Raw genomic sequence first — 114,472 nt, 5'->3', positions numbered from 1 at the left:
CTCTTGTGCGATCGCTTCGGCCACATGTTCTCTCCAGTTTCGGAACGTGCCACGGTCAGGGTGAGGTGCGCGAACTCGACTGGCACCAGCTGGTGCCAGCCGAGTGAAGGGCTTCGCGTTGCCCGGTTGTCAGACCCTGCGTAGCTCGCGGCCGTGCACGGTCAGAGCGTAGATCACCACGATGTCGAGGGCCAAGATGATCAACGACCACCACGGCTGCACGGGGAGCAGGAACAGCTGCCCGATCGCGTTGAGGATGACCAGGATGATCGCGATGACGCGCGCCCAGGTCGCGCCGGCGAGCAGTGCGATCCCGACGAGCACCAGGAACAGCCCGATGATCAGGTGCCACCATCCCCAGCCGGAGATGTTGAAAAGGGCCAGCGAGCCGTCGGCCTTGAGGAAGTAGGCGCTGTCGGGCCCGACGATCGCGATGAGTCCGTAGATGGCGTCGAAGACGCCGGCAACGATGATCACGACGCCCGCGAACCAACCCCACCCGACCCAACCGGTCTCAGTGTTGTCACTCATATCGATACCCCTTCATCTCCGTCATGGGCTCGGCGTGCGCCGCGCCCTCGGTATCCGGCCGTCAACATAGCCGAGGCACAGGGCGGCGGCATCACACTCTCCGGATGAATCCAACGGGGCCACGAGGTACCCCCACCGGGTTCACGTGATCTGGGTGATGTGTGCGTCGCGAACGACTCGTAGTTTCGCTTCGAAAGGCGCTGACGTGCGCCCTTCAAGGGCGCCGACGTGTCGCGGGCCCTTCCGAAGTGAAACGAATGGGGCTGAGCCAAATGGGCTTTCTCGACTTCCTGGTGTGGTTCTTGTGGATCTGGCTCTTTGTCGTCTGCATCTGGGTCTTCATCTGGATCATCATCGACATCTTCCGCGACCACACTCTCAACGGCTGGGCGAAGGCCGGCTGGTTGATCCTGCTGCTGATCCTTCCCTTCATCGGCGCCCTGGTCTACCTGATCGCCCGCGGGCGCTCGATGGCAGAGCGTCAGGCCGCCGGAGCCCGTGCAGCTGTGACCGCGCAGGCCCAATACATCCGCGACGTCGCAGGCAGCTCGTCGCCGACCGACGAGATCGAGCGCGCGCAGGCTCTTCTCGCCGCCGGCACGATCACCCAGGCGGAGTTCGACTCGCTGAAGGCCAAGGCCCTCGCAGGCTGACGCGACGAGGAGGACGATGATGGAAGATCTCGAGTTCGGACCCGTCGAGTTCGTTCTCGCGGCCTTCGACGGTGACAAGCCGGATGCCGGTGTCATCGACGCCATCGCCGACCTTGTCGCTGCAGGCACGGTGCGTCTGATCGACCTGGTCTACGTCTCGCGAGACGAGAACGGCGGCATCCACTGGGCCGAGGTCGACGAGGCGGGCATCGAGCTCGGCTCGATCGAGCTGCCGGCGTCGGGTCTCGCGACGCACGAAGACGTCGAGGAGTTCGGAGGCGGGCTCGAGCCCGGAACCTCCGCACTGCTGCTGGCCGTCGAGTTCGTGTGGGCGAAGCACCTGGCGTCGCGGCTGGCGGCGGCGGGCGGCTACGTCGTGGCCTCTGCCCGTATTCCCGCACCGGTCGTCAACGCCGCAGTCGCCGGCATCGAGGCCTGATCAAGGAGGTCATGACATGCCATTGTTGGGACGAATGGGACGCCCAGGACTGCTCGGAATGGCCGCCCGCACTGCGGTGGTCGCCGGTACGGCGACCGCCGTCAGCGGCGGGGTGATGCGCCACCAGCAGAAGCGGGCCGAGGAGAAGTACGAGCAGCAGCAGTACGAGGCCGGGCAGGCGGCAGCCGCACAGCCTCAGTACGCGCAGCCTCAGTACGCACCTCAGCAGCAGTACGCCGCGCCCCAGCAGTATGGGCCGCCGCAGCAGTATGCCGCGCCGCAGCAGTACGCGCCGGTTCCGGAGCAGTACGCGGCGCCGCAGCAGCAATACGCGCCGGCTCCCGAGCAGGCGCCGGCACCGGCTCCGGTTCAGACCGACATGGTCACCGAGCTGGAGCGGCTGGCGAAGCTGAAAGAGCAGGGCGTGCTCACTGACGCCGAGTTCGGCGCAGCGAAGACGAAGCTGCTCGGCTGAAAGGCGACGAGCCCGGGCGCAACCGCCCGGGCTCGACCTTTCTCTGAGCATCGGCAACACAAGAGGAGATCTGATCGATGACCGACGACACTCGTAACTCCGTCGTGGGGGAGCCGCTTCCCCCGACTCGCACGCTTCCGTTCCCGCCGAAGCCCTCGGGCAGCTACGCGGGAAGGACCCTCGCGGAGTCCACCTACTCGCCGCTCCCCGCGCAGAAGCACCTGCGTGAGGGTGCGCCGAACGTGCTCGTCGTGCTCATCGACGACGCGGGCCCCGCACTCCCTGCGCCGCTCGGCGGCAAGGTGAACACCCCGACGCTGGATCGCATCCGCAACGGCGGAATCGGCTACAACCGGTTCCACACCACGGCGATGTGCTCGCCTACTCGGGCATCCCTCCTCACCGGCCGCAACCACCACCGCGTCGGCGCCGGTCAGATCGCCGAACTCGCGAACGACTGGGACGGCTACTCGGGTCACATCCCCAAGAGCAGCGCGACGATCGCAGAAGTGCTCGGTCAGTACGGCTACCGCACAGCCGCCTGGGGCAAGTGGCACAACACCCCGGCGGAGGAGACCACCAAGGCGGGCCCGTACGACAACTGGCCGACCGGCAACGGCTTCGACTACTTCTACGGGTTCCTCGCCGGCGAGGCATCGCAGTACGAGCCGAACCTGGTTCGCAATACCACCAGCGTTCTGCCGCCGAAGTCACCTGAGGAGGGTTACCACCTCAGCGAGGACATCGCGGACGACGCCATCTCGTGGCTCCGCGACCACAAGGCGCTTTCCCCCGACGAGCCCTTCTTCATGTACTGGGCGACCGGCGCCATCCACGGACCGCACCACATCATGAAGGAGTGGGCCGACAAGTACAAGGGCGTCTTCGACGACGGTTGGGACGTCTACCGCGAAGAGGCGCTCGCGGGCGCCAAGGCGGCCGGATGGGTGCCCGAAGACGCCGAGCTCACGCCTCGCCCGGAATCGCTTCAGGGCTGGGACGACATTCCCGACCACCAGAAGCCGTTCCAGGCGCGCCTCATGGAGGTGTGCGCCGGGTTCGGCGAGCACGCCGACGTGCAGGCAGGCCGTCTGATCGACGAGGTCGAGCGTCTCGGTTACCTCGACAACACGATCGTCATCTACATCTGGGGCGACAACGGGTCCTCGGGCGAGGGCCAGAACGGCACGATCAGCGAGCTTCTCGCGCAGAACATGATCCCGACCACGATCGACCAGCACATCGCGGTACTGGAGGAGCTGGGCGGCCTCGACGTGCTCGGCACGCCCGCGGTCGACAACCAGTACCACGCCGCATGGGCATGGGCCGGTTCGACTCCCTACCAGGGCATGAAGTTGATGGCGTCGCATCTCGGTGGCACACGCAATCCGATGTTCATCCAGTGGCCGGGGCACATCGAGCATGATCCTGAGCCGCGAACACAGTTCCACCATGTGATCGATGTGGCACCGACGATCTACGAAATCCTCGGCATCACGCACCCCGAGACCGTGAACGGCATCCACCAGGATCCGATCGACGGCACGAGTTTCGCCTACTCGATCGACGACAAGTCGGCCGCGGGACAGCACCGCGTGCAGTATTTCGAGGTGATGGCGAGCCGCTCGATCTACGAGGACGGCTGGATCGCCTCCACGACGGGACCGCGACTTCCGTGGGTGCCGGGAGTTCCTCCGGGGATCGCGACCTGGACGCCCGACCACGACAAATGGGAGCTCTACAACCTCGACCAGGACTGGAGCCAGGCCAACGACCTCGCCGCGGAGAATCCCGAGAAGCTCGCAGAGCTCAAGGAGCTCTTCGCGATCGAGGCCGCGAAGAACAAGGTGCTGCCGGTGGGCGGCGGCCTGTGGGTCGTGCCGTTCCACCCTGAGCTGCGCATCACCCCGCCGTACACCGAGTGGGAGATGTCGGGCGACACCAACCGTGTGCCCGAGTTCTGCGCACCGTCGCTCGGCAACAAGCCGAACGTCGTGACGATCGAGGCGAAGGTCGGCGAGAAGGCCAACGGCGTGCTCTACAAGCTGGGCGGCGCGGGCGGCGGTCTCACGGCGTTCGTCGAGGACGGAGTGCTCACCTACGAGTACAACCTGTTCGTCATCCAGCGCACCACGATCACGGCATCGGAGCCCCTGCCCGCTGGGGACGTCACGATCGAGATCGAGACGGAGTACATCGAGCCCCGACCGGGCGGGCCGCTCAGCGTCGTGCTGCGGGTGAACGGCAAGGAGGTCGGCTCCGGAACGGTGCCGGTCAGCGCTCCGCTTCTGTTCTCGGCGAATGACTGCCTCGACATCGGCCGCGCATACGGCGGTGCCGTCTCGCGGGCGTACGTCGACAAGATGCCGTTCGCGTTCGACGGTGAGATCGGCCGCGTGCACATCGCGTACAAGGTGCCGCAGAGCGCCTGAGCGTGACAGAAGAAGGACAAGAACCGAACGTCCCCGGTCCCGGCGAGTCCACTGCGGCCCGCTGGGACCGGGCGCGCGAGGTGTCGGTCGTCGTGCTGCTCGCGGTGACCGCCATCCTCACGGCGTGGTGCGGCTTCGAGGCCTCCAAGTGGGGTGGCGAGATGTCGATCCACTTCAGCCAGGCGTCCGCAGCGCGTATCGAGGCATCCAATCTCGACGGCAAGGCACGCGACACCAAGGCGGTGGATGTCAGCATCTACGAGCTCTGGCTGCAGGCGCGCGCGACGGGGAACGCCTCCATGGAGGCGTACGTCGCGCAGCGCTTCACCCCTCAGCTGAAGGTCGCGTTCGCCGACTGGGAGGCGAACGGGCAGGTGCTGAACTCGCCGTTCGCCGAACCGTCGTACGTCGCGCCCGGCACGAAAGAGGCAGAGGCGGCGAGCAAGCGCGCGGACCAGCTCTCTGATGACGCGCTCACCAGCAATCGTCACGGGGACAACTACTCCCTGCTCACGGTGCTGTTCGCCCTCGTGCTCTTCTTCGCAGCGGTCTCCGATCGCAGCCCGGTGAGTTGGGGGCGTTGGGCGCTGCTGGGGCTAGGTCTCGTCGCGGCACTGGCGGGAGTCGTGCTTCTCGCAACCTTCCCGATCCTCGTCTGACACTCAGCACGCTCATCCAGCCGGCTCACGGCCGACTAGCCGCCGAGTCACGCGATCTGCATGGTGTCATCCGCCGGGATCCACGATCGAATAGTGCATGTGATGAGTCGGATCCTTCAGCGGAGGTTGCGAGATGAGCGCCATTGAAGTGGACGCCGTCGAACTGCTCAGGCGGTTCTGCATCGACGACCCGAGTGTGTCGGGCGAACGCCAGAGGATTCGTGCAGGGGTGCTCGATGAACGCACCGTCGCGTTGGTTCGACTCGGCGCACTGATCGCGGTCGCAGCCCCGTCGGCGTCGATGGGCGCCGCAGTGGACGACGCGGTGTCGGCCGGGGTGTCGGCGGAGGAGATCGTCGACGTGCTCACACGTCTGACGACCGTGGTCGGCTCACCGAGGGTCGTCGCAGCAGCACCTCGTATCGCGATGGCGCTCGGCTACGACGATGAGCTGGTGGACGTCATCGACGTCTAGGGCCCGGACTAGCGACCCAGCAGTCCGAGTTCGATCGCGCGCTCCACGGCGGCGCCCCGGGTGGTGACCGAGAGCTTGCGGTAGATCGAGCCGACCTGCGAGCTCACGGTGTTGCGCGAGACGTAGAGCCGCTGGCCGATCGCGGCGATCGTGAGGTGGGTCTGCAGATAAGGCAGAAGACGAAGCTCGGCGGGGGTGAGCGGAACGGCACCGGTCGCTGTCGGACCCAGAGCCAGGTTCGCGCGGAACTCCTCGACTTGCGTCGAGAGCGCACCGAGGTCTCCGCGCCTGCGCTGGATCTCATCGATCTCCCGCAGCAGATGCCACGCGGCGGTGAGCTCTCCGATCGCGACGTGCGCCATGGCGAGCTGCAAGCGCACCCTGGTCGCCAGCCAAGGGATCAGGTAGGTGGCGCCGACCCTGGCACGCATGGCACGGGCGAGCAGCTGGTCTCCGAGGCGACGGTCATCGTTGTGGAAGGCCACTCGTGCCGCGACGGCCAGGGCAAGGGCGGTGGTGGGATAACCCTCCATGTGATTGCTGTCGACGTACTCGACTCCGCGAGTGGCGTGCGCTGTCGCTTCCCTCCATCGGCCCGCATCGATTGCAAGCAGCGCGAGTTCGGGCTCGGAAAGTATGTTCGTGTCCGGATTGCTCATCACGTCGGCGAGTGCGATCGCCTCGGTGAACGCCTTCTCGGCAGTGTTCGTGTCTCCCTTGAGCAGGCAGGCAGCTCCCCAGAGGTAGATCGCCTGATCGCGCCACATGCTTTCCGCGGGCTCGTGCTCGAAAGCGAACGCCGCGTCGCCCGCGACGTGCTCGTAGCCGTGCTCGCACATGCCTGCACGGACCATGGCGCGGGCCGAGCCGAAGAGGAGTCGCTCTTCCTCGTCCTCGATGCTGTCGGCATCGAGGAAGTTGAGGAAGCGCGCCCATCGCTCTCCCTCGACGATGTTGCCGAACAGCACCGTCATCCAGCACATCTCGACGACCAGGGGCCAGTTTCGCCGCACGACGTCCGTGCCGAGGGTCGCGAGCCAGCGATCCACCGTCGCTGCCTGCCCTCGCTGGAACATCGGAAGCGCGATCTCGGCAACCAGGAGTCCGGCGCGATCAAGGTCACCGGCATGAAGGAGGTGCTCGACGGCCTGAGGCGCCGCTCCCTTGTGCTCGTGCCACGCTGCGGCCCGCCTGTGCAGTTCGGCAACCGCCTCGGCGCCCTCCACTCGTTCGAGCTCCGACTGGAGGAACTCGCGGAAGAGGGCGTGAAAGCGGTACCAGGTGCGCTCTCTGTCAAGAGGAACGAGAAAGAGGTTCGCCGCCTCGAGATCGTGGAGAAGGCCGCGCGACCTCGATATCTCCAACACAGCATTGCAGGCTGACGGTGTGAACTGATCGAGGACGGAGGTGCGCCTCAGGAAGGACTGCGTCTCGTCCGGCAGGAGATTCATGCACTCGCGGTAGAGGTAGTCGGCGAGGTAGCGGTCATGTCCCGTCGGGGCGACCGCGTCACCTCCCGCGCCGAGCACCAGAGCGCTCAGGTAGAGCCCGGCGGGCCATCCCTCGCATCGCTCGATAATCGTGTCGAGGTCGGCGTCGTCGACAGCTGTCGCGCCGGCCTGCTCGAAGACGGACCTCGCACCTGCGTGATCCAGACGCAGGTCCTCTGGGCCGATCTCCTGAACAGCGCCCATGGCTCGCAGCCGAGCGAGCAACGAATGATCGTGCCGGCTTGCCATGACGATCTGCGACCCGGGAGGAACCGCGGCGAGCAGCACCTCGATCGCATCTTGACAGCCGTCGGAGTCTGCCCAGTGCAGGTCGTCGATGAAGAGCACGAACGAGAGCGGGGCGGTGGAGAGGGCAGCGGCCAGCAGCGGCGCGGAGCGTGCCAGGCTCGCCGAGCCGTTGCTGCGCACCTCGGCGGCCACGATCGCCGCCTCTGGGGCAAAGGGGATGGACGCGGTGGCGATCACGGACAGGAGCGCGCCAGGGTCGTCATCCGTGCGGTCGAGAGAGGCCCACCCGACGGTGCGTGTCTCTGCGCCCGCCCACTCGGCCAGCATGGTCGACTTGCCGTAGCCCGCCGGTGCCGTCACGGTGACCACACCTGCGCTGCTCTCCCGTGCTCGATCGATGACCGAGCGTCGGCTCACCGACCCGTGCCGCCACTGCGGGGTGCTGGTCTTGCCTTCGAGCAGAACCGATTGCAGATCGCGTCGTGTCGGTGCCACAAGCCCCGTTGTTTCCCCCACGAGCGGTCATTTTATGAGGGCTCTTCAACACGTAGGCAAATCCCTGAGGGTCGAGAAGGAACACTGACCCGAAAGGGGGGTGGCGCGCTATCGGCCCAGGAGACCGATCTCTGTCGCGCGTTCGACGGCGGCAGCTCGAGTCGTCACCGAGAGCTTGCGGTAGATGGATCCGACCTGCGAGCTCACGGTGTTGCGCGAGACGAAGAGCCGCTGACCGATCTCTGCGATCGTCAGATGCGTCTGCAGATACGGCAGCAGGCGCAGCTCGGCCGGGGTCAGGGGCACGGAACCGGTCGACACCGGTTCGAGCGCGAGGCTGGCGCGGAACTCTTCGACCTGCGTCGCGAGCGCGCCTACGTCGCCGCGCTGCCGGAGGAGCTCGTCGATCTCGCGCACGAGGTGCCAGGCGGCGCTGCGGTCCCCGATGGCGACGTGCGCCTTCGCGAGCTCCAGTCGCGATCGGATCGAGTACCCCGGAAAGAGATAGGTGCAGCCGGCGCGGGCGCGCATGCCCCGTGCGAGGAACTGGTCGCCCCGCCTGCGGTCGCCTTCGCGGAAGGCGAGGCGGGCTGCGACCGCCAGGGCGAGGGCTGTCGTGGGGTAGCCCTCGGTGTGGGTGCTGGCGATGCGCTCGATTCCCCAGGCCGAGTACCGCGCGGCCGTGTCCCAGCGGCCCGCTTCGATCGCGAGGAGGGCGAGCTCGGGACCGCTGACGATCACATTGTCGTAGTTGCCGATCCTCTCGGCGGTCGCGATGGAGTCCTCGAAGCCCTTTCGCGCGGTCTCCACGTCTCCGGTCAGAAGACACGCGGATGCCCAGAGGTAGATCGCCTGGGAGCGCCACCCGCTGTCGGCCGGCTCGTTCTCGTAGGCGTATGTCGCGTCATCCAGAGCCTGCAGATGACCATGCTCTACAAGGGACGCGCGGATCATCGCGCGGTTGGACGTGAAGTAGACCCGTTCTCCCTCATCGAGAGTGGCCGGGTCGACCGCGCGCAGGAACGGCGCCCATCGTGTGCCGACCGCGACCTCGCCGAAGAGGATCGCCAGCCACATCATCGACACGATGAGAGGCCAGTTGCCCTGCAACACCGTGTCGCCCAACTGCGAGAGCCACCGGCGGATGGTCGCGATCTGGCCCCGTTGGTAGAGGGACGGCGCGATCCGGGCGACCAGCACGCCCGCCTCCTGCAGGTCGCCGGCGAGCAGAAGGTGGTCGACTGCGCGAGCCGGGGCACCGTTGCTCTGGTGCCACGCGGCAGCGCGGCGATGCAGCTGGGCGGAGGACTCCGCCCCCTCCACCCGCTCCAGCTCGGCGAGCAGGAACTCGCGGAACAGCGCGTGGTACCGGTACCAGGTGCGGTCGCGGTCCAGCGGAATGAGAAAGAGGTTCGCGGCCTCCAGCTCCTGAAGCTCGGCCTGCGACGTCGACGTTTCGAGCACGGCGTTGCACGCGGCCGCCGAGAACTCGTCGAGCACGGCACTCCGCCTCAGGAAGGTCTGCGTCTCTTCGGGCAGACGACGGATGCACTCGCTGTAGAGGTAGTCGGCCAGGTAGCGGTCGTGGCCCGTCAGCGCGGTCGCGTCGCCTCCGCTCCGCGATACTAGAGCGCTGAGGTAGAGGCCCGTCGGCCATCCCTCGCATCGATCGACGATCGTGTCGAGGTCGGAGTCGGCCACCGTCGCGGCGCCGACCTGTTCGAAGATCGACCGTGCTGCGGCGTGGTCGAGGCGCAGATCGTCGGGACCGATCTCGAGCACAGCGCCCGTCGCCCGCAGACCGGCGAGCCACCGGTGGTCGCGACGGCTGGCGAACACGATCTGAGACTCGGAGGGGATGGCCGCGAGCAGCACTTCGATCGCGTCCTGGCAGTCGTCGGAGTCTGCCCAGTGCAGATCGTCGATGAACAGCACGAAGGCAGACGGGGCGGATGACAAAGCAGCAGCGAGGAGGGGAGCGGCGCGATCGAGCGTTGTCGCTCCTCCGCTGCGCATGTCTTGGACGATGCTTTCGGTAGCAGGGCTGAATCCGATCGACGCGGTCCCGATCACGGAGAGGAGCGCCGCGGGGTCGTCATCCGTACGGTCGAGCGACACCCAGCCGACCTGCCTGCTCTCGAGCCCTGCCCACTCGGTGAGCATGGTCGACTTGCCGTACCCGGCGGGAGCCGTGACCGTGACGACGCTCGCTCCGCTTCGCCGCGCCCGGTCGATGATCGGGCGGCGACTGACGGATCCCGCTCGGTGCTCAGGCGTGCGGGTCTTGCCTTCGAGGAGTACCGACTGCAGGTCACGCGGCGTCGGCGTCACGTCGACCGCAGCTTCCCCCACGGACGGAATTGTAGAGGAGCGTGCCGAACACCGATAATCGTGCACCAGTCGGCGCGGACACGGCCTGGCCGCCTCCCGCCCGCGTGTGAGAGGCTCGAATGCCGCGTCGACGACGCCGCGGAGCCGGGGCGCTGTCGCCCGGGCCCACGAAGAGGGAGTGGTGCAGTGGCACAGGACGATCGGGTGCATGGCGATCGGATGCACGCCGTCTCGACAGAGACCGAAGTGCTCGTCGACCAGGTGCTGGACTACGCGCGGCAGCGCATCCTCTCCGTCGACACCCCGCTCGACAAGACGTACACCGAGGCCGAGCTGTCGCAGATGGCCGGACGCTCCGTGCTGGAGCAGGGGATCGGCGCCGAACGTGCGCTCACCGTGTTCGCGGAGGTGCTCGCCCCCGCTTGCATCACGACCGACCACCCGAACTATCTCGCGTTCATCCCGACGGCTCCGACGAAGGCGGCGACAGCGTTCGACCTGGTCGTCTCGGCCAGCGCAGTCTATGGCGGATCGTGGCTGGAAGGCTCAGGGGCGGTCTACGCCGAGAACGAGGTGCTGTCGTTCCTGGCTGCGGAGTTCGGGCTGCCGGAAGGCGCAGGCGGCGTCTTCGTGCAGGGCGGAACGCTGGGCAACCTCTCCGCACTCGTGGCAGCGCGGGAGCACGCGCGCAGGGAGCGCGGCACGCCGACGTCTCGATGGGCTGTCGTGTGCAGCGCGGAGGCGCACTCGTCGATCGCGTCGGCCGCACGTGTGATGGACGTGGACGTGATCGCTGTCGACGCGGGGGAGCGCGGCGTGCTCACCGGCGACGCGGTTCGGCCGGCGCTCGAAGCCCGTGGCGGGGATGTCTTCGCCGTGGTCGCTACTGCCGGGTCGACGAACTTCGGCATCGTCGACGACCTGGCGTCTATCGCGGGGCTGAAGCAGGAGCATCCGTTCTGGCTGCACATCGACGGTGCATACGGACTGGCAGGCATGCTCTCGCCCGAAGCGCGCCCGCTCTTCGCCGGGGTCGAGCAGGCCGACTCGGTCATCGTCGACCCGCACAAGTGGCTGTTCGCTCCGTTCGACGCCTGCGCCCTGATCTACCGCGACCCGGAGAGCGGACGCCGGGCGCACACCCAGCACGCCGAATATCTCGACACGCTGACCGAGGCGACGGAGTGGAGTCCATCGGATTACGCGGTGCACCTCACCCGCAGGGCCCGGGGGCTGCCGCTCTGGTTCTCCCTGGCCACGCACGGCGCCGCCGCCTATCGGGATGCCGTGACGACGTCGCTCAGACTGGCGAGGCGGATCGCGGCCGAGATCGAGTCGCGCGACGGGTTCCGGCTGGTGCGTCATCCGCAGCTCTCGATCGTGGTCTTCGAGCGAGAAGGCTGGGACAAGGTGGACTACGCCGCGTGGTCGGCCCGGCTTCTCGACGAGCAACGTGCCTTCGTCACGCCCAGTTCACACGCCGGTCGGCCGAACACGCGGTTCGCGCTGCTCAACCCCCGAACGACGTTCGAGTCGCTTGTGGGCATCCTGGACACCATGTCGTGAGGGAATAACCGCATGCGTGCGTGCGTAATTTTCTGCGTGGGCGAACTCTGACGCCATATTGCGTCATGTGATTTCACGCTTCGATAGCGCCCGCAGAGACTGGAAACCATGCGAAGAATCTCCACCGCGGCCGTCGTCGTGGTCGCCGCGGCACTCGTGCTCACGGGTTGCTCGTCACAGAACGCGAAGTCGTCGGCTCAGACCGGCGGAACGCTGACCATCCTGACGCCCCAGAGCACCGTTCCGCTCGACCCGGCATCCAGCCAGAACCTGGCGACGACGAGCCTCAGCCTGCTCGACCGCCGTCTGACCACCTGGGAGGTGCAGCCGGGCAAGGACGCGAAGGTCGTTCCCGACTTGGCGACGAACACGGGAGTCGTCAGCGATGACGGCAAGACCTGGACGTACACGCTCAAGTCGGGCCTCAAGTTCTCCGACGGCACGCCCATCACGAGCGCTGACGTGAAGTACGGCGTCGAGCGGTCCTTCAGCAACCAGCTCACGGGTGGCCTGAGCTACCACAAGACCCTTCTCGTCGGCGGCGACTCGTACCAGGGCCCGTTCACCGGGCAGCAGCTGGCCTCGATTGCGACGCCGGATGACAAGACCATCGTCTTCCACCTCGACAAGTCGTTCGGCGACTGGCCGTGGATCGCCTCCATGCCGGCCTTCACGCCGGTCGAGCAGTCCAACGGCAACCCCGCAACGTACGCGAAGGCTCCGATCACCACGGGGCCGTACAAGGTCGAGTCCATCAAGGACGGCACCTCGCTGACCCTGGTGCGCAACAAGTACTGGAGCTCGAAGACCGACTCGGTGCGCACCGCGACCGCCGACAAGGTCGTGTTCCAGGAGGGCCAGAACCAGAGCACCGCTGTTCAGAACCTGATCAGCGACACCGGGCAGTACAAGGACGCCTTCGGCGCGCAGTATCTCGGGGCATCCGACCTCGCGTCCGTCAACGGCAACTCGACGGCAAAGCAGCGCGTCGCGACGTCGGCGGCCGGACCGATCCAGTATCTCACGATGAACACGCAGCGCGGCGAACTGAAGAACCTCAAGGTGCGCCAGGCTCTGGAGTACGCCGTCGACAAGCAGTCGTACCTGGTGGCATCCGGTGGCGCTCAGGCCGGCACCCTTGCGACGACCCTCATCACCCCGGGCATCGCCGGACGCGTGAACTACGACCTGTACCCGGCCAAGGCGAGCGGTGACGTGTCGAAGGCGAAGAGCCTGCTCTCCGCTGCGGGCGTCAGCTCGTTGAACCTCACGCTGCTCACGCAGAACGACGCCGCGTCGCTCGCTCAGGCGCAGGCGATCCAGGAGGGCCTGAAGCGCGTCGGCATCGCAGTCACGCTCAAGCCCGAGGATGTCGACTCGTTCTACACCGACGTCGCGGTGAGCAACCCTACCTTCGACCTGGCGCTGATGAGCTGGCAGCCGGACTTCCCGTCGGCCAACTCGAACATCTCGCCGCTCTTCGACTCGAGCCAGATCGGCAACGGCAACTACAACGTGTCGCAATACTCGAACCCGTCCGTCGACGCGGCGATCGCCGCAGCGCAGGCCGAGGTCGACCCCAAGAAGGCCCAGTCCGACTGGGCGGCGATCGACAAGCAGATCATGGCGGATGCCCCGATCGTGCCGCTGATCTACGCCAAGCAGTCGTTCCTTCGCGGGTCCGGCGTCGGCAACTTCTTCATCCCGTCGTTCCCGGCTTACCCGGACTACATGACGCTGACGCTGCAGAAGTGACCTCGCTCCGAGAACCGGCCCCTCGCGAGCCGGTGCTGAGCGTACGGGATCTGTCGATCTCGTTTCCGCAGCACGACGAAGCCGGCCTGGTCGTCGACCGGGCCGGCTTCGACCTGTACTCCGGACAGGTGCTCGCCCTCGTCGGCGAGTCGGGGTCGGGCAAGTCGGTGACCGCGATGAGCGTGCTCGGGCTGCTTCCCGACACGGCGACGGTGACCGGCAGCATCCGCCTGAACGGCAACGAGCTGATCGGCGCCCCGCGTGCCGAGCTGCGAGAGGTTCGCGGCGGGATGATCGGCACGGTGTTCCAGGAGCCGATGAGCGCCTTCGACCCGGTGTACCCGATCGGTCGTCAGATCGCCGAGGCGATCACCGTTCACCGGCCGATCCGCGCCAAGTCGGAGTTGCGGGGCCGCGTCGAAGAGCTGCTCGCCTCCGTCGGCCTGCAGGATCCCCGTCGCATCGCCGCTTCGTACCCGCACGAGCTCTCCGGCGGCCAGTTGCAGCGCGCCATGATCGCGATGGCGATCAGCTGCGACCCCGTGGCGATCATCGCCGACGAGCCGACGACCGCGCTGGACGTCACGGTGCAGGCGGGCATCCTCGATCTGCTGCGCTCGCTGCGCGACTCCCGAGATGCGGCCATTCTGCTCATCACCCATGACATGGGTGTGGTCGCAGACCTCGCCGACGACGTGCTCGTCATGCGTGCGGGCAAGGTGGTCGAACACGGCGAGGTCGACGCTGTCTTCGCGGCCCCGACCTCGGACTACACCAAGCGACTGCTCGCCGCAGTTCCGACCCTTGCGGATCTCGACGTGGCGGCATTCACCGAGCAGATCTCCGCCATGGATGACTCGGGGCCGGCGGCAGAGCTTGCCGAGCCACCGCTCGTCGACGCCGAGGCCGTGCCGGATGCCGCAGCGATGCTCGAGGACGTGTCGGTCGTCTTCCATCGCCGTGGTGTCGCCGTGCGGGCCGTCGACGGCGTGAGCTTCGCGATTCCGCGCGGAGAGGTCGTCGGGCTCGTCGGCGAATCCGGTTCGGGAAAGTCCACGATCGGGCGTGCGCTCGCCGGGCTGGTGCCGATCGCGGGAGGACGTGCGACGGTGGCAGGGGTGCAGCTGACCGGCGCGTCGCGCAGGCTGAGGCGCGACATCCGCAGTCGCATCGGGTACGTGTTCCAGGACCCGGCGTCGTCGCTCAACCCGCGCAACACCGTCGGAGACAGTGTCGCGGAACCGCTCAGGCTGCATACCTCGATGTCGCGGGCGCAACGTCGCGACAGGGTGCGCGAGCTGCTTCTGCAGGTGAGCCTTCCGATCGACTTCGCCGAGCGCTACCCTCACGAGCTCTCCGGCGGACAGCGTCAGCGTGTGGCCATCGCGCGGGCGCTCGCACTCGAACCGCGGCTGCTCATCGCGGATGAACCGACGAGCGCGCTTGACGTGTCGGTACAGGCATCCGTTCTGGATCTTCTGCAGGATCTGCAGCGCAGACTCGGCTTCGCGTGCCTCTTCATCAGCCACGACCTCGCCGTCGTGCGCCGCCTTGCCGACTCGGTCGTGGTGCTGCGCGACGGCCGCGTCGTAGAGCGGGGGGATGCCGCGAGCGTGCTCGCCTCGCCGGTCGACCCGTACACCAAGCGGCTGCTCGCAGCAGCCCCGGTCGCCGATCCGGGTGCCCAGACCGCCCGGCGTGAGGCGTGGCGGCTGCTGGAGGAGAGCGCATGAACGTCTGGAATCATCTGCGCAGGGATCGTTGGGCGCTCACCGGCATCATCGTCGTTCTGGTGTTCGTGCTCGCCGCGATCTTCGCCCCTCTGATCACCGGCATCAACGGTCAGAATCCCTACAGCTACCACCTGTCGGCGCTCGACGCGAACGGTTCGCCGAAGGGATTCGGCGGCGGCATCTCGTGGGAGCACTGGTTCGGCGTCGAACCGCTTACCGGCCGCGACCTGTTCTCGATCGTCGTCTACGGCGGTCGGCTCTCGATCACCGTCGGCGTGCTCGCGACCCTCATCGCGGTGAGCATCGGCGTGCTGGTCGGACTCACCGCCGGCTACCTCGGCGGCTGGTATGACCGCATCGTGAGCCGCATCGTCGACGTCATGCTCGGCTTTCCGAGCCTCATCTTCATGATCTCGCTCACGGCGATCGTCGCCGCATCGTTCCCCCGCCCCGTGCTCATGGTGCTGATCATCGGCTTCTTCGGTTGGCCGGCGGTCGCCAGGGTCGTGCGCGGCCAGGTGCTCTCGCTGCGACAGCGCACCTATGTGGTCGCGTCGCAGGCGATGGGTGCAGGGTCGGCGCACGTGCTCTGGCGGCAGCTCCTGCCCAATGTCGGGTCGACGATCATCGTGTATGCGACGATCCTCATCCCGACCATGATCGGCACCGAGGCCGCTCTGTCGTTCCTCGGTGTCGGCGTTCCGCCGCCCACGCCGTCGTGGGGTCGCACGATCGGCAACGCCGTCGGGTGGTTCTCGACGGATCCCGCCTACCTGCTGTTCCCCGGAGGCGCGCTCGTGCTGATCACGCTCGGCTTCAACGCCTTCGGCGACGGGCTCCGAGATGCCCTCGACCCGCGTGTGAACCGCCGGAGGTCGCGTCGGGGGAGGCAGGATGCCGCGGCGCGTTCGGCCGCGACCGTCACGATTGCGGGCGAGGAGCATCCGCCCACCCAGAGCCCGGAGGTCGCCGGCTGATGCGCATGTTCCGCTACATCGCGTTCCGGCTGCTCGGGGTCGTCATCGTGCTCCTGGTGGTCACGGCGCTGACGTACATCATCTTCTATCTGCTGCCGTCGAACCCGGCGCAGCTCTCGTGCGGCAAGCCCTGCACTCCGGAGAACCTTGCTCACGCGAAGGAATACCTCGGCCTCAACCTGCCCTGGTACGGGCAGCTCTGGGAGTTCCTCAAGGGCATCGTCGTCGGTCGCTCCTTCGGCGCGGGATCGGGTGCCATCGTTTGCGCCGCACCGTGCCTCGGCTACTCGTTCCAACTGAACACCTCGGTGACGGACCTGATCCTGTCCCACTTCCCCGTCACCGCGTCCATCGCAGTCGGTGCGGCCGTTCTGTGGCTCGCAGCAGGGGTGTTCGGCGGCACGATCGCTGCGATCCGTCGCGGAAAGGGCGCCGACCGGGCAGTCATGACGGTTGCCATCGCCGGGGTGTCGACTCCCGCCTATCTGGTCGGGATGCTGCTCATCCTGTTGTTCGGGTTCCGGCTCGGCTGGCTGCCCACGGGCGGGTATGAGCCGCTCACGGAGGACCCCGTCGGATGGTTCCTGCACCTGATACTGCCGTGGTGTGCACTCGCGTTCATCAGCGCGGCCGTGTACGCGCGGCTCACCAGGGGCGAGCTGCTCGAGCAGTTCGGGCAGGACTACGTGCGCACCGCTCGGGCGAAGGGCCTCACCGAGCGTGCAGTCGTCATGCGGCACGGGCTGCGCAACGCGCTCATCCCGGTCGTCACGCTGTTCGGCCTCGACCTGGGCGTGCTGCTCGGCGGTGCGGTGATCACCGAGCGGGTGTTCTCGATGCAGGGCATCGGCTCGTTGCTGATCACCGCGATCGGCACGCTCGACCTGCAGGTCGTCGTCGGGGTGACGCTGTTCGCCGCCATCCTCATCGCGGTCGCCAACGTCATCGTCGACATCGTCTACGGTGTCATCGACCCGCGTGTGAACTCGGCGTGAGGCTGCCGGTCATCGTGGGTGCGTGACATCCGCTGCTCGACCCAGCGTGACCTCCGCTGCGAGACTGTCGGTATGAGCGTGTCCACCGACGTGTCCTGGGTTCTCGACGGCATCACCATGGAGGGAACCGTCGTGAGGCCGGATGGCGCAGGACCGTTCCCGGCTGTCGTGCTCGTCGCAGGCAGCGGCCCGACCGACCGCGACTGGTGCTCGCCGATGTTGCCGGGCACCAACGGCAGCGGACGGCTTTTCGCCGAGGCCTTCGCGGACGCCGGAATCGCTTCGCTGCGGTACGACAAGCGGGCATCCGGTCCGCACGCGATGGACAATCTTCCGAAGCTGATCGGCACGATGAGCATGCGCTCGCACCTCGACGAGCTGGTCGCCGCCGTCGCGACGCTCGCCGCTGAGGAAGACATCGATGCCGCCCGCATCGTCGGTCTCGGCAACAGCGAGGGGACGCTGCACGTTCTGCACTATGCGACGAGCGAGCAGGCAGTGCCGTTCGTCGGGCTCGTTCTTGCGGCTCCGCCCGGGCGCCCGATCCAGGATGTTCTCCTGACGCAGCTCGCGCTGCAGGCGTCTCAGCTGCCCGGCGGGGCCGAGTTGATGCCGAAGGTCGAGGAGGCCGCTGCGAGGTATGCGGCGGGCGGATCGATGGATCCCGATCCCGCGCTGCCAGACAGCGTGCGCATGGTGCTCGCCAGCTTCGACACCCCGGCCAACCTGCCGTTCGCGCGGGAGCTCTGGGTCGAGTCCGCCGTCGACACGATCGCCGAGGTCCACATCCCGACTCTCGTGCTCATCGGCGGTCACGACGTGCAGATCGACCTGTATGCCGACGGCGATCCGCTGCAGAAGGCAGCGGCGGGAAACGACCGGGTGACGTTCGCCTTTCCGTTGAACGCCAACCACGTATTCAAAGAGGACGAGCGCACACCGCAAGAGGTGGCCGCGTCGCCCGGCAACGGGTACAACGAGCCGGGTACCAGGCTGGACCCGGAGAGCGTGAGGATCATCCTCGACTGGCTGAACCACGTCCTCGGGGCGCCGCGCCAGACGAATCCGGTGGTCGAGTAGCGCCGACCGCAGGTCGACGTGTATCGAGACCAAGCCCCGAGCCGCGGTGAAGGTCTCGAAACGTGTGCCGGCTTCGCCGCCGCGCTACTCGACCGGCGGGGCCGTCATCACAGCCGCGGTGTGCGTGTCGGCTCGGTGCGGCGACTGTTCGTCGCTTCGAATGCGGCAGCGAGGGTGAGCAGTGCGGTGTCGTCGTAGGCGCGGCTCGCGAACGTGAGGCCGACGGGCATGCCGATGTCGGCCATCGTGCCCATCGGCACGGTCACGGTGGGGATGCCCAGGTGTCGCGGCACGAGGTTTCCGTTCGCGACCCACACCCCGTTGCGCCATCCGAGGTCGGCCGAGTCGGGGTTCACGTCCATGTCGGCTGGCCCCACATCGGCGACGGCGGGGAACACGACGGCGTCGAGGCCGAGGTCGGTCATCCATTCCTCGAGGTCGATGCGGCGCGTCTCCTCCAGGCCGCGCACTCCCTCTTCGAGATGGGGGATGTCGGTGAACGCGTCATAGGGTCGCTCGCGCACCACCACCGGATACGTCGCGATGTCATCGTCGAACCCGGTGTACCGGTCGGGGAGGGCGCCCGGCGGCGGAGGGAAGATCGCGGCGCCGTCGACGTTCGCGAGCCCGCTGAGGTGCGGGTCGCCGTTGGCTGCGAGGAAGTCGTCCCACGCCCACGCGGACAGGTCGACGATCTCGCTGTGCAGGAACTCCGGTGAGACCAGCCCTCTGGTGGCGATCGTCGGTGCGCCAGGACGGTCGCCCTCGTAGTTCGTGACGGCGGGGAAGTCGACCTCGACCACCTCGGCTCCGGCCGCTTCGAGGTCGGCACGTGCGGCACGCCACAGTGCCATCACGGACTCGCGGGTCGTGATGCGCTGCCCGGTGGAGCCGCCAATGCCGGGATGCTCGGCGGTGCCGGCATCCGGGTCGGTGTTGATGTATATGCGGGGGACGCCGACGCGCTTGCCACGGAGTGCCGCAGTCGCTGCGTCCGGTGCGCTCCGTGGTCTCGGCGCGAGCGCCGGGTACGAGGATGGCCGCACCTCGGATGCCGCCGGGATGTTCACCCACGGCTGGGACCGCCAGAAGTCGCCGCGGGTGTCAGGGTCGTCGGCGACGATCACGTCGAGCACCTCGAGCAGATCGGCCATGGTGCGGGTGTGGGGCACGACGACATCCATGGTCGGCACGAGCGGCCAGTTGCCGCGCACCGAGATCACCCCGCGTGAGGGCGTGTAGGCGCACAGGGCGTTGTTCGATGCGGGCGCCCTGCCGGATGACCAGGTCTCCTCTCCGAGCCCGAACGCCGCGAAGCTCGCGGCCGTCGCCGTGCCGGAGCCGTTGGACGACCCCGATCCGAACGCGCTCGTCAGCCAGTCGCCGTTGTAGGGGCTCTCGGCGCGACCGTAGACGCCGCGCTGCATGCCGCCGTTGGCCATCGGCGGCATGTTCGTGAGCCCGATGAGCACGGCACCGCCGGCACGCAGCCGCTCGATCGTGAAGGCATCGCGCTGGGCGACGAGGTCGGCGAAGGCAGGCGATCCGGCCGCCGCGGTGAGTCCACGAGCGAGGTAGCTGTCCTTGGCGGTGTACGGGATGCCGTCCAGTGGGCCCAGCGTCTGTCTTGCGGCGCGACGCCGGTCGGATGCTTCGGCCTCAGCGCTGGCATCCGGATTGCGAACGACCACGGAGTTGAGCGCGGTCGCCGTTCCCGGCACGTCGTACGCGTCGATGCGCGCGAGGTAGGCGTCGACCAGTTCCACGGCGGTGGTCGCGCCGGATTCGAGCGCGGCCTGAAGGTCGGCGATGGTGGTTTCGACAACGTCAATCGTCACGACGACAGCCAATCACTGATCGTGGGGTGATGGGTTTCGAGACGCGGGCGGCCGCGCCGCCCATGACTCGACCAGCGGAGGGTGTGGTTTCGAGAGGCGCGCCTGTGGCGTGCTCCTCAACCGGCGGTGGGGGAGCACGTTACCGATGCACGCTGCGCCGGCCGCCTCGGGTTAGAAGGGTGGTGGGTCGGTGTGGTGGGTGGTGGGTGTTCGTACTCGAATACCTCCGCCTGGGTCGGGGTCGATGCGGATCTTCGTGACGCTTTTGAGGCGGTGTAAGCGTTTCTTCAACGGGAGGAGGTTGGTGACGTTCGTGAGCCCGCCGTGTTGGTATTCGATGACGTGGTCGATTTCGGCGTCGGGGGCGAGGAAGGGTGTCGCGTCGTCGTCGAGTCCGTAGCGGAGTGTCAACCAGCGGCGTTGGTCTGCTGATGGTCGGTAGCTGCGGCGGTCCAGGGACAGGTTCGCCGGTGCGACCGGGTCGTTGACCACTCGGTGGAAGGACGGTGCGTTGCGGAGGGTGGTGGCGGCGGTGTGGGGGTCGATGGGTCCGTAGCCGAGGAGTTCCGCGAACCTGCCGTCAGCATCTACCAACAGGATCGGTTCCACTGTGGTTGTCGCGGCAGGGCTGTTGCTGTCGCCCTTGGCCCAGGCGATCAACGCGTCGGCACGCAGTTGTTCTTTGGTACGCTCCTCGCCGGGTTCCTGTCGCATCCGGGTTGCGGTACCGGATAGGCGGGCGTCGATGACGGCGAGGTCGGTCATCGGGGCGTAGAGGTTCAACCAGCCCATCCCGTCCTCGTCCGCCTCAATCGACACGCGTCGCTTCATGCGGGCGGTGTGGTGGCGTTCCTGCAGGGTGTCCACGCATAACCGCTCCCGCACCAGCCTGCACCGTCGTGCGAACTCACCCGGACGTAACCCTTCCACGATCGTGGCGAGTCGTTGGTCATAGGTGGCGGCGACCTCAGGGGTGGGGAACCCGGTGGCGTTGTCGACCGCGGCCCGCACATGCTGCTGGCTGATTCGCCCCGACCGGAACAACTCACACAGTTGTGGGAGTGTCTCTCGTAGCACGGCGGCTTGGTGGTCGTAGTCCCGCACCACGTTCTCACTCAGATGCAACCTTTGCGCCAGATCGAACGCGACAGACCGTTCCGCGAAATCGATCGCATCCACCCCAGGCGACTTCGAGGCGGCACTCACCGGCAGATAGATCCGCGGATACTCGCGGGCGATCTGGAACGCGTCATGCACCGCGAACACCTGACGTGCCGCTTCCAGGTTCGCCATCGTCTGAAACCCCACCGCGTCATCAAACGCGAACCCCAGAATCTCCTCCACCGACGGCGCCCGGCCACCACGCAACGACATGAGGTCTTCGGCATCGACAGTCACATAATCGGAATCGTCGACGGTCGTGTAGTCGGGGTCATCGACCGTCATGAGGTCGGTGTCGCCACCCCAGTCCGGGTCGATGTCGATGGTATCGAACATATTAACGATTGTAGATATGACCACTGACAAACCGGATCGAACAGCGGACCTTGGACAGGTATCACTCGCGGCGGGTTTCGAGACGCGCCGCTCCGCGGTGCTCCTCAACCAACGGCAGGGGGCGCCAGGTCGTCCTGCAGGCGACGCTCCTCAACCCGCGGCAGGGGCAGCGCGACCGCGCGGCTACTGCGCTTGGAGCTACCCCTTCGCGCGCCGGGGTGCCCGCTTCGCAGTCGCGGGTGGCGCCGGCGGAGGCTTCAGCCGCACCAGCTGCGTCGTGCTGCTGTCGTCGAGGTCGGCGATGTCGGCTCGCGACTTGATGAAGTCAGAGAACGAGCGGAAGCCGAGCTGCTTCTCGCTGAACGACGGATCCATGCGCTTGATCTGCGTCTTGACCTCCGAGGAGTGCAGCCACTCCGAGTCATCCTTCTCGTGACCGATGCGCAGGGCACGCTCCAGAAGACCGGTTGCCTCGAGCTGAGGGTCGAGGGAGGCATCTTCGTCCTCTTCCTCCGCCGCCGACTGCTGCACCTGCGGCTGCTGCTTCGTCGACGAACCCCTGGACGACTTCGCTGGTGCCTTGGCGCGTGAGGAGTTGGATGTCGGGGGAGCGGCATCCTGCTCGACATCCTTCTCTGCGTCGACCTCCGCTGCTGTTTCACTCGCACGTTGCCTCACCACCGGCGGCGTCGGACGCTCGATGCCCGGCAGCGCGTCGTAGCTGTAGAACTCGTCGCACGCCGCGGCGAGCGTGCGGCTTGTGGATCCGGCGACGCCAATGCCCACCACGTAACGTCCGAGCCGCTTGATGCGCTGCGCGAGCGGCACATAGTCGCTGTCGCCGGCGACGATCACCACGTGCGTGAGGTCGGGAAGGCGGAACATGTCCTCGACGGTGTCGACGGCGAGGCGGATGTCCGCCCCGTTCTTCGCATATGCGGCGGCCGGGAACAGCTGCACGAGATCGACAGCACGACCGACCAACTGGTGACGATAGACGGCGTTCACCGGCGCCGACCAGTCCGCGTAGGCCCTGGTGAGCACGAGCGTGCCGAAAGATGCAGCGAAGTCGATGATGGCGCCGACGTCGACCGTTGCTGCGGCGAGCTTCGCGGAGAGGGATGCGTCCAGCCCGGTGGCATCGGCGGTCTTGCTGTCTGATGCCTTGTTGTCGGAGCCCCTGGCATCCGGATCGAACTGGCGCACGCGGTCGCGCTGGAACGAGTTGCGGCCGTTCACCTGGTCGTATCGCGAGATGACGATGTTGTCGAAGTCGATGTAGACCGCGACGCGGCTGTCGTTCGAGTCGGGCATGGTGTCCTTCCAGCGATGACGAGACCGGATGGCCCCGAGCCTAGGCCAGCGGGACGCGCCGCGGTGGGAGGGGTCGCTGCCGCGTCATCCCTCACACCAGCCCGTAGGCGTGGTTCACCTCGAACTGGTAGATCAGACGCTCCTCGCGCACCATCGCGTCGAGGAAGTCGGAGTCGCTCACTTCCTGCCCGTTCCACAGCAGGTCGCCGGACGGGCGGCCCTGCATCTGGCGGAACAGTCGCATGCTCTGCTCGGGGACATCCGCACCGTCGAGGATCGTGACCGTTGTCTCCAGGCTGAGATACCTGTGATGCGAATCGAACACGAACACCGTGCAGCGCGGGTCTCGACGCAGCCGCTTCGTGCGGGCGCGGTCGGCGGTGCCGCTGCTCCACAGGAGTCCGTCGACGACGACGACGCCGACGCGGACGGCCTTGGGCATGCCATCACGTCCGATCGTGATCATCGCCGCGGAGCGGGTGGAGTCGAGAAACGCGTGTTGCTCGTCGCTGAGGTCCATGTGCCGAACGCTAGTCGAGGCGACCGACGCTCGTGGGGTCGAAGCTACGGGACCGAGGCCGAGGCGACGCTGGATGCTATGACTCGCTCGAGAGTGCTGCGGCCGAGCGCACTCATCGTCGGGTTGCTGCGTGCGTAATACCAGACGAGTCCCATGGCTTGCACATACGCCCACGCGGCACCGCGCTTCCATTCGAGATCGTCCGAACCGAGGCCGCGGCGCAGCTCGGCGCGCGGACCATCGTCGAACACGTGCCATGCGACGACGAGATCGAGCGCGGGATCGGCCGGGCCGAAGCCGCCGACGTCGAGCACCCCGGTCAGGCGTCCCTGATCGATGAGGAGGTTGGCGGGAATGAGGTCTTTGTGCGACATGACATCGGGGGAGTGGCGCGGAAGCTCACGGAGTGATCGCCAAGCGTCGTCGAGCGCATCGACGTCCACGGGTCCCGCGTCGAAGTGGCCGACGCTCTTCGCCAGGCACTCCTCGATCCAGGCGTCGTGGGCACGCAGATCCCCTCCGCGTCCTCCGCCGGAGAAGGCGCGGCCGTGGGTGTCGGCGTCGCGAAGTTCGCGGATGAACCCAGCAACGTCGGCCGCGAACTCGGTCGAACACGCAAGGCCATCCGGCGTCGCCGGGGAGCCGTCGAGCCACGTGCTGACCGACCAGGGACCGGGATAGCCGCGCCCGGGATCACCGATGGCGAGCACCACTGGGGTGGGGACGCTCGCGATGGTGGAGAGCTCACGAGCGGCATCCGCTTCGGCGTCGATGATGTGACGGGCGACCCTCGGATCGTCGACGACGAGCGGGAATCGCGCCGCGTGATGGTCGCCGATGCGGAAGATCGCGTTCACCGTGCCCGACCCCTCGACGGGGACGACAGGGACGTTCGACCACTGCGGGAACTGATCGGCGAGGAGCCGGCGAACGGTGTCGACGGTCACCTCGAGCTGGCCGTCGTGCATCGAGGCGGAGGTCGATCCCGTCACGCGGGGATCAGCCGCAGGGTCGCCGCGTGCGACCTCTCGTCCACGACGGGATCGACGTACTGCTTCGGATACTTCGCGTCGTACTTTGCGTGATACGCGGTGTCGACTGCCGCGTGATTCGCGTCGGCAGAGGCATCCTCGAACTTGACATCGCGCGAGACGTCGCCGATCGTGACATGCCCGGCGCCCGCCGTGTTGGCGCGCGCGTACCACCGGTTACCCGTGCCGTATGCCGACCGCACGAAGACCTCGTCGCCCACCCGCACGATCCAGATGGTCGCCGGCGAGCTCGGGGAGCCGTCGTGTTTGCGGGATGTCAGCACCACCTCGTCATCCGCGTCGATGGTCTTCAGCTCGGCTTCATTCCACGTCGAGGTCATGCCCGTCAGGCTATGCCGTATGGCCGCAGTCGTGGTGTGCCAGGGTGGTGAACATGGCCCTCTTGCATCACGCCCAGCTGACTCCGTCGAAGCTCGAACTCGTGGCCGGCTGGCTGCCCTCGCAGCCGTTCTTCTCCGCGGATGACGCGGACGCCGACCTCGAACGTGTCGCCTCGTTCCGGTTCGACGACCCGGCAGGCGAGGTCGGCATCGAGACGCTGCTGGTCGAGGTCGGAGGGACGACGTTGCAGATCCCTCTCACCTACCGTGGCGCTCCGTTGGAGGGTGCGGATGCCTTGCTCCTCGGCACCATGGAGCACAGCGTTCTCGGCACGCGGTGGGTCTACGACGCGACAGGTGACCCGGTGTATGTCGCCGAGCTGGTGCGCACAGTGGTGACCGGCGGCTCCGAGGTGGAGCAGCACTACGAGGAGAACGGTGTGCAGGTGCCCAAGACGGGCGACGCGCACGTGCACGGCAGCGGGACTGCGGATGCCGGCGTGCCTGCCGTCGCAGCGACTCCGGAATCGCTCGAACTGACCAGTGATGTGACGACGACGACCGTGACGAGCGATGGCATCTCGATCACGATCGTGCGCGTGCCCGGTTCTCTCGACGAGGCGCCCGAGGGCGGCGGCACGCTGCTGGGCGAGTGGAGCGGAATGGAAGGGGCGCCGGTCGTGTTGGCTCACCTCGTGCATGCGAACGCATGAGAACGGCCGCAAGGCGGCCCAGGACGAGAGGAAACAACGCGCATGAAGATCGCGATCATCGGCGGAAGCGGCTACAGCGGGGGAAACATCGCACGTGAGGCGTTGAAGCGCGGATGGCAGGTGAGCTCGCTCTCGCGGAACCAGCCTGCGGACCCGATCGACGGCGTCGAGTATCTCATCGGGTCGTACACCGATCCGAGTGCTGTCGCACGGCTCGTCGACGGGCAGGACGCGCTCGTCCTCTCCGTTCATGCAACGACAGACGACGGCACCGACGTTCTGCTGCCGTACGTCGCGGGCATCGCGGATGCTGCGGCTGAAGCAGGCGCGCGCCTCGGCGTCGTCGGGGGAGCAGGCAGCTCGTTCGTTGCCGAGGGTGGTCCGCGTCTGTACGACACTCCCGACTTCCACGACGAGTGGAAGCCCGAAGCAACGACGCACGCCAAGGCGCTCGACTGGCTGCAGGCGAACCACGCGGACGGCGCGGGTCTCGAGTGGTTCTACGTGAGCCCTGCGGCGCTCTACGGCAGCTATGCGCCGGGAGAGACGACAGGTTCGTATCGCACGAACGGCGACATCCTGGTCACGAAGGATGACGGTTCGTCCGAGATCTCCGGCACGGACTACGCCCTCGCCTTCGTCGACGAACTCGCGGAGCCCGCACACCGCAACCGGCGCTTCACCGTCGGGCACTGACGTCACGGCGTCGCTCTAGACTTTCCTCGCGCGGCTCGCCCGCGGCATCGCGAGGAGGAGCCTTGGAGCAGCCGAGCACCCGCCGCATCGGCCCGGTAGGACGACTCGGGGCGACTGCGGCCCGACACCCGTGGATCACGCTCGGTGCGTGGCTGATCGTGATCGCCGTCGCCGCATCTACAGCGCTCTTCGGCGTCGGTGGGCAGACCCTGTTCGACCGCCTCGGCGGGTCGGTGCCGAGCGTGAACGGCGAGAGCTCGATAGGAGCAGACAAGCTCGGGTCGGGGTCGGCCGGAAAGAGCGTGACGCTGCTTGTGCACGGCGTCGATCCGGCGAATCCCGAGCTGGTGGCGCGCACAACGGCGCTCGCTGCCCAGCTCGCGGCGCTGCCGGACACCACCGTCGTCGACCCTCTCGCGGTGCCGGGCGGCGCCGAGAACCCGCAGGTCGCTCCGCTCGTGGCGAAGGATGGCGAGGGCATCCTGATCACCGCGACCGTGGAGGGCGTGAACGGCCACGATCCGTCGCAGGCGATCGTCGACCAGGTGCAGAAGGACATGGATGCCGCGCGTGACGACCTGCGCGCCGCGCATCCTGACGCCACGGTCGAGGTCGGCAGCACCCAGCTGCTCACCAGCTCGCTGCAGAGCATCTCAGAGAACGACCTGCGTCGCGGCGAGACGGTCGCGCTCCCGATCGCTCTGCTCGTGATGCTGGTGGTCTTCGGCGGGTTCATCGCTGCGGGCCTGCCGCTGATCGGTGCAGGGGCATCCATCGTCACGTCGCTCGGACTCCTGCTGGCCTTCACATACCTGACCGACATCGCCAACACGGTCATCAACGTGATCACCGCTGTCGGCCTCGGCCTCTCGATCGACTACGGGCTGCTCGTCGTCAGCCGATTCCGGGAGGAGTACCGGGCGGCCGCCGCGCGGGCCGCTGTGGCACGCAACAGCGCCACTTCCGCTCAATTGCGCCAACGAGAAGGGCGCAATAGCGCGCAAGTGGCGCAATTGACGAAGCAGGATGCCCGAGCCCTCCGACTCGCGGCCGTGGGGTCGGCCCTCGACCGCGCGGGTCGCACCGTGCTCTTCTCCGGCACCACCTTCGCGATCGCCTGCCTCGGGCTGCTCGTCTTCGAGCCGTCGTTCGTTCGGGCGGTCGGAATCGCGGCGATCGCGGTGGCGCTGGTCGGCATCCTCTCCGCACTGACATTGATTCCCGCGATCATCTCGCTCACCGGCGAGAAACTGCTGCGGCCGGGGGCACTGACCAAGCTGCCCTGGCTCGGCAAGTACATCACTCGGTTCGGCGACGTCGCGCCCGACGAGGGAGTGTTCTCGCGCCTCACGAGGCGCGTGCAGCGTCATCCCGCGCTCGTCACGCTCGCCTGCGTGCTCGTGCTCCTGCTGCTCGCCAGCCCGATCGTCTCGCTCACCCTGGCGAACACGAGCATCGACGCGGTGCCTCGAGTCTCCAGTCAGTACGCGTTCCAGACCACGCTCACGGACGAGTTCCCGGATGCTGCACCGGCCCGCATCCAGCTGGTCACCACGACCCGCGAGAACCTCGTCGACTGGTCGAACGAGGTCAGGAAGCTGGATGACGTGCGTTCGGTGCAGCAGCCGACGCAGTCCGCCCACGCGTGGAGCGCCAGAGTGGACGTCGACCCGCGGAACGGGGTCGGCGTCGTGCGCGAGATCCGCGCGGACCCGCCCTCCTTCCCGCACTGGGTGACGGGGGTGGACGCGAGCACCGTCGATCTGGCGGACTCCCTGGCTCGGGGTGCGCCGTTGGCCATCCTCATCGTCGCGATCGGCACGATCGTGCTGCTGTTCCTGATGACGGGGTCACTCGTCGTGCCTCTCAAAGCACTCGTGGCGAGTGCACTCTCGCTCGGGGCATCCATCGGCCTTCTGGTGTGGGGATTCCAGGACGGGGCGTTCGCCGGCGTGCTGGGCTTCGACGCGAACCACGTCTACGGCGTCGACGTCATCGTGCTGCTGCTCACCCTCGCGTTCGGGTTCGGCCTTGCGATGGACTACGAGATGTTCATCCTGAGCCGCATCAAGGAGCGGGTGGATGCCGGCACACCCGGCCGAGAGGCGATCGCGCTCGGGCTCCAGCGGTCTGGCCGCATCATCACCTCTGCCGCGCTCATCATCATCGTCGTCTTCACCGGATTCGCCACCGGCGACCTCGTGCTGATCAAGCAGCTCGGCGTCGCCCTGGCGTTCGCCGTGCTCATCGACGCGACCATCGTGCGCTGTCTGCTGGTGCCGGCGTTCATGACCTGGCAGGAGCGCATCATGTGGTGGGCGCCGCGCTGGATGAAGCGCCTGCACGCAAAGATCGGCATCGCTGAGGACTGAGTCGCGTGGTTACCAGACGCGCACGGACTTCGCCGTGTGCTCCTCAACCGACGGTGTAACGCCGGCTTCACGCTGTGAGGGCGAGCAGGCCCGTCGCGACCAGGGCGAGCGCGACACCTGAGGTCTGAACGGGCGACATCCTCTCCTTCAGCACCACCCGTGCGAGCACGATCGTCGCGAGCGGATAGATGCCGATCAGCACAGAGACCACGGCGAGGTCGCCGTGCTGCAGTGCGAGGACGAGCAGGGAGTTCGCCGCGCCGAGCAGGATGCCGCCGATGAGCAGCATCCAGAGCGCGGTGCGTCGTGGGATGTCGCGGGAATGCGAGTCCTCCTCGTCGACGTCGAGGGTGGCGAGGCCCCTGCGCACGGCGGCACTGAGCGCGGCGACGCCGAGGAGGGCGAGCATGATCACGACTCCGACCGCCAGCTCGACGAAGGCCGGTGTGAGGCCCGAATCGGAGGGGGCGTAGTCGAGCGCCGTGATCGAGAGGCCGAGCACGATGCCGGAGATCGCCGCGATGGCCACGGTGCGGGGTGCTATGCGCACATGGTGCTCCGACCGCTGCAACGAGATGAGCAGAGTGCTGATCACTGCGAGGCCGATCGCCACCCACGCGACCGGTGGCAGTGTGTCACCGCGCGCGATCGCGACGCCCACCGGCACGATCGCCTCGAGCACGGAGATGAGGGGCGACACGAGGCTCATCGGCCCGCTCGCCATGCCCGCGTAGAAGCCGATGAAGCCGACGATGGCGCAGACACCGGCCACCGCGCCCCAGAAGACGGCGCCGCCGGCCAAGGTGCCGCCGACGAACAGCAGGGCGATGCCGACCGTCACCGTTGCGCAGATGTACACGAGGGTCGTGGTGCGGATGACGCCCAGCCGTGCAGCCGCACGCGCGGCGAAGAAGTCCGAGAACCCGTACGAGAGCGAGGAGAGAAGGGCGAGAGCGATGCTGAGCAGCATCGGATATCACGTCATTTCGCGAACGGTGGATGAGGTGCGGTCAGCATATCGGGCACCGGCGACACGGATAGCGGTCGATCGGGAACGGTCATCCTGTCGGCTGCGCCAGCGCCTCTGCCGCCAGCGTCACGGCGATGACGAACATGGTGAGCGCGATCAGCACATCGAGTACGCGCCACGCGACCGGGGAGCGGAAGAGGGGTCGGAGCATGCGTGCGCCGAAGCCCAGAGCAGAGAACCAGACCACGCTGGCAAGTGCGGCGCCGAGAGCGAACCACCACCGGTTCTCGCCGTACCCGTTGCCGACCGTGCCCATCAGCACGACCGTGTCGAGGTAGACGTGCGGGTTCAGCCAGGTGAAGGCGAGGCACGCGGCGAGCGTTGCGCCGAGGCCTGCCGGTCCCGCTCCGGACGCTGGGTCGAGCTCGCCTGGACGGATGGCACGCCTGGCCGCCAGCACGCCGTACACGAGGAGGAACGCCACGCCGATCCAGCGGATCACGGCGATCAGCCACGGCACGGCGAGTATCAGGAATCCGACCCCCGCGATGCCCGCGCAGATCAGCACGGCGTCGGAGCCGGCGCAGACGATCACGATCGGCAGCACATGCTCCTTGCGCAGCCCCTGGCGAAGCACGAACGCGTTCTGGGCGCCGATCGCGACGATGAGCGACAGGCCGAAGCCGAGGCCCGCCAGTGCGGTGCCGGCGCCCGAGCCGCCGGTCTGAGTCGCGGTCGCAGTCAGGGCGTGCGCCGCCGCGCTCGCCGGATGCTCGGCCGCGGTGATGGGGCCGAGCGCGGAGAGAAGGAGAGCGGGGTACGGCACCGGACAACGCTATGGCCCTGAATCAATGAAGTACAGCTTCAGTTTCTAATGCGGCATTAGCATGACTGTTGATGGATCTCGACCTCGCCCAGCTCCGCGCCCTCGATGCTGCGGTGACGCACGGCACGCTGGATGCCGCGGCGCGCGCCCTGCACATTACGCCCTCAGCGGTGAGCCAGCGCATCCGCGCGCTCGAGGCGTCGCTCGGAAGAGTGCTGCTCGTGAGGTCCAAGCCGGTGAGCGTGACCGACGCCGGGGCCGCGACGCTGCGGGTAGCCCGGCAGATCGATGCTCTCGCCGGCACCCTCTCTCACGAGCTGGCCATCGACACGGACGAAGCCGACGCCTCGGGTGTCGCACGCAGGAGCATCCCGCTCGCCGTGAACGCCGACTCGCTCGCCACATGGGTGCTTCCCGCGCTCGCGCCGTTGGATGACCTGGACTTCGAGTTCCACCGCGAGGACCAGGAGCACACCACGTCGTATCTGCGGGAGGGAGCAGTGATGGCGGCGATCACGTCGGATGCGAGTCCGGTGCAGGGATGCACGGTGCAGCCGCTCTGCGTCGCCAGGTACCTTCCCTGCTCGCACGACTCGTTCGCTGCCAGATGGTTCCCGCACGGAGTGACCCGCTCGGCCCTCGCGGCGGCACCCTACGTGGACTTCGACCGCAAGGACGAACTGCAGCGACGGTATCTGAGCGATCGCGGCGCCGGGGATGCGACGCCGCCACGCAACCAGGTGCCGGCGTCGGCCGACTTCGTCGCCTCCGTGCGCCTCGGGTTCGGGTGGGGGATGCTCCCCACCTGGCAGCTGCGCGAAGCCGGCGAGCATGTGATCGTGCTCGACAAGCGTGGCGTCGACGTACCTCTTTACTGGCAGCAGTGGAACCTGCGCAGCGAGGCTCTCGACCGGGTGCGCGCCGCGATCGTCGCGGCAGCCGCGGCGCTGGGCTGATGCGGATCAGTCAAGGGGGACGAGCACGAAGACCGGGATGACCCGATCCGTCTTCGTCTGGTACCCGGCGTAGTCCGGCCACACCGCGACGGCGCGTTCCCACCAGGCATCGCGTTCTGCCCCTTCGGCGATGTGCGCGACGTAGTCACGACGCACCTCGCCGTCCTGCAGCTCGACGTTGGGGTTGCGAACGACGTTGTGGAACCAACGAGGATGCTCGGGCGCGCCGCCCTTGGAGGCCACGATCGCGTACTCCCCGTCGTGCTCGACCCGCATCACCGGGATCTTCCTCAGCACGCCCTCCGTCTTCGCGGCCATCGTGACCACCACGATCGGAACGCCACGCAGGGTGTTCGCGTCGCGCCCGCCCGATGCCTCGAACTCTCGAACCTGCTTGGTCGCCCAGTCCGCCGTCCCCGGCTCCCATTCACCCGTCAGAGGCATCTTCCGCTCCCTTCCCTAGTCGTCCCGAGCCGTCGAGGCTCACGCCACCCGCTCGGCCACCTTGCCGAGGAACTCGACAGCGTGGAGCGGATCGGGGGTGCGCGCGGAGACGTACGCAGCCGTGAAGCCGAGCTCGCGCAGGGCATCCAGACGTCCCACGAACTCGTCGAGGTCAGTGTCGGCGGAGATCGCCGTCGTCGTGGTCTTCTCGATGGTGTCGTAGTCGCGCTCCTCGACGTCGCACCAGTGGCGAAGCACGTCGAGCTTGTGGGCGGCTTCGGGCGAGCCGAAGATGTTGCAGGCATCCGCGTACCTGGCGACGAAGCGCAGGGTCTTCTGCTCGCCGACGCCGCCGATCATCAGATACGGCCGGGGTTTGCTCAGGTTCTGCGGCGAATTCAGGGTTCGGCCGAGCTGGTAGTACGTGCCGTCGTATGGGCCCTCATTGTCGCTCCACATCTGCAGGCAGATCTGCAGGGTCTCCTCCAGTCGCTCGAAGCGCTCCTTCACGGGAGGGAACGGGATGCCGAGGCCGTTCGACTCCTGCTCGTTCCACGCCGCCCCGATGCCGAGCCCCGCGCGACCGCCGGAGAGCACGTCGAGCGTCGAGATCTGCTTCGCCAGGATGCCCGGCTCGCGGTAGATCACTCCGGAGACGAGCGTGTGCAGGAGCACGCTCTGCGTGTGAGCGGCAATGAAGCCGAGTGCCGTGTATCCCTCCAGCATCGGCTGCTCGGGATTTCCGATGGTGCCGATCTGCCAGAAGTGGTCCATCACGGTGATGCGCTTGATGCCGGATGCCTCCGCCTGCGCGGCCGCTTTCGCCAGAGTCGGCGCGAGCTGGTCATCCGGAACGTCCCAGGTGAAGTTAGCGATATGAAAGCCCAAGTCCATGTTCGTTCTCTGCGCCCGTCCCCGCCGGGCGCAGCGCCGTCGGCGGATCGATTGGTTGGTTTCGGCGCCGTACACGCCGCCGCCTCGTGGAGCGTTCTGCGTCTTCGACGCCTCGCTCGGTCTCCACGCGGTCGGTCGATCGTCACTTTAGCCAGCCTTCCGCAATCTGGTGCGCGCCACGGGGCGGGGGCGGGTCGGCAGAATGGGGGGATGGCAACCCGTGAGCTCCAGGTCGGATACGCCGCGATGCTCGAGCAGTTCGCACCCATGGAGGTCGTCGAGCTGAGCGCGCACGCCGAGAAGAACGGCTTCAGCGGGGTGATGGCCGCCGACCACTTCCAGCCATGGGTACCCACCCAGGGGCAGGCGGCCTTCGTGTGGAACGTGCTCACGGCGATCGGCGAGCGCACAACCGGCGACTTCGGTCCCGGCGTGACGACACCGAGCTTCCGCTGGCATCCCGCGATCGTCGCTCAGGCTTCGGCGACCCTCGCCGCGATGTATCCGGGCAGGCACTGGCTCGGTCTCGGTTCCGGCGAGGCGCTCAACGAGCACGTCGTCGGCGGCTACTGGCCGGAGGCGCCCGAGCGCATCAACCGCATGTTCGAGGCGATCGACATCATCAAGAAGCTGTTCTCCGCGTCGCTCGCCGGCAAGGACACCAAGCACTCCGGCCAGTTCTTCAAACTGGAGTCCAGCCGGTTGTGGACCATGCCGGAGACGGCCCCCGAGATCCTCATCGCCACGGCGGGACCCGTCACGGCAAAGCGTGCCGGCCAGACCGTCGACGGGCTCATCACCGTCGGCGCACCGCTAGAGAAGATCAGCGGGCTGTTCGGCAAGTTCGACGAGGGGCAGCGCGAGGCGGGCAAGAACCCCGAGAACGCGCCCCGCCTGCTGCAACTTCACCTGAGCTGGGCGCCGACCGACGAAGAAGCTCTCGCGAACGCGATGCACGAGTGGCCGAACGGCGGCATGAAGTTCCCCAAGGCCGACATCCGCTCGCCCTTCGAGTTCGAGCAGATCGCCAAGCTCGTGCGACCCGAGGACTTCGACGGCCGCATGGTCATCTCCAGCGACCCTGACGTGCACCGCGCGGCCATCCAGCGCTACGTCGACCTCGGCTTCGACCGGGTGTACCTGCACAACGTCGGTCGCAACCAGCGGGAGTGGATCGAGGTCTTCGGGCGCGACGTGCTGCCCAAGCTGCATCGATGAGCTCGGTCATCCCGACGCCCATCGCCGCCTGGGCGGTCCCCGGCATCGGGGAGATCGCGCCAGGTGACGACCTCGCGGCTCTGATCGGCGATGCACTCGTTGCGGATGCCTCGCAGCACCCCGACCATGTGCCGGCGACCGGCGACATCCTCATCGTCACCAGCAAGATCGTCTCCAAGGCGGAAGGCCGCGTCATCGCGGCGGACGACCGCGAGCAAGCGATCACGGAGCAGACGGTCCGCGTCGTGGCGACCAGGGCGTACGACGGTGGAGTGACGCGCATCGTGGAGAACCGGCAGGGCGTCGTCGGCGCCGCAGCGGGAGTGGATGCCAGCAACGTCGCCGAGGGACAGGTGCTGTTGCTTCCCGATGACCCAGATGCCTCCGCACACGTCTTGCGCGACGCGTGGCGTGCACGGTTCGGCGTCGACCTCGGTGTGATCGTGAGCGACACCCTCGGACGGGCCTGGCGCCTCGGTCAGACCGACATCGCGATCGGTGCGGCAGGCATTCGGGTCGTCGACGACCTTCGAGGCCAGACGGATGCCGCCGACCGACCCCTCGCGGTGACCTTGCCGGCCGTCGGGGACGAGCTCGCCGCGCTGGGGGATCTCGTGAAGGGGAAGGCGAGCGGATGCCCGGTCGCCGTCGTGCGCGGTGCCGGCCGATTCGTGGTGCCCGGCGCTGTGGATGTCGACAACGAACCCTTCACGACGGCGCGGTCGCTTGCTCGCACCGGTCCAGCCGACATGTTCCGGCTCGGAACCGACGAGGCGCTCGCCGAGGGGTACCGACGTGGGCTCGCCGCCGGGCTGGCTCTCGCGCGGGCAGAGTCGCGCAACGCTTCGGCCGGATGGACGGTCGTCGTGCCGTTCAAGGGCGGCGACGGCGCGAAGTCGCGCTTCGCCGGTCAGGAAGGGTTGGACAGGCGACGGCTCTCGGCCGCGTTCCTCACCGACACCCTGCGCGCCGTTCGTGCCGCGCGTTCCGTCGAGCGTGTGATCGTCGTCTCCGCCGAGCCTGGGCTCTCGGAGTCTCTCGGCGAGCTGGTCGACGGCGTCATCCCCGACCCGGGGAGCGGACTCAACGCCGCCGTCGCGGCCGGGGCGGTCGCCGCCAGGGAGCAGAGGCCAGAGGGCTTCGTCGCCGTTCTGGTGGGGGACCTCCCCGCGTTGCTGCCCGACGACCTCGACGCCGCTCTACGGCTGGCGGTGGATGCGGCGAGGGACGGGCATCCTTACGCCTTCGTCCCCGACAGCGAGGGCACCGGCACCACGGCCATCATGGCGGCACCCGGTGCTACCGTCTCCTCGCGCTTCGGGCCGGACTCACGACGCCACCACGCCGAGGCCGGGTTCACGGAGCTCGCCATCCCGGACGGCTCCAGCCTGCGGCTGGACATCGACGACGCACCGACCCTCAGCGGGTCGAAGGAGCGCCTCGGCGAGGCGACCCGCGACCTCGTCGGCTGACGGGAACGCGGAATCTCAGCCGTTCACGGCGTCGCGCCACGCCAGCATGCGGTTCACGCGGTCCCAGTCGTAGTGCGGCGCCGTGATCTGCATCGTGAACAGGCGCGCGCCCAGCCGGTGGAACTCGTCGAACTCCGCCGATCCCTGCTCACGTTCGTGCTCCACCGAGATGGTGATCTCGGCCGGATCGCGCTCGACCTTCTCGCACCACTCGTTCAGCACCTCGAGCTTGCGGCTCAGAGTCTCGGCGTCGGAGAAGCTGTGCCAGACATCCGCGTGCTCCGCGACGATGCGCAGCGTCTTGCGCTCGCCGCCGCCCCCGATCAGCACGGGGATGTGCCGGGTTGAGGTTCTCCCAGCGGCTGCGGATGCGGGGCATCGCCTCGGCGAGATCGTTCAGACGTGAGCCGACCGTTCCGAACTCGTAGCCGTATTCCTCGTAGTCCCGGTGCGCCCAGCCCGAACCGATGCCGAAGATGAGACGGCCCTGCGCGCCCTTGGCGCTGATGTGGTCGACCGTGCGGGCCATGTCGGCGAGCAGGTCGGGGTTGCGGTAGCTGTTGCACGTGACGAGCGGTCCGAACTCGATGCGCTCGGTCTGCTCGGCCCAGGCCGCCAGCATCGTCCAGCCTTCGAAGTGCAGACCGTCGCGGTCACCGGAGAGCGGAAAGAAGTGATCCCAGTTGAAGACCACGTCGACACCGAGGTCTTCGAGGCGCAGCACGGTGTCGCGCAGGGTCTGGTAGTCCGCGTGCTGGGGCGCGAGCTGCACACCGATGCGGACGGGCTGGTCGAGGTCGAAGGGCATGGCTCTCCCGAGGTCGGACGAAGTGGGGTGCATCAGACGCTACCGTCCCTGCCCCCGGCGGGTGGGGCGGAGCGCCTCGAGCGCCCTCAGCCCACGAGCCCCGACTCGTACGCGAACACCACGAGCTGTGCTCTGTCGCGGGCTCCGAGCTTGATCAGGGCGTGCGACACGTGGGTCTTCACGGTGGTAGGACTGATCACGAGGCGCCCGGCGATCTCGTCGTTGCCTAGGCCCTTGGCGACCAGCGCGACGATCTCGCGCTCGCGCTCGGTGAGCCCTGCGAGGCGGGCCGCGGCTCCGTCATCCAGCCCGACCGATGTGGCCGCCGTGCCGGGTGCGGGGCTCGCGACAAACGACGCGATGAGCGAACGGGTCGCCCCCGGCGCCAGGAGTGCGTCGCCAGCAGCGACGACGTGCACGGCACGACGCAGCTCGCTCGGCTCCAGGTCTTTGAGCAGAAATCCGCTGGCGCCGGCGCGCAAGGCCGCGAAGACGTTGGCGTCCACGTCATAGGTCGTGACGACCAGCACTTTGACGTGCTGCAGCTCGGGGTCGGCGGTGATGTCCTCGGTCGCTCGGATGCCGTCGACGCCGGGCATCCGCACGTCCATGACGATCACGTCCGGGCTCAGCGCGCGGGCCTGCCTCACGGCGGTCGCGCCGTCGGACGCCTCGCCGACGACCTCGATCTCTGGGTCGCGCTCCAGGATGGCGCGGAAGCCCTCGCGCACGATCGCCTGGTCGTCCGCGATCACGACCCGGATGCTCATGGTTCGTCCCCGCTCGATGCCGCGTCGGCCGTGTCGTGCGACAGGGGGAGCTCGGCGTGCACCGCGAAGCCGCCCGATGCGCGCGGCGCTGTCGACACCGTGCCACCGACGGCGGCCGCGCGCTCCTGCATTCCGCGGATGCCGAACCCGTCGTTTGCCGCCGCGTGGATGTCGGCCACTCCGTCATCCGTCACGTCGACCACCAGCACGTCGCCGTCGTCGTGCACGGTGACATCGACGTGCGACGCGTTCGCGTGCTTGAGCACGTTGGTGATCGCCTCTTGCACGATGCGGTATGCGGTGAGGCCGGTCACGGGGGAGACGGAGGTCAGGGCTCCTGTGACCTCGACTCCGACATCCAACCCGCTCTGGCGCGCGCCGGCAACGAGGTGGTCGAGGTCGCGAAGACCCGGCTGGGGAGCACGGGTGGGTGCGTCGCCACCGCGCAGGTCTTCGACCGCTCGCCGCACCTCCGGGTTGGCCTGCTTCGTCAGCGATCTGATGCGTTCGAGCGACTCACGAGCGCGCTGCGGCTCGCCGGCGTCGAACGCGTCGATGGCGGCAGCGCTCTGCACCGCGACGGCGGAGAGCGTGTGCGCGAGCACGTCGTGCACCTCCCGTGCGATGCGCAGGCGGTCCTGGGCGATTCGCTCGTTGGCGGCCGCCTCGGCCTGCGCCCCGGCCAACGTCACCTCGCGGGCGTGGGAGATGCGCAGCTGTCGCGCGGCGACGCCGAGGGCGATGAACACCAGCATTCCCACGGCCGGACCGGTGATCGCATACGACGCGGGCGATGTGGCGTTCGGCGGCAGCACCTGCACAAGCGGCCAGGCGAGCACGAAGAGCACGGCGACGCCGATCCACGACAGGGATGACGCCCGTTCCGCCAGCGTGTACACGGCGACGAACAGCGCCATCGCCGGAGCCGCGCCCGGGTATCCGCTCTCGTGGTACAGCAGCACCAGCGCGAACACCGCGAGGGCGCACACGAACGGACGATCTCGACGCAGCAGCAGTACTGCGCTGGACGCCAGGCCGATCAGGTATGCGCCGGCCGGGAAGACGATGGGGTGCGGCCAGGTGGCGAGCTCGGCCCAGACGCCGACGGTCGTGAGCGCGGCGACGAAGACCGCGATGACGGTGTCGACGATCCAGCGGGTGCGCTTCGAGGCCGGCATCACGATGCGTCCGGCATCCGTTCCGCGTGCCGATGCCGTCGGTCGCACGGCGTTCACCCGGCCAGCCTATTCCGCGGCCGCTGTCGCGATCGCCGCGCGAGCCCGCTTGCGTGGCTTCGTGCGCAGCGACGGGGCTCGGTAGGCGATCGCTCCGAGGAGTCCGAACACGAGGGCCCAGCCCACGAGGTTGGCGACGCTGGCGATGGTGGGAAGGTCGCCGCCCGCGATCCGCCAGCCCAGATCGGCGAGGTTGTAGGTGGGGAGCCAGACGGCGGCATCCTTCATGCCCGCAGGCAGGATTGCGGGCGGAACCCAGAGCCCACCGAGCGCCGAGAGCGCCATGTAGAGCCCATAGCTGAGCGGGTAGGCGACATCGGCGCCGACGGTGAAGCCGATCGCGATGCCGAGCAGGGCGAACGTCGTGCTGCCGAGCCACATCACGACGACGAGCGCCACCCACTGGCCGGGGCTGAGCGAGACGCCCTTCACGATCGCAGCGGTCAGGCAGACCAGAACGATGGCGGGCAGCGCCGTGATGACGCTGGCGACGATCTTGGCGCCGATCACCGAGGATGCCGGCAACGGCATGGCGCGCACCTGGGCCAGCCATCCGATCTGGCGTTCCTCGGAGATGCGCGGTCCTGTTGTCGACAGTACGGCCCAGATGGCCCCGTACGCGGCCATCGCGACCATGATCTCGACCGTGCCGGGCAACTGCCCTGGCTGGGTGGGGGAGCCGCCGAAGAGGGTGGCGAACAGAAGGTAGAAGCCGATCGGGGCGAGCACGGCCAGGGCGAGGTATTTCGGGTCTCTGAGCATCCGGATGACTTCCAGACGCAAGATGGCGATGTACTTCATGGTCGCTCCTTGGTCGTGGCGCCCGCGTGGGCGAGTTCGGGAGAAGCAGGTGCTGCCGCGTCTGGCTCGGGCGTCTTCGCAACGCTCGTCAGGTACAGATAGGTGTCGTCGAGGTCGGGTGGTGCGACTTCGAGCGAATGCCACGGAACGCCGGAGGCGACCAGGCGACGAACGAGCTCGTCCGGGTCGGATGTCGCCAGTTGCCGCTGCGAGCCGTGTCGCTCGATCGACTGCACGAGGGTGGTGGAAGCGAGCGCGGACTCCGCAGACGACAGCGTGTCCCCCCTGGTGCCCCCGACCTCGGCGACACGATACCGAACACGGGACACGCCGGCGCTGGTCCGCACGTCGTGAGGGGTCCCGTCGGCGACGATGGTGCCGCTGGCGAGCACGACGACCCGGTCGGCGTTGCCCTCGACCTCGTCGAGATAGTGGGTGGAGAAAAGCACGGTGCGACCGGTGCCGGCGTAGGTGCGGATGGCGCTCCAGAACGCGTTGCGTCCCTCGACGTCGAGTGCTCGCGTCGGTTCGTCGAGCACGAGGATGTCCGGCCTTCCGACCACCGCCAGCGCGAACCGAACCCGCTGGGCCTGCCCGCCGGAGAGCCTGTCGACGCGACGACGGGCGAGGTCGCCGACACCCGCCATGTCGAGCGCGGCCTCGACGGGGAACGGGTCGGGGTAGAGGGCGCCCCCGAGTCGCACCAGTTCGCCGACCCGAACGCCGGGCATGAGGCCGGCGTCTTGCAGCATGGCCGCGATGCGTCCGGATGCCACGGCGCGCGTCGCCGGCAGACCGGACACCCGAACGGTGCCGGAGTCGGGGCGCACCAGGCCGACCATCATGCCGACGAGGGTCGACTTTCCGGCGCCGTTCGGTCCGAGCAGGGCAACGGTGCTACCGCGGGTGACCGTCAGGTCGATGCCGCGCACCGCACGTGTCGACCCGTAGGACTTGGTGACCGCGGTCACGTCGAGGGCGGGGGATGAGGTTTGCATGCCATCGATCGTGTCGCGACTGCGGCACCGGCGAATCGTCCCAGCGAAGCGACCTGCTCGGCGCGACCGCTTCGTTCGGAGTAGGTCGGCCCGCCGGTCGAGTCGCGCCGACCGTGGGCCGACGCGTATCGAGACCCATCTCGCCCGTAGGGCGGTCTGGATACGGCGCCTGCCGCGCGCTACTCGACCAGCGGTTCGGTCGATGCGACCCAGGTTGCCTCCTCGGCGATCAGCTCGCTCCCCGTACCGACGGGCCGGTAGCCGAGGTCGGTGGCGGCGGTCAGGTCGAGCACGATCGGGTGTGCGGCGTTCCACGGGTGCTCGCCACCGGGGGCATCCGGCTCGAGACCGACGATCCGGCCGTCCCATCCGATGGGCCGCGCGATGGCCTCGACGATCTGCGTCGCGGTGAGCGGGTCGGGGTCTGCGATGTTCAGGATGCGCGCGCCGGGACGGTCGGCGACGACCTCGATGAGGGCTGCCGTGTTGGCGGCAGCGGTGAGGTGGTCGATCGCATCGCCTCGGTTGGCGAGCTCGATGGTCGGCGCGTCGGCGAGCATCCGTTCGACGATCACGCGCGTGCGCGCGTTGCGAGCCCACCTGCCGTGCACCTTCGACGGGCGGATGACCGTGACGGGGAGCCCGCTGTCCAACGAGGCCCGCTCCACCGCGACCTTGCCCGGCGCGTAGCCCTCGCGTGTGAACGGGTTCGAGTCGGGGTCGGCGGGCGCCAGGGTCGGCCAGTCCTCCGGGATGGGGACGGGGAACTCCGGCGGCTCGTCTCCGTTGATGTGCCTGCCCTGGGAGTCGACGTACACGGCGCGGGATGACACGACGACGACCGATTCGACGCCGCGCATCACCGGCAGAAGCTCCGTGACGTCGGGCGCCGAGTAGGCGATCAGGTCGACGAGGAGGTCGACGCCGTCGCCGACCAGTCGTTCGACCGCCGCCGTGTCCCCGCGCTCCACCGCGTGGAACCGCACGCCGCGAGACGACAGCTCCTCGGGCATCCCTGCGCTGTCGCGTGCTGTGACGTCGACGTTCCATCCGCGGTCGGCGAGCCGCTCGGCGGTTGCGCCGCCGATCGCCCCGGTGCCACCGAGGATCACGGCCCGCCGAGTTGAAGAAGACCGAGACGACGACGACCGAGACGAAGACACGGGGACGAGCCTAGGGTGCGGCGTCGCCGGGTCGGTCCGTGAGGACGGCTCTGTCCATGAGGACGACTCAGTCCATGAGGCCGAGTCAGTCCATGAGGACGACGATGTTCCCCAGGGTGTGCCGGCCGTACGAGCCGAACGCGTCGGCGACTTCGTCGAACGTATGCAGGCGATCGACGATCACTTCGAGAGACCCTTCGTGCACGAGGTCGGCGAGGTGACGCAGGTCCGCACCGTTCGGGTACGCGGCGATGGGGACGAAGGTGAGCCGGTCGGGCGCCGGGTTCGCGTCTGGCATATAGAGCACGGGGGAGACGAACGTGCCGCCGTCTCTGACGAGCGGGGCGATCTCGGCCGCGTCTCCGTGCAGGTGTACCGCGACGTCAACGCCTTCGGGGGCGACGTCGGTGACCGCTTCCGCCAGGTCGGCGTAGTCGATGGCTGCTCGCGCGCCGAGGCGCTCGAGGAGCGCGCGGCCCTCTTCGGTGCGCGCCGTTGCGATGACATCGAAACCGGCGGCCGCGGCCAGTTGCACCACCAGGGTTCCCACCCCTCCTGTCGCCCCGACGATCAAGACCGTCTGTGGCGGTTCTCCCAGCGCGCGCACGATCGCCAGTGCCGTAGAGCCGGTGTGAGCGAGGGATGCCGCGGCGGCGTCCTGCAGCTGCTGAGGTGCCAGGGCGATGCCGCTGTCGACGATCGCAGTGGTGTACTCGGCGAACGCGCCGTCCTGCAGGTATGGCTTGGAGACGACACCGAATACCCGGTCGCCGGCCGCAACGGTGTCGACGCCGGTGCCGAGCGAGTCGACGACTCCGACGAACTCTCTGCCGAGGACGAGCGGATAGCGGTGCTCGAACAGGCCGTTCATGTAGCCGGCGGCAACGGAGATATCGAACCCGTTCACCGACGCGGCCGTGACCTTGATCCGTACCTCGCCTGCCGATGGCTCAGGAACGTCCAGTTCGTGATGTCCCGGGGCAGCACCCTGCTCGAAAACGGCGTAAGCGCGCATGTCGCACCTCTTCTGCGCGTGCCGCTCCCCTTCGGGTCGGGAGATAGGACGGGAGCGCGTCAACTGAAGGAATTACACCCGCGCGAATACGCCGCCAATTCCCCACGAGAGGGGTAGTCCGTGCCCTACGCACAGACCTTTCGCATCAAGAGTTCGTGCCCCGATCCGTCGCGCAGCGGGTCTCCCGGCTCATCCATGAGATCGAATCCGTTGCGCGTGTAGACGGCGATGGCGCGAGTGTTGCTCGGAACGACGGCCAACCACAGCTCTCGCGCGCGGATGGCTGCCCACTCGGAGACGGACGCGATGAGGATGTCCGCGACGCCCATTCCACGAGCAGACGGGTCGACCCACATCGACACCAGTTCGATCGTCTCCGGCCGATCCCCGGGCATCCCGCTCGCCATGCCCGCCGGTAGACCGTTCACCGAGGCGATCAGATTCAGCGCGTCTGGGATTCGAAGGCGCTGGCGCCACTGCCCTTCGGGGGCGCCCCTCCACTCCTCGTACGTCGACCCGAAGGCGAACGGCGCCTCCTTCAGCGCCTGCAGTCGAAGCGACCTCCATCTTGCCCAGTCGTTCTCGCCCACCACATCGATCTCGATCATCAGAGGCAAGCCTGTCAGAGCCTCCTTTCACAGGGTCACCGGTTCGGTCTTATCGGTATTGACGATACGCGATACGATGAGGGCATGACAACACAGGCCGGCGAGATCCTCCGCGCGGCGCGGCAGCGTGCCGGGCTGACGCAGACGGAGTTGGCGAAGTTCGCGGATGTCACGCAGAGCGTCATCAGCGCCTACGAGTCGGGCCACCGCGACCCGTCGCTGACGATGCTGAGAAAGCTGGTCGAGGCGACGGGCTTCCGCCTCGAGGTCTCGGTGGGGGCGGGCATCGGGGTGAACGGCCCACGACGTCCGCTGGCCGAGGTGGTCCACGCGCACCGCGACGAACTGATCTCGGCTCTTGCTGATCATGGAGGTCGCAACCTCCGCCTCTTCGGTAGCGCCGCGCGGGGCGACGACGGTCCCGACAGCGATGTCGACCTGCTCGTCGATCTGGATGACCATGTGGGGATTTTCGATCTCGCAGCGATGGAACTTGCTGCCGAACGCATTCTGGGCGTGGCCGTCGATGTCGTGCCGGCAAACGCACTCAAGCCACGGGTCGCCGAATCGGCGCTCGCGGAAGCCATCGCAGTATGAGGGAGATGACATGGTTCGACGTGATCCGCAGCGACTCGATGACATCGTGATCGCGAGCACTCAGATCGCGGAATATCTCGCGCAGGACGACAACGCAGACCAGGACATGGTCTTCGACGCCATCCGTATGCGTCTCATCGAGATCGGTGAGGCAGTAAAAGCGCTGAGCCCGGAGATACGAGACGCCTATCCAGACGTCCGGTGGAGTGATGCGACGAGAACGAGGGACCTCATGGCGCATCACTACTTCGATACCGTGCGGGAGGTGGTGTTCGAATCGGCGCGGGATGGCGTGCCCGTGCTTCGAGAATCGGTCGAGCAGATCATCCGCGACCGCGGCTGAATACGGGATGCCACTCAGACCGCAGGCGCCGGCACCCCGAACGCCGCAGCGTCGAAGGTGCCGTTGCGTTCCCGGAACGCGTGCGCGTAGCCCGGCCAGAGCAGCGTGAGTCGGTTGCTGCGGTCGTCCACGTACCAACTGGTGCAGCCACTCAGCCAGACGGTGTCGCGGGCGGCGGCATCAAGAGCGGCGACGTAGTCGTTCTCCGTGGCGAGCGGGATGTCGAGGGGCGCGTCCGACTCGTCGAGATGCTCCAGTGCGCCGAGCACGTAGTCGAGCTGAGTCTCGATCATGTACACGGCCGAGTTGTGCCCGAGGCTCGCATTCGGACCGTCGAGCACGAACAGATTCGGGAAACCGTGCACGACGGTCGACGCGTAGGCGCGCATCCCGTTCGCCCAGTGCTCAGCGAGTCGGATGTCGTTCCGCCCGGTCACGAGTTCGGCGAAGGGTGGACGTGTCGCGTGAAACCCCGTCGCGAACACCAGCACATCGAGCTCATGTCGCGCACCGGAGGCCGCGATCGCAGCCGAGCCATCGACACGCTCCAGGGCACTGGTCTCCAGTGTGACGTTCGTGCGCTGGATGGCGGGGTAGAAGTCATCCGACAGCAGCACCCGTTTGCACCCGATCTCGTAGTCGGGCGTGAGCCTCGCGCGCAGCGACGGATCCGCGACCTGGGCGTGCAGATGGGATGCCGCCCGCTCTTGCAGCGCGCCGATCGCCTCCGGCACTCCGAGGCGCTGCGGGAACGCGGCCTCGGCATCCCAGAAGATCTGCTCGCGCAGCAGGTCGCGCTCGGCCGGATCGGCGAAGAGGGCGAGTTCCCGCTCGTCGTACGCGCGATCACCGCGGGGCACCACATACGGGGCCGACCGCTGGAAGACCGTCACGTGACGGGCGCGCCGAGCCAGTTCCGGCAGGAGCTGCACGGCGGATGCTCCTGTGCCGACGAGCCCGACTCGTGCGTCCTCGAGGTCGAGGGTCTCGTTCCACGCGGCCGTGTGCACCACGGCACCGGGAAAGTCGTCGAGCCCATCTATCGCAGGGATGCGCGGCTCGCTCAGCCGACCGACGGCACTCACCAGAGCCCTCGACCGGTAGCGTCCAGCGGTCGTCGTGACCACCCAGCGGGCGGCATCCTCGTCCCAGCGCGCATCCGTGACGGACTCACCGAAGCGGAGGTGCGGCAGGATGCCCTCCTCGCGTGCGCATTCGCGCAGGTACTCCTGCAGCTCGGAGCCGCTCGGGAAGACATGCGTCCAGTCGGGCTTGGTGCGGAACGAGTACGAGTACAGGTGCGAGGGGATGTCGCACGCCACCCCCGGATACACGTTGTCCCGCCACGTGCCCCCGACGTCGTGCGCTCGCTCCAGGATGAGGAACGACCCGCGGTCGGCGCCGGCTGCGGCTTCGCGCTTCAGGCGGATGCCCATGCCGAGGCCCGCGATGCCGGCGCCGACGATGAGTGTGTCGACCTCGGTGACCTCCCGAGCCGTGGGAGCGTCGTGCTCGGTCATCCCGTCACCCGTTCGTATGTGGTGGTGCGCTGCACCAGCGGTCGACCTACCTCGTCGGCGATGCAGCGCATGTCTGTCACGCTGAGCACGCGACCCTGTTCGGGTCCCGCCCACGGCGCGACGTCGCCGTCGATCAGTACACCGCCCAGGTCGTCGACACCGCCTGCCAGCACGAGTCGGGTGCCGCGGAATCCGAGCTTCGTCCAGGCGGCCTGCACGTGATCGATCGAGCCAGCGAGCATGAGCCGCGCGACCGCGTGCACTGCGCGCGACTCCCGCAAGGATGGGCCGGGCCGGGTACCGTCCACCTTCACGGGTGAGTCCTGCGGCACGAACGGCATCGCGATGAACTCCGTGAAGCCCCCTGTGCGGCGCTGCATCGCGACCAGTGTGCGCAGGTGAGCGACCTGGTCGGCCGGTGTCTCGATGTGCCCGTAGACCATGGTCGCCGTCGACCGCAGGCCGGCGCGGTGTGCGGCCTCGACGGTGGCGACCCACTCGGCCACAGGCAACTCGGTGCCGCCGGAGAGGATGTCGCGAATCCGGTCATCAAGAATGCGCGCGCCGGTTCCCGGCACCGTCCCCACTCCGGCCTCGCGGAGTGCGGAGAGATATTCCGGCAGCGGAATGTTCAGTCGACGGGCTCCGTCGAGCAGCTCGATGGGTCGGTAGGCGTGCACGTGCAACTGCGACTTGTCGGCGCGGACGGCACGTACGACATCCAGGTAGGCGGATGCCCCGAGTCCGTCCCCGATGCGCCCCTGCACGCACACCTCGGTGGCACCGTGCGACGCGGCGTCGTCCGCGATCGCCGTCACGAGGTCGAGCGTCAGCTCGCCCTGCGGCGTCGCGCGACCCAGGAGCGACGAGTCGATGTTGCGGTTGACCACGTGGGTGATCTCGTCGCCGACCCGATCGCGTCGCACGGCATCCGCGAGCGTCGCGAGCTCCTCCAGGTCGTCGCCGTCCGCCCCGAGCAGTTCTATGTAGTCGGTGTCCTCGAGCCCGGCGGGGTCGCGGCGTACCGCGTCGAGCAGAGTCCGCACGACCCCGGCGGGGCCCCGAGTCCCCGCACCAGAGACCCGAGACCCCACGCCAGAGACTTGTGACCTCTCGCCGGAGACCCGGGACCTCTCGCCGGAGTCCCGTCCGTCATCCCTACAGCGCCACTTGCGCTCAATTGCGCCAGCCTGGGTGGCGCTGTTGAGCGCACGTGGCGCGATAGCCGGCAGCTGACCGGTCGGGGAGTCGTCGACGCCGGTCGGCGAACCGTCGACACCGGTCGGGCAGCCGTCGACGCCGGTCGGCTCCAGCGACCAGGGCCGCCCGACCACGGGGGCCGTCTCGTCGGCCAGGCCGTAGTCGTCCGCCAGGGCGTACAGATGCGGCTGCACAGCAGGATCGACCCACGGCGACCCCTCGCGCACGAAGTGCGGATGCGTGGTGAGACGCTCGCGCAGCCGGTAGCCCGCGATCCCGGTGAGACGTGCGAGCTCCTCGATCTGCGGCCAGGGACGTTCCGGGTTGACGTGATCCGGGGTCAAGGGGCTGACGCCTCCCCAGTCGTCGATGCCCGCGCGGATCAACAGGGCCAGTTCGTCGTGATCGGTGAGATTCGGGGGCGCCTGCACCCGGGCATCTGGCCCGAGAACCAGGCGGGTGACGGCGACCGCCGCGGCGTATTCATCTGCGGCCAGGTCATCGCGGTGCATCATGGCGGTGGCGTCCTTCGCGCGGAAGTTCTGCACGATCACCTCCTGCACGTGCCCCCAGCGCTCATGGGCATCGCGAATGGCGAACATCGCGTCGACCCGATCGGTGACGGTCTCGCCGATGCCGAGCAGCACTCCCGTGGTGAACGGGATCTGCGACCGCCCCGCGTCGTCGATCACCCGAAGTCGCACCGCGGGATCCTTGTCAGGCGAGCCGAAGTGCGGCTGCCCCTTCTCGGCCCAGAGCCGCACCGACGTGGTCTCGAGCATCATGCCCATCGACGGCGCAGCAGGCTTCAGCCGCTGCAGCTCGGCCCACGTCATGACGCCGGGGTTGAGGTGGGGGAGCAGTCCGGTCTCCTCCAGCACGCGGATGGCCATCGCGCGCATGTACTCCAGGGTCGTCGCGTATCCGTGCTCGGCGAGCCACTCGCGAGCCACCGCCCAGCGGTTCTCCGGTCGGTCGCCGAGGGTGAACAGGGCTTCTTTGCACCCCATCGCCGCGCCCTGCCGCGCGATCTCGAGCACCTCCTCCTCGGAGAGGAACGGCGAGATCCCCGCCTTGGCGAGCTTGCCGGGAGTCTGCACGAAGATGCAGTAGTGGCAACGGTCCTGGCACAGGTGTGTGAGCGGGATGAACACCTTGCGCGAGTAGGTGATCACACCTGGCCGTCCCGCACGTTCGAGCCCCTCGTCACGCAGTCGGCCCGCGACCTCCAGCAGCGCGTCGAGGTCGTCGCCACGTGCGTAGAGCAGTGTCTCGGCATCCTCGTGCGCGGGTCGGATGCCCGAGAGCGCGTTCTCCAGAGACCGCCGCATGCGCTCCGGCGTCGGGCGCAACGCGTCCTGCTCCGTCGCGGTGAGCGACGATGCCCGAGCGGACGCCGCTGCGGGACTGGATGCCGCGGTGCGCGCGGAGACGTCGGTGACGGTCAGGAGTCGAGCAGGCACAGACATCCTCTGCAGCAAAGGGGCGCCACCGAGGGGGGCGTCGAACGGTGGACAAAGCAGGAATGCGACCCAAATCGAGGTCGTACAGCGGACTCGCCGACAAGCCTAGCGAGCCTGCCGCGGGCCTGTTCTCCGGACGTCGGGCTCCGCCGGTTGAGGAGCACGCCGAAGGCATGCGTCTTGAGCTCCTCGACCAGCGAGGCGGAGAGAGGCCGCCGTCAGACCAGCCCGATCGCGGCCTCCGCCATCGCGGCGGTGGTGGGCACGTCGCGCATCCAGAGCGGCACAGCCCGTGCGGCGAGACCCGTCTCGGTCAGCGAAGGCACGACATCCGCATCCTCCTCGGCGACCAGCCAGCCGTCGAGCAGCCCGCCGTTGGGCCTCGCGCCGTAGTGCATGCCGACCGCGAGCGCGGAAGTCTCCACTCCGATCACGGTGAGGCAGGCATCCGCCATGCCGCGCACCGCAGCTCCGCCGATGATCGGCGAGACTCCGACGACGCGGGCCGACGTCTCGCGCACGGCGTCACGAATGCCCGGCACCGCCAGGATCGTGCCCACCGACACGACGGGGTTCGACGGCGGGATCACCACGAGGTCCGCGCCGCGGATCGCCTCGATCACCCCAGAGGCAGCGCTCGCCGACTCCAGCCCGACCTGCACGAACTCGGTTGCGGGAACACCGGCGCGATACCGCACCCACCACTCCTCGAAGTGGATGAGCGACCCGGCCTCGTGCTCGTCGACGGCCTCGCGCAGCCGAACGTGCGTCTCCACCGGCGAGTCGCTCATCGGCAGCAGCCGCGCTCCCGGACGCCACCGCCTGCACAGGTACTCGGTCGCCTCGCTCAGGGTCGCGCCGTCGCGGAGCAGCTCAGATCGCACGATGTGGGTCGCCAGGTCGAGGTCGCCGAGGGTGAACCAGTCCCAGCCCTTGCCGTACGCGGCGATCTCGGCGGACGTGCGGCGGGTCTCGTCCGGACGGCCCCAGCCCTGTTCCTCGCTGATGCCACCTCCGAGCGTGTACATCACGGTGTCGAGGTCGGGGCACACGCGCAGCCCGTTCAGCCACATGTCGTCGCCGGTGTTCACCACGACCGTGACCTCCGCGCCGGGATGCGTCTTCGCAAGATGGGCGAGCAGGCCGCGGGTGAAGCGGGCGCCGCCGACGCCTCCGGCCAGCACGGTCACGCGATGCAGTTCGGTCATCCCTCCAGTCAAGCGCCTCCGGCCGCGCGCCGTGCGCACAACTCCTGCAATTCGCGGTGGTGCGGCCGGTGGGCCCGGTGTTTTGCTGGGGAGTCGGCCGCCCGCCCGGCCGAATTGCAGGAGTTATGCGCATGTGGGCGGCGCGTGACGGGACTCGGCGGAGACGGCAGGCCAGAATCGGGTCATGCGCTCGCCGCTGTACATCGTCAGGGCCTCGGTCGCGTGGTTCTCCCGCACCAGGTTCTTCCGCGCCGTCGGTCCCACCGTGATGCCTCCGCTCGAGCGGACGATGGCGTTCCTCACCGGCGGGCGGGTGCAGATGAGCGGCCTGCTCGTGCCATCGCTCGTGCTCCGCACGACCGGCGCGAAGAGCGGCCTCGAGCGCGAGACGGCGCTGATGTACTGCCCGGAGCCCGGCAAGAGGATGCTCGTGACGGGCAGCAACTTCGCACGCGGTACACACCCGGCCTGGACGTCCAACCTGATCGCCAACCCCGAGGCGGTGGCGGTCGTGCACGGCAGACCGATCCCCGTGCGGGCAGAGCTGATCACGGATGACGAACGAGAAGCCGTCTGGGCGTATATCGAGCACCAGTGGCCCGGCTATCGCGGATACGAGCGCGCGAGCGGCCGGGTGCTGCGCATCTTCCGCCTCATACCCACCCGCCCCGCCGGTTGAGGCACCCCGCCCCTCCCGGTTGAGGCACCAGCGGGAGAAGCTCCCCAGCAGGCAACGTGTATCGAATCGCTGTGAGCACGGGCCTCCCAGCATCCCGTCAGGGGCCGCGCGGATACCGTGACAAGCGTGACGTTGCTGATCATCGGCCTGCTCGGCGGGTTCATCACGGGGATCTCGCCGTGCATCCTCCCCGTGCTGCCGGTGATCTTCCTCTCCGGCGGTGTGCAGAGTGCTCGGCCCGAGTTCTCGAAGGACCCGGTGAACGCGCTGCGCGAGAAGGTCGGCGCGGGCGTGCCGTCCGCGGTCGCACGACGGGCGGCGGCCTCGGCGGCGCCGACCGCTGTCGAGCTCCCGGATGCCCCGCAACTGGTCCCGCGCAGCAGCGGACTCCGCCCCTACCTCGTCATCCTCGGCCTCGTGCTCAGCTTCAGCGTGTTCACGCTGTTCGGCACCCTGGTCATCCAGGCGCTGCACCTGCCCGACGACGTGATCCGCTGGATCGGTCTGATCGTGCTCGTGCTGCTCGGCGTCGGGCTGATCGTTCCGAAGTTCGAGCAGATCCTCGAGAAGCCGTTCTCGTGGATCCCCCAGCGCGCCGTCGGCACCGACCGCGGCGGCTTCATCCTCGGCATCGTGCTCGGAGCCGTCTATGTGCCGTGCGCCGGGCCGGTGCTCGCGGCCATCACCGTCGCCGGCGCCACCGGCAGGATCGGACTGCAGACCGTCGCTCTCACCCTCGCGTTCGCGATCGGCACGGCCATCCCTCTGCTGTTCTTCGCGCTCGCCGGGCGGCGTGTGGGGGAGCGGGTGCGGTCGTTCCGCAAGCATCAGCGGATCATCCGCACGATCAGCGGCGTCGTCATGATCGCGCTGGCCGTGGCGCTCACGTTCAACCTGACGGATGCCATCCAGCGCGCCATCCCGGACTACACCGCGTCCGTGAACAGCTTCATCCAGCACCTCACTCCGCAGAGCCTTGCGGCCGGAGCCGGGGTGGCCGGTGCGCTCGCGAGCTGTCAGACCACCGAGTCGGCGCAACTGCAGAACTGCGGAGCGGCGCCCGCGTTCACGGGCATCCAGAGCTGGCAGAACACGCCGGGTGACAAGCCGCTCACCCTGAAGGCCTTGCGCGGCAAGGTCGTGCTCGTCGACTTCTGGGCGTACTCCTGCATCAATTGCCAGCGCGAGATCACGCACGTGGATGCCTGGTATCAGGCCTACAAGAACCTCGGTCTCGAGGTAGTCGGGGTGCACACCCCGGAGTACGCGTTCGAGCACGATCCGTCGAACGTGGCTGCAGGGGCGAAGCGGCTGGGCATCCAGTACCCGATCGCGATCGACAACCAGTACGACACGTGGAACGCATACGGCAACAACTCGTGGCCTGCTGCTTACCTCATCGACTCGAAGGGGACCGTGCGCCATGTGTCGATCGGCGAGGGCGACTACGGCGGCGAGGAGTCGCTGATCCGCCAGCTGCTCACGCAGGCGGACCCCGGCGTGAGCCTGCCGAAGGCCACCGACCTGCCCGACACCACCCCGCTGAACCCGCAGCAGACGCCCGAGACGTACCTCGGCACCGAGCGTGCGGAGGGCTACGCGGGACCCACTTCGTACGCGGATGGCACCCGCACCTTCACCATGCCGAAGACGGTTCCCGACGACCGCTACGGGCTCGACGGCACGTGGGTGATCGGGGGCGAGTCGATCACGTCGCGTGGCGGATCCTCCATCACCCTCAACTACGACGCCTCGAAGGTGTACCTCGACGTCGGCGGCACGGGAACGCTGACCGTCACGCAGGGCGCGACGCCGTCGGGGACCGACGCGAAGAAGATCGCGGTGTCAGGCGCTCCCGACATCTACACCGTGGTGTCGACGTCATCGCCGAAGCGCGGCACCGTGACGATCCAGCTCAGCCCCGGCCTCTCCGCGTACTCGTTCACCTTCGGGTGACGGGTCGCGCCCCCTCACCGTCGGTTGAGGAGCGCCGCAGGTGCGTCTCGAAACCGCCTACTTCAGCAGCCGCGACAGCACCCGGTCGGCCAGCGGCTTGCCACCGGTCTGGCACGTAGGGCAGTACTGGAACGTCGAGTCCGCGTAGATCACCTGCTTGATGGTGTCGCCGCACGCCGGGCACGGCTCGCCGAAGCGGGCGTGCACGTTGAGGTTGGACTTCTTCTCGGCCTTCAGCTCCGAGGCCTTGAGCCCGTCCGCGCGTTCGAGCGCTTCCCGGAGCATCCTCTGCATCGCCTCGTACAGCCGGTGCACGTCTTCGGGCGGCATGTTCGCAGGCTTGAACGGCGACATCTTCGCGGCCCAGAGGATCTCGTCCGAGTAGGCGTTGCCGATTCCCGCGATCAGCGACTGGTTGCGCAGCACACCCTTGATCTGCGCCCGCCCTGCCGCTGACAGGATGCCTGCGAACACCTCCTCCGTGAACTCGGGTGCGAGCGGGTCGGGGCCCAGTCGCGCGATGCCCGGTACATCCGCCGGATCCCGCACCAGCGAGATCGAGAGGCTCTTCTTGGTGCCGGCTTCGGTGATGTCCACACCCGAGCCGTCGTCGAGCACGAGCCGGGCGGCAAGCGGCCCGGTGCTCCGGCCGCGCGGTCGTGCTGTGGGCACGGGTGCGGCTTCGCGCCAGCGGATCCAGCCCGCCCGTGCGAGATGGATGATCAGGTGCAGGTCCACGCTCGTGCCGGCGTCAGCCCCCGTGCTCTCCTGGTCGTCGGGTCGCAGCGTGAGGTCGAGGAACTTGCCGTGCCTGCCGACGCCGACCACGCGCATCCCGTGCATCGCCGACACCGGTGGATCGAAGGTCTTCAGCGCGGCGAAGGCGGTGACATCCAGTCGGTCGATGACGCGCCCGCCGAGCCGACCGTTGAGATCGGCAGCGAGCGCGTGCACTTCGGGCAGCTCAGGCACCCCACCAGTGTGCTCTACTGCGCCATTTGCGCGCTATCGCGCCAGCACGACGGGCGCAAAAGAGCGCACGTGGCGCAATCGTCGGTCGGCGGTCTCCGTCAGCTCAGGATGTCCTTCGTCGCGAAGCGCGCGTAGGCCAGCGCCCCGAACACCACGACGTAGCCGAGCTGCAGCAGGGCGTTCTGGCCGTAGGAGTCCCACACGATCGGATCGCGCAGCAGGTCGCCGAAACCCAGCCAGTAGTGCGTGAAGAGCCAGGGATGCAGCCAGTCCAGTTGCGGAAGCTGGTCCATGATCTGAGACACCCCGGCCAGCACCACGGTCGCAGCCATGGCGCCGACCGGCACCGTCGTCAGCGTGGAGAAGAAGAGGCCGATCGCGCCCAGCCCGAGCAGAGAGAGGGCGACGTAGCAGGCGAGCAGGCCCGTGCGGGTGAAGAATCCCGCCGCTCCGACCGTGTCGCCGGAGAGCAGGGTCACGGGTCCGATCGGGAAGAGCAGCGCCCCGATCCCGACCCCCGCGAGCACGATCACCACAGTCGCGGCGAGGGAGAAGGCGGCGACGCCCGCATACTTCACCAGCAGCAGGCGCACCCTTCCTGCTGGCGCGACGAGCAGGTAGCGGAGCGTGCCGAGCCCGGCCTCACCGGCGATCGTGTCGCCGGCGACGACGCCGAGGGTGAGCGGCAGAAACAGGGGGACGCAGACGACGAGTGCCGTGAACCCCACGAAGAGGCCGTTGTGCGTGATCGAGCCGAGGAAGGCAGGACCCCGCCCGCTCTCGCCCGCTCCGGTGATGCGCACGACGATGGCGATCATCACGGGAACGGCCGCAAGAGCGACGAGCATCGCCACCGTGCGCCTCCGACGGAACAGCGTGCCCAGCTCGGAGCCGAGCAAGGCGAAGACCCTGAGCCGCTGCGCTTCTGCCGGCTCACCCTGCGACATCGAAGCCCTCCCCGGTGAGCGCGACGAAGCGGTCCTCCAGCGAGGGCGACGACACCTCGAACCCGCGCACCCGAACCCCTGCGGCGACGAGTGCGGACACCAGGGCCTCGGGGGCGACATCCGAATTCAGGCCCGCCGTCACCACGTCGCCTGCCACCGACGGCGTCAGGCCGAGACCGGCCAGCACTGACGACGCGAGCCCGGCATCGGGAGTGTTCACCACGGCTTCTCGTCCGCCCGTCGCACGCAGCTCCTCGAGGGAGCCGGACGCGACGAGACGCCCCGCCCGCATCACTGCGACGTGGCTGCAGAGCTGCTCCACCTCGCTCAACAGGTGACTCGAGACGAAGATCGTCGTGCCGTCGTCCGCCAGCCGACGGATGAGCGCCCGCACCTCGCGAGTGCCCTGGGGGTCGAGCCCGTTGCTCGGCTCGTCGAGCACCAGCAGCTCGCGGTCTCGCAGCAGCGCGCCGGCCAGCCCCAGCCGCTGCTTCATGCCGAGCGAGTAGGCGTGCGCCTTCTTGTCGGCGGCGTGCGACAGGCCGACTCGGTCGAGTGCGACGGACACCCTGGTACGCCTGGTTCCCGGCACGGACCGCGGATCGGCGGCATCGAGCCTGCTCAGGTTCGCGCGCCCAGTGAGGAACGGATAGAACGCCGGCCCCTCGACCAGCGCGCCGACACGGGGGAGCACGCGTGCGGACGCCCTTGGCATCCGTTCCCCGAGCAACTCGACGTCACCGGCGCTCGGCGTCGCCAACCCGAGAAGCATGCGGATGGTCGTCGTCTTTCCCGACCCGTTCGGTCCGAGGAATCCGAACACGGAGCCGCTCGGAACATCGAGGTCGAGCCCGTCGACCGCGAGCTGCCGACCGAACCGTTTGGTCAGCCCTGTCGCACGGATGGCGGGGTGATTCACCTGCGCTACTTCGCCGCGGACTCGAGTGCGGTGAGCGGAACCGCTCCTGCGTACACGTTGCCGTTGCCGGCGATGAACACCGAGAACAGCGACGTCTGCATTCCGCGTCCGCCGTCGACCGACTGCGTCAGCTCGTTCAGCATGCGCAGCTGCGAACCTGTCAGGCCGGAGAGGCCGGAACCCGATGTCGAACCCAGCGCGGTGGCGGGAACCTCGACGATGGATGTCCATCCCGTACCGGTCACCGTCGGACGAGACGACTCAGGGAGTCGGTTCTTCGGCTTCGAGGCGTGCGAGTCTGCGGACAGCGTCTTGGTCGTGACCTTGGCGCCCTGCGGGGGCGTGAACGTGAAGTTCGACGCCGCGGGGGTACCGAAGTCGATCGAGGAGAAGCGGACGGTGACCGCCGGCGACTTCTGGCCGCTGGCATCCACCTGAACGGCGAGCGGAACGCCGGTCTTCGTGTCGACGGACAGCACGGCCTTCGAGACCAGCGTGCCGGCAGCCTCAGACGACTTCGGCGCCAGGGTCAGACGCCAGACGTCGCGGCCGGCGGTGGATCCCTTCGAGACCGTCAGCGCTGAGTCCTTCTGCGCCTGCGCGACGAGCTTGTTCGCGAGATCCTGCGGAGTCGTGGATGGCGTCTGATCGTTCGCGCTGGTCTTCGACGGGAGCGTTGCTTTCACGGCCGCGTTCTTCTGCGAGTCCCACGTCCAGACGGTGCGGCCGTTGTGGATGACGTCGCGCTCCGCGAGGCTCTCGATCACCTGCACCCGTTGCTTCGTCGGGCCGTCCACGTAGACCTTGGCGGTGTGCGAGGCGGTCAACAGGTCGAGGATGTTCGAGACCTGGGCATCCGACCCGCCCATTCCGCTCATGCCGTCGGGCAGTTGCGGGAGTCCGAGATCAGAGGTCTGCTGCAGCGTTCCCGAATAGTGCGCGTCTTTCGCCGTCGCGATGAGCGCGAGCACCTGAGCGGCCGTCGGCGTCTTCGTGACGCTGGCAACCGATTCTGATCGGTCGGACGACGGCGCATTCGCGAACGCGGGAGCCGCAACGACTCCTGCGACCACGACGGGCGCCACGATCGCGGGGAGCCACTTCACAAGTCTGTTCATCGGTATCACCTCGGGAGCCGGACCCGTCGGAGGTCAGGTCCAGAAATCAGGGTAGGTCGGAATACTCCGCCTGTGCTGTGCGCCCGTGAAGTTGTGAACGAACGGTGTAGCGGTGAAGAGGACCGTCATCATCCGGGGCCTGCGACGAGCTGGTGCAGCACGAGCAGAATGGCGATATGACCAGGGCCCTTCTCATCGTCGACGTGCAGAACGACTTCACCGAGGGTGGTGCCCTCGGCGTCGAGGGAGGGGCCGCCGTGGCGGCAGGAGTGACGGAGCTCTTGCGGCGGCATCCCGACCGATACGACCTCGTGATCGCCTCCCGCGACTGGCACAACGGCGACGATGACAACGGCGGACACTTCGCCACCGATGCTGAGCCGGACTTCGTCACGACCTGGCCTGCACACTGCGTCGCGGGCACGGCGGGCGCGGAGTACCATCCGTCGCTCGACGCGTCACTCATCGACACCCATGTGAAGAAGGGGCAGGGGATGCCCGCCTATTCCGCCTACGAAGGAGCGGTGGATGACGGCCGCACGCTCTCCGACGTGCTCGACGATGCAGGGGTCACCGAGCTCGATGTGGCCGGAATCGCGACGGACTACTGCGTGCGGGCTTCCGCACTCGATGCCCTCGAAGACGGGCGGGAAGTCACGGTTCTGAGTGACCTGATCGCGGGCGTCGCGGCCGAATCGTCACGCCGCGCACTCGACGAGCTGCGCGACGCCGGGGCGATGGTCACGCCGTAACGCGGGCCGCCCGCGAGGGGGTCAGTGGTGCGAACCCTCGATGGAGTAGTGCTCGACATCCACGATCGAGGCGCGCTCAGGGTGCGCCTTGCGCGTCTTGGCGTCCTTCGCTGCGTCGTACAGGCACCAGAAGCAGAACAGCCCCATGATCACCGCTCCAGCGGCGAAGACGATGTACTCCACGGAACTCTCCCTCTCGTCGGCTCGCGATCACTCACTTTACCGTGCGCCGGCATCCACTCTCGCATCGCGTCACGACGTGGTCCCTGACATGTACGGAGTGATGATTCCGGCCACCGAGTTCACCGCGATCACGATCTTGACCGTGACCAGAACGATGCCGATGACGAACACCGCGATCGTCGCCCAGATCGGCCACAGCGAGTCGCGTGCCTTGCGGCGGTGGGCGACGACGGTGCGCCCGATCACGTAGACCGGCGGCAGGAACTGCCACGCCCAGTGGAACGGACGCACGACTCCTCTGCGGCTGAGCTCGCGGTAGTCGAAGTAGGCGAACATCACGGTGAGGCCGTAGATCACGAGGTTCAGCGCGTCGACCAGAAGGATTGTGCCGGTGAACGTTCCCAGCGACGAGGTGAGCCTGGAGAGCTCGCCCGGGGTCGTGGCGCCGCCAGAGAGGCTGATCTCGAAGACCGCGCGGAAGTACCCGCTGAAGTCGACGAACAGGAACGCGATCGTGCTCAGCAGCGGCAGCCCGACCACGAGCCAGATGTGCGTGGTGAGGGATGACGTGCCAGGCGCCACCGGCGGGTAGATGACCGGCGCGGGCGCCTGATATCCGGGCTGGACCTGCTGCTGCGTGTACTGGACCGGCTGCGCATGCGGCGCCTGCGGCGGGTAGGGCACCGGCTGGCCTGCGACCTGCTGGCCCGGGACCTGCTGGCCCACCACCTGACCCGGCACCTGCTGGCCCGGCGCCTGGACCGCCGGCCGCGAGTGCTCCGTCCAGCGCGTTCCGTCCCACCAGCGCTGTCCTCCGGGGTTACGCGGATCGGGATCCGGGTACCACGCGGCGGGAGTGGGCTGCTGCCCGTTGGGGGTGCTCATCGCGAATCGCTCCACTTCATCGAGGCAGGGGGACGGGCCAGAGCGTAGCGCACGTCGTTATCGACCTACCATGGTGCGATGGCCGAGACGACGACACGGGCAGACATCTGGGTCTGGTCGGTGCGGTTCTACAAGACCCGGTCGCTCGCCACGGCGGCGTGCAAGGCCGGGCATGTGAAGGTCAACGGCGAGCGCGCGAAGCCCGCCCAGGTCGTGCGCGTCGGCGACGAGGTGCGGGTTCAGACCGATCGAGAGCACATCGTCGAGGTGCGCGGCATCCTCACCAAGAGGGTCGGAGCACCGATCGCCCAGGCCGCGTATCAGGACAACACCCCTGCGCTGCCCCCGCGGGTCGAGCAGCCGAGCTCGGTCATCCGCGAACGGGGCTCAGGCCGACCCACCAAACGCGACCGCCGCGACCTGGAGCGGCTGCGCGGCCGAGCCTGACCGCGGACGCCGCAGCCCTACGACGCGGCGGGCAGGGGTGCGACCACGAAGAAATGCCATCCGAGCCACCACCAGAACATCAGGATCGTGATGCGGATGGCCCGCGACGCCATCACCCGATCGAGAAGCGTTCCGAACGGGGCCACCCGCTCGGGCTCCCGCCTGCCGTACCAGGCCAGCACGAGTGCGAAGAGGCCGACGGCCACGAAACCTGCGATCGTGATGAAGCGACTCACGAGCGGCGTCCTCTCCGCAGCAGGGCGGCCCCGGCCAGAAGCCACAGGGCGGCGCACGCGCCTCGTCCGATCGGGTTCGCGACGATGGGGTCGACGATGTCGGACAGCGGTGGATGATCGAACTCGGCGCTCGGCGACGGCATGGCGAGGAAGAACGAGGCTAGCTCCCACAGACACAGGAAGACGCCCGCTGCCGCCCACAGCACGGCCGAGCGCCTCAGAGCGCGCCGAAGCACGACATCCTCTCGCTCCGTCTTCGGGCCGAGGGCGGTGGGCGGATCGTCACGCCAGGCGACGATCAGCGCGGTCGCACCGATGACAGCAACGGTGATCAGGTCGGCGAGGCCGAACTGGGGGGCGAAGGCGATCACCGCGACGGCGATGATGCCGAGGGTGACCTGCACGGCGAGACGCACGCGGGGGAGCGGGTAGCGTCGGAGGAAGCGCAGCCATCCGGCGGCATCCGCCAGCAGTGCAGCCCCTGCTGCAAGGAAGAACACGCCATCGACGGGCGCCCCGCGGTAGATCTGGAAAGAGCCGCAGAGCACCAGGATCGTGATCCACCACCAGTCGAGGCGCATGCGCGCGGCGAAACCGGGCGCTCTCGTCGGCGCTTGCGTCTCGTCGTGCCGTGTTCGCCGCCAGGACTGATCGGTCATGGTCAGCTCTCGAGCGGACCCAGCCAGGCGGTCGCGACCGTCGAGTGGGCCGACTCGTCGTCGGAGGGGTGGAACATTCCCGCTAGCACGTCGCGGTAGAGACGCCCGAGCTCGCTCGAGGAGAAATAGCTGCCGCCCCCAGAGACCCTGATGGCCTTGTCGACGACGTCGCGTGCCGTCTCCGTTGCGCGCACCTTCATGCCGACGAGCTTCGCGAACCACTGACTGCCGTGGTCGACGAGCGCGTCGACATCGCCGGTGATGGCGTCGAGCTGGGGAGAGAGGGCGTCCTGCGCGATGGCGGCGTCGGCGATGCGCCAACGGATGTCCGGATCCTGCGCATACGCACGCCCGTCGTTCTTCATGGAGGTGCGCCGCTTCACGGCTTCCACCGCCAGCTCGAGCGCCCGTTTGCCGATCCCGGTGTACACGGCGGCGAGCAGCAGTTCGAAGCTGGAGAAGATGCCGAAGGTGAGCAGATCGCCGTTCGGGCCGGGATCCAGGCGACGGATGATCCGCTCGGCGGGCGCGTGCGCGCCGTCCAGCCGTGTCGAGTTCGACTGGCTTGCCCGCATGCCGAGGGTGTCCCAGTCATCCGCGATCTCGAAGCCGCCTGCGGCGCGGTCGATGAAGCCGAACACGATCTTCGGCGCATCGGCGCTCGTGGAGTCGAGTCCCATCGTGCCCAGCCGCGTCCACGCAGGGGACAGGGAGGTGAAGATCTTCGTGCCGTGGAACGTGTAGCCGCCGTGACCGTCCGGTCGGGCATCCGTTCGCGAGCCGAAGAGCACGAGGTCGTTTCCACCCTCGCTGATGCCGAAGCCGAAGACCTCACCGGCTCCCGCCTCGCGCTGCAGGAACTCCAGCACAGCGTCGCCGCGGTCTCGCATGGCCTTCGCGACGCCTGTCCACACCAGGTGCATGTTCACGGCGAGCGCTGTCGCGGGGGCGGCGGATGCCAGCCTCACCTGCTCTCGGGCGACGTCGCGAAGAGAGAGGCCGAGCCCGCCGAACTCCGTCGAGACGAGGGCGCGCAGGTAGCCGGCATCCTTCAGCTCTGCGAGGTCTTCGGCGAAGAACGCGTTGTCACGGTCGTACCCGGCTGCACGAGAACGGATGCGCTCCAGCAGCTCGTCGGACAGCACCTGTACAGCAGACTCGCTCACGTTGCACAGGCTACGCCGCAGACCGCGCGCCGCGAGCCCTGAACGCTCCTGGGAACCGCGGCAGCATAGCTGCCTCGGCGCTGGCGTCGCGGCGAAGGCCCACCGGGCCTCCGCCCATAGCTCCAGCGCGCACGATATCGTGGCCCGCATGCAGCAACGCACCCTTGGCCGCACAGGCCGCACCGTGTCCGTGATCGGCCTTGGTACCTGGCAGCTGGGCGCCGACTGGGGCAACGTGAGCGAGAGTGACGCGCTCGACGTGCTCGAGGCATCGGCCGAGGCGGGCGTCACCTTCTTCGACACGGCCGACGTATACGGGGATGGCCGCAGCGAGAGCATCATCGGCCGCTTCCGCGGCGCTCACCCTGATGCCGGCATCACCGTCGCCACGAAGATGGGCCGTCGCGTCGAACAGGTGCCCGAGAACTACACCCTCGCGAACTTCCGCGAGTGGATCGACCGCTCGCGCGCGAACCTGCGCACCGACACCCTGGACCTGGTGCAGCTGCACTGCCCGCCCACCGCGGTGTACTCCGACGACGAGGTGTTCGATGCGCTCGACATCCTGGTCTCCGAAGGCGCGATCGCGAACTACGGCGTCAGCGTGGAGCGGGTCGACGAAGCCCTCGCCGCGATCGCGCGACCGAACGTGGCGACGGTGCAGATCATCCTCAACGCGTTCCGGCTCAAGCCCCTCGAGCAGGTGCTGCCCGCTGCACAGGATGCCGGAGTGGGCATCATCGCCCGCGTTCCGCTTGCTTCGGGTCTGCTCAGCGGCAGGTACACGAAGGACACCACTTTCGCGCCGCAGGACCACCGCACGTTCAACCGGCACGGTGAGGCGTTCGACGTGGGAGAGACCTTCTCGGGCGTGGACTTCGCCACCGGCGTCGAGGCGGCGGGCAGGTTCGCGGATGCCGTCGCGTCCGTTCGCGAGGCGCAGGGCCTCGACTGCGCAGACAAGCTCACCCCCGCGAAGGCGGCGATCGGGTGGGTGGCGCAGCTTCCGGGCGTGAGTTCCGTCATCCCCGGTGCGCGGAACGTCGATCAGGCTCGCTCCAACGCCGCAGCTGGTTCGGTGCCGCCGCTCGGCGACGACTTCGACAGCGCTGTGCACGAGATCTACGACGAGTACATCAGGGCGAGCGTGCACGACCGCTGGTGAGCGCTGTTCCGCAGCCTCAGCTCGTGACCGTCTGCACGGGTTCCGTGTCGGGCAGCGGGCTCGCGTCGCGGCCGCGCAGGTCGGGATGCCAGCGCTTGCCGATCAGGGGCACGAGAGCGCCGAGCAGCGCGAGGGCCGCGGCCACCCAGAAGGCTCCGATCGCGCCGTAGCGGTCGATCAGGAACCCTGCGACAGCGCTTCCGAGTGCTGCTCCGATGAGCTGGCCGGTTCCGACCCACCCGTACGCCTCTGCCGTGTCGGAGAACTTCACGCTCGTCGCGACGATCGTGAAGATCACCGCGAGGGCCGGCGCGATGCCGGCGCCGGCGATCACCAGCAGTGCGGAGAGCCACCAGATGTTCGTGATCCAGAGGCTGGCCAGCACGATGCCGACGAAGACGATGAGCATCCGTCGTGCCAGCGCCCACGGGCCGATCGGGAGTGACCCGAGCGTGATTCCGCCGACCAGTGACCCGAGTGCCCAGATGGCGAGAACGATGCCCGCCTGCGGGCCTTCAGCGCTGAAGTTGGCGATCACGCCGGCCTCGATGGCGGCGCACGATCCGACCAGCAGGAACCCGACGATCGTCGACAGCATCACCGTCGGACGCCGCAGCACGGCCCCGAACCGGCGCTTGCTGCGGGGGATGCGCACCCGTCCGAGCTCGGGGGAGAGGATGAACCACGCGCCACCGACGAGCATCACACCTGCGCACACCAGCAGGCCGACCGTCGTGGAGACCTGCGTGGCGATGAAGGTGATGACCACGGGACCGGCGATCCAGATGATCTCCTGCGCCGAGGCATCCAGCGAGAACAGCGGCGTCAGCAGCCTCGAGCTCACGAGCTTCGGGTAGATGGTGCGCACGGCGGGCTGCACGGGCGGTGTCGACAGTCCGCCGATGAGCGAGACGACCATGGTGAGGACGATCGGCATGATGAACAGCGCGATCACCACGATGGATGCCGCACAGATCACCGTCGTCACCGCGAGCACCAGCCGCATGCCGACGCGCCCCATCAGCCGGCTGGTGAGCGGGCCGGCGACGGCCTGTCCGACGCTCGCCGACGCCAGCACGAGCCCTGCGGCGCCGTACGTGTGGTGCACGTGCTCGACGTGCGTGAGGAGTGCGAGCGAGAGCATCCCGCTGGGGAACCGCGCCGTCAGCTGCGCGGCGATGATGCGCGCCACTCCGGGCGTTTTCATCAGGTCTTTGTAGGCGCTCACTAGCGTTCGAGTCTATCCGCGGTGCGGTGCGGTGCCGCAGGGCCCTCCCGGATACCCGCCCCCTGCTGCTTCCCCACCGCCACGCACCAAATCCCTCCTCTCACCCCCAGCCGAATCCCTCCCGTCACCCCCAGCCGAGAATCGGAGATTTGCTGCAGCCGTCGGCGAGTCGCACCCGCATGCCGGTGCGTCGCCTCAGATCTCCGATTTCTGTCGGGCGGCCACGGCTGATGTGGTGCCATTGGGGTGTGGCACTGACGACCGATGACCTCCAGCGACTGCGGAGGCTGCCCGACGCATGGCCCGCGTGGGCGGTCTGCACGCCATACGTCGCGGCCGCCCATCCGCAATCGGTGCGGCCGGTCCCGCTGGATGACGGCGCGAACTGCCAGACCTACGCCTTCGCCGTGCTGGGCCTGTTCGGCCGACGCGTACCGTCCCACCGTTCGAGCGAGCTGTGGGATGACCCCGCCTTCGCGCATCCCGACCGGGACGACGCCACGGACCTCGACATCGCGCTGTTCGGCCCCTCGGAAGACGCGTGGGGTGCCCATGTCGCGGTCATCCTGGGCGGACGGTTGCTGCATCTGAGCGCCGAGGAGGGGCGTCCTGCGCTTTGGGATTGGCAGGACTTCGCCGCACGCGACCGGTATTCGCAGGTCATCGGGGTGGTGAGGGTTCCGCCAGCGGTCGAGGCGGGGGAGTGACCGGATTCGCCGACGCTCGTCGCACCCGGCTGAACCCCTCGGGCGTGCGCAAGCTTCGCGCTCGGCCGGACAATACCGGGGGAGATTTTGCGGCAAGGGTGCTGCTGAAAATCGGAGATTTGCGCTGGATGCCGGCGTGTCGCGTCAGGGGGTCGGCGTGTCGCCGCAGAACTCCGATTTGCCGCTCGAGGGGCCGCGCTGTGTGGACGAGGAGCCTGTGAAAACTGGGGATAAGTCGGCGAAGTTTTCCACATTCTGTGGACGACACGCCCACTACATCTAGGGATGAGCGCTCGAGGGCACCCCGCTATATAGTGATGACACGCCGGTTGTGTTGGGGGCTTCCCGTTCAGCAGAACAGACGGACAGACCGCGTCGACAACGTGTGAACGAGTGTCGGTGGCATGTCCGAAGATGCGAGAAGACGACGCACGGCGACGAAGAGTTGTTGGGGAGATCAAGCGGCCGGGCGGATGGCGAAAAACGCCGTACGAGCCGGGATGTTTGGCGACCCCGCAGATGGGGCCGAGACGTCGATGACGTACGCGGGTGGAAGTGAGGAAGAGGCGAAGTGACCATCACAGTCGTGAAGCGCAACGGTGAGCGTGAGCCGTACGACGCGAACAAGATCAACCTGGCGATCGAGAAGGCCTCCGAGGGCCTCGACGAGAACATCACCTGGGTTACCCAGATCGCGAGCGAGCTCGAACTGACCCTGTTCGACGGCATCACCACTCAGCAGCTCGACGAGGCGGTCATCCAGGTCGCCCTTCAGAACGTGAAGGATGACCCGGCCTTCGACACCGTCGCCGCACGACTCCTGCTCAAGACCATCTACAAGCGCGTTCTCGGCGACTACGAATCGGCCGAGGAGCTCAAGCGACTGCACCGCGACGGATTCCGCGCCTATGTCGAGCGCGGCGTCGCAGAGGAGCTGCTCGACCCCCGCTTCCCCGACCTCTTCGACCTCGACCGCCTCGCCTCGGTGCTCGAGCCATCGCACGACGGCCTGCTCAAGTACATCGGGCTCGTCACCCTGAACAACCGCTATGGCATCAAGGCGCGCAACGGAGAACCGCTCGAGGTTCCGCAGTACTTCTGGATGCGCATCGCGATGGGCCTCTCTCTCAACGAGGCCGACCCGACGGCCATCGCCATCGAGTTCTACGAGACCATGTCGCGTCTCGACTACCTCGCAGCCGGATCCACGCTGGTCAACGCCGGCACCAAGTTCCCGCAGCTCTCGAACTGCTTCGTCATGGAGATGCACGACGACATCGAGCACATCGCCAAGAGCGTGCGCGACGTGATGTGGATCACCAAGGGCACCGGCGGCATCGGCCTCTCTGTCACCAAGCTCCGGTCGCAGGGCTCGCCGATCCGGTCGAACAACACGACCTCGACCGGGCCGATCCCGTTCATGCACACCATCGACTCTGTGCTGCGTGCGGTCAGCCGCGGCGGCAAAAAGTTCGGCGCCCTCTGCTTCTACATGGAGAACTGGCACCTCGACTTCCCCGAGTTCCTCGACCTTCGCCAGAACTCCGGCGACCCGTATCGCCGCACCCGCACTGCCAACACCGCCGTGTGGATCAGCGACGAGTTCATGAAGCGTGTCCAGCACGACGAGCCCTGGTACCTGTTCGACCCGCTGGAGGTCGCCGACCTCAACGAGCTCTACGGCAAGGAGTTCAGCGAGCGCTACGCCCACTACGTCGAGCAGGCCGAGTCCGGCAACATGCGGATGTTCAAGAAGATGTCCGCACGTGCACAGTTCAAAGACATCCTGATGAGCCTGCAGACCACCAGCCACCCGTGGCTGACCTGGAAGGACACGATCAACAACCGCGCCCTGAACAACAACACGGGCACCATCCACCTCTCGAACCTCTGCACCGAGATCTGCCTGCCGCAAGACATCGACAACATCGCGGTCTGCAACCTCGCCTCGATCAACCTGTCGCGGCACCTCCAGGACGACGGCACGTTCAACTGGACCACCATCGAGCGCAGTGCCCGTCTTGCGGTGCGGCAGCTGGACAACCTGATCGACATCACGATGTCGTCGGTGCCAGAGGCGGACCACGCGAACATCAACAACCGCGCGGTGGGCCTGGGCATCATGGGCTTCACGGATGTCGTCGAGCGGCTCGGCTACAGCTACGAGTCCGAGGAGGCGTACGACCTCATCGACGAGGTCGCCGAGCGCATCTCGTACTACGCCATCGAAGAGTCGGTCGACCTCGCAGCCGAACGCGGCGCCTACCCGAACTTCGAGGGCTCGCGCTGGTCGCAGGGCATGGTGCCCTTCGACACGATCGCCATCACCGAGCAGGACCGCGGCGTCGAGATCAAGGTCAACCGCAAGACGCGCATGGACTGGGATGCCCTGCGCGAGCGGGTCAAGGGCGGCATGCGCAACGCGACGCTCATGGCGATCGCGCCGACGGCATCCATCGGACTCGTCGCCGGCACCACACCGGGCTTCGACCCGCAGTTCTCGCAGATCTTCAGCCGCTCGACCTCGAACGGCAAGTTCCTCGAGGTGAACCGCAACCTGGTCACCACGCTGCAGCAGCACGGCTTGTGGGAGAAGGTGCGCGAGCAGGTGCTGCGCAGCCAGGGAGACATCCAGGGCATCGCCGACATCCCCGACGAGATCAAGCGGGTCTACAAGACGAGCTTCCAGCTCTCGCCGTACGCGTTCCTGGAGGTCGCTGCGCGAGCACAGAAGTGGATCGACCAGGCCATCAGCCGCAACATCTACCTCGAGACGCGCGACGTCGGCGACATGGTCGACCTCTACGCCGCGGCGTGGGAGCGCGGCGTGAAGACCACTTACTACCTGCACATGAAGCCGCGTCACCAGGCGGAGCAGACCACCGTCCGCGTGAACAAGGCCGAGGAGATCGGCGGGGCACGAAAGGGCTTCGGCGCCGTGCCGGCCGGTGTCGGCGCATCATCCGGCGCGGACGCCGGTTCCACCGCTCCGGCAGCGGCTCCGGCACGCAGGGGCTTCGGCTTCGGCGGAGTCGCCTCGGGCGCTCAGGGTGGTGAGAAGTGATGGACGACGAGTTCGAGTACTACGTTCCGGTCGACCCGATGGATGACCTGCAGTGCGAATCCTGCCAGTGACAGCTCTGACCGCCGCCTAGGCGGCCACTGGTTGGCTTTGAACGACGACAAGACTGATTAGAGAGACATCATGGGCATTCTGGGCACCGGGATCAAAGAGGGCCTGCTGCTGAAGCCGGTCACGTACCAGTGGGCGATGGACCTGTACGACCAGGCCGTGGCGAACACGTGGTTCCCCAACGAGATCCAGCTCGGCGAAGACATCGCCGACTTCAAGAAGATGACCGATGAGGAACGTCACGCGGTGACCTTCCTGATCAGTTACTTCAACCCGAACGAGCTCCTGGTGAACAAGGCTCTGGCGTTCGGCGTCTACCCCTACCTCAACGCGGCCGAGGCGCACCTCTACCTCGCGAAGCAGATGTGGGAAGAGGCGAACCACTCGATGTCGTTCGAGTACGTGCTCGAGACGTTCCCGATCGACCGCGACGAGGCCTACAACTCCCACATCGACGTGCCGTCGATGGCACGCAAGGAGGAGTTCGAGGTCAAGTACATCCGCCGCATGCTGGAGGAGAAACTCGACATCACGACCACGGAGGGCAAGCAGGACTTCATCCGCAACCTGGTCGCGTACAACATCATCCTCGAGGGCATCTGGTTCTACTCGGGCTTCATGGTGGCGCTGTCGTTCCGGCAGCGGAACCTGCTGCGCAACTTCGGCTCGCTCGTCGACTGGATCGTGCGCGACGAGTCGCTTCACCTCAAGTTCGGGATGAACCTCATCCTGACCGTGCTGGAGGAGAACCCCGACCTGCAGACTCCCGAGTTCGCGGACGAGATCAAGCAGATGATCCTCGACGCCGTTGAGATGGAGGAGCAGTACAACCGCGACCTGCTGCCGGGCGGAATCCTCGGCCTGAACGCGAACTACATCAACCAGTACGTCAAGTACCTCGCTGACCGTCGCCTCGAGGAGCTCGGCTTCGGAGCCCAGTACCACGTGACCAACCCGGCCAAGTGGATGGCTGCCGCGAATGACACGCTCGAGCTGGTCAACTTCTTCGAGTCGATCAACACGTCGTACGAGTCGAACGCGAAGGCGAACAGCTAGCGGCTGCAGCAGCGGAGTCATCCCTTCGGCGCCGCGGGCCTCGCGTTTGCGGCGCCTCCGGGCTTACGCCGCCAGGTAGTGCCGCTGCGCCAGCGTGCGCTCGACGCTGGTCCACGACATCGACACGACGAGATAGACGGATGCCGCCATCGGCGCGATCGCCGCGAACACCACGCTGAGCAGGGGCAGCCAGCTCAGCACCCGCGCGACGCCGGTCGGCTCCGGGGCGCCGGCATCCGCCGCTCGAGCTGCTCGCAGTGCGAGGTGACGCGACGCGACCGCTATCGCGGCGATCAGCACGAGCAGTCCGAGCGGGACGACGAGCTGTGCGAGCGCGCCCGCTGCGAGGAGCTGAGCCAACGACGCGCCGAGCGGTGAGCCGAGTACGGTGTGCGCGAGCAGGGCGTTCGCGTGACCCGCAACGGTCGCGCGGGTGAAGACGCCGTACACGACCGAGACGACGGGGATCTGCGCCAGCGCGGGCAGCATTCCCGCGAACGGCGAGACGCCCTCAGTCGTGTAGAGCTCCTGCGTCTTTCGCGCGAGCACGGCTCGATCCTTGCCGTGCCTGCGCTGCAGCGCACGGACCTTCGGTGCCAGCCGTGCTCTCGCGACCTGCGCCCTCGCATTCGATAGCCCGACAGGGATGAGCAGAGCGCGCACGAGAAGCGTCGCGATGGCGATGGCGACGAGCATGGCGACGCCGTCGGGAAGGGCGCCGTCGACGAGTCCTGCGATCCAGGAGACGGCGGCGTCGGCGCCGTTCAGTACGGCGGCGAAGGGGGGAAATGAATAGGGGTCCATGGTGTGAGGTGTCCTCGGTGTCTGTCTCTGTGTCGGTGATGGTCTCGGATGCGCGTGCGAGCGTCACCGAACGGCGGGCCGTACGACCCGCGACATTCGACGCCCACTACCGAGAGACCGACGGAGGCCGAGGGCGCATCAGCGCACGGATATCCGTGTGCGCCGGCGACTGCGCGATCGTCGCCTGAAGCCAGGCATCACGTGCGTGTTCGGCGCGGACCGGCCGCGTGGAAGCAGCCGCGCGCGCGAGCATCCGTGTCGCCGCAACCGCTAGCGTCGCCGCGACGAGTGCCGCCAGCAACAGTGCCGGTGTCGAGCCCGGCTGAAGCGTCGCGCCGCATCCCGCGATCGCGAACAGCGCGACCACGAGCATCACGGACAGACGGTTGAACACGTGGCGATCTTACTGCGCGATGTGCATCCGGAAGTCGTACTGCTCCGGCGGCGGGAACTCGCGCGCTGCGCGCTCGCCCACCGCGTCATCGAGGGCCACGCCGTCCTCTGCCGCGAGGCGTGCGGCCTGGTAGTCGTCCCACAGGCCGCCGAGCGAGGTCTCTCCCTCCTTGAGGTCGGCGATCTCGATGCCCTCGTCCAGCAGCCGCCCGCAGCGTGTCAGGTCACCGGCGGCGAGGGATGCCCGTGCCTCGACGAACCTCACGCGTCCGTGTGCGCGCTGTGCGGCATCCAGGCCCTGGATGAGCGCGAGGGCGTCATCCGGCCTGCTTGCTGCCAGCAGCTGGTCAGCAGCCTCGATGCCGAGCCGCAGAACGTTCGGAAGGAGCGCCCGGGCGTGAACGTACGCCTCCGCCGCCGCGTCATGGTCGCCTGCCCGCACCGCGGCAACGGCGAGGTTGCGCCACGCCCAACCGTTGTCGCGTTCGGCGATGGATGCCCGCCACGCGTCGTTCGCCGACCCCCACCATCCTGCGGAACCGGCCAACACACCCTCGTGAAGCCGGGCGAGCCATCCGTCGTTCGCCGCGACGACGGGTCCCCACGCGGGGTCTGCCTGGTACGACGGGGGAGCGACCGCCGGATCCCCACCGCCGGCAGTGACCTCCAGCGCGGCGACCCACCACTCCTGCTCCACGCCGAGGTCGCTGGAAGGGAACGGCGTCGCGTCATCCGACAACGGCTGCTCGCCCGCGCGGGAGCGCCTGGCGTCTTCCAGCGCGCCCCAGCCGGATGCCCGCTGCAGCACCTCTTCGACCCGATCGCCGCTGTCGTCGCGTGCCTCTTCCCGCGCGATCGCCTCCTGCGCGCCCGTGCGAGCAACGGCCTGCGCTGCGGCGTCGACCGCTGATGCCCAGTCACCGTGCACCGCGTCGGCGTCGCTCTCCGCGAGCCCGTACACCTCTGACCACCGCCACGTCGAGCCGGCAGGCATCGGCAGATGTTCCAGCTGGGTGCGCGCGAGCCCCGCCTGGATCTCCAGGTAACGGCCGTCGCCGTCGCCGAGCCAGCGCTGCCAGTGGGTGCTTCCGGTTCCCGTGCCCCAGAAGAACAGCTTGCGGCCGCGGAGCCGGGCAGATGAGGCCTGGAAGAGCCCGGAACCCGATGCGTCGAGTGCGGTGATCCACGGCATCGGCGCGCGGTTCAGCTCGAAGAAGTAGTCGGCCGCATCGCGGGAACGAGTCGTATAGCTGCGGTCGACCGCGGGCCTCGAGGCGTCGTCGCCCGCGTACGGGAACGGCACGTGCGATAGCACGCCCTCGTAGCCGAAGTGATACGCCGAGTCGGCGGGCGCGAGCACGCGCACGTCGTCGTGCTCCGGCACCGCGATGTTCGACCACCAGTACACAGGCACCTCTGCCGAACTCGGGTTCGTGATCGTCACCGTCACGACCAGAAGGGGTTCGTCGGGGGAGAGGGAGGCGTCGATGCGAACCACGAGCCCGCGCATCCGCTCGTACTCGTACATGCGCAACGCCTCGCTGCCGTCCGCGCGACGCACCTTCACGGTGTGCAACGGCGAGCAGGTAAGCGGCCAGTGCCCTGTCGTTCCGAGGTTCCACTCGACGCCGCCCGCGAACCACGCGTTGCGCAGTGCCAGGTTCGCCGGCCGGAACACCGAGTTGCTGTAGAGCAGCTCGCGACCCGTTCGCTTGTCGACCAGGGACCAGAGTCGCCCGCCCTGGCCGATCAGGAACTCGGCGCGCATCCTGTCGTCCTCGAGCACGGCCACCGGATGACGCTCCTCGCGCAACTCGCGGTCGTAGCCGTCCTGCGCGAGGTAGGGCAGCACGGTGTCGACTTTGCCGTAGGTGAGACCGAAGCGGAGCTCGTCGTCGAGACCGTCGCCCTCGGCATCCTTGTGCAGGTCGGCCGAGCCGAAGAGGGGCGGCAAGGGGTTCGTGTCGCCCAGCGCGGCGGAGGGCATCACGAGGTGGTCGAGGCGGACCGTTGCGGAGGACTGGGTGCTCATGATCGCTCATGTTCGCAGACCTCGGGGCAGGTGGCGAACCGGGGCGAATTCGTGCGCGAACGCGCAACTTTCTGACGCAAACCCGAGTCTCGTTTCCATCGAATAACGATCACGTAGTCAAATGTGACATCTCACAGAGGTTGCGGTTCGTGGTGTGTTAGGACAGAGGAACCCGTGAATGACGCGACTATCCTTCGCGTGCGTTCAGGAACGATCAAAGAGGATCGATCAGAACGATCAGAGACGATCGGTCAGAGGAAGGCACTCACCCGTATGAAATCCGCAACATCCCACCGCGCCCGCATCCTGGCCGGCGCGTCAGCACTCGCGGTCACCGCGATCGTTCTTGCCGGATGCTCCGGCTCGAACTCCTCAGGAGGCAGCGGCGGAAGCGGCGGTTCTCTCACCGTAGGAACGACAGACAAGGTCACCAGCCTCGACCCGGCGGGCGCGTACGACAACGGGTCGTTCAACGTGATGAACCAGGTCTACCCGTTTCTGCTGAACACCCCGTACGGCAGCCCGGACGTGAAGCCCGACATCGCGGTGTCGGCCGACTTCACGAGCCCGACCGACTACACGGTCAAGCTCAAGCCCGGCCTCAAGTTCGCGAACGGCCACGACCTCACCTCGTCTGACGTGAAGTACACGTTCGACCGTGACGTGAAAATCGCCGACCCGAACGGTCCGTCATCGCTGCTCGGCAACCTGGCGAGCATCGACACGCCGGACGACCAGACGGTGGTCTTCCATCTGAAGGTGCCGAACGACCAGACCTTCCCGCAGGTGCTCTCCAGCCCGGCAGGACCGATCATCGACGAGCAGGTGTTCCCGGCCGACAAGGTGCTCTCCGACGACGAGATCGTCAAGGGCGAGCCCTTCGCCGGGCAGTACACGATCACCAGCTACAAGGTGAACAACCTGATCGGGTTCAAGGAGTTCTCGGGCTACAAGGGCCTCCTCGGCAAGGCGAAGACCGCGACCGTCAACGAGAAGTTCTACAGCGACCCGTCGAACATGAAGCTCGACATCCAGCAGGGCAACATCGATGTCGCGTACCGCTCGCTGTCGGCCACCGACATCAAGAGCCTGAGCAGCGACAAGAAGGTCAAGGTCGTCAACGGACCCGGCGGTGAGATCCGCTACATCGTGTTCAACTTCAACACGATGCCGTACGGCGCGACGACCCCGCAGGCGGATCCGAAGAAGGCGCTCGCGGTGAGGCAGGCGGCCGCCGACCTGATCGACCGCAAGCCGCTGGCCAGCGAGGTGTACAAGGACACCTACACTCCGCTGTACTCGTACGTGCCGCAGGGCCTGACGGGTGCGACCGAGTCGCTCAAGTCGATGTACGGCGACGGCAACGGCGGACCCTCGCTCGACAAGGCCAAGAAGACACTCGCCGACGCGGGCGTCAGCACGCCGATCGATCTCAAGCTGCAGTACAACACCGACCACTACGGCCCGTCGTCGTCCGACGAGTACGCGATGATCAAGGACCAGCTCGAGAAGGGCGGCCTGTTCAAGGTCGACCTGCAGTCCACCGAGTACGTGCAGTACAACAAGGATCGCGTCGCCGACGTGTACCCGGCCTACCAGCTCGGCTGGTTCCCGGACTACTCGGACGCCGACAACTACCTGACGCCGTTCTTCTCGAAGGACAACTTCCTGGCGAACCACTACGACAACCCCGAGGTGCAGAAGCTGATCACGCAGCAGCTGGGCACCACCGACCAGGCCGCCAGGACGAAGCTGATCGAGCAGATCCAGGACAAGGTGGCCGGCGACCTCTCGACTCTGCCGTTCCTGCAGGGCTCGCAGGTGGCGATCACCGGAACCGACGTAGCGGGCACCACCTTGGACGCGTCGTTCAAGTTCCGTTTCGCACCGATGTACAAGCAGTAGTCGCGCCGAGCGATCGCTAAGGTACCAACGAAGTAACAACGGGTCGGCCCGGTCACCACTCGACCGGGCCGACCCTCCCTCGCCGTCGATGAAGACGGCGTGCGGCGATTGACCAAGGACGACCATGACGGCACTTCTGGACGAGCCTGACCCGCTGCTGGAAGCAGCGGCCCCTACCAAGACGACGGGGAGGAATCGAGCGGGCGGCGGCCTGTGGCGCTACATCCTGATCCGTTTTCTGCTCATCTTCCCGACGGTGTTCATCCTGGTCACCGTCGTCTTCTTTCTCATGCGCACCACGGGTGACCCGATCACTGCGGCGCTCGGCGGTCGACTTCCACCGCAGCAGCTCGCCGAGCGCATTCACGCCGCAGGCTACGATCAGCCGCTCATCGTGCAGTACTTCCAGTACCTCGGGCAGATCTTCACCGGCAACTTCGGCACAACGCTGAGCGACCACCAGCTCGTCACCACGGTGCTGCTCACCTACGGAGCCGCCACCCTCGAGCTGGCGTTCTACGCCCTGATCGTGGCGTTCATCGTCGGCATTCCGCTCGGGATGCTCGCCGCCTACTTCCGCGACAAGGGATGGGATGCCGCACTTCGCATCTTCGCCATCCTTTGTTACGCCACCCCGGTGTTCTTCCTCGGCCTGCTGCTCAAGCTGCTCTTCTCGGTCTGGCTGGACTGGCTTCCGGTCTCCGGCAGGGCGACCACCGGCAACGAGCTCACGCTGCAGACCGTGAACAACCCGACCGGCATCTACCTGATCGACGCGTTCCGCACCGGCGATCCCGCGATCGTGGGAGACGTGCTCTCGCACGCCGTGCTTCCCGGCGTCGTGTTGGGACTGCTCACCGCAGGCGTGTTCCTGCGATTGGTGCGCACGAACGTGATCGCCACGCTGTCGACGGACTACGTGGCATCAGGTCGGTCCCGAGGCGTCGGCGAGTACCGGCTGCTGCGAAAGCACGCATACCGCCCGGCGCTCATCCCGATCATCACCGTGATGGGCTTGCAGATCGCCCTGCTGCTCGGCGGCGCCGTTCTCACCGAGACGACGTTCGAATGGAAGGGACTCGGCTTCCAGCTCGCTCAATACCTGCAGGCCAGGGACTACGTGGCCGTGCAGGGCATCGTCGCCGTGCTCGCCGTGATCGTCGCCTTGACGAACTTCGTCGTCGACGTGATCGCGGCGCTCATCGACCCGAGGGTGAGGTACTGAGATGACCGCGACTCCCGCAACGAGAACCGTCTCGCGGCCGCCCAAGCGCAGCCTCCTGTCGAGGTTGCCCGTCGTGCACCAGGTGCGCCAGTCGGTCGGTGTGCAACGCGTGATGCTGGTCACAGGCCTGGTGATCACCGCGGTGTTCATCCTGGTCGCGATCTTCGCGCCGTTGATCGCACCGTATGGCTTCGCGCAGCTGCACGGGGCCGACGGCAAGGACTTCGGCTCCCAGCAGCCCCCGAGCCCTGCGCACATCTGGGGCACGACGGTCGGCGGGTACGACGTGTACTCGCGTGTTCTCTGGGGCGCCCAGACCGCTGCCCTGGTGATCATCGTCGCCGTCGTGCTGTCGATCTTCGCCGGCGTGCTGCTCGGCCTGGTCTCCGGCTACATCGGTGGCTGGATCGACCGCGTGCTGGTCGTCATCTGCGACGCGATCTACGCGTTCCCCACGCTGCTGCTGGCCATCGTGATGTCGATCGTCATCTCGGGAGGCCAGTCGAGCCTGTGGGGCGGCATCTTCGCGGCGGCGATATCGATCACCGTGGTCTACATACCGCAGTACTTCCGTGTGATCCGCGCCGAGGCCGTGCGCATCAAGTCAGAGGCGTTCGTCGAGTCGGCCAAGGTGGTGGGCGCGAGCACCGGTCGCATCATGTTCAAGCACGTGTTCCGCAACTCGACGAGGACCCTGCCGCTCATCTTCACGCTCAACGCGTCGGAGGCCATCCTCACGCTCGCCGGCCTCGGCTTTCTCGGCTTCGGCATCGAGCCGACCGAGGCGAGCGATTGGGGATACGACCTGAACAAGGCCATCTCGGATGTCACGAGTGGCATCTGGTGGACGTCGGTGTATCCCGGCCTGGCCATCGTGCTTGCGGTACTCGGCATCACGCTGGTCGGCGAGAGCCTCAACGATCTCGCGGACCCGAGGCTCCGCGGCAGGAGGGCCGTCGCTGCGTCATCCGGCGAGACCGCTGACATCAGCGTCGTGCCTGGCGGACCCAACATGGCACCTGGCGGCCTCGACGGGCTCGAACCGGGAGCAGGCATCGAAGAAGAGGGAATCGAGGTGCGCGAATGACCGCGAAGGAACCCAGATCGGAAGGGGCGTCGCGTCGCGGGCGCACCGCTCGGAGCACGTCCGGCCGCGACTCCGGCGACACCGTGCGCATCGACGACCTCACCGTCTCGTTCTCCACGGACGCCGGCGCCGTCAGGGCGGTCGACGGCGTCAGCTTGCACGTGGCCCCCGGCGAGGTGCTCGCCATCGTCGGAGAGTCGGGCAGCGGCAAGACGGTGACGGCGCGCACCATCCTCGGGCTGCTGCCCGAGACGGCCACCTCCTCGGGTGCGGTGTTCCTGAACACCGACAGAGGTCAGGTCGACGTGGTGTCCCTGACCAACAAGCAGCTGCGCGAGGTGCGCGGCCCCGACGTCGCGATGGTGTTCCAGGAGCCCTCGACGGCGCTCAACCCGGTGTACAAGGTCGGATGGCAGATCGCCGAGGGCCTGCGAGCGCACGGCAAGGTGTCGAAGAGGGACGCGAGAAGGCAGGCCATCGACATCCTGCGCAAGGTGGGCATCCCCGACCCGGAGACGCGGGTCGACTACTACCCGCACCAGTTCTCCGGCGGGCAGAAGCAGCGCATCGTCATCGCGATGGCGCTGGTGCTCGGTCCTAAGCTCATCGTCGCGGACGAGCCGACAACGGCGCTCGATGTCACGGTGCAGGCGGAGATCCTCGACCTGTTGCGGCGCTGCCGTGTCGAGTTCGGCTCGGCGATCGTGCTCATCACGCACAACATGGGGGTCGTTGCCGACCTCGCCGACCGGGTCGCCGTGATGTACAACGGCAAGCTCGTCGAACAGGCCGACGTGTCCACACTCTTCGCCTCGCCGCAGAACGACTACACGAAGCGGCTCCTCGCCGCGGTGCCGCGCATCGGCGAGGGCACGGCGCAGGCCGTCGAGCGGGCGGCAGCGAGGCCGGAAGGCTGGGAGCGGTCGGAGCCGGTCGTCGAGGCGACAGGTCTGCGCATCCAGTACCCCGGGCGGCTCGGACAGCCGGGATTCGTTGCGGTGGATGGCGTCGATTTCGTCATCCGACCCGGTGAGGTGCTCGGGCTCGTCGGCGAGTCCGGGTCGGGCAAGACCACGATCGGACGGGCCATTGCCGGACTGACCCGGGTGACCGGCGGCTCGCTCAGGGTGCTCGGGCACGAGATGAACGGCGTCTCCGAACGCCGCTTCAGGGGCTCGCGCGACCGCATCGGCTTCGTGTTCCAAGACCCGGCGTCGAGCTTCAACCCGTTGCTGACGATCGCGCAGTGCGTCGCCGAGCCGTTCATCGTGCACGGGCGCGCGTCGAACGCGGCGGATGCCCGCGCGAGCGTCGACGAGCTGCTCGAGGCGGTTCAGCTGCCGAGGTCGTTCGGCGATCGTTATCCGCACGAGCTGTCGGGCGGCCAGCGCCAGCGCGCCAGCCTCGCTCGTGCGATCGCGCTCAAGCCACCTCTTCTGATCGCGGATGAGCCGACGAGCGCCCTCGACGTCTCGGTGCAGCAGCGAGTTCTCGAGGTGTTTGCGGAGCTGCAGCGCGACTTCGGGTTCGCGTGCCTGTTCATCAGCCACGATCTCGCGGTGGTGGACCTGGTGGCCGACCGCATCGCGGTGATGCACCTCGGCCGGCTGGTCGAAGACGGAACGGGCGAGCAGGTGCTGTCTGCTCCGAGGGATCCGTACACGCGCAAGCTGCTGGCATCCCTTCCCGTTCCCGACCCTGCTGAGCAGGCGAAGCGACGGGAGGCGCTGCGGGAGCTCGTCGCGGAGCAGTAGGGCGGCGGGCATGGGTCGGGCCGCAAAACAGGGCCGGGACATCGAGCAGGAATCGAGAAGCTTTGCTCGCGCGCGCTCCCTAGCGTTGCAGGCATGAACATCGAATCAGTCATCATCGAGGCGGCCGACACCGCGGCCGCCGAACGCTTCTACGCGGCGGCCTTCGAGCTCGGCGACCGCCTTCGCGTCCGTTCGTCGGACGCGTCCAGCACGGGATTCCGCGGCTTCACGATCTCGCTCGTCGTGTCGCAGCCCGGCAACGTGAACGCCATCGTCGACTCCGCGCTGGCGGCGGGGGCCACGACGCTGAAGCCTGTGTCGAAGTCGCTGTGGGGCGTCGGCGGCACCGTGCAGGCGCCGGACGGCACGATCTGGAAGGTCGCGACCTCCGCCAAGAAGGACACCGAACCGGTGTCGCGCGCCTTCGACCAGCTCGTCGTGCTGCTCGGCGTCGAGGATGTCGCAGCAAGCAAGCGCTTCTACACCGAGCACGGCCTCCAGGTGGGCAAGAGCTTCGGCAGCTACGCCGACTTCGCGATGCCGTCGAGCCCCGTGAAGCTCGGGCTCTACCGCCGCCGCGCGCTCGCGAAGGATGCCGGAGTTCCCGAGGACGGCGCCGGCTCGCACCGCATCGCCCTTGTCGGCGACGGCGCCGGCTTCGCCGACCCCGACGGCTTCACCTGGGAGGCAAGGGTGTCGAATCCGCTGGTCGAGTAGCGCCGACCGAAGGTCGACGCGTATCGAGACCCAGCACGAATGGAACGGGTCTCGATACGCGTGCCGTTGGCGCGCCACCCTGCGACGGGCTCCCAGTGCTCGTGACGGCGGATGTGCCGCGTGACCAGCCGTCGGCGCACGTGTCGTCGTGTGACGCGCTCGCCTGCACGCGGCGCCGTCACCGCCTATCGTCGGAAGCGCATCCGATCGAGAGGACAGACCGCAATGACCGAGCCGCTCCGCGTCGTCGCCGTCTCAGGCAGCCTGCACAACCCGTCGAAGACCGACGTGCTGATCGACGAGATCCTGCGCCAGCTCGGCGAGGAGCTGGACGTCTCCTCGCACGTCATCCGCATCACCGACGTCGGCCCGCAGTTCGCAGGGGTGCTGAACCGCAAGGAGTTGCCACGCTCGGTCGAGGATGAGCTGCGTCGCGTCGAGACGGCAGACCTGCTCGTGGTCGCCTCCCCGGTCTACCGCGCCTCGTTCACCGGACTGTTCAAGCACTTCTTCGACTTCGTCGACCAGTACGCACTCGTCGACACCCCCGTGCTCCTCGGCGCGACCGGAGGCAGCGAGCGTCACTCGCTCATCGTCGAGCACCAGCTGCGCCCGCTGTTCGGGTTCTTCCAGGCGCTCACGCTGCCGGTCGGGGTGTACGCGCACGAGTCCGATTTCGACGGTTACCGCATCGACTCACCGCTGCTCGTCGAGCGCATCAAGACCTCGATCCGCCGCGGGCTCCCGCTGGTGGACTCGAGCGTGCAGGAGAAGCGGCGCATCCGCCAGGCTCTCGACGAGGGCGAACAGGTCGACGCCGGGGTCGCCCCGCAGGAGCCGCAGAAGCCGGTGCGGCTGTACACCTGATTGAGGCGAGAGCAGAGCGAGCTTGCTCGGTCTGCCGAGCCGATTGAAGGTGTCGAGCGGCAAAGCCGCGACTATACGTAGAGCCACCTCTTCACCGCTCACCCGTGCTCCCTCCTCGTCCGCGACTAGTCCCTGCAGCTCCTCGTCATCGCCGCTTCGGGGCGTGTCGTCCGACGCGTCGGGACGTACGTAGACTTGCTCAGTCAGTCGTACTCACAGGCGACACATCGACGCGTCACAAGCAGCGTCACGCCTCAACGACGAGGAAGGTACAAGCACACATGCGAATCCGATACGCCCTCCCGGTGGTCGCCGTTGCGACGGCACTCCTGCTCACCGGTTGCGTCGACAACTCAGGCGGTTCCGGTTCAGGCTCCTCCGCCGCGGCGAACCCGTACGGCGTGAAGAAGGACGACGCGCTCGCGAAGACGCTGCCCGCCGACATCGCCAAGTCCGGCCAGCTGACCATCGGCGTCGACGCCACGTACGCCCCGAACGAGTACAAGGATTCGAACGGCAAGCCGATCGGATGGGACATCGACCTCGCGAACGCCATCGCCGCGAAGCTCGGCGTGACACCGAACTACACGATCGCCAAGTTCGACAACATCATTCCGAGCGTCACAGGGGGCCGCTACGACCTTGGCGTCTCGTCGTTCACCGACACGACCGAGCGTGAGAAGCAGGTCGACTTCGTGAACTACTACAACGCGGGCATCCTGTGGGCCTCGCAGAAGGGCAAGACCATCGATCCCGACAACGCGTGCGGCCTGAAGGTCGCGGTCGAGGCGGGAACGTACGAGGACACCGACGAGGTTCCCGCGAAGTCGAAGGCGTGCACGGATGCCGGCAAGCCCGCCATCCAGGTGTTCAAGTACGACGGCCAGGACCAGGCGACCAACGCCCTCGTGCTCGGCCAGGTCGACGCGATGAGCGCCGACTCGCCGATCACGGAATACGCGATCAGCAAGCAGAAGGACAAGATCCAGGCTGCCGGCAAGACGTTCGACATCGCGCCGTACGGCATCGCGGTCAACAAGGGCGCGCCTCTCACCGACGTGATCAAGAACACGCTGCAGTCGCTGATCGATGACGGCAGCTACACCAAGATCCTGCAGAAGTGGGGCGTCGACGACGGCGCGGTCACCTCTGCCAACGTCAACGCTGCATCGCAGCAATAGCGATGAGCGACACCGGACGGCCCGAGGCGATCAGGGCCGTCAAGCTCAGGCATCCATGGCGCATCACGATCGCGGTGGTGCTCATCGTGCTGCTGGTGCTCTTCGTGCTCGATGCCGCTCAGCGCAAGGCGTTCGGGTGGCCGGATGTCGGCAAGTACCTGTTCGACATGCGCATCAGTCAGGCCGCGCTCATCACCCTCGAGCTGACGGTCTACTCGATGATCATCGGCATCATCCTGGGACTCGTGCTGGCGATCATGCGCCTCTCGCCGAACCCGGTGCTCAAGTCGGTCGCGTGGCTGTACCTCTGGCTGTTCCGCGGAACCCCGGTGTATGTGCAGCTCGTGTTCTGGGGCCTCATCACGCTGATCTACAACTCGTTCGTGATCGGCATACCCTTCGTGCACACCTGGGCGACGGTTCCGATCACATGGGTGCCGCCGCTGTTCTTCATCTCGGTCGTCGGCCTGTCCCTGAACGAGGCGGCGTACATGGCGGAGATCGTGCGTGCAGGACTGCTTTCGGTCGACCCCGGCCAAGAAGAGGCGGCGAAGGCCCTCGGCATGTCGTGGTGGCAGACCATGCGGCGCATCGTCATTCCGCAGTCGATGCGCATCATCATCCCGCCGACCGGCAACGAGGTCATCTCGATGCTGAAGACCACCACCCTGGTGGCGGCGGTGCCGTTCACGCTCGACCTCTTCGGGCGCTCGCGTGACATCTCGGCAGAGACGTTCACGCCGATCCCATTGCTCATCGTCGCGTCGCTCTGGTACCTGTTCTTCACGTCGATCCTGATGATCGGGCAGTACTTCCTGGAGAAGCGGTTCGCCCGTGGCACGACGCGGGGGCGGCCGGTGGTCGGCGACCTGGATGCCGGCGGTGGTGCGGCCGGAGCGGGAGCCGTCGCGGGGGTCGGCATCGACATCGGAGGCAAGGGATGAGCGAGCAGTCAGTGGCCGCCGCGGGCGGGGCGGCGTCGGGTGCAGCGTCGCCGGGTGCTGCAACGTCGCGCGCCGGGGACCAGGCACGGGCATCCGTTCCGATGGTCGACGCGGTCGCGGTCTCGAAGAGCTTCGGCAGCAACGAGGTGCTGAAGTCGATCACACTGCAGGTGCAGCGTGGTGAGGTGATGTGCGTCATCGGGCCGAGCGGCTCGGGCAAGTCGACGTTCCTGCGATGCATCAACCACCTGGAGCGCATCGACGCCGGCAGGCTTTCGGTCGAGGGCGAGCTGGTCGGCTACCGCCAGAAGGGTGGCAAGCTCTACGAGCTGAAGCCCAGCGAGGCTGCGCTGCAGCGGCGCGACATCGGCATGGTGTTCCAGCACTTCAACCTGTTCCCGCACATGACGGCACTCGAGAATGTGGTCGAGGCGCCGATCAGGGTCAAAGGGCTCGGCAAGCAGGATGCCGTCGCACGCGGCCGCGAGCTGCTCGCCCAGGTGGGCCTCGCCGCCCACGCCAACCACTATCCGGCGCAGCTCTCCGGCGGTCAGCAGCAGCGTGTCGCGATCGCTCGCGCCCTCGCCATGGACCCCAAGCTCATGCTGTTCGACGAGCCGACCAGCGCGCTCGACCCCGAGCTCGTCGGTGACGTGCTCGACGTGATGCGGGGGCTCGCCGAGAGCGGGATGACCATGGTGGTCGTGACCCACGAGATGGGCTTCGCGCGCGAGGTGGGCGACTCCCTGGTGTTCATGGACGGCGGGGTGGTCGTCGAGGCGGGCACCCCGCGCGACGTGCTGACGAACCCGCAGCACGAGCGCACGAAGGCGTTCCTCTCGAAGGTGCTGTAGCCGGCAACTGCCTCAGACGATTCCGGCGGCGAACCAGGCAGTTGCGGTGATCGTGCCCGGACCGTCGCCGAGCTGCGAGACGGCGCGGCGACGCAACGCCTCCCGATGGGTATCTTCCAGCCGGGCGACGTATGCGCCGGCCGGCCCCACGCCGAGTGTGTACGGCTGCCACCAGTCGTCAGGATCGGCGTAGGGGACCTCGATGGTCAGCTCGCCGCCACGGACCTGCCCGAGGCCTGCGGCATGGAGCAGCTCGACGAGGTCGCCCTCGCGTGCACCCGCGAGGCCCGATTCGTCGACGGCGTCAGGATCCAGCTCCCGTGCGATGCGCCAGAACAGCGACAAGGGGGCCCTGCCGCCGGCGAAGTCCCACACCGAGGCGGCCAGCGCTCCACCGGGCACGGTAACCCTTGCCATCTCTGTCAGCCCGGCAGCCGGGTCCGACATGAAGTGCACCACCAACTGGGCGACCGTCAGGTCGAAGGTGTCGTCGGCGAATGGCAGGTCCTCGGCGGCGGCTTGCCGGACGTCGACGCCGGGAAGCCGTCGACGCATGGCGGCGACGAACGATGGCGACGGGTCGACCGCCGAGACATGCTCCGGCCCGATGCTGCGCGCCAAAATCGCGGTCACAGCGCCTGTCCCCGCGCCGACGTCGAGCGCCCTGCCATGCAGGGGCGCGACGGCAGCGATCATCAGGGCGGCGAGAGGCTCGGAATAGCGCCCCATGAATCGCGCATAGGAGTTCGCATCGACATCGAAGCTCACGCCCTGACGATACCCGTCGCGGTCTTTCCTCCGCCTCGCCGCCTCTCGCGAGTCACTGCCTACGCGTCGAGCCACTGCTTGCGCGTCGAGCCACCGCTTACGCGTCGAGCCACCACCCGATCCGTGCGGATTCGGTGATGGCTCGGCGGCGTGTGTTTGCGGGATGCCGGGGCGGAGGACTCAGGCCTTCGTCACGTCCAGCTCGACGACGGACCAGGACAGCGCCGGGAGCGAGAGGCGCAGGCTGCCGCCGTCGACGACAGCGCCCTCGAGCGACGTGAGACCGACTCGCGCCTGGTTCTGCTCGTTGTTGGTGGTGAACCGGTCGCCGCCCTCGGGAACCTCGAGCACCTCGGCCCGGGTGATCCGCGCGCCGTCGAAGCCGCGCAGGCTCACGTCGACGTCGGCGGCTTCGTCCAGTCCGCGGTTGGCGAAGAAGAACGCGATACGGCCGGACTCCTCGTCCCACGTGGCGCTGGCGTCCACCAGGTCGGCGTCGCCGAACTTCGACGTCTCATAACGGTCGCTCGTGACGGACAGTCGGAGGATCTCACCACGCGCGAGCTCGGACATGCGGGCGAACGGCCAGAAGATGGACTGTCGCCAGGCGGGGCCGCCTTCTTCGCTGCGGATCGGCGCGATGACGTTCACGAGCTGGGCCTGGTTGGCGATCGCGACACGGTCGCCGTGACGCAGGAGCGAGTTCAGCAGGGTGCCGACGACGACGGCGTCCGTCACGTTGTACTCGTCTTCGATGATGCGCGGGTGCTCGCGCCACTCGCCCTTTGCCTCGATCGCCGCTGGGATGTCGTCGCCTTCGCGCGCCGTCTGGTACCAGACGTTCCACTCGTCGAACGAGAGATTGATGTGCTTGGAGTGCTTGCCGCGGGCACGAACGGCGTCGGCGGTGGCGATGACGCCCTCGATGAAGAGGTCCATGTCGACACCGGACGCGAGGAAGCTCGCGACGTCGCCGTTCTTCTCCTCGTAGTACGCGTGCAGCGAGACGTAGTCGACGACATCGTAGGTGTGGCCGAGCACGGTCTGCTCCCAGGCGCCGAACGTGGGCATTCCGCGGTTGGAGCTGCCGCTGGCCACCAGCTCGATCGACGGGTCGACCAGACGCATCGCCTTGCCGGCCTCCTGCGCGAGGCGGCCGTACTCCTCCGCGGTCTTGTGGCCGATCTGCCACGGACCGTCCATCTCGTTGCCGAGGCACCACAGCTTGATGTCGAACGGGTCGGCCGAGCCGTTCTTCTTGCGGAGGTCGCTGAGGTAGGTGCCGCCGGGGTGGTTCGCGTACTCAACCAGCTCACGGGCCGCCTCCACGCCGCGCGTGCCGAGGTTGATCGCCTCCATGATCTCGACGTTCGCCTTCTTCGCCCAGCCTGCGAACTCGTGCAGGCCGAATGCGTTCGTCTCGACGGTGTGCCAGGCGCCGTCGAGACGACGGGGACGCGACTCCACGGGCCCGACGCCGTCCTCCCAGTTGTAGCCGGACACGAAGTTGCCGCCCGGGTAGCGCACGACACTCACTCCGAGCTCCTTCACGAGCTCGAGCACGTCGAGACGGTATCCGCTCTCGTCCGCCTTCGGGTGTCCCGGCTCGTAGATGCCCGAGTACACGCAGCGGCCCATGTGCTCGACGAAGTTGCCGAACAGGCGCCGAGGCACGGGGCCGACTGTGAAGTCGCGGTCGACGGTGATGGTGGCGCGGGACATGGAACTCCTTTGTCAGTGATGCGGCGTCGGTGGGACTCGGGCATGCGCGGCCCGACCGAGACCAAACTACATCGTTAGAACGGAGGGTGTCGAACGATCGGCCAGAATGACCGCGAGGTGCGCACGTCTTCCCGACCTAAGGCGAATTTCGGGCCCTTCGACGCCAGCATCCTTGGCTCACCGCGATCGTGGACGGGCAAAGCACGAAAATGTGCCCGAGAAAATGGGGCTTGCCCCTAGCACGGGGGGTGCTACGGTTGCCACGTTGAAATGCGTTCGGGCGCCCTCAATGGCTCGCAACGCTGCGGCACCGTCACGACAAGGAGGTCGAACGCGACATGGTGACGAGCAACAGATCGCTCTCGCGGCGAGGGTTTCTCGCGGCGGGTCTCGGCGCAGCCGCGGTTCCACTGTTGGCGGGGTGCTCGAGCAACCTGGGGACGACGGTGGCCTCCGGGCTCTTCGGAACGAGGCTGCCGACGGAGACCCTGGTCTACTGGAACCTCTTCGGCGGAGGCGACGGCACCCGCATGGAGGCGATGGAGGCCGGCTACCGCAAACAGTACGGACCGAACTCGCTGCAAGCGACCACGTTCGCATGGGGCAATCCGTACTACACGAAGGTGACCCTGGCCACCGTGGGCAACAAGCCTCCGGACGTGGCGGTCTCGCACCTGACCCGCGCGAAGCCTCTCTGGAGCGGAGGACTCCTCGAGCCGATCACCACGGACGACCTCGCCCTGGTCGGCCTGAGCGCCTCGGACTTCTCCAAGCGGCCGTGGGACGCGCAGCGCACGGACGGCCAGAACATCGCGGTTCCGCTGGACACGCATCCGATCGTCATGTTCTTCAATGCGGATGTCTGCAAGAAGGCCGGCCTCGTCGATTCGGGCGGAAAGCTCGTGAACCTCGACGACATGGACAAGTTCGAGGCGGCGCTCGCCGCGATCAGCAAGGTCACGGGCGGCGCGGCCATGACCGTTCCGAACGTCGGCGGGGAGACCGCAACGCCATGGCGCGTGTTCTGGACCTTCTACAACCAGCACAAGGGCGTTCCGCCTTTCCTCTCCGACAACGGAGCGAAGCTGACGGTCGACGCGGATGTCTGGGGCGAGGTGAACGATCGGCTTCAGTCGTGGGTGAAGAAGGGCTGGGTCAACCAGGCGCTCGACTACGCGACGGCGGAGTCGTACATGTTCACCGGAAAGTCCGGGCTCTATCTCGAAGGCGAATGGGAGATCACGACTGCGCAGTCCATCAAGGGGCTGAAGTTCGGCATGGTTCCGATACCCATGCTGTACGACGTGCCGGCGACGCAGGCCGACTCGCACACCTTCGTGCTCCCGCGCAAGAACCGCACTGACGAGCAGCGCAAGCAGGCGATGCTCTTCATCAAATCGATGCTGGACCAGAGCCTCACGTGGGCGAAGGGCGGTCACATCCCCGCCTTCCTGCCCGTTGCGAACAGTGCGGAGTACAAGGCGCTCTCACCGCAATCCGACTATGCGTCGGCCGCCGAGCACGCGGTGTACGACGATCCTGCCTGGTACGGCGGCTCGGGTTCGACCTTCGAGGGCATCGTCGGCGCCCAACTCGGGCTCATCCAGCAGCTCGCACTCTCTCCCCAGGCGGCCCTGCAGGCAGTCAAGGACCAACTCGGGGTGTATCTGAACACCCCGAGCCCGCTCTGACCCCACGAATTCTCGACCGGAGGAAACAACGACGTGACCACCGCATCCGTCACTCAGGTGCGTCCCAGCACCACTCGCGGGCTTTCCGCCACCTACACGAAATCGCCTCTGCACCGCAGGGACGGTCGGAGCGCCTGGCTGTTCATCGCACCGTTCGCCATCTTCTATCTGGCGTTCCTGCTCGGACCCACCATCTACATGCTGGTGATGAGCTTCTTCAACACCTCCATGGTGCACAGCGGGCTCGGTTCGTTCGCCGGCTTCGCGAACTACGCGGAGATGCTCAGCCGTCCGGACTTCTGGAGCTCGCTGTGGCACACGCTGCAGTTCACGCTCTACACGACGCCGCCGCTGGTGATCCTGGCGTTCGTCTTCGCGGTTCTGACCAACAGGATGAACAGGGGTCAGTGGTTCTTCCGTCTGGCGTTCTTCCTGCCGTTCATCCTGCCGTCCGCCACCATCTCGCTGATCTGGGTCTTCATCTTCACCCCCGGCACCGGGCTGTGGGCGCTGATGCAGACCTGGCTCGGAATGACGCCAGGGTCTGGCGTGCTCTCGAGCCCGAACACCGCCATGATCGGCATCGCCATCGCGACCCTGTGGTGGACGCTCGGCTTCAACTACGTGCTCTACCTCGCCGGCCTGCAGGAGATTCCTCGCGAACTGTATGAGGCGGCCGCGGTCGACGGCGCGACCGCATGGTCGCAGATCTGGTACATCACGCTGCCGATGCTGCGTCGCACGACGACGTTGGTCGTGCTGCTGCAGATCATCGCGAGCCTGAAGATCTTCGATCAGGTCTATCTGATGACGAGCGGCGGCCCCGGCGTCTCGACCCAGGTCTCGCTGCAGCTCATCACGGGAACGGCCTTCACCGACAACCGGTTGGGTGCCGGATCGGCCGCGAGCGTTCTGCTGTTCATCGTCATCATCGCGATCGCGATCATCCGCGAAGTCTTCGATCGGGTGTCGACCAGAAACGATCGTGCGAGCGCAAGGAAGGAGGCCTGAGATGGCGATCACCACTGCACGGCCGCGTATGAAGTCCCCGATCTCCGCAGCCGCTCCCTCAGCCAGAGCCTCCCGGTCACGGGTCAGCGGGCGCACGTTCAACATCGTGTCGATGATCGTCTTGATCGTCTTCGCGATCCTGTGGCTCATCCCGAGCCTGTTCGCGCTCAAGACCTCGCTGACGTCGAACGGGACGGCTGCGCTCGGCGCCTCCTCGATCCTGAGCGACTGGAATCCGACGCTCGCCTCCTACGCGTCGTACTTCCAATCCGGCGATATCTGGAACTGGTACATCGCAAGCGGTATCACGTCGGTGGTCACCGCTGTGCTCACCGTGTTCTTCGCATCGATGACGGCGTTCGCACTGTCGCGTCTGAAGTTCCGCGGATCGAACATCGTGCTGCTCTTGATCATCCTGGGCATCATGATCCCCAGCCAGGTGCTCATCGTGCCGATCTTCCAAGAGCTCAACGCGATGAACCTGCTGAACACCTACTGGTCGGTGATCTTCCCGCAGGTTCCCGCCGTGATCGCGGTCTTCATCTTCAAGCAGTTCTTCGATGGTCTGCCCGTCGAATTGGAGGAGGCAGCGAGGATCGACGGCGCCAGCCAATGGCGGGTGTATTGGTCGGTGGTGCTGCCGCTGTCGCGTCCGGTTCTGGCCGCGGTGGTCATCCTCACCTTCGTCGGCGTCTGGAACAACCTGCTGCTGCCGCTGTTCGTCTTGTCCAACCCCGATCTGATGACGGTTCCGGTCGGCCTCGCCACGGTGCAGGGCAGCTACGGCCAGCGCTACGCCGACATTCAGGCCGGCGCGATGCTCGCGGCGCTTCCGCTGATCATCCTGTACCTGATCTTCCAGAGGCAGATCGTCGAAGGGGTCACGGGCAGCGGGCTCAAGGGCTGAGCGAGTTCAGCGGCTCCGGGTGCTCTCGCGCTCGATGATGCGATGAGGGATGTTCGTCACGGTGATCGGCCGAGTACGATCTGTGATCCGCTCGGACAGACGGTCGAGCGCCGCGTCGATGAACGCGAGTTTGTCGAATGACACGGTGGTCAGGGGCGGGGTGGCGTAGCGGCCGTCGGCGACATCGTCGAAACCGGCGACCGACACGCCCTGCGGCACCTGGATCCCACGGCTCCAGAGCTCGCTGAGCGCACCGATCGCGATGGAGTCGGTGAAGCAGAAGAACGCGTCGGGCATGCGTTCGCGGTCCAAGAAGGCGCCGACGGCCTGGGCGCCGCCTCGAGGGGACCAGTCGTCGCATCCGATCTCCAGCGCGGGATCGTGCGGGATGCCCGCGTCGGCCAGCGCGCGACGGTAGCCCTTCGTGCGCAAGCGTGCGGTGAACGTCATGCTGCGTATGGGCGACCCCACGACGGCGATGTGGTTCAGGCCGTGACGGATGAGCGTCGTGGTCATGGCGTAGGCAGCCTGGTCTGGCTCGACCTGGACCTGATCGAGCCGGTTCTGCTCCACCTCGCCGATCAGGACCGCGGGCGGCACCTGCAACGGGTCCTCCGGCAGCGCGAACTCGTCCGAGACGATCGGGTTCAGCACGAGGCCGTCGACCATGCGAGCGCGAGCTCGCGACAGCAGCTCGGTCTCGCGCTCCGGCTTGCCGCCGGTCTCTTCGATCTGCACACCCCAGCCGCGATCGTGCGCCCCTTCCACGAAATGATGGGCCATCTCGGCCGAGTACGGCGTTGCCAGATCGGGCAGTGCCAACGCGATCACGCCTGTGCGGCCGTTGCGCAGCCCGCGTGCGCTGAGGTTCGGCACGTAGTCGAGCTCTGCGAGCGCCTTGTTGACCCGCTCCTTGGTCTCCGGGCGCACGAAGACGCCGCCGTTGATGACGTTGGAGACGGTCTTCGGTGACACGTTGGCGAGTGCCGCGACATCCTTCACCGTTGCGCGCACTGAACCCCCGCAAGTCGAATACCTTTGCGCGAGCCTACTCCCGGCGGATGCGCACGCAACCGACCGCCTGGCGCGGCATCAACCCGTATTTTGAAGCCCGGCCGCGACGCCGTTCACGGAGAGCAGGAGCAGCCGGCGCAGCTCGTCCTGCTGCGTCTGGTCGATTGCTGCGGCATCCGTGTCGGAGCGGAGCGCGCGCAATGCACGCAGCTGCAGCAGCGAGAGCGCGTCGACGTAGGGGCTCCGCAGGCGCACCGCACGACGCAGCACAGCCTTGCCTGCCAACAGCTCGGACCCCCCGCTCGTGCGCAGCGCCCAGTCGCGGGTGAGCTCCATCTCCTCCATCACGAGGTCGGCGAGATCGTCGCGGTCGCCCAGGTCGAGGTAGCGGCGGGCGAGGCGCTCGTCGGTCTTCGCGAGCGACATCTCGACGTTCTCGATCATGGTGCGGAACAGCGGCCAGCGGGCGTAGGCATCCTGCAGCAGCTTCTCGTCGCCGACAGCGGCCATCGCCGAGCCGAGGCCGAACCAGCCGGTGAGGTTGATGCGCGCCTGGGTCCACGCGAACACCCACGGGATGGCGCGCAGGTCTTCGAGAGACTCGAGCGAGAGGCCGCGGCGCGCAGGGCGTGAGCCGAGCGCGAGAAGGCCGATCTCCTCCTGAGGGGTGACCCGTCCGAACCAGGGAGCGAAGCCGTCGGCGCGCACGAGCTCGAAGAAGCGCTCGCGACTCACCTTGTCGAGCTGTGCGGCGAGGTCGGCGAACTCATCGGCCGCAGCCGCGTTGCGCTCGCCGATCGATGGCGCGGATGCCATCAGGGTCGCCGCCGCGATCTGCTCGAGGTGGCGCACCGCGATCACCGGATCGCCGTACTGGGCGAAGATGACCTCGCCCTGCTCGGTGAGCTTGAAGCGTCCGTCGACCGATCCCGGCGGCTGCGCGAGCACGGCCTCGTTCGCGGGTCCGCCTCCCCGGCCGAGCGCGCCGCCGCGACCGTGGAACAGCGTGAGCACTATGTCGTTGCGAGCAGCCCAGTCGGAGATGCGCGCCTGCGCCTTGTACAGCGCGAGGGTGGCCGAGACAGGACCGACATCCTTCGACGAGTCCGAGTACCCGAGCATCACCTCGAGCCTGCGACCGGTCTGCTCGAGGCGGGAGGCCACCTCGGGGAGCGTGATCATGACGTCGAGGATGTCCGTTGAGGCATCCAGATCGGCGAACGTCTCGAACAGTGGGATGACGTCGAGCACTGGCGCGTTCTCCGGCGACCCGAGCGCGTGCTCTGCGAGTCGATACACGTTCGCGATGTCATCCGCCGACTGGGTGAACGACACGATGTAGCGGCGTGCGGCATCCACGCCGTAGCGGTTCTGCAGGTGGGCGATCACGCGGAAGACGTCGAGCACCTCCGCGCTGAGGTCGTCGAGGTCGTCATCACCTCGTGCGCCTGCGGCGACCGCCTCGAGGGTCTGCCTGTGCACCTTGGAGTGCTGGCGCACCTCGAGCTCGGCGAGGTGGAATCCGAACGTCTCCACCTGCCAGATGAGGTGCTGCACCTCGCCGTACGCGTTGCGCAGGTCGCCGGCCTCTTCGAGGGAGCGCTGCACGATGCGCAGGTCGGCGAGCAGGGCATCCGGGTTCTCGTACGCCAAGTCGGCGTCGCGTCGACGGGTTGCCGCGATGCGGTCGGCGATCACGAGGAGCACCCGGCGGTGGGGTTCGTTGGGGGAGCGCTTGGCGACATCCGCCGTGAGGTCTTCGGCGAGAGCGCGCTGCTGGCGCCACAGCGCCGAGAGCTCCTGACTGGCCGGGGTGTCTCCTGCGTCGAGCGTGAGGGTGCGGCCGATGCGGTCCGTTGCGCGTTCGAGGCCGAGCAGCACGTGCTCCGACGCGATCGCTGCCGCCTTGCGGGTGACCTTCGCGGTGACGAACGGGTTGCCGTCACGGTCGGCGCCGATCCAGCTGCCGAAGCGCACGAACGAGCGGGCCGCGGGCGGCTTCGGCGAGGCATCCGCTCCGGCCAGTCGCTCATCGATCAGACGGTAGACGCGCGGGATGACCTGGAAGAGGGTCTGGTCGAAGATGTTCATGGCCGTGCGCACCTCGTCGAGCGGGGTGGGACGGTCGGCTCTCAACGGCTGGGTGCGCCACAGCGTGTCGATCTCGGCGAGCAGCTGGCGCTCGTTCTCCGAGCGCGCGAGAGCGCCGAGCCTGGGGTCGTCGTACTCGGCGACGAGGTCGCTGATGCGGCGGATCGCGTAGGCGACGGCACGACGGCGCGCCTCGGTCGGGTGCGCAGTGAGCACCGGCCGGAACTCGAGATCCGACACCCGCTTGCGCGCTTCGTCGTCGCCCACCTCGGCGCTGAGCGCGGCGAACGCGCTGGCGAAGGACTCGGCGGGGCGCCCGCCGTCGACGGCGCCGGGTTCGCGCGCGAGAAGCACCCGCACGCGGTGTCGTTCCTCTGCGAGGTTGACCAGGTGGAAGTAGCAGGTGAACGCCCGGGCCACCTGCTCGGCACGCTCGAGGCTGAAGCCCTGCACGAGCGCCTCGGCGTCTTCGATGGATGCCTCGCCCTTGCGTTCGTAGGCGCCGATGGTCAGTGAGCGTAACTTTTCGACATCATCGAGCAGATCCTGCCCGCCGGACTCGGCAAGCACTCTCCCCAGCAGACCGCCGAGAAAGCGCACATCGGAACGGAGTGCCTCTGGCACGTCGCCGCTGCGCACATGGCGAGGGTCGAGGATGCCCGGCTCTTCGGACGGAGTGGAATTCGAGTGGGGCGCGTTCGTCATCGCGTCCAGGCTACCCAGCGTGTGTTGCCGGGAGGAAAACGGGGGCTATGTCTCTGCGGTGGGCGGGCTTCTCGACCGGGAAACGGGCAGCCGTTATTCTGCTCCCATGGGCACAGCCGTCTCGGTTCTCGCGTGGGTTTTCACCGTTCTGCTGGCTGTGCTGTTCGTCACCTGCATTCTCGCGTCCCGAGACCGGGTCAGCGAGAACCGGTACTTCGGTCTGAAGCTTCCTGCGCTCCTGCGGAGCGAGTCGGCATGGCGCAACGGCCATCGCGCCGCTATCCTGCCCGCCGGCATCATGGTGGTCATCGCGCTGGTCTGCGCGATCATCGGGCTCGCGGTGCCGGCCGTGTATTGGGGCTCGATCGCGGCATTCGTGATCGGGGTCGTGTGGACCATGATCGCGGCGACCCGCGCGGCTCGGGCGACCCCCGAGGACAGCTGAGGCACTGCCCGCATTCGCCTCGGGCGTCCGGACTACCCGCGTCGGTTGTGCCTGCTACGCATAGCGCTGGTGCGGGGCGACCGGTTTCAGCGCGAATGCTTCGACGATGAGTTGCGCGGCGGCATCCGGATCGGACTCCTCGGTGTCGATGAGGAGGTCGGTCGGCGGGATGTCGACGGTGTCCTTCGAGACGCGGATCCTGCGCAGCGTGTCGAGGTCGGTGAGCTTCTCGAATTCGTGTCGGCTCGGTAGGCCGATGCGGCGCTCCTGCTCGGCTTCGGAGACTGCGAGCTGCACGAAGTGGATGTTGCCGCCAGCCTCTTCGACGACGCGGCGCGTGCGGTCGCCCAACCCGGCGGGAACCGTGGACTCCGGGGCGAAAGTGAAGATGAGGGACGTGTCGGATGACACAGCCTCGGCGAACGTGGCAAGCCAGAACTGCTCCCGAAGCCTGACGAAGGATGCCGACGCGAACGGGAAGACGGCGGTCAGAGCATCCACGATCAGGTGATTGTGGAAGACGCGGAAGTTGATCTGTTCGCTCAGTGCCCGCGCCACGGTCAGCTTGCCCGCCGCGGCGGGGCCATGCAGGAAGACCAGGTCCATGCGCCCCGATGGTATCGGACCGGTTGTGTGTCGCCAGTGGCGGGTATCGCTGCCAGTGATGGTGGGTGGTGCCCGACGGATAGCCCCTCAGTCGTGCACTCCGGTGACGGATCCCGTGTCATCCGTTTGGTAGAGGCCCTTGCTGAGATCGACAAGGACGAGCCTGTTTCCGAAGGGATCCTCCGCGATCGAAACGCGCCCGACCGGGATCTCGATCGCCGGCCGGATGATTCGCCCGCCGACGGACTCGATGAATCGAGCGGCGGCGATCGCATCGTGCACGAGCCAGTTGGGTTCGGACTGCAATCGCGTAGTGAGCACGATTTCGGTCCTGGACTGCGGGCACTCAAGGCCGGCCTGTCCGATCGCGTCGTTTCGCCAGCGCAGCCGATGACCGAGTCGGTCGCGGTAGAACGCGACGCCCGCATCCAGATCGGGGACTGCCAACGTGACGGCGTCGACGGCCAAGAGAAGCGGATCGCGGATGTCGGCGTTCGCCGCCTCTGTGCTGTCCATGGGCAGAGTCTCCTCGCCGGGTCCGACATCCTTGTCGCCCGTCGCTCACGACTTGGGTGGCCTGCTCCCGCGCGGTCTAAGCGGTCGGCGTTCCCGTGGCGGTCGGTGTGCCTGTGGTGGTCGCGGGCGGCGGAGCGGTCGGGCCGATCGGGCCGGGCTCACCCTGCCACACCGTGACCGTGCCGTCCGCGCCGAGGCGGGCATCCGCACTCCACCACGTTTGTATGCCGCACGGACCATGCAACTGCGATTCTTCGAGCCGCACTCGAGTGCTGCTGTGCAGCTCCGGGTCATTCGCGGACGTGACGGTCAGGGTGTAGCTCACCGTTCGCGGCGGAAACCTCTTGTTCGGGACGACGAGCTGAAGAACCTCGCTGCGAGCGCTCGATACGCACCGACTGTCCAGGCACGCCCGCATGTCGGCGGCGGGGTGGGCCTGCAACCACGGCGAGACATCCAACCACACGCCTGGTGGATAAGCGGCGGCGTCCGAACATCCGATAGGGCTGCATCCGGCGAGCGCCTGTGACACCGCCAAGGCGAGTACGGCCATCACTGCACTCCGTCGCACATGCACAGTCTGCCCTTCGTTGCGGCGGCGTCCTACGCGTCGTCTACAGTCATTGGGGGATTGGGTGTAGTGGGGAGGCCCTGATGCGTGCAGTGTTCCAGGTCGAGTTGGCCGAAGTTCAGGATCGGCTTGTCGACATCGCGGAGCTCGTGCTGAGGGCCATCCGCCGTGCCACCGTCGCTCTGGAGACAGCCGACATCGAGCTAGCCGAGGAAGTGATCGGCGACGATCCTCAGATCGATGCCATGGCCACGGGGCTGGATGAGCTGGTCATCCAGATTCTCGCCCGGCAGGCGCCTGTTGCACGCGACCTCAGGGTCGCGGTCAGCGCGTTGCGGATCAGCGCCAATCTGGAGCGGATGGGCGATCTCGCCAGACATGTCGCCGAACTCGCCCGCCGCCGCTTCCCCAGCAGGGTCGCACCGGACCAATTGAGAGACACGTTCACCCGGATGGCGTCCGAAGACATCCGGGCCGCCGAGGCCCTCGTGCGGCTGCTGCGCACCGCCGACCTCGCCGTCGCCGACGAATTGATCGAGTCCGACACGGCGATCGACAAGCTGCACCGCTCCGTGTTCGATACCGTCACCGACCAAGGATGGGATGAAGCGGCGCAACAGACGGTCGATGCAACGCTCGCCTCACGCTATCTGGAGCGATTCGGGGACCAAGCCGTTTCGGTGGCCCGAAAGGTCGCCTACCTCGACACCGGTGAATGGAACCAGCACGAGCCGAGCACGGGGCGCTCCTCAGCTACCTGACCCGAACCCGAAGTCGGTGAAGGCATCCAACCATGTAGCCCGTGTTCGCGCGAACCTGTGCGCGCTACCCCGCGAGCACCTTCTGGATGCGCTGCAACGACACGGTCTCCGCGGTGCCGAGCTGTTGGGCGAACAAGCTGACGCGCAGTTCCTCGAGCATCCAACGGGCGTGCACCAGGGACGGTCGGGCGTGCGCGGGGAGCGGGATCGCACCGCCGGCATCCGTGAAGCGCGAAGTGGCGGTCTGCACCTCTGTCATCCACACGCGATCGCGGCCCGGGTTGTCGGGCAGCCGCTGGATGCGCCACGCAATCGCCTGCAGGTAGCGCGGCAGGTGCCGCAACTGCACCAGTCCGGTCCGTGAGACGAATCCAGGGAAGACGAGTCCCGCCAGTTGGGTCTTCGCGTCGGTGAGCGCCCCGAGGAGTGCCATCGACGATGTCGCCGAGAGCGCCTTGTCTGCGGCGCGATGCTCGGTGAGGATGCGTGCGACCAGAGAGACCGTGCCGAACAGGGCATCCATCACCCCTGCCGACACTCGGTCGCGGATCGCCTCGAACTCGGTCCGCGTGAAGACGAGTCCACCGGCAGCGACCTCGAACAGCACGGAGTCGATGACCGCGGCCAGGCAGTCCTCGAAGAGCGCTTTCGTCGACGGGTACGGACTGGCCGCAAGGGCGAGCTTCTCTGCCCCGGTGAGGTGTTCTTGCACGTATCCGGAGGGCGACGGGATGTCGTTCAGGAGCAGTCTGCGTACGCCGTCCGGAAGCGACGCCTCCTGCTCCTGCTGCGTGCCGACGACCCGGATGGCGACGCCGTCCTTCTCGACGACGAGCGTGGGATATCCGCGGATGACACTGCGAGGCATCCCGGTTCCGCGCCCGCCCTGCTCGGTGTCGACGAAGCGCGGAAGCTCGTCGAAGTCCCAGGTGGTGAGGCCGGTGCGCTCGATCGGATCGCGACGCTGAACGGATGCCTTCGCCACGCTCTCGCGCACCTTCGGCGCCAGAGAACGCTGCAGTTCGCCGACATCCTTGCCGCTCGCCACGACGCGAGAGCGCTCATCGATCACTCGGAACGTGATGCGCAGATGAGGGGGAACCCGCTCAAGATCGAAGTCTGTTGCGTCGACCGGGGTGCCGGTGAGTCGTTTGATCGTGCGGGCGAGGATGACCGAGAAGGACTCCGCCCCTGCGCCGGCGGCGGCGCCCGAAGCTGCACCGACGCCGGAGCTCCGCGCTGAACCGAGGCCGTCCGGCAGCTCCGCCGCGATGCGTGCGGCCCAGTCGGCCGCAGGCACGACCGACCGCCGCAGCGCCTTCGGGAGGGTGCGGATGAGCGCCGTGATCAGCTCGGTGCGGAGCCCGGGCACCTGGGCGTCGAACCCGATCGGCGACAGACGGGGGAGCAGCGCGAGCGGCACCTGTACGGTGACGCCGTCGTCCTCTTCGCCGGGCTCGAAGCGGTAGGTCACCGCGAGACGCTGATCGCCCTGGCGCCAGACGGGAGGGAAGGCATCCTCATCGACCTTCGCCTCCTCGACGTCGTCGACGAGGTCTTCGCGGCGCATGGTGAGCAGTCCGCCGTTGGTCCGACGCTCCTGCCGCCACCACGACTCGAAGGAGCGGGTGTCGGTGACCTCTCGTGGGATGCGCTCTTCGAAGAAGGCGACCATGGCTTCGTCATCCATCAGGATGTCGCGCCGCCGCGTGCGCTCCTCGACCTTCTCGAGCTCGGTGCGCAACTTGGCATTCGCACGCTGGAAGTCGAACGCGTGGTCCCGCCCGCGTGCCGCGGCATCCACCGGCCACTCGCCGTCGACGAGCGCATGCCTGATGAAGAGGTCCCTTGCGAGGGGCGCGTCGATGCGCCCGAGCTGCGCCCGCCGCTTCGCGACGATCGGCAGGCCGAACAGCGTGACGCGCTCGAAGACGACGGCCGAACCCTGCCGCTTCTCCCAGTGCGGCTCGCTGTAGCTGCGACGCACCAGGTCGCCGGCGAGCGGCTCGGCCCATGCCGGGTCGATGGCGGCGTTCATTCGGGCGAAGAGCCTGCTCGTCTCCACCAGCTCGGCGCTCATGATCGCCTGCGGCTGCTTCTTGGCCAGCGCGGAGCCCGGGAACACGAGAAAGCGCGTGTTCCTCGCGCCGAGATAGTCCTTCTTCTGCGCGTCGCGCAGGCCGAGATGGGAGAGCAGTCCAGCGAGAAGCGCCTTGTGGATGCCGTCGGCGTCAACCTTGGCATCCTTCGGCACCAGTCCGAGCGGCTTGGCGGTGCGCCGCAGCTGACGGTAGAGGTCCTGCCATTCGCGGATGCGCAGGTAGTTCAGGTACTCCGCCTTGCACAGGCGGCGGAACGCGCTCGACGAGAGCTCCTTCTGCTTCTGCTCGAGGTGGTTCCAGAGGTTCAGCAGCGTCAGGAAGTCGCTCGTCGGGTCGACGAACCTTGCGTGCTGCTGGTCGGCCTGGGCTCGACGCTCGAGAGGACGCTCGCGCGGATCCTGGATGGTCAGCCCCGCGACGATCGCCATCACCTCCCGCACCACGTCGTTGCTGCCGGCCTCCACCAGCATCCGCCCGAAACGCGGGTCGATCGGCAGCCTTGCGAGGGTGCGGCCGGTCTTCGTCAAGCGGCCGTCGCTCACGGCGTTCAGTTCGGCGAGCAGGTCGAGTCCGTCCTTGACCCCGCGCGAGTCTGGCGGGGTGAGGAAGGGGAACGCATCGATGTCGCCGAGCCCCAGCGAGATCATCTGCAGGATGACCGCCGCGAGGTTCGTGCGCAGAATCTCCGGCTCGGTGAACTCGGGCCGCTTCTCGAAGTCCTCCTCCGAGTACAGCCTGATCGCGATGCCGTCGCTGGTTCGGCCGGAGCGTCCTGAGCGCTGCTTCGCGGATGCCTGCGAGATCGCCTCGATCGGCAGGCGCTGCACCTTGGCGCGCGTCGAGTACCGCGAGATGCGCGCCGTGCCGGCGTCGATCACGTACCGGATGCCCGGCACGGTCAGGCTCGTCTCCGCCACGTTCGTCGACAGCACGACGCGACGGCGGATGCCCGCGGGCACGGGGCCGAACACGCGGTGCTGGTCGGCTGCTGAGAGCCGTCCGTACAGCGGGAGCACCTGCGTGGCATCCGCCTGCCCTTGTCGCGTGAGGTGTCCGCGCACGGCGTCTTCGGCATCCCTGATCTCGGTCTCGCCGGACAGGAACACGAGCACGTCGCCGGGCTTCTCAAGTGCCAGCTCATCGAGGGCGTCCGTGATGCCGGTCAAATAGTCCTTGTCGACGGCTGGTGCGACATCCACATCGTCGTCGTCGCCCTCGTCTTCGGCGACGAGCGGGCGGTAACGCACCTCGACGGGGTAGGTGCGCCCGGAGACCTCGATCACGGGTGCGGGGCGTCCTTTGGCATCCGCGAAGTGCCGGGCGAAGCTGTCCGGGTCGATCGTCGCGCTCGTGACGATGACCTTGAGATCGGGGCGGCGGGGGAGCAGGCGCTTCACATAACCGAGCAGGAAGTCGATCGTGAGGCTGCGCTCGTGTGCCTCGTCGATGATGATCGTGTCGTAGGCCTTGAGGTCGCGGTCGCGGTGGATCTCATTCAGCAGGATGCCGTCCGTCATCACCTTGATGCGTGTCGCCTTCGACACCTCGTCGGTGAACCGAACCTTGTAGCCGACCAGTCCGCCGACCTCGTCCCCGAGTTCTTCCGCGACGCGCTCGGCGATCGCTCGGGCCGCGATGCGGCGGGGCTGCGTGTGCCCGATCGACTCGCGACCGAGCTGCAGGCAGATCTTGGGCAGCTGCGTGGTCTTGCCCGACCCGGTCTCGCCCGCCACGATCACGACCTGGTTCGCCTCGATGGCGCGCGCGATGTCTTCCCGTCGCTCGCTGACAGGCAGCTCGGGTGGGAAGTGGATGGCGGGGATGCCGCGATCAGGAGCGGCCTGGACGGAAGACATCAGCCTTCCATCCTATTCGTGCGCGATGCCTCCCGATGAGCAGCCCGACCACACCTACTTCTGGAAGTGCTCCGGATCGGTTCGCGGATCGATCACGGAGACGTTGACCGTCGCCGCGGGGATCTCGTCACCGGTCTCGAGGGGCCGCCTGGCGAAGTACTTGGAACCCTTGCGCCAGTAGATCGCCATCGGCACGAGGCCGATCGCGATGGTACCGATGCCGATGATCAGAACGAGCGGGTCCTGGCCGGGGATCGAGAAGATGAAGACGAGCGTCATGAAGACTGCTCCGATCGCGGGCCACAAGCCGATGAAGATGAAGTTCCTCACCGATTTGAAGATCTGCTTGCGATACGCCACGACGACGGCCGCACCGGCGAGTGCGTAATAGAACGCGATCTGGAAACCGATCGAGCTGATCGCGGCGCTCATGATGCTTCCGACGCTGCCGAGGAAGTTCGACCCGATGAACAGCACCAGCGAGACGCCCGTGACGACGAGCGTCGCGAAGGCGGGCGTCTTCCACTTCGCGTGGGTCCTGCCGAATCGCGCGGGAAGGGTGCGATCACGCCCCATGGCGAACAACGAGCGGGTCACCTGGATCAGAGTCGTCTCCAGGGTGGCGATCGTGGAGAGCATGACCGCGACGATGAGGATCTTGCCGCCGACGCCGGGGATGATCGCCTGTCCGAGCTGACCGATCAGGTTGTTGCTGTTCTCAATGGTCTTCTCGGGCAGCATCACCTGGGTGGCGATCGTGAACACCTCGAACAGCAGGAACACGATGATCACACCGATGATGCCGCCCATGCCCGACGACTTCTTGCCGTTGGTCGTCTCCTCGTTGAGGTTCGAGCTGACATCCCAGCCCCAGTAGTAGAAGGCCGCGATAAGCGCCGCACCGAGGAATCCGGAAAAGCCGCCGAAGTGGCTGAACCCGAACCAGTCCCAGGAGAACGCGGCCCCGTTGGCGTGCGACCCGGCCATCGCCTTGATGATCGCGATGAGGCCGAAGACCACGAGGATGGCCACTTCGATCGAGGACATGATCCACTGCGCTACGGCAGTGACGGTCACGCCGACGAGTACGCAGATCGCCATCACCAGGAACCACGCAGCACCGACGAGCGTGACGAGCCAGGTGTCGCCAGCCGCTTTCTCGGAGAACAGCGAAACGGTGTACTGGCCGGCGGGGAGAGCACCGGCGACCATGAAGATCGTCGCCGAGATGACGAGAGACCAACCGGAGAGGTAACCGAGCACGGGGTGCAGTGCGCGTCCGACCCACGAATACGACGCACCCGCGTTCACGTCCGAGCGACCGAGGTACGAGAACGCGAACGCGATTCCGAGCATCGGGATGCCGCACCAGAGCAATGCAGCAGGGGAAGCGAGACCGGCTACGCCGATCAGCAGGGCGGTCGTCGCCGCGATCGAATAGGCGGGAGCGCTGCCCGCGACGGCCATCACCACCGCTCCCGCGCCGCTGACACCGTTCGCCTTCAGCTGGTGCGGCTGCTCCTGCGCCGGATCCGGTGCTTCGCTGATCGCTGGTTTCGACATGCTGCATCCTTCGAAAGGTGCCAAGCGGCGCTGATGGCTCGGCGACCTGCGCCGACGGTTCCGCGGCGGCATTGTCGCGGAACAAGCGCTGAACGTATCACCGTGACGCCGCGACGGCGATACCTGAGGCCGACTCGAGGTCTCGAAATGTGTGCGGGATTGCCGAGTCGACCGGACACATCGCCGAACCCTGCCCCTGGCAGACTGGCCGGATGAAGCTGTGGCGTTCGCCGGCGGCCCGCACGGGGGCATCCGTGGCCATCGCCACCGGCCTTTATGGAGTGTCGTTCGGTGCGCTCGGCGTGGCATCCGGCCTGGACTTCTGGCAGACCATGGCGCTCAGCCTGCTGTTGTTCTCCGGCGGCTCGCAGTTCGCCTTCATCGGTGTGCTGGCAGGAGGCGGCAGCGGGGGAGCAGCCCTCGGGTCGGCGGCGCTGCTGGGCATCCGCAATGCCGTCTACGGCATGCAGTTGAACGCCCTGTTGCGACCTCGTGGATGGCTGCGCTTCGCCGCTGCTCAGGTCACCATCGACGAGTCGATGGCCACAGCCAGCGCGCAGACCGATCCCGCCGAGCAGAAGAGAGCTTTCTGGGTCACGGGCATCGGCATATTCCTGTTGTGGAATGTGTTCACGGCACTCGGCGCACTGCTCGGCAAGGCGATCGGCGACCCCAAGGCGTGGGGGCTCGATGGAGCCGCCGTCGCCGCGTTCCTCGGGTTGCTCTGGCCACGACTCAAGGGCCGCGAGCCGGTGGCCATCGCGGTCGCGTGCGCCGTGGTGACGGTGGTCGCCGTGCCGTTCGTGCCACCGGGCATCCCGGTGCTCATCGCGGCTGCGGTCGCAGCGGTCTGGGGTCTGTTCGGCGTCGGCCGACCCGACGAAGGACTCGAACCCGACGTGGAACCTCACGAGCCGCACGACTCGACGGGGTCCACGGAGCCGACGGAGCCGACGGCATGACGACCTGGCTCTACATCCTCGCAGCGGCGGTCGTCGCGTATCTCACCAAGCTGGTCGGCTACCTCGTGCCGGCCAAGGTGCTGAAGAACAAGCGGATGACCCGTGTGGCCGGCGCCCTCACGATCGGACTGCTGGCATCCCTCACCGTGCTCAACACGCTGGCCTCCGGCCAGCAGCTGGTGTTCGACGCGCGAATCGGGTCGTTCATCGCGGCCATGATCGCGCTGCTGCTGCGCGCTCCGTTCCTCGTCGTCGTGATCGTCGGCGCGCTCGCGGCCGCGTTGCTGCGGCTCGCCGGGCTGCCGTGAGGTCGCTCCGCTGGTCGAGTAGCGCCGGCGGAAGGCCGACGCGTATCGAGACCCGTGTCGGTGCGAGCGAGGTCTCGATACGCGTGGCGGCTGCGCCGTCGCGCTACTAGACCAGCGGGGGCGTGACGGCTGCGCCGTCGCGCTACTCGACCAGCGGGGGCGAGGCGACTGCGCCGTCGTGCTACTCGACCAGCAGAGTGGGTCGGAGAGAATAGAACGATGGATGCGACAGCCCAGGCGGTAGCGCTGCTGCGCGAACTCATTCGCAACGCGTGCGTGAACGACGGCAGCCCGGACTCCGGGCACGAGGAGCGCAGCGCCCGCACGCTCGAGGGGTATTTCGCGGCATCCGGCATCGATGTCGAGCTCGTCGAGCCGCATCCCGGCAGGGTCAGCCTCATCGTTCGCATCCCCGGCACCGACCCGGCGGCACCGACCCTTGCCCTGGTCGGCCACACCGATGTGGTCCCCGTCGTCGCGGACGCCTGGGTGCACGACCCTTTCGCCGCCGTGCTCGACGATGACGGCGTCATCTGGGGCAGGGGAGCGCTCGACATGCTCGCCATCACGGTCGCCTACGCGATCGTCGCCCGTGAGGTCGCCGAGGAGCCCCTCCCCGGCGGGTTGGTCTTCGCCGCAGTGGCCGACGAAGAGGGCGGCGGCAGGCTCGGAACCGACTGGATCCTGAAGCACCGTCCGGAGCTGCTTCGCGCGGATGCCGCCATCACCGAGTCGGGCGGAGTGCCGTTGCGGTCCCTCGACGTTTCGACCGGCGACCTCGGTCCCGTGGGCGGGGTGACCGTCACGGTTGCGGAGAAGGGCATCTCCACCAGGCGGCTGAAGGTGCGTGGGCTCCCGGCACACGGCTCGACCCCGTACGGATCGGTCAACGCTGCGGTGCTGGCCGCGCGCGCCATCGAGCGCATCGCCGCGCATCCGTCGCCCGCAGTGATCGACGAGTTCTGGCCCCGCTACGTCGACGCGGCGGGATTCCCGCCCAGTGTCGCCGCGCGCCTTGTCGATCCCGAGACTCTCGACTCCGCGCTCCCCGAGCTCGGTCCGCTCGCAGGGCTGGCGCACGCACTTACTCACACCACCGTCTCGCCGACGATCGTGCGGGGCGGAGATGCGCGCAACGTCATCCCGGGCGCCGCCGAGGTGGTGCTCGACGTGCGCACGCTGCCGGGAGTCACGCCGCGGGATGTCGACGCCTTGATCGTCGATGCGCTCGGCGATCTCGCGCCGTACGTCACGGTGACCAGCGAGGGGGATGCCCCGTCCAGCTCGTCGGCGACGGGTACGCCGCTGTTCGAGGCGATTCGGGCATCCATCGCCGACGTGTATCCGCACGCGGACGCCGTTCCGGTGGTCGCGCCGGGCGGCTCCGACGGGCGGTTCCTGCGCTGGGCGGGCATCCCTACCTACGGATTCGACGTGCTCAGCGAACGTTGGACCCACGCCGCGGTCAGGCGAGGGATGCACGGCAACGACGAGCACATCGATGTGGCGTCGATCCGGGCGAGCATCACCGCGCTGCGAGGCGTCGTGCGCCGGTACCTCGGCACACCACGGGAGGCCGGAGTCGGTGCATCCGCTCGGGGATCGACGGAGTCTGCGCCCGGCCGGAACGTGTAGGTTTCTCACCATCAGCGCCGCTCGCTGAGGGAGCCGTCTCGCACCCTCTCGACGCGCCGGAATGCCATGTCAACGACGACAAGGAGCACCATGAGCAAGCACGCCGCAGCTCCGACCGGTTTCGCGACCGTCTCGGTGGCCTCGATCCTGGCCGAGGCTGCCAGGCAGAATCCCGATCGCATCGCCGTGATCTTCGGCGAACAGCAGATCAGCTACGCGCAGCTGTGGCAGGAGACCAAGCGCTACGCAGGCGCGCTGCTGGCACGGGGCGTCGGTGAGGGCACGCCGGTGGCCGTGCTCATTCCCAACGTGCCCGACTTCCCCCGGGTCTACTTCGCTGTCTTGGCGCTCGGTGGAGTGGTCGTGCCGGTGCACGCGCTGCTCAAGGCGGACGAGATCGCGTACGTGTTGAAGGACTCCGGCGCGGTCGCGCTGGTCTGCGCGGCGCCGCTGCTGGGCGAGGGAGCGAAGGGGGCCGCCGCAGCCGGCGTCGACGTGCTGAGCGTGCTGGTGCCCGACGAGATGCAGGCGACGTTGCCGTTCCCGCGGCTGGAGGACGAGGCATCCGTGGCCGAGCCCGTCGATGGCTACCTGCCGCGCGATCCGTTCGACACGGCGACGATCCTGTACACGAGCGGCACGACAGGAAAGCCGAAGGGCGCAGAGGGATGCCACTTCGCGATCGTCGAGCAGACCAGCTCGCTGCTCACCGACGCGTTCGACCTCAGCGCTGACGACCGCATTCTCGGATGCCTCCCTTTGTTCCACACGTTCGGCCAGGTCTGCGTGATGAACGTGGGCTTCCGCGCGGGCGCCACCGTCGTGCTGGTGCCGAAGTTCGACGGCGCGACGGCGCTCGACCTGCTGAACAAGCACGAGTGCACGATCATGACCGGCGTGCCGACCATGTACATCGCCCTGCTCGAGGCTGCGAAGGCGAACGAGGAGCGGCCACCCCTGAGGTACGGGCTGTCCGGCGGATCCGCCCTGCCGCTCGCGGTGATCGAGCGGTTCAAGGAGGTGTACGGGGTGAACATCCACGAGGGCTATGGCCTGACCGAGACATCCCCCGTCGCCACCTTCAACATCGTCGGCAAGCCGACGCGCGCCGGCACCGTCGGCCAGCCGCTGTGGGGCGTCGAGGTGGAGGTGGCGGACCCCGAGATCGATGACCGCATCGTGCTGCTGCCGCGTGAGCAGCTCGGCGAGATCGTCGTGCGCGGGCACAACCTGATGAAGGGGTACCTGAACCTGCCGGAGGCGACGGCGGAGGCCGTCATCGACGGCTGGTTCCGCACCGGCGACCTGGGCACCAAGAGCGACGACGACTACGTCACGATCGTCGACCGCAAGAAGGACATGATCGTGCGGAACGGCTACAACGTCTATCCGCGCGAGGTGGAGGAGGTGCTGGCAGCTCATCCCGCCGTGTCGATGGTCGCGGTGTTCGGCGTCTCGCACGAGAGCCACGGCCAGGAGATCATGGCCGCCGTCACGCTGATGCCAGGCGCGGAGGCCACGCCAGACGAGCTGATCGAACACGTCAAGGAGCGCGTCGCCGCCTACAAGTACCCGCGGCGGGTCGAGATCGTGGAGTCACTTCCGCTCGGACCGAGCGGCAAGGTGCTGAAACGGGAGCTGATCAGGGTCTACGACGTCTGACCCGTTGCTGGTCGAGTAGCGCCGCCGATGGCGACGCGTATCGAGACCCCACCGAGCCGTGATCACCGTGTGGGCGGCCAGGTGACCAGATCGGCCTCCCACGTCTCCGGTCGGCCGATCCGGCGCACGGCGCGCATCGTGGCGAACGCGATGAATCCGACGAGCAGGAGCGCTGCGAATGCCGCCAGCGACCATCCGACGCCGACAGATGCGAGCAGCGCTCCGCCGACGAGCGGTGCGATCGGTGCGACGGTCGTCCAGGAGAGGGACAGCACCGAGTTCATCCGAGCCTGCATATTCTGCGGCGTGATCGCTCCGACGTAACCGAGCAGTCCGGCGTTCACCGGCGGAACGGAGATCGTCATCGCGGCGATCAGCACGACGTACTCGACATACTGCGTGGCGAAGGCGAGCCCGAACCCGAATAGCACGGAGGGCGCCATGCAGATGATCGCCAGCGGGCCAGAAGGGAACCTCTTCACCAGGCTCGGTGAGACGATCGCTCCGGCCAGCATGGCGACACCGGAGACCACGTCGACGAGGGCGATCAGCAGGGGAGCGGTGTGCGTCGCGACCAGGTGCAGGTTGATCGTCACGATGATTCCACCGAACGCCAGGTTGAGCAGCGCGAAGACGCCGATGCCGGTGCGGATGATCGGCACGGCCAGCACGAACCTGAATCCGTCGACGAGGGAGGCGACGGCGCCCTGCGTGTCTTCGTGATGGCGACGGTCGTTCAACGGGGTGCGCACGAACAGCGTCGTGATGCCGGCGAGCAGGTACGTCACGGTGCCTGCGAGGAACGGCAATGCTCTGCTGATGCCGTAGAACAACCCGCCGAGCGGACCAGCGAGCAGGCTCGCCACGGCGCCTCGGCCCTGCATCGCGGCCATCGCCGTTCCCAGCTGCTCTGAGCTGACGACGTAGCGGATGCCCGCCGCCTCCGTCGGCGCGTAGAAGGCCGCGATCGCGGAGGCCACCAGGAGCGCCGCAGCCAGCTCCCATGCGTTCAGTACGCCAGCGGCATCCGCCCACCACAGTCCGAACCAGATGACGGCTCCGAGCGCAGAGCAGACCAGCAGGATTCGCCGCCGGTCGATGCGGTCGGCGATGACGCCGGCGGGCAGGGTCGCCACCAGCACGCCGACCTCGCTGATCGCGGCGATCACTCCGGACCAGAACACCGACCCCGTGATGCCGAAGGCGATCAGTGGAACGGCGAAGACCGCGATGCCATTGCCCAGCAGTTGGCCTGTCTTGCCGGTCATCAGCAGAAGGTACGGCGCGTTGTGCCAGAGGCTTGCCGCCGTCATGCGGGACGTTGTCGCGTCGGGCGTCGGGGTGGTCATGGGGGCCAGCCTAGATTCGCAACACATCTTGCGCAAGAGAAAGTGCGCAAGATTCTTTGTCTAAATCCGGGGCACCGCCTAGACTCCCGATCGTGGTGGAGCAGTCGTACGCGGTGACGGATCCGGCGATGTTGCGTGCCCTTGCTCATCCACTGCGCCAGCGCATCATGTGGGAGCTCGGCGCGCGCGACCACCTCCGCGCCGCCGACCTCGCGAAGATCACCGGCGAGCCCGCGAACTCGTTGAGCTTCCACCTTCGGTCGCTCGCCAAGGCGGGGCTCATCAAAGAATTGCCCGATCTCGCCAAGGACAGCCGCGACCGCGTCTGGGGCATGACGTACCCGGAGGGGGTGTACTTTCCGGAGGCCGATCTCGCGAGGAACACCCTCATCGCCGACCGGCTCGACTGGCTCCGCGGCATTCTCGACGAGAGCCTTCCACGCGATCCCAAAGCGGCGAGGCTGCTCTACATGGCCGCCGCCGTACTCACCAAGAAGGAGGCGCAGCAGCTTTCCGACGAGGTGGCAGAGCTGTTCGAGAAGTGGCGTGCGTACGGGGCGAAGGCCGCTGAGGAGCATCCGGATGATCCCGATCGCGTCTTCCATTTCACGGCCGCTTTCATCGGCAATCCGCGGCCTGGAGGCTCCGAACACGAGGCCGAGGTGCACGATCTCGGCGGATCAGCGATGGACGGTCCGACCTCGGTCGGCTGAGGACGGCGCCCGCGCACGTTCGCTAGCGTTGAGGCATGACCAACGTTCCCACCATCGCCCTGAACAACGGCACCGCCATTCCGCAGCTCGGGTTCGGTGTGTTCCGCGTCGATCCGGACCGCACCGCTGAGATCGCCGGAAACGCGCTGGAGGCCGGGTACCGGCACATCGACACCGCCGCCGGCTACCACAACGAGGCGGGGGTGGGGGAAGCCGTCCGGGCGTCCGGCATCCCGCGCGACGACCTCTGGATCACGACCAAGCTCGCCAACAGCGACCAAGAACGCCCTGAGGATGCCTTCCAGGCCAGCCTCGACGCGCTCGGTCTCGACTACGTCGACCTCTACCTCATCCACTGGCCCGTACCGTCGAAGAGCATCTTCCCGACCGTGTGGAAGTCCCTCATCTCGATCGCTGAGAGCGGTCGTGCGAAGGCCATCGGAGTCTCGAACTTCCAGGTCGACCACCTCGAGCGCCTGATCGGCGAGACGGGCGTCACGCCGGCCGTCAACCAGATCGAGCTGCACGTCGAGTTCCAGCAGCGCGAGCTGCGGGCGTTCCACCTCGAGCACGGCATCGCAACGGAGGCGTGGTACCCGCTCGGCGGCGGAACCCTGAGCGATGCGCCCGTGCTTCAGCAGATCGCGACCGCGCACGGCAAATCGGTCGCTCAGGTCGTGCTGCGCTGGCACATCCAGGTGGGCAACGTCGCGATCCCCAAGTCGAACCATCGCGAGCGCATGGATGAGAACTTCGACATCTTCGATTTCGAGCTGACCGACGACGACCTGACCGGGATCGCCGCACTCGACCGCGGCGACGATGGGCGCAGGGGCGGTCATCCGCTGCAGGTGGGCTGAGCGTCATCCCGAGGGAGGTCGCGGCGCGCTCTGCCGCGGTGACCTCGTGGGCCGTCCGCGGCTCTAGTCTCTAGGCATGGAGTTGATCGCGCAGGGACGCACGGCCGACGTGTTCGACCTGAGTGACGGGCGTGTCTTGCGACGGTATCGCTCCGGTCGTTCGGCGGTGGACGAGGCGCGGATCATGCGCCACCTGGAGACCCATGGGTATCCGGTGCCGCACGTGTTCGACGTGGATGGCGGCGACCTCGTGCTGGAGCGCGTTCAGGGCGCGACCCTCTTCGAGTTGTTGGCGAACGAGCCGGAGCAGTACGAGCGCTACGGCCGTCTGCTCGGCGAGCTGCACGAACGGCTGCACAGGATGCCGGCCCCTGCGTGGCTCGCAGGCGGAGACGATGCCGGTGGCGAGCCCGACGAGCACAGCTCCGCGGTGATCGTGCACCGCGACCTGCACCCCGAGAACGTGTTGCTGAGCGACCGCGGACCGGTCGTGATCGACTGGGACAACGTGGCGGCCGGGCGGGCATCCGTCGACGCGGCGATCACGGTGATCGTCATGCTCGGGGCGGAGCTCGACGTCGATGCGGTCACCGCAGAGCGTGTCGGTCCCCTGCGCTCCCTCCTCGTCGACGCCTTCCTCGAGACCTGCGGAACCGACCCGCGCGACGGGCTGGCGGAGGCCATCGCCTACCGCAGGGCGATTCCGAACAACACGGATGCCGAGAACCGGTGGCTCGACGAGGTCGCGCCCGACTGCCTCGACGCGTACTTCCTGCAACCTCGCGCCCGCTGAGCGTGTGCTCGGCTCAGTCGTCGTCGAGGTCGTCCTTGCTCCTCGCAGGTACGAGGGCCATCACGAAGAGCAGGCAGAGCAGCACGAAGATGGTCAGGGCCGAGAGCACGTCGCTCGGCTTGGACGGGAAGAGGCGACCGTCGATGGAGATGACCATGGCCGTCTCGACGAGTCCGAACACCACGTAGAACAGAGCGAGCCCGGCGATCATCCAACCGGGCTTCGAACCTCTGCGATGCAGCTCGGTTCGCCGCAGCTCGACCGTGAACGCGAGCAGCAGCACGGGAAGAATCTCGGCCAGCGCTGCAGCGGTAGGGCCGTCGACGATCGAGAACTTCACGGGCAGACTCTATCGACCAGACCCGCGGCGGACCGCGAGCGACCCGGGGGTCGAGCCACAGGATGACCGAGCCGCAGCCATTCGCGCGCGGCCCGGCCGCGAGCGCCCGAGCCTAGGCTGGCGCCATGCCCAACCGTCTCGCCGACGCCGTCAGCCCGTATCTTCTGGCTCACGCCGACAATCCGGTGAACTGGCATCCGTGGAGTGAGGACGTATTCGCAGAGGCGCGAGAGCGCGACGTGCCGGTGTTCGTCTCGATCGGCTACGCCACGTGCCACTGGTGCCACGTGATGGCCCGCGAGTCGTTCAGCGACCCTGAACTGGCCGCGCGGCTGAACGAGGGCTTCGTGCCGGTGAAGGTGGACAGGGAGGAGCATCCCGACGTGGACGCAGCGTTCCTCACCGCGGCGAGCGCCTTCACCCGCAACCTCGGCTGGCCGCTGAGCGTCTTCACGACCCCCGACGGTCGGGCGTTCTTCGCCGGCACCTACTTTCCACCGCAGGCCAGGGGCGGGCTTCCGTCGTTCGAGCAGGTGCTCGACGCCGTGTCGGATGCCTGGACGCACCGCCGAGACCAGGCCGCCGACACCGCGTCGCGGGTTGCCGCCGCCGTGAGCGCCATGCGCGCGGAGGGCGGCGGTGGGGCATCCATCGACCCTGCCGCACTGCAGAAGGCGGCCGTCGGGCTCGCGGGGGTCGAGGACCCGGAGTTCGGCGGATTCGGCACGGCTCCCGAGTTCCCCGGCCCGAAGTTCCCCGCGGTTCCCGCGCTCGGGTTCTTGCTCGGCAGCGGCACGGAGACCGGGCGAGACGCGGCACGTCACACGCTGCGCAGCATGGCCCTCTCGCCGCTGCGCGACGTCGACGGAGGCTTCTTCCGCTACGGCACCCGGCGCGACTGGAGCGAGCCGCACTACGAGCGCATGCTCTACGACAACGCCGGCCTGCTGCGGCTGTACGCGGATGCGGCCGTCCAGCGAGGCCGAATCTCTGAGGATGCCCGACTCTTCGCCGACACCGCTGAGGGAATCGCCCGCTTCCTGCTCACCACCCTGCGTGTCGACGACGGGTTCGCGTCGGCGCAGGACTCCGAGAGCGAGGTCGACGGTGTTCGCCGGGAGGGTGCGTATTACCTGCTCGAGCCCGCTGCGCGGTCAGCGCAGCCGACTCCGCGGCTCGATGAGAAGGTGCTGACGGGCTGGAACGGCCTGGCGATCGGCGCGCTCGCCCACGCCGGGGCGCTCCTGGGGCACGAGGAGTGGACGACCGCTGCGATGCAGGTCGCCGACCGGCTGATCGCCTCGCACGTGTCGGTGGACGGCAGGATGCTCGTGCGCGCCTCGCTCGGCGGCCGGGTGTCATCCGCTGCACCTGCTCTCGAGGACTTCGGCCTGTTCGCTCGCGGCCTGCTCGACGTGTTCCTCGCCACGGGGGAGCCGCGCTTCGCGGTCGCCGCTCGCACGCTGGTGGATGCCACCCTCGACGCCGCCGTAGGCGCGGGCTCAGATGCGCCGTTCGCGGTGCCGGGAGGGGGCGACCCCGTGCTGGCCGGGCTGGGCCTGGTCTCGGACGCAGACCCGTCGGAGGGCGCATACCCGAGTGGGTCGTCCGCGCTCGCCGACTCGGCACGGGTTCTCTACGCGCTCACCGGCGACGACGGATACGACCATGCGGCCAGGACGGCGATCGGCGCTGTCGCGGGGCTTGCGCCCGGCAACCCGCTCGCGTTCGGAGCTGCGCTGCAGGTGGCAGGCGCGCTCCTCGGCGAGCCGCGTCAGCTCGTCGTCGTCGCGGGGGAGCAGCTCCCCAGGAGCCTCGCCCATGCCGTCGCGCTGCGAGGCGCAACCGATGGTGAGACCGACGACCCCGTCGCGACCGTCGCGGTCGCGGTGACGGAAGGCGCGGCATCCGCGCTGGCCGAGGCGGGCTTCGAGCTCTTCGAGGCGCGCACGGCCAACGGCGGCGAACCGACCGAGTACCTCTGCAGGTCGTTCGTGTGCGAGTTGCCGAGGCCGTTCGCGATCGAGCGGTGAGCGCCTACCGCGTGGCCTCGCCGGGCGACAGGTCGAGAAGGCCGCGCCGGAATCCTTCGGCGACGGCTGCGGCGCGGTCGCTCACGCCGAGCTTGGCGTAGATGCTCAGCAGGTGCGTCTTGACGGTCGCCTCGCTCAGGTGCAGCCTCACGCCCGCCTGCCGGTTGGTCGCGCCGTCCGCGACGAGGGCGAGCACCTCGAGCTCCCGGGAGCTGAGCAGGCTCGCCTCAGGAGCGCGTACCCTCCCGACGAGTCGGGTGGCCACGGACGGGGCGAGCGAGGTGTGGCCGAGTGCTGCGGCGTGCACGGCACGCACGAGATCGTCGCGTGGGGCATCCTTCAGCAGGTATCCCGTCGCGCCCGCTTCGATAGCCGGTAGAACGTCGGCGTCCGCATCGTAGGTGGTGAGCACGACGACGCGGCTGCTCACGCCGAGTCTGGTCAGTTCCCTGATCGCGGTGACGCCGTCGGTGCCCGGCATCCTGAGGTCCATCAGCACGACGTGCGGTTCGAGCGCACGCACCAAGCGCACGGCTTCGGCGCCGTCCGATGCTTCGCCGACGACCTGGATGCCCGGGTCTGAGGAGACCATGCCGACGATGCCGTCCCGCACGACCGGGTGGTCGTCGACGACCAGGAGCCTGATGGCGTTCGGGTCTGTCGTGCTCGGCTCGGCTGCGGTCGATTCAGCGGAGCTCATGCCGGAACCTCCGCTCGGATGGCAGTACCGCGTCCCTGCCGCGCCTCGACGACCAGGACGCCGGCGACGGCCTCGAGACGTTCGCGCATCGCGATGAGCCCATATCCTCCGCCGACATCCTCGGCGACGGCCGCGCCGTCCGTACCCTCCGACGCACCCGCACTCGTGACGGGCCCGGTGGCCAGCGCTGCGGGATCGAAGCCGCGGCCGTCGTCGCGCACCTCCAGTCGGGCGCCGCGTTCGTCATCCGTCAGCGTCAACGTCACCGAGTTGGCGTGGGCGTGACGCTCGACGTTCGCGAGCGCCTCCTGGGCCGTGCGCAGGAGGGCCACCTCGGCATCCGTCGGAAGGGAGCGATGGGAACCCGACGTGCGCACGTGCACCGGGATGCCGGTTCGGGCCGACCAGTCCCGCGCGACAGCCGTGATCGCTTCGGGCAGTCGCCCAGCCTCCAGCGCGGCGGGACGCAACGCCTGCACGGAGCGGCGCGCCTCGGCGAGACCATCGCGTGCGAGGGCGAGCGCGGCATCCGTGTGTCGGCGCCGGAGTGCCTCGTCAGACGCCTGATCTGCCGCTTGCAGCTGGGTGATGATGCCGATGAAACCTTGGGCAAGCGTGTCGTGGATCTCCCTGGCCAATCGGGTTCGCTCGGCGGACGTGGCCTCGAGGGTCGAGGCTCGCGCCTGCTGCCACTGCGCCATGTTGACGCCCCAAGCGAGCCCGCACATGACCACGATGTTGAGCACGATCACGAGCACCCTGCCCGAGATGCCGGCGACATCGGGTCCGAAGCTGGACGCCTGTGCGGTGCCGGAGACGACCGCCGTCGCGCCGACTGCGAGAAGCTCCCACGGCCATTCGACCAGCGAGTAGGCGAACGAGAAGGTCGCGATGGTGAGGAAGGCGAACCAGCTGTCGAGCAGCACGAGCACCAGGTTGATCAGGATGGCGACCGTCATGAACACGGCGATCGAGGCCGGACGATCCCGCCACGAGGTGGGGAGGGTGCGCATCACCAGAACCCAGATGCCGTACGCGGCGCAGAGGATCAGCTCGGGGATGAGCCGCGCCGGGTCATCCCACCCGATGAACAGCGAGTACACCACCAGCAGTGCGAGCACCACGTACGGCACAACCGTGAGCACCGTGCGCCAACGGGGGTCGACCATGTTCCGACCCTACGCGCGCTTGGCGAACAGGGCGCCCATCCGCGGGAGGTTGGCCATGATCGCCACCGGGAGCACGAGGAGACCGCAGACCGCTTGCTCGACGCGCACCCAGTCGGGGAGGAAGCCCGGGATCGAGACGATCACGATCACGGCGACGACCACGATGGGGCTGACGATGCGCAGGCGGATCCAGGCGGAGCGTGAGCCCCTGGCCGCGCCGATCGTGAACAGGAGCAGCACGATCGCGCTGCCGAACACGAGCGAGCAGCGGATCCAGACGGCGATGTCGGCCCCGACCCCGACAGCGGTCAGGACGCCGAGGAAGGCGATCATCGCGGCGCTGAGCGCGACGAAGGCGGTGATGAGGATGACGGCGGGGCGGAATGCTGCGCGGCGGGCGATCTCGTCATCGCGGCGGGCGGGGTGTGTTGTGTAGGTCTCAGTCATGACCCCAGCCTCGCGAGCGCGAGAGCGCGACGGATCAACCGGTCGGCCGTACTCCGTCATCGATCGGTGGATGACGCGGCGGCCGCCTCACGCGGCGTTGAGTCGTCCGAGCATGCCCCACACGGCGAGGGAGAGCTCAGGGTGATCGAGGGCGACCCTGCGGAGCAGCTGGTACTCGAAGCGCTCGCGGTCCTGCCGCGGGGCAGAGGGATGGTACGCACGGGAACGCGCCTCGCCGAGCTCGTGCGCCTCGATCGTCTCTTCGCGGAGCGTCAACACGACCTGCTCGTCGACAGTCGGCAGCTCGTGCAGGAAGTCCCACGGGTCGTCGCCCAGGCGACAGCGGAACTCGATCACGGCGGCCAACTCGTCCCTGGCTTCCTGGCGCAGCAGCTCGAGGCTCATCGGATGCCGTCGACCGACGTTCATTCTTGCCCCCCTCGCTGCTTCGCGGTTCACGCGCCCGGCAAACACGCCATCAAGGCGTCGGTGCTGTGCGCGTGGGACCAGAGTACGACGGCGGCGCAGGGCGTGCGAATCGAGCGGCACAGCGCGTCACACGTCGATAACGATTGGCTGATGAGTCGTAAGGGACTCGTTCAGGGGCCCGGATCCGCCCCTCCTTCACGGCACAATGGAGAACCTGCGAACCGTTGTGAAAGGCCTTCATGCCCCCTGTGCTCGAGTGGCTCACTGCGCCTTTGGCGACGGTCGGCTCCGAGGGCGTCACTCCGATGACGCTGGCGGGGATCGTCTTCTATCTCGGTGGGCTGGTCGCGGTCGCGCGCGGTCTGCGCTGGGCGTGGCCCGCTGCAGCGGTCGCTCTCGTGCTGCTCGGTGTCGAGGCACTTGCCGAGGGCCGGTTCGTGGATGCCGGCATCCGGCTGGTTCTCGCCCTGCTGTGCGGCTACGGGTGGCGGGTTCGCCGCGCCGAACCCGTCGACAGACCTCGTTCCGCTTCGGGCCGTGAGATCGCGTACGGCGTCGTGCTCTTCGCGATCGCCACCGTCGTCGCCGCCTACGCGCTGACGGACCAGTCGGACGACGCCGCAGCCTGGGGCTCGGCCATCCTCGTCGCCGCGACCTTCGTGCAGGTGGCGGCACTCGCTCGCAGGCTGGTCGTCGGGTGGTGGGCCGTGATGGCATCCGGCGTGGTCTCGCTGGTGCTCTCCCTGGTCGCGTCGGCGTGGCCGACAGCTGTGGCGTCGGTGTTGATCGTTGCGGCCGGGGGCTACGGATGGTTGCGCTGGCGACGTTCGGCAGCGGCATCCGCTCCCGTGAGCCTTCCCGTGGCGGACGAGATGGCCGACGAAGACCTCGTGGCCTGACCCACACGTCGCGCGGGGTCGGGGAGCATCCCGCTACGGTGATCGGAAACCCCATCCGATCGAGGAGAACCATGCTCTACCGCACGCTCGGCCGCAGCGGAACGGCCGTCTCGCAGCTCACCCTTGGCACCATGACCTTCGGCAACGAGGCGAGCGAGGAGGCGTCGCACGCCATCCTCGACGCGTTCGTGGCCGCTGGCGGAACGCTCATCGACACGGCGGATGTCTACAGCTCGGGCGTCTCCGAGCAGATCGTCGGCCGCTGGCTGGCCGCGCACCCGACCGAGGCGCAGCAGGTGGTCATCGCCACCAAGGGACGCTTCCCGATGGGGGAGGGCCCGAACGACCTTGGGCTCTCGCGTCGTCACCTCGCGCGCGCTCTCGACGACTCGCTGGAGCGGCTCGGCGTCGAGACGATCGACCTCTACCAGCTGCATGCCTCCGACGCCCTCACCCCGATCGACGAGACCCTGCGGTTCCTGAACGACGCCATCAGCGCAGGCAAGATCAACTACTACGGTTTCTCGAACTTCACCGGATGGCAGCTCACCAAGGCCGTCCACGTCGCACGCGCCCACGGCTGGGCGGAACCGGTCACACTTCAGCCGCAGTACAACCTGATCGTGCGCGGCATCGAGCACGAGATCGTGCCGGCAGCCCTCGACGCCGGCGTCGGGCTGCTTCCCTGGTCGCCGCTCGGCGGCGGC

104 protein-coding genes and 1 pseudogene (2 of these 105 only partly in view) are annotated in these 114,472 nt (G+C 67.7%); 52 read left to right on the top strand and 53 right to left on the bottom strand.

The annotated features are described in order from the left end of the window. Positions 1-26: the 5' end (the start) of an AI-2E family transporter gene (locus ACYVDN_RS08490; RefSeq protein ID WP_460570354.1), read on the bottom strand. 1,180 nt of this gene lie to the left of the window's left edge; the window shows 26 of its 1,206 coding nt (coding positions 1-26); it begins with the start codon at positions 24-26; its stop codon lies beyond the left edge, outside the window. Positions 27-129: 103 nt separating this feature from the next. Then, on the bottom strand, positions 130-531 hold the full coding sequence (locus ACYVDN_RS08485) for a DUF7144 family membrane protein (protein ID WP_460570352.1): 402 nt from the start codon (positions 529-531) through the stop codon (positions 130-132). A gap of 257 nt (positions 532-788) precedes the next feature. Between ACYVDN_RS08485 and ACYVDN_RS08480 the strand changes: the two genes are divergently transcribed. From ACYVDN_RS08480 to ACYVDN_RS08455, 6 genes are all read left to right on the top strand, one after another. Further along, the gene (locus ACYVDN_RS08480) at positions 789-1,184 is read left to right on the top strand and encodes an SHOCT domain-containing protein (protein WP_460570350.1); all 396 of its coding nucleotides are present in this window, start codon (positions 789-791) and stop codon (positions 1,182-1,184) included. A 19-nt stretch (positions 1,185-1,203) separates the two neighbouring features. Further along, positions 1,204-1,623 carry a DUF6325 family protein gene (locus ACYVDN_RS08475; protein WP_460570348.1) on the top strand — a complete coding sequence of 140 codons (420 nt, stop codon included), beginning with the start codon at positions 1,204-1,206 and terminating at the stop codon, positions 1,621-1,623. Between the two features lie 16 nt (positions 1,624-1,639). Further along, on the top strand, positions 1,640-2,098 hold the full coding sequence (locus ACYVDN_RS08470; RefSeq protein ID WP_460570346.1) for an SHOCT domain-containing protein: 459 nt from the start codon (positions 1,640-1,642) through the stop codon (positions 2,096-2,098). A gap of 77 nt (positions 2,099-2,175) precedes the next feature. Further along, positions 2,176-4,530, top strand: a complete 2,355-nt coding sequence (locus ACYVDN_RS08465) for an arylsulfatase (RefSeq protein WP_460570344.1) — start codon at positions 2,176-2,178, stop codon at positions 4,528-4,530. A gap of 2 nt (positions 4,531-4,532) precedes the next feature. Next, entirely contained in the window at positions 4,533-5,189 is a 657-nt protein-coding gene (locus ACYVDN_RS08460; protein WP_460570342.1) for a hypothetical protein, read from the top strand. Positions 5,190-5,322: 133 nt separating this feature from the next. After that, positions 5,323-5,664 (top strand): carboxymuconolactone decarboxylase family protein, encoded by a 342-nt coding sequence (locus ACYVDN_RS08455; RefSeq protein ID WP_460570341.1) that lies wholly within the window; start codon positions 5,323-5,325, stop codon positions 5,662-5,664. Between the two features lie 8 nt (positions 5,665-5,672). Here ACYVDN_RS08455 and ACYVDN_RS08450 read toward each other — a convergent pair whose 3' ends face one another. Both ACYVDN_RS08450 and ACYVDN_RS08445 read right to left on the bottom strand, forming a co-directional pair. Then, positions 5,673-7,919, bottom strand: a complete 2,247-nt coding sequence (locus tag ACYVDN_RS08450; RefSeq protein WP_460570339.1) for a helix-turn-helix transcriptional regulator — start codon at positions 7,917-7,919, stop codon at positions 5,673-5,675. An 87-nt stretch (positions 7,920-8,006) separates the two neighbouring features. Continuing rightward, complete coding sequence (locus ACYVDN_RS08445) at positions 8,007-10,250, bottom strand: AAA family ATPase (RefSeq protein WP_460570337.1); 2,244 nt, start codon at positions 10,248-10,250, stop codon at positions 8,007-8,009. Between the two features lie 198 nt (positions 10,251-10,448). Here ACYVDN_RS08445 and ACYVDN_RS08440 point away from each other — a divergent pair, with 198 nt between their 5' ends. The 6 genes from ACYVDN_RS08440 to ACYVDN_RS08415 all read left to right on the top strand — a co-directional run bounded on the left by ACYVDN_RS08440 (position 10,449) and on the right by ACYVDN_RS08415 (position 18,335). After that, on the top strand, positions 10,449-11,795 hold the full coding sequence (locus tag ACYVDN_RS08440) for a pyridoxal phosphate-dependent decarboxylase family protein (protein ID WP_460572295.1): 1,347 nt from the start codon (positions 10,449-10,451) through the stop codon (positions 11,793-11,795). A gap of 108 nt (positions 11,796-11,903) precedes the next feature. Then, positions 11,904-13,550 carry an ABC transporter substrate-binding protein gene (locus tag ACYVDN_RS08435; protein ID WP_460570335.1) on the top strand — a complete coding sequence of 549 codons (1,647 nt, stop codon included), beginning with the start codon at positions 11,904-11,906 and terminating at the stop codon, positions 13,548-13,550. Then, positions 13,547-15,283: an ABC transporter ATP-binding protein gene (locus ACYVDN_RS08430; protein ID WP_460570333.1), complete on the top strand. Its 1,737-nt coding sequence runs from the start codon at positions 13,547-13,549 to the stop codon at positions 15,281-15,283. The genes ACYVDN_RS08435 and ACYVDN_RS08430 overlap by 4 nt, the downstream gene beginning before the upstream one ends. Continuing rightward, positions 15,280-16,260 carry an ABC transporter permease gene (locus tag ACYVDN_RS08425; RefSeq protein WP_460570331.1) on the top strand — a complete coding sequence of 327 codons (981 nt, stop codon included), beginning with the start codon at positions 15,280-15,282 and terminating at the stop codon, positions 16,258-16,260. The genes ACYVDN_RS08430 and ACYVDN_RS08425 overlap by 4 nt, the downstream gene beginning before the upstream one ends. Before the next feature lie 5 nt (positions 16,261-16,265). Next, positions 16,266-17,255, top strand: a complete 990-nt coding sequence (locus ACYVDN_RS08420) for an ABC transporter permease (protein ID WP_460570329.1) — start codon at positions 16,266-16,268, stop codon at positions 17,253-17,255. Positions 17,256-17,327: 72 nt separating this feature from the next. Beyond that, positions 17,328-18,335 (top strand): alpha/beta hydrolase family protein, encoded by a 1,008-nt coding sequence (locus ACYVDN_RS08415; RefSeq protein ID WP_460570327.1) that lies wholly within the window; start codon positions 17,328-17,330, stop codon positions 18,333-18,335. 107 nt (positions 18,336-18,442) lie between these two features. Here ACYVDN_RS08415 and ACYVDN_RS08410 read toward each other — a convergent pair whose 3' ends face one another. From ACYVDN_RS08410 to ACYVDN_RS08385, 6 genes are all read right to left on the bottom strand, one after another. After that, complete coding sequence (locus ACYVDN_RS08410; RefSeq protein ID WP_460570325.1) at positions 18,443-20,173, bottom strand: amidase; 1,731 nt, start codon at positions 20,171-20,173, stop codon at positions 18,443-18,445. A 171-nt stretch (positions 20,174-20,344) separates the two neighbouring features. Next, the gene (locus tag ACYVDN_RS08405; RefSeq protein ID WP_460570323.1) at positions 20,345-21,670 is read right to left on the bottom strand and encodes an HNH endonuclease signature motif containing protein; all 1,326 of its coding nucleotides are present in this window, start codon (positions 21,668-21,670) and stop codon (positions 20,345-20,347) included. A 198-nt stretch (positions 21,671-21,868) separates the two neighbouring features. Continuing rightward, positions 21,869-22,984, bottom strand: coding sequence for an NYN domain-containing protein (locus ACYVDN_RS08400; RefSeq protein WP_460570321.1), 1,116 nt, complete (start codon positions 22,982-22,984; stop codon positions 21,869-21,871). Positions 22,985-23,075: 91 nt separating this feature from the next. Then, positions 23,076-23,504, bottom strand: coding sequence for a pyridoxamine 5'-phosphate oxidase family protein (locus tag ACYVDN_RS08395; protein ID WP_460570319.1), 429 nt, complete (start codon positions 23,502-23,504; stop codon positions 23,076-23,078). Between the two features lie 44 nt (positions 23,505-23,548). Beyond that, positions 23,549-24,496 (bottom strand): aminoglycoside phosphotransferase family protein, encoded by a 948-nt coding sequence (locus ACYVDN_RS08390; protein WP_460570317.1) that lies wholly within the window; start codon positions 24,494-24,496, stop codon positions 23,549-23,551. Continuing rightward, positions 24,493-24,876, bottom strand: a complete 384-nt coding sequence (locus ACYVDN_RS08385; protein WP_460570315.1) for a DUF2255 family protein — start codon at positions 24,874-24,876, stop codon at positions 24,493-24,495. The genes ACYVDN_RS08390 and ACYVDN_RS08385 overlap by 4 nt, the downstream gene beginning before the upstream one ends. A 53-nt stretch (positions 24,877-24,929) precedes the next feature. Here ACYVDN_RS08385 and ACYVDN_RS08380 point away from each other — a divergent pair, with 53 nt between their 5' ends. The 3 genes from ACYVDN_RS08380 (at position 24,930) to ACYVDN_RS08370 (ending at position 28,657) form a co-directional block, all read left to right on the top strand. Beyond that, positions 24,930-25,589, top strand: a complete 660-nt coding sequence (locus tag ACYVDN_RS08380) for a CG0192-related protein (RefSeq protein ID WP_460570313.1) — start codon at positions 24,930-24,932, stop codon at positions 25,587-25,589. Positions 25,590-25,631: 42 nt separating this feature from the next. Further along, a complete protein-coding gene (locus ACYVDN_RS08375) occupies positions 25,632-26,285 on the top strand; it encodes an NAD(P)-dependent oxidoreductase (protein ID WP_460570311.1) in 654 nt (217 codons plus the stop codon). 62 nt (positions 26,286-26,347) lie between these two features. Then, the gene (locus tag ACYVDN_RS08370) at positions 26,348-28,657 is read left to right on the top strand and encodes an MMPL family transporter (protein WP_460570309.1); all 2,310 of its coding nucleotides are present in this window, start codon (positions 26,348-26,350) and stop codon (positions 28,655-28,657) included. Positions 28,658-28,724: 67 nt separating this feature from the next. Here ACYVDN_RS08370 and ACYVDN_RS08365 read toward each other — a convergent pair whose 3' ends face one another. Then, positions 28,725-29,627, bottom strand: a complete 903-nt coding sequence (locus ACYVDN_RS08365) for an EamA family transporter (RefSeq protein ID WP_460570307.1) — start codon at positions 29,625-29,627, stop codon at positions 28,725-28,727. An 88-nt stretch (positions 29,628-29,715) separates the two neighbouring features. Beyond that, on the bottom strand, positions 29,716-30,372 hold the full coding sequence (locus ACYVDN_RS08360) for a LysE/ArgO family amino acid transporter (RefSeq protein WP_460572293.1): 657 nt from the start codon (positions 30,370-30,372) through the stop codon (positions 29,716-29,718). A 152-nt stretch (positions 30,373-30,524) separates the two neighbouring features. Between ACYVDN_RS08360 and ACYVDN_RS08355 the strand changes: the two genes are divergently transcribed. After that, positions 30,525-31,409 carry an ArgP/LysG family DNA-binding transcriptional regulator gene (locus ACYVDN_RS08355; protein WP_460570305.1) on the top strand — a complete coding sequence of 295 codons (885 nt, stop codon included), beginning with the start codon at positions 30,525-30,527 and terminating at the stop codon, positions 31,407-31,409. 6 nt (positions 31,410-31,415) lie between these two features. Here ACYVDN_RS08355 and ACYVDN_RS08350 read toward each other — a convergent pair whose 3' ends face one another. Further along, positions 31,416-31,853, bottom strand: coding sequence for a nitroreductase family deazaflavin-dependent oxidoreductase (locus tag ACYVDN_RS08350; protein WP_460570303.1), 438 nt, complete (start codon positions 31,851-31,853; stop codon positions 31,416-31,418). A 39-nt stretch (positions 31,854-31,892) separates the two neighbouring features. Next, a complete protein-coding gene (locus ACYVDN_RS08345; protein WP_460570301.1) occupies positions 31,893-32,747 on the bottom strand; it encodes an LLM class F420-dependent oxidoreductase in 855 nt (284 codons plus the stop codon). Positions 32,748-32,957: 210 nt separating this feature from the next. Between ACYVDN_RS08345 and ACYVDN_RS08340 the strand changes: the two genes are divergently transcribed. Both ACYVDN_RS08340 and cofE read left to right on the top strand, forming a co-directional pair. Further along, positions 32,958-33,965, top strand: a complete 1,008-nt coding sequence (locus tag ACYVDN_RS08340) for an LLM class oxidoreductase (RefSeq protein ID WP_460570299.1) — start codon at positions 32,958-32,960, stop codon at positions 33,963-33,965. Beyond that, positions 33,962-35,437 carry a coenzyme F420-0:L-glutamate ligase gene (gene cofE, locus ACYVDN_RS08335; protein WP_460570297.1) on the top strand — a complete coding sequence of 492 codons (1,476 nt, stop codon included), beginning with the start codon at positions 33,962-33,964 and terminating at the stop codon, positions 35,435-35,437. Before ACYVDN_RS08340 ends, cofE begins: the two co-directional genes overlap by 4 nt. A 15-nt stretch (positions 35,438-35,452) precedes the next feature. Here cofE and ACYVDN_RS08330 read toward each other — a convergent pair. The 8 genes and pseudogenes from ACYVDN_RS08330 to ACYVDN_RS08295 form a co-directional block, all read right to left on the bottom strand. Then, positions 35,453-36,245 (bottom strand): annotated as a pseudogene (locus ACYVDN_RS08330) (LLM class F420-dependent oxidoreductase). An 86-nt stretch (positions 36,246-36,331) separates the two neighbouring features. Continuing rightward, positions 36,332-37,015 (bottom strand): transcriptional regulator, encoded by a 684-nt coding sequence (locus tag ACYVDN_RS08325; protein ID WP_460570295.1) that lies wholly within the window; start codon positions 37,013-37,015, stop codon positions 36,332-36,334. After that, a complete protein-coding gene (locus ACYVDN_RS08320) occupies positions 37,012-38,250 on the bottom strand; it encodes a sensor histidine kinase (RefSeq protein WP_460570293.1) in 1,239 nt (412 codons plus the stop codon). Before ACYVDN_RS08320 ends, ACYVDN_RS08325 begins: the two co-directional genes overlap by 4 nt. A 9-nt stretch (positions 38,251-38,259) precedes the next feature. After that, a complete protein-coding gene (locus ACYVDN_RS08315) occupies positions 38,260-39,051 on the bottom strand; it encodes an ABC transporter permease (RefSeq protein WP_460570291.1) in 792 nt (263 codons plus the stop codon). After that, a complete protein-coding gene (locus tag ACYVDN_RS08310) occupies positions 39,048-40,049 on the bottom strand; it encodes an ABC transporter ATP-binding protein (RefSeq protein WP_460570289.1) in 1,002 nt (333 codons plus the stop codon). The genes ACYVDN_RS08315 and ACYVDN_RS08310 overlap by 4 nt, the downstream gene beginning before the upstream one ends. A 179-nt stretch (positions 40,050-40,228) precedes the next feature. Beyond that, positions 40,229-41,161, bottom strand: a complete 933-nt coding sequence (locus tag ACYVDN_RS08305; protein ID WP_460570287.1) for a Rossmann-fold NAD(P)-binding domain-containing protein — start codon at positions 41,159-41,161, stop codon at positions 40,229-40,231. Positions 41,162-41,297: 136 nt separating this feature from the next. Beyond that, positions 41,298-42,227: an NADP-dependent oxidoreductase gene (locus ACYVDN_RS08300; RefSeq protein ID WP_460570285.1), complete on the bottom strand. Its 930-nt coding sequence runs from the start codon at positions 42,225-42,227 to the stop codon at positions 41,298-41,300. A 125-nt stretch (positions 42,228-42,352) separates the two neighbouring features. Continuing rightward, the gene (locus ACYVDN_RS08295) at positions 42,353-42,835 is read right to left on the bottom strand and encodes a GNAT family N-acetyltransferase (protein ID WP_460570283.1); all 483 of its coding nucleotides are present in this window, start codon (positions 42,833-42,835) and stop codon (positions 42,353-42,355) included. A gap of 84 nt (positions 42,836-42,919) precedes the next feature. On the opposite strand from ACYVDN_RS08295, the gene ACYVDN_RS08290 reads away from it, so the two are divergent. Both ACYVDN_RS08290 and ACYVDN_RS08285 read left to right on the top strand, forming a co-directional pair. Further along, the gene (locus ACYVDN_RS08290) at positions 42,920-43,432 is read left to right on the top strand and encodes a helix-turn-helix domain-containing protein (protein WP_460570281.1); all 513 of its coding nucleotides are present in this window, start codon (positions 42,920-42,922) and stop codon (positions 43,430-43,432) included. Between the two features lie 10 nt (positions 43,433-43,442). Then, on the top strand, positions 43,443-43,775 hold the full coding sequence (locus ACYVDN_RS08285; RefSeq protein WP_460570279.1) for a HepT-like ribonuclease domain-containing protein: 333 nt from the start codon (positions 43,443-43,445) through the stop codon (positions 43,773-43,775). A 14-nt stretch (positions 43,776-43,789) separates the two neighbouring features. On the opposite strand, the gene ACYVDN_RS08280 is transcribed toward ACYVDN_RS08285, so the two are convergent. From ACYVDN_RS08280 to cofD, 3 genes are all read right to left on the bottom strand, one after another. Continuing rightward, positions 43,790-45,295: a flavin-containing monooxygenase gene (locus ACYVDN_RS08280; RefSeq protein WP_460570277.1), complete on the bottom strand. Its 1,506-nt coding sequence runs from the start codon at positions 45,293-45,295 to the stop codon at positions 43,790-43,792. Next, positions 45,292-47,958 carry a bifunctional FO biosynthesis protein CofGH gene (locus tag ACYVDN_RS08275; RefSeq protein WP_460570275.1) on the bottom strand — a complete coding sequence of 889 codons (2,667 nt, stop codon included), beginning with the start codon at positions 47,956-47,958 and terminating at the stop codon, positions 45,292-45,294. The genes ACYVDN_RS08280 and ACYVDN_RS08275 overlap by 4 nt, the downstream gene beginning before the upstream one ends. Positions 47,959-48,176: 218 nt before the next feature. Beyond that, complete coding sequence (cofD, locus tag ACYVDN_RS08270; protein WP_460570273.1) at positions 48,177-49,166, bottom strand: CofD/YvcK family protein; 990 nt, start codon at positions 49,164-49,166, stop codon at positions 48,177-48,179. Between the two features lie 184 nt (positions 49,167-49,350). Between cofD and ACYVDN_RS08265 the strand changes: the two genes are divergently transcribed. After that, positions 49,351-49,845 (top strand): PNPOx family protein, encoded by a 495-nt coding sequence (locus ACYVDN_RS08265; protein WP_460570271.1) that lies wholly within the window; start codon positions 49,351-49,353, stop codon positions 49,843-49,845. A 126-nt stretch (positions 49,846-49,971) separates the two neighbouring features. After that, positions 49,972-51,801 (top strand): redoxin domain-containing protein, encoded by a 1,830-nt coding sequence (locus ACYVDN_RS08260; protein ID WP_460570269.1) that lies wholly within the window; start codon positions 49,972-49,974, stop codon positions 51,799-51,801. A gap of 57 nt (positions 51,802-51,858) precedes the next feature. Here the strand turns inward: ACYVDN_RS08260 and ACYVDN_RS08255 are convergent, their stop codons facing one another. From ACYVDN_RS08255 to ACYVDN_RS08240, 4 genes are all read right to left on the bottom strand, one after another. Then, on the bottom strand, positions 51,859-52,773 hold the full coding sequence (locus tag ACYVDN_RS08255; RefSeq protein WP_460570267.1) for an Fpg/Nei family DNA glycosylase: 915 nt from the start codon (positions 52,771-52,773) through the stop codon (positions 51,859-51,861). A 98-nt stretch (positions 52,774-52,871) separates the two neighbouring features. Further along, complete coding sequence (locus ACYVDN_RS08250) at positions 52,872-53,720, bottom strand: ABC transporter permease (protein WP_460570265.1); 849 nt, start codon at positions 53,718-53,720, stop codon at positions 52,872-52,874. Beyond that, positions 53,707-54,639, bottom strand: coding sequence for an ABC transporter ATP-binding protein (locus ACYVDN_RS08245; RefSeq protein WP_460570263.1), 933 nt, complete (start codon positions 54,637-54,639; stop codon positions 53,707-53,709). Before ACYVDN_RS08245 ends, ACYVDN_RS08250 begins: the two co-directional genes overlap by 14 nt. 5 nt (positions 54,640-54,644) lie before the next feature. Continuing rightward, positions 54,645-55,757: a LolA family protein gene (locus ACYVDN_RS08240; RefSeq protein WP_460570261.1), complete on the bottom strand. Its 1,113-nt coding sequence runs from the start codon at positions 55,755-55,757 to the stop codon at positions 54,645-54,647. Positions 55,758-55,933: 176 nt separating this feature from the next. Between ACYVDN_RS08240 and ACYVDN_RS08235 the strand changes: the two genes are divergently transcribed. Then, positions 55,934-56,509, top strand: coding sequence for a cysteine hydrolase family protein (locus tag ACYVDN_RS08235; RefSeq protein WP_460570259.1), 576 nt, complete (start codon positions 55,934-55,936; stop codon positions 56,507-56,509). 21 nt (positions 56,510-56,530) lie between these two features. Here ACYVDN_RS08235 and ACYVDN_RS08230 read toward each other — a convergent pair whose 3' ends face one another. Both ACYVDN_RS08230 and ACYVDN_RS08225 read right to left on the bottom strand, forming a co-directional pair. After that, on the bottom strand, positions 56,531-56,692 hold the full coding sequence (locus ACYVDN_RS08230; protein ID WP_460570257.1) for a hypothetical protein: 162 nt from the start codon (positions 56,690-56,692) through the stop codon (positions 56,531-56,533). 69 nt (positions 56,693-56,761) lie between these two features. After that, positions 56,762-57,577, bottom strand: coding sequence for a DUF2510 domain-containing protein (locus tag ACYVDN_RS08225; RefSeq protein WP_460570255.1), 816 nt, complete (start codon positions 57,575-57,577; stop codon positions 56,762-56,764). A 78-nt stretch (positions 57,578-57,655) separates the two neighbouring features. Here ACYVDN_RS08225 and ACYVDN_RS08220 point away from each other — a divergent pair, with 78 nt between their 5' ends. After that, positions 57,656-58,024 carry an RNA-binding S4 domain-containing protein gene (locus ACYVDN_RS08220; RefSeq protein WP_460570253.1) on the top strand — a complete coding sequence of 123 codons (369 nt, stop codon included), beginning with the start codon at positions 57,656-57,658 and terminating at the stop codon, positions 58,022-58,024. 17 nt (positions 58,025-58,041) lie between these two features. On the opposite strand, the gene ACYVDN_RS08215 is transcribed toward ACYVDN_RS08220, so the two are convergent. The 3 genes from ACYVDN_RS08215 to ACYVDN_RS08205 are packed head-to-tail and all read right to left on the bottom strand — an operon-like array spanning position 58,042 to position 60,085. Continuing rightward, a complete protein-coding gene (locus tag ACYVDN_RS08215; RefSeq protein WP_460570251.1) occupies positions 58,042-58,260 on the bottom strand; it encodes a DUF6186 family protein in 219 nt (72 codons plus the stop codon). Next, entirely contained in the window at positions 58,257-58,919 is a 663-nt protein-coding gene (locus tag ACYVDN_RS08210; RefSeq protein WP_460570249.1) for a hypothetical protein, read from the bottom strand. The genes ACYVDN_RS08215 and ACYVDN_RS08210 overlap by 4 nt, the downstream gene beginning before the upstream one ends. Before the next feature lie 2 nt (positions 58,920-58,921). Next, positions 58,922-60,085 (bottom strand): acyl-CoA dehydrogenase family protein, encoded by a 1,164-nt coding sequence (locus tag ACYVDN_RS08205; RefSeq protein ID WP_460570247.1) that lies wholly within the window; start codon positions 60,083-60,085, stop codon positions 58,922-58,924. Positions 60,086-60,233: 148 nt separating this feature from the next. Between ACYVDN_RS08205 and ACYVDN_RS08200 the strand changes: the two genes are divergently transcribed. Beyond that, positions 60,234-61,250 (top strand): aldo/keto reductase, encoded by a 1,017-nt coding sequence (locus ACYVDN_RS08200; RefSeq protein ID WP_460570245.1) that lies wholly within the window; start codon positions 60,234-60,236, stop codon positions 61,248-61,250. Between the two features lie 16 nt (positions 61,251-61,266). On the opposite strand, the gene ACYVDN_RS08195 is transcribed toward ACYVDN_RS08200, so the two are convergent. Continuing rightward, on the bottom strand, positions 61,267-62,478 hold the full coding sequence (locus tag ACYVDN_RS08195; protein WP_460570243.1) for an MFS transporter: 1,212 nt from the start codon (positions 62,476-62,478) through the stop codon (positions 61,267-61,269). Positions 62,479-62,726: 248 nt separating this feature from the next. On the opposite strand from ACYVDN_RS08195, the gene ACYVDN_RS08190 reads away from it, so the two are divergent. The 3 genes from ACYVDN_RS08190 to ACYVDN_RS08180 all read left to right on the top strand — a co-directional run bounded on the left by ACYVDN_RS08190 (position 62,727) and on the right by ACYVDN_RS08180 (position 67,374). Next, positions 62,727-63,185, top strand: a complete 459-nt coding sequence (locus ACYVDN_RS08190; protein ID WP_460570241.1) for a hydrolase — start codon at positions 62,727-62,729, stop codon at positions 63,183-63,185. A 571-nt stretch (positions 63,186-63,756) separates the two neighbouring features. Further along, a complete protein-coding gene (locus ACYVDN_RS08185) occupies positions 63,757-66,249 on the top strand; it encodes a ribonucleoside-diphosphate reductase subunit alpha (protein ID WP_460570239.1) in 2,493 nt (830 codons plus the stop codon). A gap of 141 nt (positions 66,250-66,390) precedes the next feature. Then, entirely contained in the window at positions 66,391-67,374 is a 984-nt protein-coding gene (locus ACYVDN_RS08180) for a ribonucleotide-diphosphate reductase subunit beta (RefSeq protein WP_460570237.1), read from the top strand. Positions 67,375-67,437: 63 nt separating this feature from the next. On the opposite strand, the gene ACYVDN_RS08175 is transcribed toward ACYVDN_RS08180, so the two are convergent. The 3 genes from ACYVDN_RS08175 to ACYVDN_RS08165 all read right to left on the bottom strand — a co-directional run bounded on the left by ACYVDN_RS08175 (position 67,438) and on the right by ACYVDN_RS08165 (position 70,603). Beyond that, complete coding sequence (locus ACYVDN_RS08175) at positions 67,438-68,178, bottom strand: YidC/Oxa1 family membrane protein insertase (protein WP_460570235.1); 741 nt, start codon at positions 68,176-68,178, stop codon at positions 67,438-67,440. A gap of 106 nt (positions 68,179-68,284) precedes the next feature. After that, a complete protein-coding gene (locus ACYVDN_RS08170; protein WP_460570233.1) occupies positions 68,285-68,572 on the bottom strand; it encodes a hypothetical protein in 288 nt (95 codons plus the stop codon). A gap of 9 nt (positions 68,573-68,581) precedes the next feature. Then, entirely contained in the window at positions 68,582-70,603 is a 2,022-nt protein-coding gene (locus tag ACYVDN_RS08165; RefSeq protein WP_460570231.1) for a DUF5107 domain-containing protein, read from the bottom strand. 273 nt (positions 70,604-70,876) lie between these two features. On the opposite strand from ACYVDN_RS08165, the gene ACYVDN_RS08160 reads away from it, so the two are divergent. The 9 genes from ACYVDN_RS08160 (at position 70,877) to ACYVDN_RS08120 (ending at position 81,137) form a co-directional block, all read left to right on the top strand. Then, a complete protein-coding gene (locus tag ACYVDN_RS08160; RefSeq protein WP_460570229.1) occupies positions 70,877-72,508 on the top strand; it encodes a periplasmic substrate-binding domain-containing protein in 1,632 nt (543 codons plus the stop codon). Between the two features lie 124 nt (positions 72,509-72,632). Then, positions 72,633-73,733: an ABC transporter permease gene (locus ACYVDN_RS08155; protein ID WP_460570227.1), complete on the top strand. Its 1,101-nt coding sequence runs from the start codon at positions 72,633-72,635 to the stop codon at positions 73,731-73,733. 1 nt (position 73,734) lies between these two features. Beyond that, positions 73,735-74,820, top strand: coding sequence for an ABC transporter permease (locus ACYVDN_RS08150; RefSeq protein WP_460570225.1), 1,086 nt, complete (start codon positions 73,735-73,737; stop codon positions 74,818-74,820). Then, positions 74,817-76,574 (top strand): ABC transporter ATP-binding protein, encoded by a 1,758-nt coding sequence (locus tag ACYVDN_RS08145; protein ID WP_460570223.1) that lies wholly within the window; start codon positions 74,817-74,819, stop codon positions 76,572-76,574. Before ACYVDN_RS08150 ends, ACYVDN_RS08145 begins: the two co-directional genes overlap by 4 nt. 93 nt (positions 76,575-76,667) lie before the next feature. Next, on the top strand, positions 76,668-77,291 hold the full coding sequence (locus tag ACYVDN_RS08140; protein WP_460570221.1) for a VOC family protein: 624 nt from the start codon (positions 76,668-76,670) through the stop codon (positions 77,289-77,291). A gap of 225 nt (positions 77,292-77,516) precedes the next feature. Continuing rightward, complete coding sequence (gene msuE, locus ACYVDN_RS08135; RefSeq protein ID WP_460570219.1) at positions 77,517-78,158, top strand: FMN reductase; 642 nt, start codon at positions 77,517-77,519, stop codon at positions 78,156-78,158. A gap of 281 nt (positions 78,159-78,439) precedes the next feature. Beyond that, positions 78,440-79,339 carry an ABC transporter substrate-binding protein gene (locus ACYVDN_RS08130; RefSeq protein ID WP_460570217.1) on the top strand — a complete coding sequence of 300 codons (900 nt, stop codon included), beginning with the start codon at positions 78,440-78,442 and terminating at the stop codon, positions 79,337-79,339. Between the two features lie 2 nt (positions 79,340-79,341). After that, entirely contained in the window at positions 79,342-80,283 is a 942-nt protein-coding gene (locus tag ACYVDN_RS08125; RefSeq protein ID WP_460570215.1) for an amino acid ABC transporter permease, read from the top strand. 101 nt (positions 80,284-80,384) lie between these two features. Further along, a complete protein-coding gene (locus tag ACYVDN_RS08120) occupies positions 80,385-81,137 on the top strand; it encodes an amino acid ABC transporter ATP-binding protein (RefSeq protein ID WP_460572291.1) in 753 nt (250 codons plus the stop codon). Positions 81,138-81,149: 12 nt separating this feature from the next. Here the strand turns inward: ACYVDN_RS08120 and ACYVDN_RS08115 are convergent, their stop codons facing one another. Both ACYVDN_RS08115 and arfA read right to left on the bottom strand, forming a co-directional pair. Beyond that, positions 81,150-81,905 (bottom strand): class I SAM-dependent methyltransferase, encoded by a 756-nt coding sequence (locus ACYVDN_RS08115; protein ID WP_460570213.1) that lies wholly within the window; start codon positions 81,903-81,905, stop codon positions 81,150-81,152. 180 nt (positions 81,906-82,085) lie between these two features. Then, positions 82,086-83,627: an alpha-N-arabinofuranosidase gene (gene arfA / locus ACYVDN_RS08110; RefSeq protein WP_460570211.1), complete on the bottom strand. Its 1,542-nt coding sequence runs from the start codon at positions 83,625-83,627 to the stop codon at positions 82,086-82,088. Positions 83,628-83,965: 338 nt separating this feature from the next. Here arfA and ACYVDN_RS08105 point away from each other — a divergent pair, with 338 nt between their 5' ends. From ACYVDN_RS08105 to ACYVDN_RS08095, 3 genes are read left to right on the top strand one after another with little or no spacing between them, the layout of a single operon-like run. Further along, complete coding sequence (locus tag ACYVDN_RS08105) at positions 83,966-85,318, top strand: type 2 periplasmic-binding domain-containing protein (RefSeq protein WP_460570209.1); 1,353 nt, start codon at positions 83,966-83,968, stop codon at positions 85,316-85,318. Positions 85,319-85,351: 33 nt separating this feature from the next. Further along, positions 85,352-86,329 (top strand): carbohydrate ABC transporter permease, encoded by a 978-nt coding sequence (locus ACYVDN_RS08100; RefSeq protein ID WP_460570207.1) that lies wholly within the window; start codon positions 85,352-85,354, stop codon positions 86,327-86,329. 1 nt (position 86,330) lies between these two features. Beyond that, positions 86,331-87,236, top strand: a complete 906-nt coding sequence (locus tag ACYVDN_RS08095; RefSeq protein WP_460570205.1) for a carbohydrate ABC transporter permease — start codon at positions 86,331-86,333, stop codon at positions 87,234-87,236. Positions 87,237-87,242: 6 nt separating this feature from the next. Here the strand turns inward: ACYVDN_RS08095 and ACYVDN_RS08090 are convergent, their stop codons facing one another. Further along, a complete protein-coding gene (locus ACYVDN_RS08090) occupies positions 87,243-88,250 on the bottom strand; it encodes a LacI family DNA-binding transcriptional regulator (protein ID WP_460570203.1) in 1,008 nt (335 codons plus the stop codon). A gap of 78 nt (positions 88,251-88,328) precedes the next feature. Beyond that, entirely contained in the window at positions 88,329-91,046 is a 2,718-nt protein-coding gene (locus tag ACYVDN_RS08085; RefSeq protein WP_460570201.1) for a phosphoenolpyruvate carboxylase, read from the bottom strand. A gap of 106 nt (positions 91,047-91,152) precedes the next feature. Here ACYVDN_RS08085 and ACYVDN_RS08080 point away from each other — a divergent pair, with 106 nt between their 5' ends. Further along, positions 91,153-91,491, top strand: coding sequence for an SdpI family protein (locus ACYVDN_RS08080; RefSeq protein WP_460570199.1), 339 nt, complete (start codon positions 91,153-91,155; stop codon positions 91,489-91,491). A 54-nt stretch (positions 91,492-91,545) separates the two neighbouring features. Here the strand turns inward: ACYVDN_RS08080 and ACYVDN_RS08075 are convergent, their stop codons facing one another. From ACYVDN_RS08075 to ACYVDN_RS08065, 3 genes are all read right to left on the bottom strand, one after another. Then, entirely contained in the window at positions 91,546-92,097 is a 552-nt protein-coding gene (locus tag ACYVDN_RS08075; RefSeq protein WP_460570197.1) for a P-loop nucleotide/nucleoside kinase family protein, read from the bottom strand. Between the two features lie 87 nt (positions 92,098-92,184). Next, complete coding sequence (locus tag ACYVDN_RS08070) at positions 92,185-92,613, bottom strand: VOC family protein (RefSeq protein WP_460570195.1); 429 nt, start codon at positions 92,611-92,613, stop codon at positions 92,185-92,187. A 76-nt stretch (positions 92,614-92,689) separates the two neighbouring features. Further along, positions 92,690-92,938 carry a hypothetical protein gene (locus ACYVDN_RS08065; RefSeq protein ID WP_460570193.1) on the bottom strand — a complete coding sequence of 83 codons (249 nt, stop codon included), beginning with the start codon at positions 92,936-92,938 and terminating at the stop codon, positions 92,690-92,692. A 329-nt stretch (positions 92,939-93,267) separates the two neighbouring features. Here ACYVDN_RS08065 and phoU point away from each other — a divergent pair, with 329 nt between their 5' ends. Then, positions 93,268-93,945, top strand: coding sequence for a phosphate signaling complex PhoU family protein (gene phoU / locus ACYVDN_RS08060; RefSeq protein ID WP_460570191.1), 678 nt, complete (start codon positions 93,268-93,270; stop codon positions 93,943-93,945). Positions 93,946-94,009: 64 nt separating this feature from the next. Here the strand turns inward: phoU and hrpA are convergent, their stop codons facing one another. Together hrpA and ACYVDN_RS08050 are read right to left on the bottom strand one after the other, a co-directional pair. After that, positions 94,010-97,903, bottom strand: a complete 3,894-nt coding sequence (gene hrpA / locus ACYVDN_RS08055) for an ATP-dependent RNA helicase (protein ID WP_460570189.1) — start codon at positions 97,901-97,903, stop codon at positions 94,010-94,012. A 54-nt stretch (positions 97,904-97,957) separates the two neighbouring features. After that, positions 97,958-99,466, bottom strand: coding sequence for an APC family permease (locus ACYVDN_RS08050; RefSeq protein ID WP_460570187.1), 1,509 nt, complete (start codon positions 99,464-99,466; stop codon positions 97,958-97,960). Between the two features lie 212 nt (positions 99,467-99,678). On the opposite strand from ACYVDN_RS08050, the gene ACYVDN_RS08045 reads away from it, so the two are divergent. The 4 genes from ACYVDN_RS08045 to ACYVDN_RS08030 all read left to right on the top strand — a co-directional run bounded on the left by ACYVDN_RS08045 (position 99,679) and on the right by ACYVDN_RS08030 (position 104,033). Then, positions 99,679-100,428: an AzlC family ABC transporter permease gene (locus ACYVDN_RS08045; protein ID WP_460570184.1), complete on the top strand. Its 750-nt coding sequence runs from the start codon at positions 99,679-99,681 to the stop codon at positions 100,426-100,428. Then, entirely contained in the window at positions 100,425-100,736 is a 312-nt protein-coding gene (locus ACYVDN_RS08040; RefSeq protein WP_460570182.1) for an AzlD domain-containing protein, read from the top strand. Before ACYVDN_RS08045 ends, ACYVDN_RS08040 begins: the two co-directional genes overlap by 4 nt. A 219-nt stretch (positions 100,737-100,955) precedes the next feature. Then, on the top strand, positions 100,956-102,371 hold the full coding sequence (locus ACYVDN_RS08035) for a zinc-binding metallopeptidase family protein (protein WP_460570180.1): 1,416 nt from the start codon (positions 100,956-100,958) through the stop codon (positions 102,369-102,371). A 90-nt stretch (positions 102,372-102,461) separates the two neighbouring features. Continuing rightward, a complete protein-coding gene (locus ACYVDN_RS08030) occupies positions 102,462-104,033 on the top strand; it encodes a long-chain-fatty-acid--CoA ligase (RefSeq protein WP_460570178.1) in 1,572 nt (523 codons plus the stop codon). Positions 104,034-104,095: 62 nt separating this feature from the next. Here the strand turns inward: ACYVDN_RS08030 and ACYVDN_RS08025 are convergent, their stop codons facing one another. Beyond that, a complete protein-coding gene (locus ACYVDN_RS08025; RefSeq protein WP_460570176.1) occupies positions 104,096-105,382 on the bottom strand; it encodes an MFS transporter in 1,287 nt (428 codons plus the stop codon). A 92-nt stretch (positions 105,383-105,474) separates the two neighbouring features. On the opposite strand from ACYVDN_RS08025, the gene ACYVDN_RS08020 reads away from it, so the two are divergent. From ACYVDN_RS08020 to ACYVDN_RS08010, 3 genes are all read left to right on the top strand, one after another. Further along, positions 105,475-106,095, top strand: coding sequence for an ArsR/SmtB family transcription factor (locus ACYVDN_RS08020; RefSeq protein WP_460570174.1), 621 nt, complete (start codon positions 105,475-105,477; stop codon positions 106,093-106,095). A gap of 35 nt (positions 106,096-106,130) precedes the next feature. Next, positions 106,131-106,955 (top strand): aldo/keto reductase, encoded by an 825-nt coding sequence (locus ACYVDN_RS08015; RefSeq protein ID WP_460570172.1) that lies wholly within the window; start codon positions 106,131-106,133, stop codon positions 106,953-106,955. 76 nt (positions 106,956-107,031) lie between these two features. After that, positions 107,032-107,748: a BUD32 family EKC/KEOPS complex subunit gene (locus ACYVDN_RS08010; RefSeq protein WP_460570170.1), complete on the top strand. Its 717-nt coding sequence runs from the start codon at positions 107,032-107,034 to the stop codon at positions 107,746-107,748. A 13-nt stretch (positions 107,749-107,761) separates the two neighbouring features. Here the strand turns inward: ACYVDN_RS08010 and ACYVDN_RS08005 are convergent, their stop codons facing one another. Then, entirely contained in the window at positions 107,762-108,088 is a 327-nt protein-coding gene (locus tag ACYVDN_RS08005; protein ID WP_460570168.1) for a hypothetical protein, read from the bottom strand. 125 nt (positions 108,089-108,213) lie between these two features. Between ACYVDN_RS08005 and ACYVDN_RS08000 the strand changes: the two genes are divergently transcribed. Next, positions 108,214-110,121: a thioredoxin domain-containing protein gene (locus tag ACYVDN_RS08000; RefSeq protein WP_460570166.1), complete on the top strand. Its 1,908-nt coding sequence runs from the start codon at positions 108,214-108,216 to the stop codon at positions 110,119-110,121. A 4-nt stretch (positions 110,122-110,125) separates the two neighbouring features. Here the strand turns inward: ACYVDN_RS08000 and ACYVDN_RS07995 are convergent, their stop codons facing one another. The 4 genes from ACYVDN_RS07995 to ACYVDN_RS07980 all read right to left on the bottom strand — a co-directional run bounded on the left by ACYVDN_RS07995 (position 110,126) and on the right by ACYVDN_RS07980 (position 112,866). Continuing rightward, entirely contained in the window at positions 110,126-110,821 is a 696-nt protein-coding gene (locus tag ACYVDN_RS07995) for a transcriptional regulator (protein WP_460570164.1), read from the bottom strand. Further along, positions 110,818-111,990 carry a sensor histidine kinase gene (locus tag ACYVDN_RS07990; protein ID WP_460570162.1) on the bottom strand — a complete coding sequence of 391 codons (1,173 nt, stop codon included), beginning with the start codon at positions 111,988-111,990 and terminating at the stop codon, positions 110,818-110,820. The genes ACYVDN_RS07995 and ACYVDN_RS07990 overlap by 4 nt, the downstream gene beginning before the upstream one ends. Before the next feature lie 9 nt (positions 111,991-111,999). Continuing rightward, positions 112,000-112,437, bottom strand: coding sequence for a hypothetical protein (locus ACYVDN_RS07985; protein ID WP_460570160.1), 438 nt, complete (start codon positions 112,435-112,437; stop codon positions 112,000-112,002). 87 nt (positions 112,438-112,524) lie between these two features. After that, positions 112,525-112,866 (bottom strand): hypothetical protein, encoded by a 342-nt coding sequence (locus ACYVDN_RS07980; RefSeq protein ID WP_460570158.1) that lies wholly within the window; start codon positions 112,864-112,866, stop codon positions 112,525-112,527. Between the two features lie 239 nt (positions 112,867-113,105). On the opposite strand from ACYVDN_RS07980, the gene ACYVDN_RS07975 reads away from it, so the two are divergent. Together ACYVDN_RS07975 and ACYVDN_RS07970 are read left to right on the top strand one after the other, a co-directional pair. Beyond that, positions 113,106-113,765, top strand: a complete 660-nt coding sequence (locus ACYVDN_RS07975; RefSeq protein ID WP_460570156.1) for a nicotinamide mononucleotide transporter — start codon at positions 113,106-113,108, stop codon at positions 113,763-113,765. Between the two features lie 71 nt (positions 113,766-113,836). Continuing rightward, positions 113,837-114,472 carry the 5' portion of an aldo/keto reductase gene (locus ACYVDN_RS07970; RefSeq protein ID WP_460570154.1) on the top strand. Its footprint extends 396 nt past the window's final position, so only the first 636 of its 1,032 coding nucleotides appear in the window; the start codon lies at positions 113,837-113,839; the stop codon falls past the right edge of the window.

The organism is Humibacter soli, assembly GCF_054779035.1.
Note: the sequence above shows the minus strand (reverse complement) of the source record. Positions and strands in the feature narration are given on the sequence as shown.

Excerpts from the sequence above, each read along its gene's own strand:
- ACYVDN_RS08315 (WP_460570291.1), bottom strand. The coding sequence starts at position 39,051 with ATGAAGTACATCGCCATCTTGCGTCTGGAAGTCATCCGGATGCTCAGA.
- ACYVDN_RS08345 (WP_460570301.1), bottom strand. The coding sequence starts at position 32,747 with ATGGACTTGGGCTTTCATATCGCTAACTTCACCTGGGACGTTCCGGAT.
- ACYVDN_RS08095 (WP_460570205.1), top strand. The coding sequence starts at position 86,331 with ATGGCGATCACCACTGCACGGCCGCGTATGAAGTCCCCGATCTCCGCA.
- ACYVDN_RS08395 (WP_460570319.1), bottom strand. The coding sequence starts at position 23,504 with ATGGACCTCAGCGACGAGCAACACGCGTTTCTCGACTCCACCCGCTCC.
- ACYVDN_RS08030 (WP_460570178.1), top strand. The coding sequence starts at position 102,462 with ATGAGCAAGCACGCCGCAGCTCCGACCGGTTTCGCGACCGTCTCGGTG.
- ACYVDN_RS08385 (WP_460570315.1), bottom strand. The coding sequence starts at position 24,876 with ATGACCTCGACGTGGAATGAAGCCGAGCTGAAGACCATCGACGCGGAT.
- ACYVDN_RS08035 (WP_460570180.1), top strand. The coding sequence starts at position 100,956 with ATGGATGCGACAGCCCAGGCGGTAGCGCTGCTGCGCGAACTCATTCGC.
- ACYVDN_RS08040 (WP_460570182.1), top strand. The coding sequence starts at position 100,425 with ATGACGACCTGGCTCTACATCCTCGCAGCGGCGGTCGTCGCGTATCTC.
- ACYVDN_RS08150 (WP_460570225.1), top strand. The coding sequence starts at position 73,735 with ATGACCGCGACTCCCGCAACGAGAACCGTCTCGCGGCCGCCCAAGCGC.
- ACYVDN_RS08160 (WP_460570229.1), top strand. The coding sequence starts at position 70,877 with ATGAAATCCGCAACATCCCACCGCGCCCGCATCCTGGCCGGCGCGTCA.
- ACYVDN_RS08300 (WP_460570285.1), bottom strand. The coding sequence starts at position 42,227 with ATGCGCGCTTACGCCGTTTTCGAGCAGGGTGCTGCCCCGGGACATCAC.
- ACYVDN_RS08050 (WP_460570187.1), bottom strand. The coding sequence starts at position 99,466 with ATGTCGAAACCAGCGATCAGCGAAGCACCGGATCCGGCGCAGGAGCAG.
- ACYVDN_RS08480 (WP_460570350.1), top strand. The coding sequence starts at position 789 with ATGGGGCTGAGCCAAATGGGCTTTCTCGACTTCCTGGTGTGGTTCTTG.
- ACYVDN_RS08145 (WP_460570223.1), top strand. The coding sequence starts at position 74,817 with ATGACCGCGAAGGAACCCAGATCGGAAGGGGCGTCGCGTCGCGGGCGC.
- ACYVDN_RS08080 (WP_460570199.1), top strand. The coding sequence starts at position 91,153 with ATGGGCACAGCCGTCTCGGTTCTCGCGTGGGTTTTCACCGTTCTGCTG.
- ACYVDN_RS08380 (WP_460570313.1), top strand. The coding sequence starts at position 24,930 with ATGGCCCTCTTGCATCACGCCCAGCTGACTCCGTCGAAGCTCGAACTC.
- cofE (WP_460570297.1), top strand. The coding sequence starts at position 33,962 with ATGAGCTCGGTCATCCCGACGCCCATCGCCGCCTGGGCGGTCCCCGGC.
- ACYVDN_RS08475 (WP_460570348.1), top strand. The coding sequence starts at position 1,204 with ATGGAAGATCTCGAGTTCGGACCCGTCGAGTTCGTTCTCGCGGCCTTC.
- ACYVDN_RS08140 (WP_460570221.1), top strand. The coding sequence starts at position 76,668 with ATGAACATCGAATCAGTCATCATCGAGGCGGCCGACACCGCGGCCGCC.
- ACYVDN_RS08280 (WP_460570277.1), bottom strand. The coding sequence starts at position 45,295 with ATGACCGAGCACGACGCTCCCACGGCTCGGGAGGTCACCGAGGTCGAC.
- ACYVDN_RS08025 (WP_460570176.1), bottom strand. The coding sequence starts at position 105,382 with ATGACCACCCCGACGCCCGACGCGACAACGTCCCGCATGACGGCGGCA.
- phoU (WP_460570191.1), top strand. The coding sequence starts at position 93,268 with ATGCGTGCAGTGTTCCAGGTCGAGTTGGCCGAAGTTCAGGATCGGCTT.
- ACYVDN_RS07985 (WP_460570160.1), bottom strand. The coding sequence starts at position 112,437 with ATGACTGAGACCTACACAACACACCCCGCCCGCCGCGATGACGAGATC.
- ACYVDN_RS08015 (WP_460570172.1), top strand. The coding sequence starts at position 106,131 with ATGACCAACGTTCCCACCATCGCCCTGAACAACGGCACCGCCATTCCG.
- ACYVDN_RS08175 (WP_460570235.1), bottom strand. The coding sequence starts at position 68,178 with ATGGACCCCTATTCATTTCCCCCCTTCGCCGCCGTACTGAACGGCGCC.
- ACYVDN_RS08070 (WP_460570195.1), bottom strand. The coding sequence starts at position 92,613 with ATGGACAGCACAGAGGCGGCGAACGCCGACATCCGCGATCCGCTTCTC.
- ACYVDN_RS08420 (WP_460570329.1), top strand. The coding sequence starts at position 16,266 with ATGTTCCGCTACATCGCGTTCCGGCTGCTCGGGGTCGTCATCGTGCTC.
- ACYVDN_RS08435 (WP_460570335.1), top strand. The coding sequence starts at position 11,904 with ATGCGAAGAATCTCCACCGCGGCCGTCGTCGTGGTCGCCGCGGCACTC.
- ACYVDN_RS08235 (WP_460570259.1), top strand. The coding sequence starts at position 55,934 with ATGACCAGGGCCCTTCTCATCGTCGACGTGCAGAACGACTTCACCGAG.
- ACYVDN_RS07990 (WP_460570162.1), bottom strand. The coding sequence starts at position 111,990 with ATGGTCGACCCCCGTTGGCGCACGGTGCTCACGGTTGTGCCGTACGTG.
- ACYVDN_RS08010 (WP_460570170.1), top strand. The coding sequence starts at position 107,032 with ATGGAGTTGATCGCGCAGGGACGCACGGCCGACGTGTTCGACCTGAGT.
- ACYVDN_RS08325 (WP_460570295.1), bottom strand. The coding sequence starts at position 37,015 with ATGAGCATCCGGGTCGTGATCGCGGACGACCAGGCGATCGTGCGCGAG.
- ACYVDN_RS08465 (WP_460570344.1), top strand. The coding sequence starts at position 2,176 with ATGACCGACGACACTCGTAACTCCGTCGTGGGGGAGCCGCTTCCCCCG.
- ACYVDN_RS08375 (WP_460570311.1), top strand. The coding sequence starts at position 25,632 with ATGAAGATCGCGATCATCGGCGGAAGCGGCTACAGCGGGGGAAACATC.
- ACYVDN_RS07995 (WP_460570164.1), bottom strand. The coding sequence starts at position 110,821 with ATGAGCTCCGCTGAATCGACCGCAGCCGAGCCGAGCACGACAGACCCG.
- ACYVDN_RS08075 (WP_460570197.1), bottom strand. The coding sequence starts at position 92,097 with ATGGACCTGGTCTTCCTGCATGGCCCCGCCGCGGCGGGCAAGCTGACC.
- ACYVDN_RS08290 (WP_460570281.1), top strand. The coding sequence starts at position 42,920 with ATGACAACACAGGCCGGCGAGATCCTCCGCGCGGCGCGGCAGCGTGCC.
- ACYVDN_RS08165 (WP_460570231.1), bottom strand. The coding sequence starts at position 70,603 with ATGAGCACCCAGTCCTCCGCAACGGTCCGCCTCGACCACCTCGTGATG.
- ACYVDN_RS08130 (WP_460570217.1), top strand. The coding sequence starts at position 78,440 with ATGCGAATCCGATACGCCCTCCCGGTGGTCGCCGTTGCGACGGCACTC.
- ACYVDN_RS08400 (WP_460570321.1), bottom strand. The coding sequence starts at position 22,984 with ATGCCCGACTCGAACGACAGCCGCGTCGCGGTCTACATCGACTTCGAC.
- ACYVDN_RS08155 (WP_460570227.1), top strand. The coding sequence starts at position 72,633 with ATGACGGCACTTCTGGACGAGCCTGACCCGCTGCTGGAAGCAGCGGCC.
- ACYVDN_RS08250 (WP_460570265.1), bottom strand. The coding sequence starts at position 53,720 with ATGTCGCAGGGTGAGCCGGCAGAAGCGCAGCGGCTCAGGGTCTTCGCC.
- ACYVDN_RS08485 (WP_460570352.1), bottom strand. The coding sequence starts at position 531 with ATGAGTGACAACACTGAGACCGGTTGGGTCGGGTGGGGTTGGTTCGCG.
- ACYVDN_RS08180 (WP_460570237.1), top strand. The coding sequence starts at position 66,391 with ATGGGCATTCTGGGCACCGGGATCAAAGAGGGCCTGCTGCTGAAGCCG.
- ACYVDN_RS08125 (WP_460570215.1), top strand. The coding sequence starts at position 79,342 with ATGAGCGACACCGGACGGCCCGAGGCGATCAGGGCCGTCAAGCTCAGG.
- cofD (WP_460570273.1), bottom strand. The coding sequence starts at position 49,166 with ATGACCGAACTGCATCGCGTGACCGTGCTGGCCGGAGGCGTCGGCGGC.
- ACYVDN_RS08105 (WP_460570209.1), top strand. The coding sequence starts at position 83,966 with ATGGTGACGAGCAACAGATCGCTCTCGCGGCGAGGGTTTCTCGCGGCG.
- ACYVDN_RS08440 (WP_460572295.1), top strand. The coding sequence starts at position 10,449 with ATGCACGCCGTCTCGACAGAGACCGAAGTGCTCGTCGACCAGGTGCTG.
- ACYVDN_RS08310 (WP_460570289.1), bottom strand. The coding sequence starts at position 40,049 with ATGCAAACCTCATCCCCCGCCCTCGACGTGACCGCGGTCACCAAGTCC.
- ACYVDN_RS07980 (WP_460570158.1), bottom strand. The coding sequence starts at position 112,866 with ATGAACGTCGGTCGACGGCATCCGATGAGCCTCGAGCTGCTGCGCCAG.
- ACYVDN_RS08355 (WP_460570305.1), top strand. The coding sequence starts at position 30,525 with ATGGATCTCGACCTCGCCCAGCTCCGCGCCCTCGATGCTGCGGTGACG.
- hrpA (WP_460570189.1), bottom strand. The coding sequence starts at position 97,903 with ATGTCTTCCGTCCAGGCCGCTCCTGATCGCGGCATCCCCGCCATCCAC.
- ACYVDN_RS08425 (WP_460570331.1), top strand. The coding sequence starts at position 15,280 with ATGAACGTCTGGAATCATCTGCGCAGGGATCGTTGGGCGCTCACCGGC.
- arfA (WP_460570211.1), bottom strand. The coding sequence starts at position 83,627 with ATGTCCCGCGCCACCATCACCGTCGACCGCGACTTCACAGTCGGCCCC.
- ACYVDN_RS08225 (WP_460570255.1), bottom strand. The coding sequence starts at position 57,577 with ATGAGCACCCCCAACGGGCAGCAGCCCACTCCCGCCGCGTGGTACCCG.
- ACYVDN_RS08240 (WP_460570261.1), bottom strand. The coding sequence starts at position 55,757 with ATGAACAGACTTGTGAAGTGGCTCCCCGCGATCGTGGCGCCCGTCGTG.
- ACYVDN_RS08210 (WP_460570249.1), bottom strand. The coding sequence starts at position 58,919 with ATGACCGATCAGTCCTGGCGGCGAACACGGCACGACGAGACGCAAGCG.
- ACYVDN_RS08220 (WP_460570253.1), top strand. The coding sequence starts at position 57,656 with ATGGCCGAGACGACGACACGGGCAGACATCTGGGTCTGGTCGGTGCGG.
- ACYVDN_RS08455 (WP_460570341.1), top strand. The coding sequence starts at position 5,323 with ATGAGCGCCATTGAAGTGGACGCCGTCGAACTGCTCAGGCGGTTCTGC.
- msuE (WP_460570219.1), top strand. The coding sequence starts at position 77,517 with ATGACCGAGCCGCTCCGCGTCGTCGCCGTCTCAGGCAGCCTGCACAAC.
- ACYVDN_RS08350 (WP_460570303.1), bottom strand. The coding sequence starts at position 31,853 with ATGCCTCTGACGGGTGAATGGGAGCCGGGGACGGCGGACTGGGCGACC.
- ACYVDN_RS07975 (WP_460570156.1), top strand. The coding sequence starts at position 113,106 with ATGCCCCCTGTGCTCGAGTGGCTCACTGCGCCTTTGGCGACGGTCGGC.
- ACYVDN_RS08000 (WP_460570166.1), top strand. The coding sequence starts at position 108,214 with ATGCCCAACCGTCTCGCCGACGCCGTCAGCCCGTATCTTCTGGCTCAC.
- ACYVDN_RS08200 (WP_460570245.1), top strand. The coding sequence starts at position 60,234 with ATGCAGCAACGCACCCTTGGCCGCACAGGCCGCACCGTGTCCGTGATC.
- ACYVDN_RS08085 (WP_460570201.1), bottom strand. The coding sequence starts at position 91,046 with ATGACGAACGCGCCCCACTCGAATTCCACTCCGTCCGAAGAGCCGGGC.
- ACYVDN_RS08265 (WP_460570271.1), top strand. The coding sequence starts at position 49,351 with ATGCGCTCGCCGCTGTACATCGTCAGGGCCTCGGTCGCGTGGTTCTCC.
- ACYVDN_RS08415 (WP_460570327.1), top strand. The coding sequence starts at position 17,328 with ATGAGCGTGTCCACCGACGTGTCCTGGGTTCTCGACGGCATCACCATG.
- ACYVDN_RS08470 (WP_460570346.1), top strand. The coding sequence starts at position 1,640 with ATGCCATTGTTGGGACGAATGGGACGCCCAGGACTGCTCGGAATGGCC.
- ACYVDN_RS08295 (WP_460570283.1), bottom strand. The coding sequence starts at position 42,835 with ATGATCGAGATCGATGTGGTGGGCGAGAACGACTGGGCAAGATGGAGG.
- ACYVDN_RS08340 (WP_460570299.1), top strand. The coding sequence starts at position 32,958 with ATGGCAACCCGTGAGCTCCAGGTCGGATACGCCGCGATGCTCGAGCAG.
- ACYVDN_RS08045 (WP_460570184.1), top strand. The coding sequence starts at position 99,679 with ATGAAGCTGTGGCGTTCGCCGGCGGCCCGCACGGGGGCATCCGTGGCC.
- ACYVDN_RS08285 (WP_460570279.1), top strand. The coding sequence starts at position 43,443 with ATGGTTCGACGTGATCCGCAGCGACTCGATGACATCGTGATCGCGAGC.
- ACYVDN_RS08365 (WP_460570307.1), bottom strand. The coding sequence starts at position 29,627 with ATGCTGCTCAGCATCGCTCTCGCCCTTCTCTCCTCGCTCTCGTACGGG.
- ACYVDN_RS08405 (WP_460570323.1), bottom strand. The coding sequence starts at position 21,670 with ATGTTCGATACCATCGACATCGACCCGGACTGGGGTGGCGACACCGAC.
- ACYVDN_RS08120 (WP_460572291.1), top strand. The coding sequence starts at position 80,385 with ATGGTCGACGCGGTCGCGGTCTCGAAGAGCTTCGGCAGCAACGAGGTG.